This window comes from Streptomyces sp. WZ-12 (genome assembly GCF_028898845.1).
Taxonomy (GTDB): domain Bacteria; phylum Actinomycetota; class Actinomycetes; order Streptomycetales; family Streptomycetaceae; genus Streptomyces.
In genome coordinates this window covers 344,888-457,574 of record NZ_CP118574.1, presented here as the reverse complement: position 1 = coordinate 457,574, position 112,687 = coordinate 344,888, and the positions used below count along the sequence as shown (strand labels likewise).

General features: G+C 71.3%; 106 protein-coding genes and 5 pseudogenes (2 of these 111 cut by a window edge). 51 read left to right on the top strand and 60 right to left on the bottom strand.

Annotated elements, in window-relative coordinates:
* The 3 genes from PV796_RS01545 to PV796_RS01535 form a co-directional block, all read right to left on the bottom strand.
* Positions 1-29 carry the 5' portion of a terpene synthase family protein gene (locus tag PV796_RS01545; RefSeq protein ID WP_274910929.1) on the bottom strand. It extends 979 nt beyond the left edge of the window, so only the first 29 of its 1,008 coding nucleotides appear in the window; the start codon lies at positions 27-29; the stop codon falls past the left edge of the window.
* Positions 30-88: 59 nt separating this feature from the next.
* Positions 89-1,216, bottom strand: coding sequence for a polyprenyl synthetase family protein (locus PV796_RS01540; protein ID WP_274910928.1), 1,128 nt, complete (start codon positions 1,214-1,216; stop codon positions 89-91).
* 271 nt (positions 1,217-1,487) lie between these two features.
* Positions 1,488-2,369 (bottom strand): alpha/beta fold hydrolase, encoded by an 882-nt coding sequence (locus PV796_RS01535; protein WP_274910927.1) that lies wholly within the window; start codon positions 2,367-2,369, stop codon positions 1,488-1,490.
* A gap of 81 nt (positions 2,370-2,450) precedes the next feature.
* Between PV796_RS01535 and PV796_RS01530 the strand changes: the two genes are divergently transcribed.
* Positions 2,451-2,948, top strand: a complete 498-nt coding sequence (locus tag PV796_RS01530) for a CGNR zinc finger domain-containing protein (RefSeq protein ID WP_274910926.1) — start codon at positions 2,451-2,453, stop codon at positions 2,946-2,948.
* Between the two features lie 77 nt (positions 2,949-3,025).
* Here the strand turns inward: PV796_RS01530 and PV796_RS01525 are convergent, their stop codons facing one another.
* Positions 3,026-3,757: a dienelactone hydrolase family protein gene (locus PV796_RS01525; RefSeq protein WP_274910925.1), complete on the bottom strand. Its 732-nt coding sequence runs from the start codon at positions 3,755-3,757 to the stop codon at positions 3,026-3,028.
* Positions 3,758-3,875: 118 nt separating this feature from the next.
* Between PV796_RS01525 and PV796_RS01520 the strand changes: the two genes are divergently transcribed.
* Positions 3,876-4,358: a MarR family winged helix-turn-helix transcriptional regulator gene (locus PV796_RS01520; protein ID WP_274910923.1), complete on the top strand. Its 483-nt coding sequence runs from the start codon at positions 3,876-3,878 to the stop codon at positions 4,356-4,358.
* 152 nt (positions 4,359-4,510) lie between these two features.
* Entirely contained in the window at positions 4,511-5,026 is a 516-nt protein-coding gene (locus PV796_RS01515; protein WP_274910922.1) for a DUF6879 family protein, read from the top strand.
* A 72-nt stretch (positions 5,027-5,098) separates the two neighbouring features.
* Here PV796_RS01515 and PV796_RS01510 read toward each other — a convergent pair.
* Together PV796_RS01510 and PV796_RS01505 are read right to left on the bottom strand one after the other, a co-directional pair.
* Positions 5,099-5,545 (bottom strand): annotated as a pseudogene (locus PV796_RS01510) (FAD-dependent oxidoreductase); the annotation flags it as partial.
* A gap of 55 nt (positions 5,546-5,600) precedes the next feature.
* Entirely contained in the window at positions 5,601-6,494 is an 894-nt protein-coding gene (locus PV796_RS01505; RefSeq protein ID WP_274910921.1) for an NADP-dependent oxidoreductase, read from the bottom strand.
* Positions 6,495-6,565: 71 nt separating this feature from the next.
* On the opposite strand from PV796_RS01505, the gene PV796_RS01500 reads away from it, so the two are divergent.
* Both PV796_RS01500 and PV796_RS01495 read left to right on the top strand, forming a co-directional pair.
* The gene (locus PV796_RS01500) at positions 6,566-7,135 is read left to right on the top strand and encodes a TetR/AcrR family transcriptional regulator (protein ID WP_274910920.1); all 570 of its coding nucleotides are present in this window, start codon (positions 6,566-6,568) and stop codon (positions 7,133-7,135) included.
* A gap of 136 nt (positions 7,136-7,271) precedes the next feature.
* Positions 7,272-7,685, top strand: a complete 414-nt coding sequence (locus PV796_RS01495) for a VOC family protein (RefSeq protein WP_274910919.1) — start codon at positions 7,272-7,274, stop codon at positions 7,683-7,685.
* A 130-nt stretch (positions 7,686-7,815) separates the two neighbouring features.
* On the opposite strand, the gene PV796_RS01490 is transcribed toward PV796_RS01495, so the two are convergent.
* The 6 genes from PV796_RS01490 to PV796_RS01465 all read right to left on the bottom strand — a co-directional run bounded on the left by PV796_RS01490 (position 7,816) and on the right by PV796_RS01465 (position 12,914).
* Complete coding sequence (locus tag PV796_RS01490; protein WP_274910918.1) at positions 7,816-8,685, bottom strand: AraC family transcriptional regulator; 870 nt, start codon at positions 8,683-8,685, stop codon at positions 7,816-7,818.
* A 213-nt stretch (positions 8,686-8,898) separates the two neighbouring features.
* On the bottom strand, positions 8,899-9,570 hold the full coding sequence (locus PV796_RS01485; RefSeq protein ID WP_274910917.1) for a hypothetical protein: 672 nt from the start codon (positions 9,568-9,570) through the stop codon (positions 8,899-8,901).
* Between the two features lie 21 nt (positions 9,571-9,591).
* Positions 9,592-9,987, bottom strand: coding sequence for a hypothetical protein (locus PV796_RS01480; protein WP_274910916.1), 396 nt, complete (start codon positions 9,985-9,987; stop codon positions 9,592-9,594).
* A 244-nt stretch (positions 9,988-10,231) separates the two neighbouring features.
* A complete protein-coding gene (locus tag PV796_RS01475) occupies positions 10,232-10,990 on the bottom strand; it encodes a PE-PPE domain-containing protein (protein WP_274910915.1) in 759 nt (252 codons plus the stop codon).
* A gap of 146 nt (positions 10,991-11,136) precedes the next feature.
* Positions 11,137-11,856, bottom strand: a complete 720-nt coding sequence (locus PV796_RS01470) for a DUF6585 family protein (protein WP_274910914.1) — start codon at positions 11,854-11,856, stop codon at positions 11,137-11,139.
* Positions 11,853-12,914 carry a BTAD domain-containing putative transcriptional regulator gene (locus tag PV796_RS01465; RefSeq protein ID WP_274910913.1) on the bottom strand — a complete coding sequence of 354 codons (1,062 nt, stop codon included), beginning with the start codon at positions 12,912-12,914 and terminating at the stop codon, positions 11,853-11,855. Before PV796_RS01465 ends, PV796_RS01470 begins: the two co-directional genes overlap by 4 nt.
* A 156-nt stretch (positions 12,915-13,070) precedes the next feature.
* On the opposite strand from PV796_RS01465, the gene PV796_RS01460 reads away from it, so the two are divergent.
* Complete coding sequence (locus PV796_RS01460) at positions 13,071-15,446, top strand: XRE family transcriptional regulator (protein WP_274910912.1); 2,376 nt, start codon at positions 13,071-13,073, stop codon at positions 15,444-15,446.
* A gap of 46 nt (positions 15,447-15,492) precedes the next feature.
* Here the strand turns inward: PV796_RS01460 and PV796_RS01455 are convergent, their stop codons facing one another.
* From PV796_RS01455 to PV796_RS01440, 4 genes are all read right to left on the bottom strand, one after another.
* Complete coding sequence (locus PV796_RS01455; protein WP_274910911.1) at positions 15,493-17,631, bottom strand: hypothetical protein; 2,139 nt, start codon at positions 17,629-17,631, stop codon at positions 15,493-15,495.
* A 303-nt stretch (positions 17,632-17,934) separates the two neighbouring features.
* Entirely contained in the window at positions 17,935-18,318 is a 384-nt protein-coding gene (locus tag PV796_RS01450) for a hypothetical protein (RefSeq protein ID WP_274910910.1), read from the bottom strand.
* Complete coding sequence (locus PV796_RS01445) at positions 18,315-19,778, bottom strand: PrsW family glutamic-type intramembrane protease (RefSeq protein ID WP_274910909.1); 1,464 nt, start codon at positions 19,776-19,778, stop codon at positions 18,315-18,317. The genes PV796_RS01450 and PV796_RS01445 overlap by 4 nt, the downstream gene beginning before the upstream one ends.
* Complete coding sequence (locus tag PV796_RS01440; RefSeq protein ID WP_274910908.1) at positions 19,775-20,191, bottom strand: hypothetical protein; 417 nt, start codon at positions 20,189-20,191, stop codon at positions 19,775-19,777. Before PV796_RS01440 ends, PV796_RS01445 begins: the two co-directional genes overlap by 4 nt.
* Before the next feature lie 714 nt (positions 20,192-20,905).
* On the opposite strand from PV796_RS01440, the gene PV796_RS01435 reads away from it, so the two are divergent.
* Positions 20,906-21,301, top strand: a complete 396-nt coding sequence (locus tag PV796_RS01435; RefSeq protein ID WP_274910907.1) for a peptidase inhibitor family I36 protein — start codon at positions 20,906-20,908, stop codon at positions 21,299-21,301.
* Positions 21,302-21,616: 315 nt separating this feature from the next.
* Positions 21,617-22,363: a Pr6Pr family membrane protein gene (locus PV796_RS01430; protein ID WP_274910906.1), complete on the top strand. Its 747-nt coding sequence runs from the start codon at positions 21,617-21,619 to the stop codon at positions 22,361-22,363.
* Between the two features lie 204 nt (positions 22,364-22,567).
* Here the strand turns inward: PV796_RS01430 and PV796_RS01425 are convergent, their stop codons facing one another.
* Entirely contained in the window at positions 22,568-23,530 is a 963-nt protein-coding gene (locus PV796_RS01425; RefSeq protein WP_274910905.1) for a transposase, read from the bottom strand.
* A gap of 295 nt (positions 23,531-23,825) precedes the next feature.
* Here PV796_RS01425 and PV796_RS01420 point away from each other — a divergent pair, with 295 nt between their 5' ends.
* Positions 23,826-23,984: a hypothetical protein gene (locus PV796_RS01420; RefSeq protein WP_274910904.1), complete on the top strand. Its 159-nt coding sequence runs from the start codon at positions 23,826-23,828 to the stop codon at positions 23,982-23,984.
* Here the strand turns inward: PV796_RS01420 and PV796_RS01415 are convergent.
* Positions 23,961-24,185 (bottom strand): annotated as a pseudogene (locus PV796_RS01415) (transposase); the annotation flags it as partial. The gene PV796_RS01420 and the pseudogene PV796_RS01415 overlap by 24 nt on opposite strands.
* A gap of 328 nt (positions 24,186-24,513) precedes the next feature.
* On the opposite strand from PV796_RS01415, the gene PV796_RS01410 reads away from it, so the two are divergent.
* Positions 24,514-24,918 (top strand): nuclear transport factor 2 family protein, encoded by a 405-nt coding sequence (locus PV796_RS01410; protein ID WP_274910903.1) that lies wholly within the window; start codon positions 24,514-24,516, stop codon positions 24,916-24,918.
* Between the two features lie 78 nt (positions 24,919-24,996).
* Here PV796_RS01410 and PV796_RS01405 read toward each other — a convergent pair whose 3' ends face one another.
* Genes PV796_RS01405 through PV796_RS01395 form a run of 3 tightly spaced genes read right to left on the bottom strand, consistent with a single transcriptional unit; the run spans position 24,997 to position 27,003 of the window.
* On the bottom strand, positions 24,997-25,869 hold the full coding sequence (locus PV796_RS01405; protein WP_274910902.1) for an ABC transporter substrate-binding protein: 873 nt from the start codon (positions 25,867-25,869) through the stop codon (positions 24,997-24,999).
* Between the two features lie 52 nt (positions 25,870-25,921).
* Positions 25,922-26,677 carry an SDR family NAD(P)-dependent oxidoreductase gene (locus PV796_RS01400; RefSeq protein ID WP_274910901.1) on the bottom strand — a complete coding sequence of 252 codons (756 nt, stop codon included), beginning with the start codon at positions 26,675-26,677 and terminating at the stop codon, positions 25,922-25,924.
* Entirely contained in the window at positions 26,674-27,003 is a 330-nt protein-coding gene (locus PV796_RS01395) for a hypothetical protein (protein ID WP_274910900.1), read from the bottom strand. Before PV796_RS01395 ends, PV796_RS01400 begins: the two co-directional genes overlap by 4 nt.
* A gap of 239 nt (positions 27,004-27,242) precedes the next feature.
* Between PV796_RS01395 and PV796_RS01390 the strand changes: the two genes are divergently transcribed.
* Positions 27,243-27,758 (top strand): MFS transporter, encoded by a 516-nt coding sequence (locus tag PV796_RS01390; RefSeq protein WP_274910899.1) that lies wholly within the window; start codon positions 27,243-27,245, stop codon positions 27,756-27,758.
* Between the two features lie 90 nt (positions 27,759-27,848).
* Here the strand turns inward: PV796_RS01390 and PV796_RS01385 are convergent, their stop codons facing one another.
* Together PV796_RS01385 and PV796_RS01380 are read right to left on the bottom strand one after the other, a co-directional pair.
* On the bottom strand, positions 27,849-29,663 hold the full coding sequence (locus PV796_RS01385; RefSeq protein WP_274910898.1) for an endonuclease/exonuclease/phosphatase family protein: 1,815 nt from the start codon (positions 29,661-29,663) through the stop codon (positions 27,849-27,851).
* A gap of 515 nt (positions 29,664-30,178) precedes the next feature.
* The gene (locus PV796_RS01380) at positions 30,179-30,421 is read right to left on the bottom strand and encodes a hypothetical protein (RefSeq protein WP_274919399.1); all 243 of its coding nucleotides are present in this window, start codon (positions 30,419-30,421) and stop codon (positions 30,179-30,181) included.
* A 17-nt stretch (positions 30,422-30,438) separates the two neighbouring features.
* Here PV796_RS01380 and PV796_RS01375 point away from each other — a divergent pair, with 17 nt between their 5' ends.
* From PV796_RS01375 to PV796_RS01355, 5 genes are all read left to right on the top strand, one after another.
* Positions 30,439-30,609, top strand: coding sequence for a hypothetical protein (locus PV796_RS01375; protein ID WP_274910897.1), 171 nt, complete (start codon positions 30,439-30,441; stop codon positions 30,607-30,609).
* A 103-nt stretch (positions 30,610-30,712) separates the two neighbouring features.
* Positions 30,713-31,438, top strand: coding sequence for a glycosyltransferase family 2 protein (locus tag PV796_RS01370; protein ID WP_274910896.1), 726 nt, complete (start codon positions 30,713-30,715; stop codon positions 31,436-31,438).
* On the top strand, positions 31,435-32,085 hold the full coding sequence (locus PV796_RS01365; RefSeq protein ID WP_274910895.1) for a TIGR04282 family arsenosugar biosynthesis glycosyltransferase: 651 nt from the start codon (positions 31,435-31,437) through the stop codon (positions 32,083-32,085). The genes PV796_RS01370 and PV796_RS01365 overlap by 4 nt, the downstream gene beginning before the upstream one ends.
* Positions 32,082-32,954, top strand: coding sequence for a class I SAM-dependent methyltransferase (locus PV796_RS01360; RefSeq protein WP_274910894.1), 873 nt, complete (start codon positions 32,082-32,084; stop codon positions 32,952-32,954). Before PV796_RS01365 ends, PV796_RS01360 begins: the two co-directional genes overlap by 4 nt.
* Complete coding sequence (locus PV796_RS01355; protein ID WP_274910893.1) at positions 32,951-34,414, top strand: glycosyltransferase family 87 protein; 1,464 nt, start codon at positions 32,951-32,953, stop codon at positions 34,412-34,414. The genes PV796_RS01360 and PV796_RS01355 overlap by 4 nt, the downstream gene beginning before the upstream one ends.
* A 127-nt stretch (positions 34,415-34,541) precedes the next feature.
* Here the strand turns inward: PV796_RS01355 and PV796_RS01350 are convergent, their stop codons facing one another.
* Together PV796_RS01350 and PV796_RS01345 are read right to left on the bottom strand one after the other, a co-directional pair.
* Positions 34,542-35,171: a cytochrome b/b6 domain-containing protein gene (locus PV796_RS01350; RefSeq protein WP_446750550.1), complete on the bottom strand. Its 630-nt coding sequence runs from the start codon at positions 35,169-35,171 to the stop codon at positions 34,542-34,544.
* On the bottom strand, positions 35,155-35,871 hold the full coding sequence (locus tag PV796_RS01345; protein WP_274910891.1) for a molybdopterin-dependent oxidoreductase: 717 nt from the start codon (positions 35,869-35,871) through the stop codon (positions 35,155-35,157). Before PV796_RS01345 ends, PV796_RS01350 begins: the two co-directional genes overlap by 17 nt.
* 312 nt (positions 35,872-36,183) lie before the next feature.
* Between PV796_RS01345 and PV796_RS01340 the strand changes: the two genes are divergently transcribed.
* The 3 genes from PV796_RS01340 to PV796_RS01330 all read left to right on the top strand — a co-directional run bounded on the left by PV796_RS01340 (position 36,184) and on the right by PV796_RS01330 (position 39,558).
* Positions 36,184-37,611, top strand: a complete 1,428-nt coding sequence (locus PV796_RS01340; RefSeq protein ID WP_376566322.1) for a molybdopterin-dependent oxidoreductase — start codon at positions 36,184-36,186, stop codon at positions 37,609-37,611.
* A gap of 2 nt (positions 37,612-37,613) precedes the next feature.
* Positions 37,614-38,108, top strand: a complete 495-nt coding sequence (locus PV796_RS01335) for a hypothetical protein (protein WP_274910889.1) — start codon at positions 37,614-37,616, stop codon at positions 38,106-38,108.
* A gap of 214 nt (positions 38,109-38,322) precedes the next feature.
* Positions 38,323-39,558, top strand: a complete 1,236-nt coding sequence (locus PV796_RS01330) for an acyl-CoA dehydrogenase family protein (RefSeq protein WP_274910888.1) — start codon at positions 38,323-38,325, stop codon at positions 39,556-39,558.
* Between the two features lie 96 nt (positions 39,559-39,654).
* Here PV796_RS01330 and PV796_RS01325 read toward each other — a convergent pair whose 3' ends face one another.
* The gene (locus tag PV796_RS01325; RefSeq protein ID WP_274910887.1) at positions 39,655-40,884 is read right to left on the bottom strand and encodes a sensor histidine kinase; all 1,230 of its coding nucleotides are present in this window, start codon (positions 40,882-40,884) and stop codon (positions 39,655-39,657) included.
* Positions 40,881-41,546, bottom strand: coding sequence for a response regulator transcription factor (locus PV796_RS01320; RefSeq protein ID WP_274910886.1), 666 nt, complete (start codon positions 41,544-41,546; stop codon positions 40,881-40,883). Before PV796_RS01320 ends, PV796_RS01325 begins: the two co-directional genes overlap by 4 nt.
* Positions 41,547-41,670: 124 nt before the next feature.
* Here PV796_RS01320 and PV796_RS01315 point away from each other — a divergent pair, with 124 nt between their 5' ends.
* The 5 genes from PV796_RS01315 to PV796_RS01295 all read left to right on the top strand — a co-directional run bounded on the left by PV796_RS01315 (position 41,671) and on the right by PV796_RS01295 (position 46,031).
* Complete coding sequence (locus tag PV796_RS01315; protein WP_274910885.1) at positions 41,671-42,174, top strand: hypothetical protein; 504 nt, start codon at positions 41,671-41,673, stop codon at positions 42,172-42,174.
* Positions 42,155-43,261 (top strand): peptidoglycan-binding protein, encoded by a 1,107-nt coding sequence (locus PV796_RS01310; RefSeq protein WP_274910884.1) that lies wholly within the window; start codon positions 42,155-42,157, stop codon positions 43,259-43,261. The genes PV796_RS01315 and PV796_RS01310 overlap by 20 nt, the downstream gene beginning before the upstream one ends.
* A complete protein-coding gene (locus PV796_RS01305) occupies positions 43,258-44,010 on the top strand; it encodes an ABC transporter ATP-binding protein (RefSeq protein ID WP_274910883.1) in 753 nt (250 codons plus the stop codon). The genes PV796_RS01310 and PV796_RS01305 overlap by 4 nt, the downstream gene beginning before the upstream one ends.
* Entirely contained in the window at positions 43,992-45,191 is a 1,200-nt protein-coding gene (locus PV796_RS01300; protein ID WP_274910882.1) for an ABC transporter permease, read from the top strand. The genes PV796_RS01305 and PV796_RS01300 overlap by 19 nt, the downstream gene beginning before the upstream one ends.
* A 210-nt stretch (positions 45,192-45,401) precedes the next feature.
* A complete protein-coding gene (locus PV796_RS01295) occupies positions 45,402-46,031 on the top strand; it encodes a DedA family protein (protein ID WP_274910881.1) in 630 nt (209 codons plus the stop codon).
* Here the strand turns inward: PV796_RS01295 and PV796_RS42195 are convergent.
* Positions 46,020-46,484, bottom strand: a complete 465-nt coding sequence (locus PV796_RS42195) for a phosphotransferase (RefSeq protein WP_446750665.1) — start codon at positions 46,482-46,484, stop codon at positions 46,020-46,022. The two genes, PV796_RS01295 and PV796_RS42195, sit on opposite strands and share 12 nt — an antisense overlap.
* A gap of 517 nt (positions 46,485-47,001) precedes the next feature.
* Positions 47,002-47,580: a rhodanese-like domain-containing protein gene (locus PV796_RS01290; protein WP_274910880.1), complete on the bottom strand. Its 579-nt coding sequence runs from the start codon at positions 47,578-47,580 to the stop codon at positions 47,002-47,004.
* Positions 47,581-47,662: 82 nt separating this feature from the next.
* On the opposite strand from PV796_RS01290, the gene PV796_RS01285 reads away from it, so the two are divergent.
* Positions 47,663-47,950 (top strand): metal-sensitive transcriptional regulator, encoded by a 288-nt coding sequence (locus PV796_RS01285; protein WP_274918812.1) that lies wholly within the window; start codon positions 47,663-47,665, stop codon positions 47,948-47,950.
* A 22-nt stretch (positions 47,951-47,972) separates the two neighbouring features.
* Here PV796_RS01285 and PV796_RS01280 read toward each other — a convergent pair whose 3' ends face one another.
* Both PV796_RS01280 and PV796_RS01275 read right to left on the bottom strand, forming a co-directional pair.
* Positions 47,973-48,719 carry a sulfite exporter TauE/SafE family protein gene (locus PV796_RS01280; RefSeq protein WP_274910879.1) on the bottom strand — a complete coding sequence of 249 codons (747 nt, stop codon included), beginning with the start codon at positions 48,717-48,719 and terminating at the stop codon, positions 47,973-47,975.
* Between the two features lie 43 nt (positions 48,720-48,762).
* Entirely contained in the window at positions 48,763-50,130 is a 1,368-nt protein-coding gene (locus PV796_RS01275; protein ID WP_274910878.1) for an MBL fold metallo-hydrolase, read from the bottom strand.
* Positions 50,131-50,412: 282 nt separating this feature from the next.
* Here PV796_RS01275 and PV796_RS01270 point away from each other — a divergent pair, with 282 nt between their 5' ends.
* From PV796_RS01270 to PV796_RS01255, 4 genes are all read left to right on the top strand, one after another.
* A complete protein-coding gene (locus tag PV796_RS01270) occupies positions 50,413-50,817 on the top strand; it encodes a hypothetical protein (protein ID WP_274910877.1) in 405 nt (134 codons plus the stop codon).
* 418 nt (positions 50,818-51,235) lie between these two features.
* Entirely contained in the window at positions 51,236-52,186 is a 951-nt protein-coding gene (locus PV796_RS01265) for a hypothetical protein (protein WP_274910876.1), read from the top strand.
* A 19-nt stretch (positions 52,187-52,205) separates the two neighbouring features.
* A complete protein-coding gene (locus tag PV796_RS01260; protein WP_274910875.1) occupies positions 52,206-52,865 on the top strand; it encodes a hypothetical protein in 660 nt (219 codons plus the stop codon).
* A complete protein-coding gene (locus PV796_RS01255) occupies positions 52,846-53,688 on the top strand; it encodes an inositol monophosphatase family protein (protein ID WP_274910873.1) in 843 nt (280 codons plus the stop codon). The genes PV796_RS01260 and PV796_RS01255 overlap by 20 nt, the downstream gene beginning before the upstream one ends.
* 32 nt (positions 53,689-53,720) lie before the next feature.
* On the opposite strand, the gene PV796_RS01250 is transcribed toward PV796_RS01255, so the two are convergent.
* Complete coding sequence (locus PV796_RS01250; RefSeq protein WP_274910872.1) at positions 53,721-54,908, bottom strand: SLC13 family permease; 1,188 nt, start codon at positions 54,906-54,908, stop codon at positions 53,721-53,723.
* Between the two features lie 115 nt (positions 54,909-55,023).
* Here PV796_RS01250 and PV796_RS01245 point away from each other — a divergent pair, with 115 nt between their 5' ends.
* Positions 55,024-60,855, top strand: coding sequence for a WD40 domain-containing protein (locus PV796_RS01245; protein WP_274910871.1), 5,832 nt, complete (start codon positions 55,024-55,026; stop codon positions 60,853-60,855).
* Between the two features lie 42 nt (positions 60,856-60,897).
* Here PV796_RS01245 and PV796_RS01240 read toward each other — a convergent pair whose 3' ends face one another.
* Positions 60,898-61,371, bottom strand: a complete 474-nt coding sequence (locus tag PV796_RS01240) for an NUDIX hydrolase (protein ID WP_274910870.1) — start codon at positions 61,369-61,371, stop codon at positions 60,898-60,900.
* A gap of 82 nt (positions 61,372-61,453) precedes the next feature.
* A complete protein-coding gene (locus tag PV796_RS01235; protein ID WP_274910869.1) occupies positions 61,454-62,086 on the bottom strand; it encodes a carbonic anhydrase in 633 nt (210 codons plus the stop codon).
* 794 nt (positions 62,087-62,880) lie between these two features.
* On the opposite strand from PV796_RS01235, the gene PV796_RS01230 reads away from it, so the two are divergent.
* Complete coding sequence (locus PV796_RS01230; protein ID WP_274910868.1) at positions 62,881-63,222, top strand: cupin domain-containing protein; 342 nt, start codon at positions 62,881-62,883, stop codon at positions 63,220-63,222.
* 159 nt (positions 63,223-63,381) lie between these two features.
* Here the strand turns inward: PV796_RS01230 and PV796_RS01225 are convergent, their stop codons facing one another.
* Positions 63,382-63,732, bottom strand: a complete 351-nt coding sequence (locus PV796_RS01225; RefSeq protein ID WP_274910867.1) for an effector-associated constant component EACC1 — start codon at positions 63,730-63,732, stop codon at positions 63,382-63,384.
* A gap of 408 nt (positions 63,733-64,140) precedes the next feature.
* Between PV796_RS01225 and PV796_RS01220 the strand changes: the two genes are divergently transcribed.
* The gene (locus PV796_RS01220; protein ID WP_274910866.1) at positions 64,141-64,362 is read left to right on the top strand and encodes a hypothetical protein; all 222 of its coding nucleotides are present in this window, start codon (positions 64,141-64,143) and stop codon (positions 64,360-64,362) included.
* Positions 64,363-64,377: 15 nt separating this feature from the next.
* Here PV796_RS01220 and PV796_RS01215 read toward each other — a convergent pair whose 3' ends face one another.
* Positions 64,378-64,830 carry a winged helix-turn-helix transcriptional regulator gene (locus tag PV796_RS01215; RefSeq protein WP_274910865.1) on the bottom strand — a complete coding sequence of 151 codons (453 nt, stop codon included), beginning with the start codon at positions 64,828-64,830 and terminating at the stop codon, positions 64,378-64,380.
* 124 nt (positions 64,831-64,954) lie between these two features.
* Here PV796_RS01215 and PV796_RS01210 point away from each other — a divergent pair, with 124 nt between their 5' ends.
* On the top strand, positions 64,955-66,220 hold the full coding sequence (locus PV796_RS01210) for an MFS transporter (protein ID WP_446750549.1): 1,266 nt from the start codon (positions 64,955-64,957) through the stop codon (positions 66,218-66,220).
* Positions 66,221-66,298: 78 nt separating this feature from the next.
* Here PV796_RS01210 and PV796_RS01205 read toward each other — a convergent pair whose 3' ends face one another.
* The 5 genes from PV796_RS01205 to PV796_RS01185 all read right to left on the bottom strand — a co-directional run bounded on the left by PV796_RS01205 (position 66,299) and on the right by PV796_RS01185 (position 70,759).
* Complete coding sequence (locus PV796_RS01205; RefSeq protein WP_274910864.1) at positions 66,299-66,949, bottom strand: hypothetical protein; 651 nt, start codon at positions 66,947-66,949, stop codon at positions 66,299-66,301.
* Between the two features lie 235 nt (positions 66,950-67,184).
* Entirely contained in the window at positions 67,185-67,658 is a 474-nt protein-coding gene (locus PV796_RS01200; RefSeq protein ID WP_274910863.1) for a carboxymuconolactone decarboxylase family protein, read from the bottom strand.
* A gap of 127 nt (positions 67,659-67,785) precedes the next feature.
* On the bottom strand, positions 67,786-68,778 hold the full coding sequence (locus PV796_RS01195; RefSeq protein ID WP_274910862.1) for a haloacid dehalogenase-like hydrolase: 993 nt from the start codon (positions 68,776-68,778) through the stop codon (positions 67,786-67,788).
* Positions 68,779-69,218: 440 nt separating this feature from the next.
* A complete protein-coding gene (locus PV796_RS01190) occupies positions 69,219-70,139 on the bottom strand; it encodes a hypothetical protein (protein WP_274910861.1) in 921 nt (306 codons plus the stop codon).
* 317 nt (positions 70,140-70,456) lie between these two features.
* Entirely contained in the window at positions 70,457-70,759 is a 303-nt protein-coding gene (locus PV796_RS01185; RefSeq protein WP_274910860.1) for a hypothetical protein, read from the bottom strand.
* A gap of 493 nt (positions 70,760-71,252) precedes the next feature.
* Here PV796_RS01185 and PV796_RS01180 point away from each other — a divergent pair, with 493 nt between their 5' ends.
* From PV796_RS01180 to PV796_RS01165, 4 genes are all read left to right on the top strand, one after another.
* On the top strand, positions 71,253-73,601 hold the full coding sequence (locus PV796_RS01180; RefSeq protein WP_274910859.1) for a molybdopterin oxidoreductase family protein: 2,349 nt from the start codon (positions 71,253-71,255) through the stop codon (positions 73,599-73,601).
* Positions 73,602-73,784: 183 nt separating this feature from the next.
* A complete protein-coding gene (locus PV796_RS01175; RefSeq protein ID WP_274910858.1) occupies positions 73,785-74,279 on the top strand; it encodes a VanZ family protein in 495 nt (164 codons plus the stop codon).
* Between the two features lie 198 nt (positions 74,280-74,477).
* A complete protein-coding gene (locus tag PV796_RS01170; RefSeq protein ID WP_274910857.1) occupies positions 74,478-75,278 on the top strand; it encodes a GNAT family N-acetyltransferase in 801 nt (266 codons plus the stop codon).
* Positions 75,279-75,432: 154 nt separating this feature from the next.
* A complete protein-coding gene (locus PV796_RS01165) occupies positions 75,433-76,245 on the top strand; it encodes a PE-PPE domain-containing protein (protein ID WP_274910856.1) in 813 nt (270 codons plus the stop codon).
* A 79-nt stretch (positions 76,246-76,324) separates the two neighbouring features.
* Here the strand turns inward: PV796_RS01165 and PV796_RS01160 are convergent, their stop codons facing one another.
* From PV796_RS01160 to PV796_RS01110, 11 genes and pseudogenes are all read right to left on the bottom strand, one after another.
* On the bottom strand, positions 76,325-79,264 hold the full coding sequence (locus tag PV796_RS01160; RefSeq protein WP_274918810.1) for an AfsR/SARP family transcriptional regulator: 2,940 nt from the start codon (positions 79,262-79,264) through the stop codon (positions 76,325-76,327).
* A 265-nt stretch (positions 79,265-79,529) separates the two neighbouring features.
* Entirely contained in the window at positions 79,530-80,669 is a 1,140-nt protein-coding gene (locus PV796_RS01155) for an amidase domain-containing protein (protein WP_274910855.1), read from the bottom strand.
* Between the two features lie 149 nt (positions 80,670-80,818).
* Entirely contained in the window at positions 80,819-82,111 is a 1,293-nt protein-coding gene (locus tag PV796_RS01150) for a hypothetical protein (RefSeq protein ID WP_274910854.1), read from the bottom strand.
* Between the two features lie 63 nt (positions 82,112-82,174).
* On the bottom strand, positions 82,175-84,145 hold the full coding sequence (locus PV796_RS01145; RefSeq protein ID WP_274918809.1) for a transglycosylase domain-containing protein: 1,971 nt from the start codon (positions 84,143-84,145) through the stop codon (positions 82,175-82,177).
* A gap of 515 nt (positions 84,146-84,660) precedes the next feature.
* Positions 84,661-85,314 (bottom strand): DUF5134 domain-containing protein, encoded by a 654-nt coding sequence (locus PV796_RS01140; protein ID WP_274910853.1) that lies wholly within the window; start codon positions 85,312-85,314, stop codon positions 84,661-84,663.
* Complete coding sequence (locus PV796_RS01135) at positions 85,311-86,789, bottom strand: PepSY-associated TM helix domain-containing protein (RefSeq protein WP_446750548.1); 1,479 nt, start codon at positions 86,787-86,789, stop codon at positions 85,311-85,313. The genes PV796_RS01140 and PV796_RS01135 overlap by 4 nt, the downstream gene beginning before the upstream one ends.
* Before the next feature lie 214 nt (positions 86,790-87,003).
* Complete coding sequence (locus PV796_RS01130; RefSeq protein WP_274910851.1) at positions 87,004-88,158, bottom strand: oxygenase MpaB family protein; 1,155 nt, start codon at positions 88,156-88,158, stop codon at positions 87,004-87,006.
* 802 nt (positions 88,159-88,960) lie between these two features.
* Positions 88,961-90,250 carry an MFS transporter gene (locus PV796_RS01125; RefSeq protein WP_274918808.1) on the bottom strand — a complete coding sequence of 430 codons (1,290 nt, stop codon included), beginning with the start codon at positions 90,248-90,250 and terminating at the stop codon, positions 88,961-88,963.
* Positions 90,251-90,397: 147 nt separating this feature from the next.
* Positions 90,398-91,318 (bottom strand): NADP-dependent oxidoreductase, encoded by a 921-nt coding sequence (locus tag PV796_RS01120; protein ID WP_274910850.1) that lies wholly within the window; start codon positions 91,316-91,318, stop codon positions 90,398-90,400.
* A 225-nt stretch (positions 91,319-91,543) separates the two neighbouring features.
* Positions 91,544-91,717: pseudogene (locus PV796_RS01115) on the bottom strand (IS110 family transposase); the annotation flags it as partial.
* Positions 91,718-91,838: 121 nt separating this feature from the next.
* On the bottom strand, positions 91,839-92,444 hold the full coding sequence (locus PV796_RS01110; protein ID WP_274910849.1) for a TetR/AcrR family transcriptional regulator: 606 nt from the start codon (positions 92,442-92,444) through the stop codon (positions 91,839-91,841).
* A 176-nt stretch (positions 92,445-92,620) separates the two neighbouring features.
* On the opposite strand from PV796_RS01110, the gene PV796_RS01105 reads away from it, so the two are divergent.
* The 3 genes from PV796_RS01105 (at position 92,621) to PV796_RS01095 (ending at position 96,639) form a co-directional block, all read left to right on the top strand.
* Positions 92,621-94,132: a carboxylesterase/lipase family protein gene (locus PV796_RS01105; RefSeq protein ID WP_274910848.1), complete on the top strand. Its 1,512-nt coding sequence runs from the start codon at positions 92,621-92,623 to the stop codon at positions 94,130-94,132.
* Between the two features lie 326 nt (positions 94,133-94,458).
* The gene (locus PV796_RS01100; protein ID WP_274910847.1) at positions 94,459-94,971 is read left to right on the top strand and encodes a hypothetical protein; all 513 of its coding nucleotides are present in this window, start codon (positions 94,459-94,461) and stop codon (positions 94,969-94,971) included.
* Between the two features lie 582 nt (positions 94,972-95,553).
* Positions 95,554-96,639: a hypothetical protein gene (locus PV796_RS01095; RefSeq protein ID WP_342456873.1), complete on the top strand. Its 1,086-nt coding sequence runs from the start codon at positions 95,554-95,556 to the stop codon at positions 96,637-96,639.
* Between the two features lie 84 nt (positions 96,640-96,723).
* Here PV796_RS01095 and PV796_RS01090 read toward each other — a convergent pair whose 3' ends face one another.
* Positions 96,724-96,927, bottom strand: coding sequence for a helix-turn-helix domain-containing protein (locus PV796_RS01090; protein WP_274910845.1), 204 nt, complete (start codon positions 96,925-96,927; stop codon positions 96,724-96,726).
* Positions 96,928-97,588: 661 nt separating this feature from the next.
* Positions 97,589-98,632, bottom strand: a complete 1,044-nt coding sequence (locus tag PV796_RS01085) for a saccharopine dehydrogenase family protein (protein ID WP_274910844.1) — start codon at positions 98,630-98,632, stop codon at positions 97,589-97,591.
* A gap of 128 nt (positions 98,633-98,760) precedes the next feature.
* Here PV796_RS01085 and PV796_RS01080 point away from each other — a divergent pair, with 128 nt between their 5' ends.
* Positions 98,761-99,696: a helix-turn-helix domain-containing protein gene (locus PV796_RS01080; protein WP_274910843.1), complete on the top strand. Its 936-nt coding sequence runs from the start codon at positions 98,761-98,763 to the stop codon at positions 99,694-99,696.
* A 415-nt stretch (positions 99,697-100,111) separates the two neighbouring features.
* On the opposite strand, the gene PV796_RS01075 is transcribed toward PV796_RS01080, so the two are convergent.
* Positions 100,112-100,630, bottom strand: a complete 519-nt coding sequence (locus PV796_RS01075; RefSeq protein ID WP_274910842.1) for a universal stress protein — start codon at positions 100,628-100,630, stop codon at positions 100,112-100,114.
* Positions 100,631-100,882: 252 nt separating this feature from the next.
* Between PV796_RS01075 and PV796_RS01070 the strand changes: the two genes are divergently transcribed.
* Entirely contained in the window at positions 100,883-101,404 is a 522-nt protein-coding gene (locus PV796_RS01070) for an AAA family ATPase (protein WP_274910841.1), read from the top strand.
* A gap of 75 nt (positions 101,405-101,479) precedes the next feature.
* Here the strand turns inward: PV796_RS01070 and PV796_RS01065 are convergent, their stop codons facing one another.
* Both PV796_RS01065 and PV796_RS01060 read right to left on the bottom strand, forming a co-directional pair.
* Positions 101,480-101,824 carry an Lrp/AsnC family transcriptional regulator gene (locus PV796_RS01065; RefSeq protein WP_274910840.1) on the bottom strand — a complete coding sequence of 115 codons (345 nt, stop codon included), beginning with the start codon at positions 101,822-101,824 and terminating at the stop codon, positions 101,480-101,482.
* 79 nt (positions 101,825-101,903) lie between these two features.
* A complete protein-coding gene (locus PV796_RS01060; RefSeq protein ID WP_446750547.1) occupies positions 101,904-102,251 on the bottom strand; it encodes an HAD family hydrolase in 348 nt (115 codons plus the stop codon).
* Positions 102,252-102,305: 54 nt separating this feature from the next.
* Between PV796_RS01060 and PV796_RS01055 the strand changes: the two are divergent.
* The 5 genes and pseudogenes from PV796_RS01055 to PV796_RS01035 form a co-directional block, all read left to right on the top strand.
* Positions 102,306-102,580, top strand: a pseudogene (locus tag PV796_RS01055) (amidohydrolase family protein); the annotation flags it as partial.
* A 213-nt stretch (positions 102,581-102,793) separates the two neighbouring features.
* Positions 102,794-103,219 carry a DUF7144 family membrane protein gene (locus tag PV796_RS01050; RefSeq protein ID WP_274910839.1) on the top strand — a complete coding sequence of 142 codons (426 nt, stop codon included), beginning with the start codon at positions 102,794-102,796 and terminating at the stop codon, positions 103,217-103,219.
* A 270-nt stretch (positions 103,220-103,489) separates the two neighbouring features.
* Positions 103,490-104,530 (top strand): iron-siderophore ABC transporter substrate-binding protein, encoded by a 1,041-nt coding sequence (locus PV796_RS01045; RefSeq protein ID WP_274910838.1) that lies wholly within the window; start codon positions 103,490-103,492, stop codon positions 104,528-104,530.
* 22 nt (positions 104,531-104,552) lie between these two features.
* On the top strand, positions 104,553-105,587 hold the full coding sequence (locus tag PV796_RS01040) for a FecCD family ABC transporter permease (protein WP_274910837.1): 1,035 nt from the start codon (positions 104,553-104,555) through the stop codon (positions 105,585-105,587).
* A gap of 110 nt (positions 105,588-105,697) precedes the next feature.
* Positions 105,698-106,669 carry a FecCD family ABC transporter permease gene (locus tag PV796_RS01035; RefSeq protein WP_274918807.1) on the top strand — a complete coding sequence of 324 codons (972 nt, stop codon included), beginning with the start codon at positions 105,698-105,700 and terminating at the stop codon, positions 106,667-106,669.
* Between the two features lie 21 nt (positions 106,670-106,690).
* Here the strand turns inward: PV796_RS01035 and PV796_RS01030 are convergent, their stop codons facing one another.
* Positions 106,691-107,458, bottom strand: a complete 768-nt coding sequence (locus tag PV796_RS01030) for a polysaccharide deacetylase family protein (RefSeq protein ID WP_274910836.1) — start codon at positions 107,456-107,458, stop codon at positions 106,691-106,693.
* A complete protein-coding gene (locus tag PV796_RS01025; RefSeq protein WP_274910834.1) occupies positions 107,455-108,837 on the bottom strand; it encodes a glycosyltransferase in 1,383 nt (460 codons plus the stop codon). The genes PV796_RS01030 and PV796_RS01025 overlap by 4 nt, the downstream gene beginning before the upstream one ends.
* Positions 108,838-108,978: 141 nt before the next feature.
* Here PV796_RS01025 and PV796_RS01020 point away from each other — a divergent pair, with 141 nt between their 5' ends.
* Entirely contained in the window at positions 108,979-109,392 is a 414-nt protein-coding gene (locus tag PV796_RS01020; protein ID WP_274910833.1) for a BlaI/MecI/CopY family transcriptional regulator, read from the top strand.
* Positions 109,393-109,396: 4 nt separating this feature from the next.
* On the top strand, positions 109,397-110,416 hold the full coding sequence (locus tag PV796_RS01015) for a M56 family metallopeptidase (RefSeq protein ID WP_274910832.1): 1,020 nt from the start codon (positions 109,397-109,399) through the stop codon (positions 110,414-110,416).
* A gap of 617 nt (positions 110,417-111,033) precedes the next feature.
* Here the strand turns inward: PV796_RS01015 and PV796_RS01010 are convergent.
* Complete coding sequence (locus tag PV796_RS01010; protein ID WP_274910831.1) at positions 111,034-111,972, bottom strand: alpha/beta fold hydrolase; 939 nt, start codon at positions 111,970-111,972, stop codon at positions 111,034-111,036.
* 185 nt (positions 111,973-112,157) lie between these two features.
* Between PV796_RS01010 and PV796_RS01005 the strand changes: the two are divergent.
* Both PV796_RS01005 and PV796_RS01000 read left to right on the top strand, forming a co-directional pair.
* Positions 112,158-112,323 (top strand): annotated as a pseudogene (locus PV796_RS01005) (TetR/AcrR family transcriptional regulator); the annotation flags it as partial.
* A 265-nt stretch (positions 112,324-112,588) separates the two neighbouring features.
* A protein-coding gene (locus PV796_RS01000; RefSeq protein WP_274910829.1) for an aminotransferase class I/II-fold pyridoxal phosphate-dependent enzyme crosses the window boundary here: on the top strand, positions 112,589-112,687 show its beginning. Its footprint extends 1,005 nt past the window's final position; the window shows 99 of its 1,104 coding nt (coding positions 1-99); it begins with the start codon at positions 112,589-112,591; the stop codon falls past the right edge of the window.

Sequence of the window (112,687 nt, the reverse complement as noted above, 5' to 3'; positions counted from 1 at the left end):
AAGGGAACGGTGATGTTCGGGCAGCTCACTTGCACCTCCAATGCGGTGACGTGCACCCCGAGTCGCGGTCCTCAGGCGGCCGTTGTGTTCACGAGGTCCTCCGGGTGACGGTGTCGACCAGGTGCCTCAGGTGTGGGAGGGCGGCGGGCGTTATGAGGGTGGTGGTGTTCAGGGTGTCGAGGACGGCTTGTCGGCGTTGGCCGATGAGGTCTTCGACGTGGGCGCGGGCACCGCAGGCGGTGAGGGCGCCACGGATCTGCGCGGCTTCGCCCTCGGTGAGGTGGGGGTTGGCGAGCAGGCGGTGCAGCAGGTCCTTGTCGCCGGGTGCGGCGTCGCGCAGGGCGAGGGCGATGAGCAGGGTGTGTTTGCCCTCGCGGAGGTCGTCCAGGCGGGACTTGCCCGTCACTTGGGGGTCGCCGAAGACGCCCAGGAGGTCGTCGCGGAGTTGGAAGGCTTCCCCCAGCGGCAGCGCGTAGGCGGACAAGGCGTCCAGCAGTCGTGGGGACGCTCCGGCGAGGGCGGCGCCGAAGTGCAGGGGGCGCTCGCAGGTGTACTTCGCGGTCTTGTAGCGGATGATCGCCCGGGCCCGCTCGATGTCGCCGCTGGGCCGTCCGGTGGCGTCCACGTCGAGGTACTGGCCGTACAGCACTTCGGCGCGCATGGCGTCCAACAGGGGTAAGACGCGGAGCAGTTGAGGAGGGGAGAGGCGGGCGGTGTGGATGAGTTCGTCGCTCCAGGCCAGGGCGAAGTCCCCGACGAGGATGGCGGCGCTGGCGCCGAACCGCTCGGCTGCCTGCCCGCCGTGATGCGTGGCATGACGGTCGGCGAAGGCGCGGTGGACGGTGGGCCTGCCGCGGCGGGTGGAGGAGTCGTCCATGACGTCGTCGTGGACCAGGCAGAAGGCGTGGAACATCTCCAACGCGGCGGCCACCTGTAGCACCGGACGCGGTGGGGGAGCGGCGCCGCCGGCGGCGTACCAGCCGAGCACGCAGAGCATCGGGCGCAGCCGCTTGCCGCCAGCGGCGAGGAAGTCCCGTAAGGCCGAGGGGACTTCGTCGGGCAGGTCGCCTGAGGTGGCATCGGTCCGCTTGTGGTCCAGGAACTCGGTCAGGAGCGCTTCGATGTGGCAGCAGGCCGCAGGCAGGTCGAGTTCGCCGGTCGCGGGGGTTGCCGAGGTCGTCGGGGGAACGGGAGACGCCGGAGGAACTAGCGTCATGTGTCATTGCCTTCCGTCGCGCTGGCCAGGGAGCTCAGCGCCCGGTCGTGGGCCGACCGGGTGCGGGACGGGCGGTCGCGCAGGCTCCCGACATCTCAGGCAACTCGCACCGCGGCGGGGTGGCAACCCTTGACGATGGCACATGACGGCATGTCACAACATCTCCACACGCGGCCAGACCCATGGCACGCGCCGCGCACGGAACGGTCTCCTCGGGGACTGCCGTTGGCGGAGCTCGCGGTGTCGAGCCGTTGCGGGTCCTGGTGTTCAGCTACCCCTGCGCTGACGCACCCAGTACGCGCGGGCGGAATCCGATGACGGCCTCGGCAACCGCGTCGAGATGGCTCTCCAGGAGGAAGTGGCCGCCGTCGAGCAGGGCGATCTCCGCGTCCGGGGCGTCGCGCCGGAACGCCTCGGCGCCGGCCGGCCCGAAGATCTCGTCGTTGCGGCCCCAGATCGCGAGGACGGGGACACGGCTCGACCGCAGCCACTCCTGCACCGTCGGGTACAGGGCGCGGTTGCTGGCGTAGTCGCCGAACAGGGCGAGTTGGGCCCGGTCGACGCCGGGGCGGGCGAGCAGCGCCAGGTCGTGCTCCCAGGCATCGGGATCGACCAGGCTGGGGTCGGGGACACCATGGGTGTACTGCCACTCGACGGCTTCGCGGCCCAAGGCGGGCCGCAGCCGTGCCTCGTTCTCCGGAGTGCGTTGCGCCCCGTAGGCCCAGACGGGTTCCCAGAAGTCCGGGACGAACCCTTCCTCGTAGGCGTTGCCGTTCTGCGAGATGACGGCGAGGACCGCTTCCGGGGAGGCCAGCGCGAGTCGCCAGCCGATGGGGGCGCCGTAGTCCTGTACGTACATCGCGTAGCGGCGTACGCCGAGGCCGGCCAGGAAGGTGCGCGTCACGTCGGTGAGGGCGTCGAAGGTGTAGGGGAAGTCCGTCACGCTCGGCGCCGACGAGCGGCCGAAGCCGATGTGGTCGGGTGCGATCACCCGGTACGGACCGGCCAGCGCCGGGATCAGGTGGCGGAACATGTGGGAACTCGTCGGATAGCCGTGCAGGAGCAGGAGGACGGGGGCGTCCGAGGGGCCCGCCTCCCGGTAGAAGACGGTCAAGCCGTCGACGTCCGCGGTCCGGTGATGAACAGCAACCACAGTAACCCCTTAATTGGATTTAACTGGTTAGGTTATGCTGATCATGCGTGGGGCCGTACGACGTGTCAAGGAGGGTGAGCCGTGGTTGAGGACGAGGACCTGCTGCTCGCCGTGCTCAACAGCGCACCGGTGATTGACGGTTGCCCCACGGATTTCCTGAGCGGGGAGGGGGCGGCGGACTGGATACGGGCGCTGGGAGGTCGCGGCGTGAAGGAGGAGTGCGACCGTCTGCGCCTTGTGCGCGACACGCTGCACCGGCTCGTCCGGCGGACGTCCTCGGATGTCGGCGAGCTGACTCTCGCGCTCGATGGGGCGCGGCTTCGCCCGGCCGTCTCGCCCGCAGGCGTGGTGTGGCACCTGGAGGCGGAGCCCGGGGAGGAGCTCGCCGTCCGCGTCGTCCTCGCGTGGTCGCGCGTCACCACGGAACTGCCGCGACGGCTACGGGCCTGCGCCAACAGGGAATGCAACCTGTTCCTCATCGATCACAGCCGCCCCGGGACCGCCCGGTGGTGTTCCATGGCGGTCTGCGGCAACCGCATGAAGGCGCGAACCCATGCGCGCAAGCGGCACGTTGGGTAGCGATCGTCCCGGACGGAAGTCGGAACAACGTCACCGCTGGCGCGCGGGAGGGTGGCCTGTCGTATCCGGGCGGAGTCTCAGTCGCCGGTCAGGCTGTGACCGAGGAGGGGGAGCAGTCGGTCCCAATGGCGTTGCAGGGCGGCGGAGTTGAAGGCATCCGTGTCGGCCATGGTGAAGCCGTGGACGGTGCCGGGATAGATCTCCGAGGTGTGGTTGACGCCCGCGGCGTCCAGCGACCGGTTGAGCTCGGCGAGGGTCTCGGGCGTCAGGTCGCTTTCGGCGTGGCCGAGGTGGACCCGGGCGGTGAGCTTGGCGAGGAGGCGCTCGTTGGCGTCCACGGGGCAGTGGAATCCGGCGACGGCGGCCACCTGCCCGGGGTGGGCCGCGGCGGTGCGCATCGCCAGGAGGCCGCCTATGCAGTAGCCGGTCACCGCGACCGGTCCGGCACTGACCTCGGGCTGGGTCGTGAGGAACCGGAGGTAGGCATCGGCGTCCCGCAGGATGCGGTCGGCGGTGTGCGCCTTGATCAAGGGCATGATCCGCTCGACGAGCGCGGGTCGGGCGTCCTCCCCGATGTGCTCGGGGAGTGCGATCACCGGCGTCGGGCCGTGCCGGTAGAAGAAGTTGGGGACGAGCACGTAGTACCCGTGCCCGGCGAGTTCGCCGGCCAGCTCCCGTAGCGCGGGCCGGATGCCGAAGGCGTCCGCGTACAGCAGCACGCCCGGGTGCCGCCCGTCGCCGTCGGGGAAGGCGGCGAACCCGTCGCCCCGGCCGTCCGTGGTGGGAATCTGAACTGTCTTGATGGGCAAGTCTTCCCTTCCTCCTCTTCCTTGGTTTCCACTCAACTTGCTTTGGTCGTGCCTACGTTGGCGGCGCGAGTGAAGGTATATCGTTAGTCCGACTAACGCAATGGCTAGGATGGGCGCCATGAGCAGAGACGAAGCCGCGGACACGTCCGATGACGGCACGCCCAGGACGCCCGACAGGCTGCGTCGGCGGGCGAGTCGACTGCTGTCGCAGTTGACCGTGCGGTCGGACCGGCTGATCAACGACGGGCTGGCCCGGGTCGACGCCCGCAAGTGGCACTACGCCGTGCTCGCCTCGTTGCAGGATCTCGGGCCGGGCAGCCAGGCGGTGCTGAGCGGGCGCACCGGCATCTACCGCAGCGACATGGTCGGCGTGCTCAATGAACTCGCCGAGCGCGAACTGGTCGAGCGCGCGCCGGATCCCGACGACCGGCGACGCAACGTCATCACGATCTCCGCCAAGGGCCGCCGTCAACTACGCCGCCTCGACAAGGCCCTGGACGACCTCCACGACGAACTCCTCGCACCACTGGCCCCGGCCGAACGCGACGACCTCGTGCAGTTGCTCACCCGCTTGCTGGACCATCACACCCGGGCCTCCTGACCCCGCGCAGCGTCAGCCGTGCGCCCGCCTGACCGAATTGGCGCTCTTGACGATCGATTCCAGCCAGTTGATGGTCATACTGGGTCACGAGTCGATCGTCCGGCTACCGAAGCCCATGCGTCAGTACATCCTGTGGTGGGAGGACAACGCCGGTGACAAACCTGGCACTTGAAGGATTGGCCAGCGCACAGCACTCCGCTGTCCACCTGGAGATGCGCGACGCCTACCAGCCCAGCGATCCCGATTTCATCGCGTGGCAGAACGGCAAGCGCCTCGACCCCGCCGCGGACCGGTCGACGTGGTGGCGTCCGTTCCTGGACGCGGTCGCCGAGGCGACGGGACGCGGAGTCAGCATGCGGCGGGCACGCATCGTGTCCGAGCCCGTGACGGACTACATCAGGTACGAGCACGACATCAGCTTCACCAACGTGGCCGCCGGGGAGCTGATTCGGTGGCTCCCTCGACGCAGGGCGGTGGACATACCGCTGCCCGGTGCTGACCTGTGGATGTTCGACGGGTCGTCCGTGCTGTTCACCCACTTCTCCGGAGTGGGCGAGGTGGTCGAGCGGGAATGGCGTACCGAACCCGCCGTTGTGGAGCTGGCCGGCTCGGCGTTCGAGGCCGTGTGGAAACGGGCGATCCCGCACGAGGAGTACAGGCCGGGCTGAGGCAAGACGGTCGAGACGGGGGCGGTTATCGAGGTGGTCGCCCCCGCGCTCCGCGTTCTCGGGTCTGCCAACTCAGGTGCGGGAGGCGGCCGTTGGGGTGGTAGACCCCCGCCCGCCCCGGGTGAAGAAGTCGATCACCTCCCGGGGCGCGGGGTGGTGCGGGGCTTCGACGTCGTCGGGGTGGGCGGCGAGGGCCTGGCCGAGCTCGGCGCCGTCCTGCATGGCCAGGTTGGCGCCCTCCCCATCGGGCGGCGAGAGGTGGGCGGCGTCGCCGAGCAGGGTCAGGCCCGGCACCCGGTCCCAGCGGTGCCCGATCGGCAGGGCGTGGAGGGGGCGCAGGACCGGTGCGGTCCCGCCGGCGGTGATCAGGGCGGTGAGTTCCGGCGCCCAGCCGTCGTACTCCTCCGCGATCCGCGCCGTCGCCGCGGCGGCGTCGGCGAAGTCGACGGCGGCGAACCAGTCCTGCGGCTTGGTCAGCGAGACGTGGGCGTGGAGGGCTCCGCCCTTCGCCCGGTGGGCCACGAACAATCCGGCTTGCCCGCTTGCCTGGCCGTGCAACGGCGGGGGAGTCGGCTCAGATGGCCAGGACCCGGCGCCCGCGCGTGTGACCGGCCTGGCTGTCGGCGTGCGCGGCCGCGGCCTCGGCGAGCGGGTACGACTTCTCGACCGGGATGTGGAGCCCGCCCCGCGAGATGAGGTCGACGGCCTCGGCGAGCGCTTCCGGCACGCTCCCGGCCACGCCGGAGAAGCGGACGCCGAACTCCGGCGCGCTGAGATCAGCGATGGACAGCACCTTCTGCGGATCCCCGGTCAGTTCGACGAGTTCGCGGAGCACGCCCGAGCCCGCCAGGTCGAGAGCGGCGTCGACGCGGCCGAGGTGCCGCACCCGCTCGACCCAGCCCTCGCCGTACGTCGTGGCGAGGGCGCCCAGGCCGCGCAGATAGTCCTGGTTCGCGGCCCCGGCCGTGCCGATCGTCGCGATGCCACGGTCGCGGGCGATCTGCAGCACCGCCGATCCAACGCCCCCGGACGCACCACTGACCAGCAGCGTCTGCCCGGACCGCACGCCGACCTCGCGCAGGAGGCGCAGCGCGGTCTCCACCACGGACGGATACCCGGCCGCCTCCTGGAACGTCAGCCCCTCGGGCATGCGGGCCCAGGCCGACAACACGGCGAACTCGGCGTAGGTGTGGGCGCCTTCGCCGAACACCCGGTCGCCGACCTCGATCCCTTCGACGCCCTCGCCGACCTCGTCCACCACTCCGGAGGCGTCCTGCCCGACTCCGGCCGGCAGCTCGATCGGACGGAGTTCCTGGAACTGGCCTTCGCGGATCCTCCAGTCGACGGGATTCACACCCGCCGCGCGCACGGCGATGCGTATCTGGCCGGGGCCCGCGTGAGGTTCCTCGGCGGCTACGAGTTGCAGAACATCCGGACCGCCGAACTCGGCGAAGCTCACTCTCTTCATGCGGTGGACCGTAACACTAACGGTTAGTGTTTTGGAACTGTTCTGGTTCCGTATCTGATAGCTTCAGGGTCATGAACGAGCCGTCCGGACGCCGCGAGCGCAAGAAGGCCGCGACCCGTCAGAAGATCGCTGACACCGCCCTGCGGCTCTTCCTGGAACGCGGATACGACGCGGTGGGCATCCGTGATGTGGCCGCCGAGGCAGACGTGGCCGTCACCACGCTCTTCTCCCACTTCGCCTCGAAAGAGGCCCTGGTGTTCGAGCGGGACCAGGACTTCGAGCAACGCCTCACGCGGGCCGTCACCGACCGGGCGCCGCGCGAGCCGCTCATGCCCGCGCTGCGCCGTGAGATCCGGGCCATGGTGCGACATTGCACGGCGGACGACGCCGCCCCGATCTGGCGCATGATCGACGCATCGCCCGCCCTGCGGGAGTACGAGGAGTTGATGAGGCTGCGTCATGCGGAGTCGCTGGCAACGGCCATCGCCGCCGACCTCGACCTGTCGGGGACCACCACGACCTGCCGGACGATCGCGAGATTCGTGCTCGACGCCTACTCGCTGGCCCGCGAGGCGCCCGAACCGGAGGCCGCGGTGGACGAGATCTTCCGGATGATCGAGGCGGCCTGGGAAGTCGCCTGAGGGCGTGGGGCCTTGGGGCCGATGGGGCGGAAGTGCGAGTGGGCGGGCACTGCCGGGAGGCGTCGTCCGGGCCGTTGTCAGTGGTCCCGCCTAGCCTTGGGGCATCCGATGGTTCGACCCGACTCTGGAGGTTTCCATGGCTTCGCGTCTCAACCCCTACCTCACCTTCGGCGGCGACGCCCGAAAGGCGATGGAGTTCTACAAGGAGGTCTTCGGCGGCACGTTGGAGCTGAAGACCTTCGGCGAGTTCGGTCAGGCCGGTGCGCCGGAGGCCGACAAGGTCATGCACAGCGTGTTGGAAAGCCCAAGCGGCCTCACCCTGATGGCCAGCGACACCCCTCCGGGGATGACGTACACCTCGGGCGACAGCTTCGCGATGAGCCTCACCGGTGACGACGACGCCGAGCTGCGCGGCTACTGGGAGAGACTCTCCGCCGGCGGCTCCGTGGCCGTGCCCCTGGAGAAGCAGATGTGGGGCGACACGTTCGGTATGTGTACGGACCGGTTCGGCATCCGCTGGATGGTCAACATCGGGTCGGCGCAAGGCTGAACGGCCCCACGCCGACCCGGGACACCGGAAGGGAACCCGTCGACTGGTCAACTGGCTGACTGGTCAACCAGGCGCCTGGGTAGACCCTTTGGCGTCGTGGGTAACGCTGCGGCTGGACCGTTGGGGTCCGTTATGCCGGTTCGACGGGTAGCCACAGTTCGCAGGTGGCGGTGGTGAAGTCCTCCGCACGTTCCAGGATCGTGAGGATGGAGGGGCCCGGGCGCAGGCGCCACGGGTTGGCGGGGAACCACTCGGTCGCGGTGGCGGCCCAAGTCGCCTGAAGGGCCTGCGGATACGGGCCGGCGCTGTGGAAGATCGCCCATCTGCCGGCCGGTATCCCGATGGCGTCGAGGTCGTCGGGGACGGGTGTGTCCTGTGTGACGGCGACTCCGTGCAGGTAGGTCAGTTCGCTGCCCTCCGGGGCGTCGGGGGCCAGGTCGTCGGAGACCGCCAGCAGGCCCGCCGGCTCGGTGTTGCTGAGGGCCTTCAGCCGGGCGTGCTCCTGTTGTGGGAGTGTGGCGATGTGCTGCTGGATGTGCGGGTTGATGCCCTGATAGATGAGCGGGACCCGGGCCGCGTGTCCGATCAGCCGGAACGCGGGGCGTTCGATGACGCGCGTGTCCATGGGGGTGCTCCCTTCTACGGTCAGGCGGAACCTGAGCTGCGGTTGTGTGCGAAGGGGGCCTCCGTCGCGACGCACCGCACGGGGTGTGGCGCCGTGGACCGCCCGGAACGCACGGCCGAACGCCTCGGTCGAGCCGTATCCGTGCCGGACGGCGATGCTCAGCAGATCGTCCTCGCCCCGGACGACGTCGGCGGCGGCGACGGTCATGCGGCGCCGGCGCACGTACTCCGACAGCGGCATGCCGGCCAACGACGAGAACATCCGACGCAGGTGGTACTCGGTCGTGCCGAGCGCCGTGGCCGACACCTTCACGTCGAGCTCCTCGGCGAGGTGTTCCTCGACGAGGGCGACGAGCTGGTTGAGGGCCGAGATCATGGGGCCTCCCTTCGCCCTCAACCCTGGCAGAAGGCGCCCGGCCGTACCCGATCGTTGCGATCCGATCCGATCGGGTGCCTGGGCGGACGAAGGGCCACTGCCGTACGACAGCGCCGCCGGGGTGGGCGCTCGTTCAACGCCCCTCCCCACGGCGGCGTTTCGCGCGGGCCCGGCAATCCCGGCCGATCGCGGCGTCGCGATCTCTTGCCGGTACTACCCCAAGGCGTCCGGGTGCCACCCGAGAGCCGTTTCCACCCGGGTCGCGAAGTCCAGTACCGCGGCGGCGCGGAGGGACCAGGCGCGGTCCGTGGGGCGGTGCAGGGTCTGGACGAGCAGGACCGAACCCTCGGGGCTCCCGGGGAGCGGTTCGATCGCCAGTCGGCGGGCCACCTGCCAGGTGTGGTTGCGGTCCGGACCGGCCGTGGTGGGCGTCAACGCACGTGCTGCGTCGAGGAGTTGGGTGTTGCGGTTCAGCCGCTCCGCGGTCGCCGGGTCTCCCTCGAAGTGGGCGGAGGTGGCACCGCTGGGCGTGCTCAGCTCGACGGCGGAGGGGACCTTTGGGACCAGGGGCACCGCGTAGAGGAGGTGCCCCAGTCCCAGGCTCCGACGGATGCCCGAGCGCCCGGTCAGGACCGAGGCGCGGAGCTCGAAGCGCCTCGGGGACTGGGCGTCGACGTAGAGGAAGCAGTGCGTCGGCACGGGCATTCCGCTGAACCGTGCGCGCGGCGGGAGCAGGCTCCCGGCCGGCACGCCGGTGCTCTCGGCCGGCAGCGTCATGGCCAACGGTGGCGCGGTAAGGCCGAGTTCGTCCCCCAGCGCGGTGGTGAGGTCGACGGCAGTCTGCTCGGGAGTGGCGTTCCGGCCGGACCAGATCGCGGCGGGCATGGGCGTGTTCTCCTTGCTCGGTCAGGAAAGGCCGGTGGCTTCCTGGCGGACCCGGGCCGCCTGCCGGTCCTGCCCTTCGGCGTCCAGGAGTTCGCTCAGCCGGTGCAGCGCCGCCCGGTGTTCCGCCTGGAACCGTCCCGGCCGGGCCCGGGTGAGCGCGCGCCAGGCGTCGGCGGCCTCCCCGGCCCGGGCCAGTGCGTCCGCCTGCCGGCCCTGGATGGCCAACTCGTCACGACCGACGTCCAGTTGCTCGGCCTGCCGCAGCATGGCCTGGGTGGGGTCCTCGACGGGGGCGGGCGCGGCGGCCTCCTCGCGGGCGACCCGGCGCTTGCGCATGGTCACGCTGAGGTATCCCACCAGGGCGATCAGCCCGCCGGTGATGGCGCCGGAGACCAGCTTGTGCAAAAGATCGTTCATGGGAACCCGTTCACTCGCTAGGGCGCGCACCTACGGAGCGGGGTGCGGACGCGGCGGGCGCACGACCGACGGTCCGGCGCCCTGTCCGCACCACCGTCGTGGGTGGCGCTGAAATGACGATGAAACCTTGCTGGGGTGCGGGCCGCGGATGGTGCGGCCAAGGGGAAACGCCGTGGCTGCGGGGCGGTTGGCGCAGCAGACCGGGCTTCCCGGTGGCCGCCCCGCAGCGCTGATGGCCGACGTCCTACTGGGCGTCGTACCAGGTGATGCCGTCACCGCCGTCGTGGCCGATGGTCCGCGTCATGATGTTGCCGTCCTGCCAATACTTGGGGTGCTCTCGCAGGAATCCGGGGACCGACCGGAGCGAGGTGGCGTCGCACGCCAGGTCGGTGTGGAGGCAGAAGCGTCGCACCGGGACGCCGGCGTACTTCGCCGGGGCGGCCCCCGTGGACGTGAACCCCAGGGCGCTCCAACCCTGGGGAACGCGCGCCCAGATGCCGGTGCCGGGCTGCATCGGGTCGGCGTAGAGCATGCCGTTCACCTGCGCGCGGGGTATCGCGGTGCGGCCGTCGGCGATCGTCCGGAGCACCTGGTCCGCCACCTGGGCGCCCTGGGAGTAACCCACGATCGTGAAGCGGGCGTTGGGGTCGCGGTGGTAGGTCTCCTCGGCGGCGGCCAGCAGATTGCGGTAGCCCTCGCGGACACTGGCGTCGTAGCTGAGGGCGTGGACGTCCGGGGCGTTGTGACCGTTGAGCCAGGGGCCGGCGCTCGCCGGGTAGCAGACCGGTACCGGAATGCCGCCGTTGAGATGCTTGTTGGCGAACGCGTAGGTGGAGGTGCAGCCGGGCGCGGGCGCCGCCGAGCCCGTGCCGCCGACCTCCAGGTAGTAGTGGTGCACCGAAGCGGTCTGGGCGACGGCGGGTGTGGCGGCGGTGAGGGCCACCACGGCCGCCGCCGCTCCGGCCGCGCCGAGGGCCTTCTTCCATCTGGTGCGCAGGGTCATCGCTCTGCTTCTCCTTGAGCCGGGGTGGGATGAGTGGGGCAAGTGCGGTGTGAGGGCTCGACGTTAACCGTGGTCGTTGGAACGGGGAGGAAACGCGGGGCTGCGGTGCCGGCCGGGCAACGCCGCCCGGCCCGCGCCCGGGGCGGTCAGTGGGTTCCGTCGGTGCGACAGCGTTCCACGAGCGCCCAGAACACGAAGAGGTTCGGGATCCTGGGCATGGCCGGCCCCCATCTGTGCTGCGCGCCGTCGATGGTGAGCACGAGGAAACCCTCCGCCGTGCCGATCCGTTGCACCCGCGCCCAGGGCATGCACCGCTCTCCGACCCCGATGTGCGCTCTGCTCAGCCAGACGTCCCCGAAGGAGACGCGCTCGCCTCGATGGAGCGCGGCCAGGGCGCCGGGTAACTGGGCGCGCGTGACGGCCCGTTGGATCGCGTGCTCCCAATCCCGCGCGTCACCGCCCTCCGGACCGCCGTGCAACACCAGGCGCTTCCGCTCGACGTCGGTGAGCGTGTGGAGGAGGGCGGCGCCGGCGGGGGAGGAGCCGCGCGACCGGGTGCGGTGCCGGAAGACCGAGGTGGTGTCGTAGCGGACGACGTGGATCCGGCCCTTCAGGGCGACGGTCATGCCGTGCTCGTACAGGTCCAGTCGCGCGTTCGGACTCGCCCGCGTCGCGCGGTACCGGCCGTATCCAGCGAGGGGAGGCAGCCAACGGACCGGCCGGAACGGGCCGTTCCGGGTGCGCGCGCGGTACGCGGTGGCCATGTGGGTGGCCAGCCGCCTGCCGAGGCGCGCGCGGCCGGCCGCCGCGGAGATCCGCGCCAGCAGCAGCTCTTCGCCGCGGCTGCGCGGCGTCGATCTGGTCACGGCGTCGTCGGGGCGGGGCCGGCATCGCACCCGCGCATGATCGTCCGGTGCGTCCGCCGCAGGAGTTGGCTCGGCGGCACCCCGAGCTCCTCGGCCAGCCGGCGGCGGGTGCGCTCGAACACGGTCAACGCGTCGGCCTGCCGGCCGCTCAGACACAGCGCGCGCATCAGCATCGCGGCCACGGGTTCGTCCAACGGCTGCGCCGCGGCCAGCGCCCACAGCTCGTCGACCGTCTCGACGTGCCGGCCCAGCCGCAGTTGCAGGTTCAGCTTGCGCAGCACGAGCCCGGTCCTGCGCTCGGCGAGCCGCAGCCGCTCCAACTCCGCGAACGGGCCCGGTAGTCCGGCCAGCGGCTCCCCACAGAACAGGTCCAACGCCCGGGTGAGGCAGCGGACCGCCTCGGCCAGTTCACCGGTCCGCTCGGCCGCACCGGCGGCGGTGACCCGTTCCTCCATCCGCGCCACGTCCACCTCGACCGCGCCCGGGACCAGCCGGTAGCCGCACCGGTCGTGCCGGATCACCGACTCCGTGTCGCGCTCCATCTGCAGGGCCTTCCGGAGCCGGTAGATATAGACCGGCACGACCTTCGTGAGCGGCGGCTCCATCCCCCAGATCCCGTCGAGCAGTTCGTCCTTGCTGACCGTCCGGTCCCGACACAGCGTCAACGCCGCCAGCACGGCCTGCTGGCGCAGGTGCCCGAGATCCACGGGCTGCCCGTCGCGCCAGGCCCGCAGCGGCCCGAGCACGGAGATCCGCACCCGCTGCTCGGGCACGCGGTGGACGGTGGCCCGCTGCACGGGAAGGGCCGCCACCCGGGGGCCCCGGCCGGGGACGACCAGCCCGCAGTCGAAGGCGTGCACGATCGCGGCGGCCCGGTCCCGGAGTTTCAGCTTGGCGAGTATCCGGCCGAGGTGGTCGTCGACCGTGTTGTCGGGGAGGGCGAGCGAGCGGGCGATCTCGCTGTCCGTCAGGCCACAGCCGACCGCACGGAGCACCGCACGCTCTTGATGCGTGAGTTTGGTGACGGTCGGTCGGTCGAGAGCCGCGGTCGTCGGCATTGCGGGTACTCCTGGCTTCAGGCGGTCGGCAGTTGCCCTCGACGCTGGTCCCGGGGCGGCCAAACGGACAGGCCGACAGACCGGCCGTATCCGGCCGGTGGCCGCGCTAGAGTCCTCACCTGGGGAAATCGACACGTCGGGGGAAGGCCGAGATCCGTGACCAGTGAGTTCAGCGCGCTGTTGAAAAGGCTGCGACGTGCAGCGAACCTGACACAGGAGGCGCTGGCGGAGCGCGCCGGAGTGGGCGTCCGCACCATCCGCGGACTGGAGACCGGCGAGCGCGCCGACCCACGGGTGACCACCGTGCGGCTGCTCGCCGATGCGCTCGGGCTGAGCCCCGAGGACCGCGAACGGCTACTGGCGTCCGCCGTCCACCGGACCGCGGACGGCGACCTTCCGGAAGAGCCGCCCGCCCCGCCGGCCACCCCCGAGCCGACGGCCGGCGGCCCGCAGGGCTCGCCGTTCCACCAAGCCCTGGCCGACGTCTCCGATCAGGTCGCGCAGGCGGTGGCCGCCCGTTGGCGGCGCGAGGAGGAACAGCGGCAGGTCCACGACCCCTATCCGCTGCCGGTGCGCTGGCGGACGGTCGCCGAGGAACTGACCGACCACTGGGCCAACATCCGCCGCCTGCCCCCGGGGAGCACCCCCGACCCCCTGGACCTGGGCGGCCAACTCGACGCGATCGTGGACGTGTACCGGCGGATACCGTCCGGGCGGCTGGTGATGCTGGGCCGCTCGGGCTCCGGCAAGACGATCCTCGCCCTGCGGTTCGTCCTGGACCACCTGGCGTCCCGGGGCCGCGCCGACGCCGTACCGGTGATCTTCAGCATCGGCTCATGGGACCCGACCGCCATCACGCTCCGGGACTGGCTCGCCACGCAACTGACCCGCGATCACCCCGGCCTCGCCGCCCCCGGGCCCGGCGGCGGAACGAACCTCGCCGACGCGCTCGTCGAGACCGGCCGCATCCTCCCCGTCCTCGACGGCTTCGACGAGATCGCCGACGGCCTGCGCCGCCCCGCACTGGAAGCCCTCAACGCCACCACGCTGCCGCTGCTGCTGACGAGCCGTCCGGCCGAGTACGCCGCCGCGGTGGCCGAGACCGACGTCCTCACCTCCGCCGCCGCGGTCGAACTGACCGACCTCACCCTGAACGATCTCGCCGACTACCTACCGCGCACCACCCGCAAGGCCCGCGGCCGCTCGGCCCCCGCCTGGGAACCCGTGCTCAGCGAGCTGCGCGAGCGACCGCACGGCCAGGCCGGCGCCAACCTCGCCGCGGTGCTGACCACTCCGCTGATGGTCACCCTCGCCCGCGCCGTCTACAGCGACGCCCCCGACAGCGACCCGTCCGCACTGCTGGACACCCGCCGCTTCGGCACCCCCGAAGAACTGGAGGACCACCTCCTCGACAAGTTCCTCACCACCGCCTACCGCCCCCGCCCCGAACACCGCCCCGGCGGCACGTCGTTCCGTACCTGGGACCCGGTACGCGCCCGGCACTGGCTCGGCTACCTCGCCCACCACCTGAACTGCCTCGACACCCCCAACCTGGAATGGTGGCGCCTCGGCTACGGAATGCGCCGCACCACCCGCACCCTGGTGACCGCGCTGGTGGTCGGCCTGGCCGTCGCCCTCGTCGACGGCGTCGTCGGCGTCCTCTTCGACTCCTTCTCCTTCCAACTCGTGGACGGGTTGGTGGCGGGGCTCCTCGCCGGGCTCCTGTTCGGGATCGCGTACTGGTTCATGGTCGCCGCCAAGGACGCGGCGGTCGCGCCGTCCGGCGTCCTCATGAAGATCCGCAGCAGGGAGGGGAGATCGGGGCGGCACCCGCTCCGCCGCCTGGCCATCGGCGTGCTCTGCGGCCTGGTGTTCGGTGCCGGCTACGGCTTCGTACGCGGGGTGCTCAACAGACTTCCTTTCCACGTCGACCTCCCGGCCCTCCTGGTCAACAGCCTCGGCGACGGCCTCATCTACGGCCTGATGTTCGCCCTGGCGGCCGGCCCCACCCTCGGCCTGCTCACCCTCTTCGAGACCCCGCTCGACATCCGCTCCGCCCTCAACCCGGTCAGCCTGCTCCGGACGAACGGCCGCACCGTCGCCACCCAACTCCTCATCTGGACCCCGGTCTTCGGCGTCCTCGTCGGCTTCGGCTCCCTGGCGGTGATCGGCCCCGCCTCGGCGATCCTGGGATCGGTCGTCTGGAACCTCACGGCCGCGTTCAAGCTGGGCACCATCAGCGGACTCGGCGGCGCCCTCGGCTACGTGTTCAGCCTGACCTCCTGGGGCCAGTGGACGGTCTTCTCCCGGCTCTGGCTGCCGCTGACCGGCCGGCTTCCCTGGTCCGTCGTCGCCTTCCTCGAAGACGCCTACCAACGAGGCGTGCTCCGCCAGGCCGGCGCGGTCTACCAGTTCCGCCACGCCCGCCTGCAACACCACCTGGCCCGCGCCTACCGCTCCCCGCGCCCCGAAGCGGCGGAGCAAGCCCGCGTGAGTCCGGTACCCGCCGCCCCCGAAACCGGCACACCGTAAAGCGGACGACGGCGGAGGCGCGGACACGGAGCCCTCCGACGATGCCTCAACCGGCCTTCTTCCGCCGGAGGGCCGAGCCGTCGCGGAGCAGGAAGACGACGATGCCCAACGCCGCCAACAGGACGACGAGGAGGCCGGTGCGCCCGCCCACGTACGTGCTGATCGTGGACCAGACGCCGACCGGCTGGGACCCGGCCGACTCGCCCAGCCAGACCGACCCGTCCGAGGTCGAGGCGGGATGGTCGGTCGAGCTGCGGGCGGCATGGGCAAGCCCGGGGTAGAGCTTGTCCATTCGCGCTGCGCTCAGCTTCCGGGTGCTCAACTTGCTGAAGTCGACGCCCCCGGTCCGCATCACGTAGGTGACGGTCGAGTTGCCGACGCGGGCGGTTTGCCTGTACGTGAAGTCCCCGTTCCGGATCGACCGGAGAAAGCTGTCGTACACGCTCCGCGGCCGCCATGAGCCCCCGAGCTTGGCGGGGCCCAGGTCGTGCGAGTCGATGAGGCGGTCGAACGACGTGGTGTGGCCGTCCCGATGACGGTCGCGGACCCACTGCGCCACGACCCGGGCCAGGAACGCCTGCCGGATCGGCGCGTACGCGGGGGACGAGTTGACCAACTCCGCGATCTTGGGTGCCACCGTTGCCTGTTCGAAGCGTTCGTTGCGTGCCGTGGCCTTCGGATCGGTATTGCACGGGGTGTTGCCAACGGCGCTGATCTTCATGGCCTGGGTCTTGACGTTGAGCTTCGCCTTGAGGACGTAGAGGGACGAACCGTCCTGACGCACCTCCACGTCCCCCGGCACGATCCACAGCCGCGACGAGTAACAGACGGACCCCGAGGAGACTCCGAGCTCCTTCCAATACCGCGCGCCGAACGGCGTGTTCGGGTCCACGAGCCGGCCCGCGTCCCGCTTCATCCGGAAGTCCGCGTCGAGCAGCGCCCGCCCGGCATTCGTCTGACCCAGATCGGAGTCGACGATGCGGTCCGGCTCATCCGGATTGAGGTTGACCCAGAACTTGTTGGGGTTGAGGACCAGCCAAGTCCGCAGGTCCAGGAGGCTGTTCGTCAGCACGTCGAGACCGGAGTCCAGGTCCTGCCGGGTCCCGTGCGCAGCCGGTTGCCCCGAGAAGGAGTACCGCACGCCACCGGAGTCGGGGTCGTCGGAGAGGTAGCGCAGCTTGACGGTGGAGAAATCGACGCCGCCGTAGTCCTTCCCCCCGAGCGCTTCGGCGAGCCCGCTGGACGAGGGTCCCCGTTCAGAGGAGCAGGGGGCGGCCAGTGGACGCGCTGCCGCCATCGCCATGATCGGGCCGCCGTGTTGGCCCCCTCCGGGCTGGCCCGCTGCTCCGGTCTCGCAGGGCGGCCGAAGCCCCACGGCTGCCGCTCGTTCCCGCTCCGACTTTTCGCTCCTCTCCCTGCTTCGCCGAGCAGTCGCCTTGCTCATGACGTTCTTTGAGGTTGCCACGGAAGCGTCGGATTCTGGAGTTCCACCGCGACCGTAACGGGATATCGCGAACCTTTGTTGGAAGTTTCTGGTCGCTTTGTCGCACGTGTTCAGGCACGGACTGTTCTCACTCGCGAGCCCCCGCGACGACTTCGCCAAGACCGTCTCGGTGAGCTGCTTGGCTTCCGCGTCGCTGATGTCCTTGTTCATTCTCCGGATGACCGCGGGAGCCATGGCGCGGATTCGCGCGAGGGGGATCTGTTCGGAATGCGTACCGTGGAACACATTGCTCGTTGCGACTTCCAAGAGGGAACTCGCCTGGTCCGCCCCGAGCTGCGCGTAGAGTTCCTCGTTGCCCGCGTGAGTGATGGACCTGGCTTCGATGCTGTAGTTCCCCTTGACGTCGAAGTCGCCTTGGGACATCTTGAACGTTTCCAGCATGGCGGCGTGGAACTTATCCACCCGAAACCAGGGAAAATCCTTGTTGTTCCTCAGCCAGGAGAAGTCGAACCACTCGACCGATACGTTTCCGGGGCTGACGCCAAACCTCGTACGAGCCGTGACGAGTCTCTGGCCCATAGGGTCCCTCAGCAGTTGCCCGCCCGCCGTCTCCAACTGCTCATCGGTGTCCAGGTTTTTGCCCGGCGGCACGAGGAGCCGAACGCCATTGGCGTCGACGAAGGGCGTGGGTGTGGGCTCCGCGAGCGCCCCGGGCGCCGTGGGCACGAAGGCAACGACCACCGCGCCAAGGAGTGCGGCAATGCGTCGCCTTCGACGTGGAGGTGAGTCTCCACCCGCCTGTCTCCTCGCCCTCAGGCGATGAACAAGGGTACGCATCGTGCTCTCCTTCTTCGGTTTGGTCGAGGTCGGGCGTGGACGGGGCCACGGCCGCGGGCCTGCACGTAGCCAGTCCGAGCCCGCCCGGAACCGGTGACGGCGTCACGGCGAACGCCGCGCCCCGCTTGGGGCGTTGGAGCCGGCGACGGTCAGGACGCCGGCCATGAGAAGAGCCGCGGGAACCGCTCCGCCGCGAAGCGCCGGGAGCTATGCCTCATCGCTCACACCGGGCGCCTCGGAGGCGGTGCCCGCAGCGTGGAGATAGGCGGTCAGCGCTGGGCCGGGTGCTGTCTGGCCTTTGGACGGTGAGCCGGAGTCCCTGTCCCCGAGTCGGTAGGCGACCCAGCCCGCGCCGACGACGCCGGCCAGGGCCAGGGCGTCGACGACCGCGGCGCCGGCGAGCGAGGTGCCCGTGGAGCAAGTCCTGCGGTGGAGCATGTCGTTGATGTTCACCGACGGCCGGTAGCCGTAGCCGACATCGCAGGCCGACGCCTCCTGCGCGGTCAGCAGCGGCACGATCCCGGCGAACAGGGCCGTTACGGCCGTCAGGCGCAAGGTGGCCCGGCGAGAGGCGGTCCGGCGGGCGCTCATCGGGTCACCGCCGGAAGGTCGCCCTTCAGCCGCACTATGCGAGTACGCAATGCATCCCCCTGTGAGGTGTCCGTCGGATCGTTGTGCACTTGTCGGCCCGCGAGTTCCAACTGGGCCGTCTGCAGGCGGTGCAGCGCGCGGGCCGAACCCCGGCCGTACCAGCGCCAGGTGCCCACCACCGCCCAGAACCGCCGTGCGGCGGAGGCCAGGACCGGCAGCTCCGCCTGTGTGATGGCCGGGCCCGCCGCGGCCTCCTGCTGGATCGCGGCCCGCATCACCCGGCCGCGTTCCCGCAGCCCGTGCACCAGGAGCGCGACGGCCAGGGCCGTGAACGGCAGCTGTGGGAGGAGCCACAGCAGCGGCGAGATCACCAACGTGTCGAGCGCACTGCCCAGTTCGACGTGACCCTGGACCTGGCGCGACAGCCACCCGGACACCGTCTCGGCGCCCGATGTGCCGCCGATCGCCGCCACCAGGGCGGCCGTGGCGACGAGCCCGCGCCGCCGCGCCTTGGCGGCCAGGCCGAGCCCGGCCCCCAGCAGCGCACCGAACGTCACCTGCCCGCCGAGCAGGCCGATCGACTGCCGGATCCAGTACTCGAAACCGCCGGACACGCCGAGGAACGAGCCCAACGAACCGTAGATCTTGATGAGGAGGGCGCTCTCCACGAAGTTGTAGCCGAGCCCGACGGCGGCACCGAGGCTCAGGCCGGTCACGACATCGGTGACGCGGTGCCGGAACATCAGCAGGAGCAGCACCACCCCCGCGGCGACGGCGAGTTCGTTGACGGCGTCGAGGTGCAGGATCGTCAGGCCCATGACGTGGTAGAGGCTCTTGAGCATCCGGCCGGGATCGGCCGCGGAGGGGGCGCCGCCCAGGTAGCCGTTGAGGGTCCCGAAGACCAGCCCGCCACAGGCGCGGCCGAACCCGAAGACGATCAACGCGCCCCAGGCGAAGGCGGCCAGCAGCGCCCTCAACGGGACCCGGGCGAACCGCACCCCGCCGTGCAGCAGCAACAGCACCACGGCCGTACTGGGCAGGCAGGCGAGCGCGACCGGGAAGTACTCCACCATGACGCTCAGCGGGATCAGCCCGAACGGCAGCAGCAGACACCCCAGCGTCAACCATGTCAGCAGCACCGAACGCCGGTCGGACGGACGCGTGATGACCGCGTAGACCTGGATGAGCACGCCGGCCGCGATGCCCGCCAGTACGGTCCAGAACACGGCGCGCGGCATGGCGAGCAGCTGGCTGAATGAGTCCGGGGCGCCCAACGAGCCCAAGGCGGCCGGGGGTTTGTAGAAGATGGACAGGGTCGGTTCGTCCGGCGTCAGTCGCGGCCGGGTGAGGTCGAGGACCAATTCGAGCAGGTACAGCGCGATGGCGATGCGGCCGATGAGCAGTGCTCTGGCGCGGACCAACGGGTCGTCCCGAACGGGCAGGGCGGCAGGAAGCCTCATGAGTCACCTCCCGGTTTGCCGGGCAGGCCGGGCAGGTCGGTGGGCAGCGGCGGCAGACTCGGCATGTCCGTGGGCAGGTTGGTCGGCAGACTTGTCGGCAGGTTGGTGGGAAGGCCGGTTGGCAGACCTGTCGGCATGTTGGTCGGTAGGCCGGTGGGCAGTGAGCCCGGCGGGATCGACGGCAGGGAAGTGGGCGGTGTGGGGAAGGACGTGGGAAAGGAGGTCGGAAGGGACGTCGGCATCGAGGGGGGCTTCGGTATCTTCGGCACGCTGACGTCCATGGAACCGCCGAGGCTGATGGCCAGCGAAGCGACCAGCAGCACCGCGCCGGCGAGTCCACCGACCATGACAAGCCGGGTCTGGACGCCCGGCGGCCCCTCGTCCGCGTGCTCCGCGTCGCATGCCTGTTTCACTCTTCCCACCATTCTTCGTGTTCGACAGCGGCCGGTGACCGGTGGCCAGTTGGCCGGTGGCTCCCGACGAGCCCGGGCTCGTGCGGTCCGCGTGTCGGGTCAGTGGCGTCGGCTCCGGTGCCGGAACCGACTGCTCCGTTGACGGCACCGGTCGTCCCCGGCCGCAGTGGCGCATCCACCGGGGTCGTGTTGAGTTCCGGGCCGGTGCCGATGGGGTTGGGCAGCCGTCGGACCAGTCGTGCGGCACGCTAGGGGCGGCCGCTGAAATCGCCGTGAAATGGCAACGGGCCTGCCGCTGGCGCGGGTTGCCGGGGTCCCGAGCGATCCGCCGGCGGCTCCGCGGGCCGGGCGATGCCACCGCACTCGTTTCGGCCGGCGCGATATGAAAGTGCGCTTTCCTGCTTCCACTTCCGGGTGAATCTCCGGCCGCGGGTACACGGCGATCGCGCCCCGCCCGGCGTCGCCCTCGACGCCCCGCCATCGGGCCGGAGGAGCCGCTGGACACCCACGACTGACCTGCGTGAACACCATCGCGCAGGGACCTTTCCCAGCCATTGTGGAGAGGGCGGTGGCGGGTCGACGAATCGATTCGGCGGGAGCGCCGGAGCCAATGGCTGTGCGGATGGACGGGCCTCACGCCCCCTGGAGATGTGCCAACTTTCCCCTGCCACCAAGGCATCAGAAACAAGACACTTACCAGGAGGTATCACCGTCATGACTACGCGTACGGCCTTCGGGCTGCTGGCCGGTGCCGCGGTCCTCGCGCTCGCCGCCCCCGCCACCGCCCAGGCGACCCCCTCCCACGAGGGCCACGAGGGCCACCGGGCCCCCCGGAACTGCGCGTCCGGTGCGCTGTGTGCGTACTCCGGCGCCCACTACACCGGCCGGGTCACCGTGATCCGCGGCGACAACAGGAACCTGCTGCACAAGCGGGCCCTACGGCACATCGAGTCGGTCTACAACAACGGCCGTCGCGACGCGGTGATCTGGGACCGCAAGGACTTCAAGGGGCACCGCATCGAGGTCGCCCGCAACGAGGGCGAGGTGCGGCTGCCGCACCGTTTCGGCCACGACGTGGCGTCCAACAAGTGGGAGACGCACCGCCGCTGACCCGGCGCGCGGGCTGAGCTGAAGCGGCTCGCGCCCGCATTTTCCGGATCGTCCGGCAGTAATGCGCAGGGCACCCAGGGAAGTTGTCCCTGGGTGCCCTTTCGCCATGCGTCCTCGTCCTCACGCACTGCGGCCCCGACGAAGATCATTGACGAGAGGGTCGGGCAACCGCGCAGTCATGTACAGCTTGAGGTCCGTGGCCGACCGGCCGTGCTGGTGGTGAGGGGAGCGACGAGGTTGACGCTGACCAGGTTGCCGGCAGCGGAACAGGCAGCCGGAGGAAGCCGTTCCGGAGTCGGACCGTAGGGTGGGCCGATGCTCGATCCGATATCCCCCACGACTTCGACGGCCGTTGCGGCCTCCGCCGAGCCCGCCGCCCGGCCCCGCCGCCCCGTCGCGGCAGCCTTCCGTGCGCTCGCGGCCCTGATCGGAGTCACCGGCATCGCACTGGACGTGGCCGCCTCGCACGATCTGGGCCGGCTCTTCAGCTACTTCACGATCCAGTCCAACATCCTGTTGGTCGTCGTCTTCGCCTGGTCCGCCCACCGCGCCTGGACCGGGCGGCCGGCCCTCTCCCCGCGCATCACCGGCGCCGCACTGCTGTACATCTGCATCACCGGACTCGTCTTCCACTTCGTGCTGTCCAACGACGCCAGCGGCTTCGCCATGACCAGCCAGCGCACGCCCCTCGAAACGGCCGCCAGTCAACTCCTCCACACCGCCACCCCGCTCGCCGCCGTCCTCGACTGGCTCGTCTTCACGGCCCCCGGCGCCTTCCTGTTCCGCTCTGCCTGGCAGTGGCTCACCTACCCCCTCCTCTACCTCCCCTTCGCCCTCATCCGCGGCGCCCTCCTCGCTCCCGGCACCGAGGGCCGCTACCCCTATCCCTTCGTTGACGTCGACCTCCACGGCTACCCGGGCGTCCTCACCAACGCCGTGGTCTTCGCCCTGGCCTTCTACGTCCTGGCCCTGGCCCTCGTCCTCCTCGACCGGATCCGCCCCGCCCTACGCGGCCACCGGACCCGGATGCCGTCCACGGGCTCCGACCGGCTGGATGGCTGACGCCGGGGGCTGTGCGCCCCGCCCGTCGGCGCCTGATGCCCCTTCTCGTCACAACCTTCCACGCTGTTTGCCGCTGACCCACGAGCGACGGGTGAACACTTTCCGGCTTTCCTCGGCACGGCCCCAGGTTCAGCCCCTACTGGCAGCTCACCAAGTGAAACAACGTCTTAACTTGACTCTGTCGGGGATCTTGGATGGTCGGGCTCAGGTACCGAGGGTTCGCCAGGACTTCGGCCGGGGGATGTCGTTCTGGTCCAGGAAGGTCTGGAAGGCGGTCGGCGGTCTCGGTAAAGAGGCTTCCTCGGTCAGTGACCGGCCGCTGAGGCGCTCGATGTTCACGGCGATGGCCGTGAACACGTGTTGCAGGTGAGTTTTCGGCTGTCCTCGGTAGCGGCAGCGGCGCATGCCGTGTCCGTGGGCGAACTCGTTGATGGTGCCCTCCACTCCGGAGCGAACCGCGTAGCGGGCCTTCCACTCGGGTGTCTGCTGCTCGCTGCGGACGCGGACTTGCAGGTCGCGGAGTTCTCGTGGAGGGAAGCCCACGTTCCGGGCGCCCTGGTGGGAGCTGGTGCACCGGGGTCGGTCCGGACACGGCTGACACTGGCTCTTGGTGAACCGTGCCACGATCAGGGGTGCCGCGGTGGGCGAGGAGGTCGGGTAGGGGCCGTGCCAGCCCTGGCTGACCTTGCCCTGGGGACAGGTGACTTGTCGGCGGTCAAAGTCGATGTGGAAGTCGTCCCGGTCGAAACCTTCGTTCCTGCGGTGCTGGCGGGTGGGGTTGCCCGGCAGCGGCCCGCTGACAGTGACCTGATGTTCGCGCTCGGCTCGTTCCAGATGAACCAGAGAGGTGTAGCCGCCGTCGACCAGGTGCTCGGCAGGCAGCAGGCTGCGACGCGCCAGACGGGTGTGGATGCCAGGCAGGGCCTGGGCGTCGTTGGTGGCGGCCGAGGTGGTGGCCACATCCGTAATCACGTTGACGCTGTTGGAGGCGCACGTCTCGGTGACATGCGCGGCGAACCCCTTCCAGCGGATGATGTGCCCGTGACGGACGTAACGTGCCGTGGTGTCGTAGGGCGAGACGATTGCCGAGGAGGAGGGCGGCAGGCCGCCGTCCTCGGCGGTGCGCCAGCGCAGGCGGCCTGCCGCGTCGCGGTAGTAGTTCTGCACGACGATCTGTCGCAGCGCCTCGGCCTGCGGGCCGGGCCGGTAGCCCGATCCGTGCCGGTGGAGGCGTTCCAGCAGGCGGCAGGCGGCAGGCGTCGCCGCCGGCGGCGAGGATCCTGGTCTTGGGCCGGGTGGGGTTCTTGCCCAGACGGACCGGACGGCCGTAGCGGCGCCCCCAGTCCTCGTCGACCAGGCCGACCAGCAGATGCCCGGCCGTGCGGGCTACTTCTTCTAGCGCGGCACGGACGGCCTCGGTGACCAGTTCCAGCCGGGTCAGGTCGCGCACCGCGGCCAGGACGTGGGTGGAGTCGGTGCGCTGCGTGGTGCGCTCGCGCACGAGTCCGGCCTCCTTCAGGCGCGCGAGCGCCAGATCGAGAAGACGGTCGGCGCGGTCGTCCTGGGTGAGACGCTCGCGGAAGTCGGCCAGCACGCTGTGGTGGAAGCCGGGATCGTCTAACTCCATGGCCAGGGCGTACTTGAAATCGATGCGGCAGCGGACCGCTTCTGCTGCCTGCCGGTCCGACAGGCCGAGCAGGAACTGCAGCACACAGACGGTGGCCAACTGAGCGGGCGAGATGCCGGGGCGTCCGTCGCGCGGGTACCAGTCGGCGAAGTCCTCGTCGCACCACAGCCCGTCCAGCCGGTCTCTCACCCACATCGCCGTCGTACCGCCCGGGTTACTCGCCCGCGCGATCTGCACGGTCAGAGACGGGACTTGCTCACCGAAACGGGGACGGAGCGACAACTGACACCTCGACAACTGCATCGGTCTTCGAAACAGCCCCGAGCATGCCCGCTGATCACACTGGCGCACCGGGAAACGCCACGATCCCCGACAGAGTCAAGCTTAAGACTGAGTCGCGGCCTTGGCGATCTACGCTGTCCCCGTTGCCCATGACGTTCAACGACCCGGCGTCCCGGGAGGAATCTTCGAAGCGTTCCCAGGTGCCCGGATCGCTCCGGCCGCCTGCAGAAGGGACAGTGCGATGGATGCTGACATCCGTACCAGGGCCGCAGTCGAGGAACACTGGCGGGCGTCGGAGCGTGGGGATACCGAAGCCGAGCACGCCATCTACGCGGCGGACGCGATCCTCGACTATCCCCAGTCCGGTGAACGATTCCGGGGCCGCGCGACGATTTCGGCGCAACGCGGCGGACACCCTGCCAGTCGGCACTTCACCGTTCACCGGATCGTTGGCGGCGGGGATCTGTGGGTGAGCGAGTGCGTCATCACGTACGACGGGGTGCCCACCTATTCAGTGAGCATCATGGAATTCGCCCACGGGCAGGTGGTGCACGAGACGCAGTACTTCGCGGACGCCTTCGGTGCGCCTGAATGGCGAACGGCACTCGCTGAGCCGATGCCGGGCAGGAATGTCGGCAGGGCCTGACCCGGGGCTGGCTTCGATCGTTGCGTGGGCGGTCTTGAGGTACTGCCCGTGCTTTGACAGCGTCGGCGTCGCCAGGTTCTAGGCCGTGGCGGTGCGGTAGAACTCGGCTGCCGTGACGGTGGCGGGGACACCGAGTTCGGCGGCGACCTCGGTGATCGCGCTGTCGCCGACCGCGAGGTCGGCTTGGCCGTCGGTGGTGAAGTACGGCGCGATGAACGTCTCGTAGTGGGCCCGGACTTCGTCCTCGGTCTGTCCGCCGAGGAACGTCCGCATGTACCGCACGGTGGTGTCGGGGTCGTCGTGGATCACCTGCAGGGCGCGCCGGTGGGCTCGCACGACGGCCTGGACCGCTGGGTCGTCCGGGGCGATGTAGGTGGGGTCGACGGCCACGCCCACGGTGGGGATCTGGAAGTGGTCGCCGACCCAGGCCGGCACTTGCCAGCCGTGCGCGGCGGCGACCGCCTCGGGCGCCATGGTGCTGCCGACGTAGGCGGCGTCGATCGTGCCCTCGCGAAGTCGGCGCAGGTCCATGCCGTAGTCGCCGGGCGAGCGGACGACGGTGTCGACGTCGCGGTCGGGGTCGAGGCCGGCCTTGCGCAGCACGATCCGGGCGAAGCACCCGGGTGGGGTGTGGGGGGCGTGTACCGCCAGTCGTTTGCCGGCCAGGTCGGTCAGGGAGGTCAGGCCGTGGCGGGCCAGGAACCAGAACAGCGGGTGGTCGGTGTTGACGTCAAGGGCGACCCACGGGATGCCGTCGGTCAGGCGGGAGAGCAGTGCCCGGCCGAGCCCGATGGTGGCGCAGCGGCGCAGCCGTTCGATGTCCCAGGTGCAGCCGTCGCGCAGGGCGACGTGGACGCCCTCGTCGGCGTAGTAGTCCTGCTGGTCGGCGATGTAGGCGGCCAGTTCCTCGTGCAGGCCCCGCCCGACGTAGGCGAGATCGATCCTGTACATGAAGCTGTTCCTTTGATGCTGAGGTGATGGTCCGGCGGATACCGGTCGGGTTTCAGTCCATCGACATTCCGCCGTTGACCGCGGCCGTGGTGCCGGTCATGAAGCAGTTGTCCTCGCCGGCGTAGAAGGCGACCGCTTGGGCGACGTCGGCCGGGCGTGCCAGGCGGCCCAAGGGGGTGAGGGCCACCTGCCGTTGCTTGGTCTTCTCATCAAGCGCGGACCCCATGCGAGTGTCCTCCACCGGGCCGGCTGCGACGATGTTGACCGTGATGCCCTGCGGGCCCAGTTCCTGGGCGAGGTAACGGGCGAACTGCTCCAGGGCGGCCTTGGCCGCGCCCAGCGCGATCATGCCCGTCCGGGGCCGGCGGCTGAGGCCGGTGCTGATGTAGACGATGCGTCCCCAGCCCTGTGCGCTCATGGCGGGCAGGACGGCCTTGGTGACCGCGAACGCCGCATGCATCTCGGCGTCGATCTTGCCGCCCAGTTCTTCCCACGTCATGTCCTGGAACGACTTGACCGCATACGGGATCAGCGCGTTGTGCACGAGCACGTCGATGCCGCCCCACGCCGCCTGGACCTGCTCGACCATGCTCTCGACGGCCGCTGCCTCGCGCACGTCGGCCTGCACGGCCATGGCCTGCCCGCCTGCGGCCTCGATGTCGGCCACGACCTCGTCGGCCGCCTTGGTGTTGCGCAGATAGTTGACCACCACGCGCATCCCTCGTGCGGCAAGGAGACCCGCGGTGGCCGCACCGATTCCGCTGCTGGCCCCTGTCACCAGTGCCACCCGGCCGTCTGCCCCGGTCACGAGCCCACCTCCTGATCGTCATCGTGGGCCGTCGGGAAGACTGCCCGGAGTCCTGAGCCGTCGGTGCCGGGATCTGCTGGGCGGATCGCCCCGTAGAGCACGGTGCCGACGGTCGCCCGCGGCAGATCTGCCGCAGGCCAGTCCAGTTCGCGCGGCAACTGCGAGTTGAGTAGCCGCTCCAACGCGCCGCGAGTGCTCTCACCGAGCGGCTCAGGCGGCGCCGTCGGCAGCCCCCGACGGCGCCCGTCCCGGAGCAGTTCGTCGAGCCGCCCGTAGACCACCGCGTCCACCCGCAGCTCCAGCGGGTACTTCCTCGGGTCAGGCATCGTCTGGGCTCCTCTCACGAAACCCATCTGACTCTCTGTCAACACCTTCCGCATCTCGGGGGAAGCTCACCAAAGCGGGCGGGACGTCAACCAGAACCAGTGCGCGCCCTCACACCAGGACTGATCCCTTACCTGACTCCGCCCCCGGACTGCGGCCGACGAGCCGACCGGCCACGTACGCATCGGCTACGCCCGCGCGTTCACCGTCCGCCAGTCCCTCGACACCCAACTCGACCGTCGTGATCCTGCGCGGTCACAGCGAGTTGACCGCGGGGGCCGTGCTGACGGCTTTGCCGGCGGGCTTCGCGCTCACGGCGGCCTGCGCGGATCGGGTGCTGCCCAGGGCCCTGTCCGACCGCAGCCGCTGCGCGGCGGGAGCCGTCGTGTGTGCGGCGGCATTGGCGACCATGCTCGGCTCACCGCTGAGCCTGGCCTGGCTGACACCACTGCTGGCACTACTCGGCCTGGGACTGGGGCTGTTCACCCCGGCCAACAACGCCCTGATCATGGGAGCGATCCCCCCGTGCTCCTCCGGCATCGGAGGAGGGCTGGTGAACATGGCCCGCGGCTTGGGCACCGCCCTCGGCGTCGCCCTGGTAGCCCTCGCCCTCTACCTCGGCGGATCCTACGGCAACCGCTGGGCCCTCTTCCTGCTCCTGATCGTCTCCCTCCTCACCGCCGCGGCCGCCTGGCCGACCCGGGCACCAGAACTCCAACCCCCCATCGACGAGAGCGGGCAGGAGACTTCCGGCTGATACCTGACGACAGTCCGGCGGCACCACGCTCCGGTGGGTCGCCCGGGCTGGCCGTGCGTCAGCCCGGGCGGCCCGATGGGGCTCAGAGCTTCAGGGTTGCACCACGTTCCAGCGCTCGGCCGGGATGTCGTCGCAGGTGTAGAGGCTGACGTTGCCGTGGTTGGCGTCGGGGGCCAGCAGACAGAGGTGGGTGGCTTCGTTGCGGTAGCGGATGGTGCCGTCCGCGTAGGTCTCGGTCAGCCAGCGTTGGCCGGCCCCGTCGACGCCGCGCGCGTCGTCGCAGGTCCGCAGTACGGCGTCCGTCTGCTCGGTGGCGTGCTCGTCGCGGGCACCCAGGCACTGGTTGCGGCCGTCCAGGCTCTGGATCCGCACCAGATTGTCGTCCGGGCTGATGCGCTGGATGTTCCAGCCGAAGTCCTGACGCTCGTAGAACAGCCAGTAGATCCACCACCACTTGGGCGGAGTGGGCGCGGTGTAGACGCCGGTGCCGGGAACCGAGCCGGTCCGGCGTAGGCGGCCGCCGAGCCAGGAGGATTCCAGGCGTATGTTGCCGGCGGTCGTCGGCCAGTCCTTGGGCAGTGCGGCGGCGTTGTCCCACCAACGCTGGCCGGCGTCCTTGGTGCACGGTGTCGCGGTCACCTGCTTGTCGGACGGGGTCAGGCAGAGCTCGGGGACAGTCACGTTCCGCCACTGCTGAGGTCCCCCGTTGTCCTCGTTCCACTCCGGATCGGGCCGCGGGTCGGTGATCGTCCACTGTGCCCTCGGGTCGTCACACCGACCGGCGACGACCTGGGCGGAGCTGGCGTCCCGACGGACGTTGGGCGATAGGGAGACGCAGTCCCCCATGGCGTTGTTGCGCAGGAAGTGGGCGCCCGCGCCGGTGGTGTACATGCGCCAGGTCTGGTTGTTGTCGTGGTGGGCGGCACCGATCCCGATCGAGCGGTCCGCGTTCTCCTGGAGCAGGTTGCCGGTGGGCGTGGCCAGCACGGTGGCGAAGACGTGTGCCGGGACGGGTGCCTGGGCCGGCGGTGGTGTGCGGGCGAAGTGCACCTCCGCGTGGTCGGATCCACCAGCGCGCGGGCGGGTCGCGGTGAAGCCGGCGGGCAGGCCGCGCGTGACCGCGTAGTCCAACTCGCTGGGCGTGTTGCCGTTGATGTACGTCGCTTCGCCGGTGCGCAGCAGGGGCTCGTCGGCGTTCAGGTGCAGCGACTGGTCGCGGGCCTGGTCGGTGGTGCGGTTGAGGATGTTGATGTTGAAGTCGCCGACCAGGACCCAGTTCCGGCCGCGCTGGTCACTCCGGGCGGCGAAGTCGCGGACCGTGCGCAGAAGTTGCTGGTCGTCGTCGCCGCGGGCGTGGGTATTCCAGTACCAGGTGTTTCCGAACCGCAGGCCGAGCAGTGGGCGTGCCCGGTAGTGGTTGTTCGGGGCGTTCGGGTTCGGGTCGTAGGTGGGGTTGTCCAGCACCTGGACCTGGTCGGCCGGGGTGTCGCTGACGGTCGCCAGGTTGGTCCGGCCACCGTCCCAAGTGTCCTGGCCGCTGGCGCCGACCCTGCGGGGGTCGGTCTGCATGAAGTACACATAACGGTCGACGCCGTTGGCGACCCGCCAGCGGCTGAACTGATAGGAACTGGGTTGGTTGTAGGGGCGGGTCCTGCCGATCCGTATCGAACGGATGCTGTCGCCTTCCGGCGGCTCGGGTGGCCCGGAGCCGACCTCCTGCAGCGCCACCACCGGGATCTGCCTCACCAACGGTGCGATCTCCGAGCGCCACCGGGAGCCGTTGTCGGATCCGCGCATGTTGTACGTGGCGAACGGTGAAGTGCCGTCACCGTTGACCGCGCGCGCCGGCGCGGCGGCCAACGGAACGGTCAGCAGAGCCGCCACCGTGCTGACCACGGCGATCACGGGGGTGATCCACCGTCGCGGCCGTCGTCGCGCCCTGGTGGTCCGCTGAGCCTCGCCAACCCCTGGATAGTTGTCTCTACTCAACGATCAAGCCTCTTCCGTCGGCCCTCGCGCCGGGCGACGCGGGGGACTGTCGAGGCCGCCGATTCCCCATGGCGGCACCACGCAGCCATTTCGGCAGCGGAGCGGAATCGGGGTCGCCCCCGATTCCGCAGTGGAGCAGTGGTGCACGAACCGTCGAACGAGCGGATACCGGCCCGTCGGCCGGAGGGTACGGAAGTCGAGTTCACGCGGTTCAGGGCCTCAGCGAAATCCGGCCTCTCCCGCATCTCGCCTCCCGTGCCGGTCGTCAGACGGCTGGCCAGCGCGAACAGGACGACATTGACCGCACGTGCCCTCGGCCCGGCGGCTCGGCGCCACGACCCCAGATCCGTTCGGGAAACCACTCGGCCTGCCGGAAGACCGCGTCAGGCCGAACTCCGAAAACGCGAGCCGAAGTTGTCCGCATCCCGGGTTCACGATCGGGCACGGCACACAGTCGACCAGCACACCACCCACAGGGCGGAAAGCGCCTCGCGCAGCCCGGCGTAGGCACCGCTGGATCCGCCCTGCCGCATGCTCACGGAGGTCGACTTGCCCGACTCGGAGTGCGAGGTGGGGGTGGTTTCCACGTCAGGGTCGCCGATCAACCGGGAGGGGCTGTCGGCGAAGTCGGGGTCGTCGATGCCGGAGCCGATGATCCGTTCTGGGTGCCGCACCGGGGACGACTTGGCGCGTGTTGGCCCTGGGGAGTGGCGGTGCGGGCTCCATCGGTTCGTGGATCGTGACCGCGCTCGTCGTAGTGGGGTACGCGGTGCACGTGCTCGACGCTCCGCTCTCCGCCGCTCAGCGGGCTGCTTCGCCGACCCCCGGTGAGGTGGTCCACGGCGAGGGGCGGTACGCGTGATCCCGGCGAGGGAGGTGGTACGCGTGATCCCGGCGTGGGACGTCAGCGATCTGTAAGGACGTCAAATCCCTTATGTCCTTTTCGTTCTCGTAAGGTGAGGGGGGTGAGTGAGACAACCACCTCCCCGACCCGGGTCGACGTCGTGTTGCCCTGCCTCGACGAGGCCCAGGCGCTCCCGTGGGTGCTGGACCGGATTCCGCCGGGCTGGCGCGCGATCGTCGTCGACAACGGCTCCACCGACGGTTCCCCCGAGATCGCCCGCAGCCTCGGCGCACACGTCGTCCGAGAGCCCCGCCGCGGCTTCGGCGCCGCCTGCCACGCGGGCCTGACCGCCGCTACGGCGGACGTCGTCTGCTTCTGTGACTGCGACGCCTCCCTCGACCCGCGACGGCTCCCCGACGTCGCCGGGCCCGTCCTCGACGGCACCGCCGACCTGGTCCTGGGGCGGCGTCGCCCGACGGCCCTGGGCGCCTGGCCCCTGCACGCCCGTCTGGCCAACCTCGAACTGGCCCGACTGATCCGCGGGCGCACCGGGTTGCGACTGCACGACCTCGGGCCGATGCGCGCCGCCCGCCGCGTCCCGCTGATCGACCTCGGCCTGACCGACCGGCGTTCGGGCTACCCGCTACAAATGCTGGTCCGCGCCGCGGACGCCGGCTGGCGAGTGCGGGAGACCGACGTGCCGTACCACCCGCGCACCGGGCGCTCCAAGGTCACCGGCACCTGGCGCGGCACCTGGCACGCGGTCCGCGACATGCGCGCCGTGCTCGCCGAACGGCCGGCCGCCACACCGGTCCGGGCGACGAGCCTCCCGGGAGCCGGGCGTTGAGCGCCCCGGCCGGAGGAGCGGCCACGCTGCTGGTCATCGCCAAGGAGCCCGTCCCCGGGCGGGCCAAGACCCGGCTCACCCCGCCCTACACGCCGCACGAGGCGGCCACCCTGGCCGCGGCCGCCCTCGCCGACACGCTGCACACGGTGCTCCGGACCCCCGCCCGGCGCCGTGTCCTCGTCCTCGACGGCGCCCCCGGCCCGTGGCTGCCGCCCGGCTTCGACGTCGTGCCCCAGGCACCCGGCGGCCTGGACGAGCGCATCGCGGCCGCCTTCGCCCAGTGCGATGACGGGCCGGCACTCCTGGTCGGCATGGACACCCCCCAACTGACCACGGCCCACCTGGTGGACATCGGCCGGGACGCGCCCGACGCCTGGTTCGGGCCGGCCGCCGACGGCGGGTTCTGGGCGTTGGGCTTCGCCGACCCGAGGCACGCCGCGACCCTCGTGCCCGGCGTGCCGATGTCCACCGACCGCACCGGAGCGACCCAGCGCCGCCGACTCACCGACGCCGGGCTGACCGTCGCCGACCTGCCGGAGCTGCGTGACGTGGACACCGCCTCGGACATCGCCCTGGTCGCCGACCGCTGCCCGCCCGGTTCGCGCTTCGCCGCCACCGCCAACGCACTGGCCAAGGTGGCCCGGTGAGCGGCCGGCCCAGCGGCACGGAGGGCGTCGCCGCCGCGCCGCCGCACCGCACCGCGCTCGGCCGGTACCCGCTGGTCGAGCGCGCGGCACCGGTCCAGCCACCCACGGCGACACCCCGCACCGACCAACCCGCCCCCGCGCACGCGGGCGAGCCGTGGGCGGACCCCCCCTACGCCCGCGCCCTGCGCACCGCCCGCGGCCCGCTCTTCCTACGCCGCCTGTCGGCCTCGGACCCTCCACAGGGCCCCGGTTGGCGGGGCGACCTGCTGCCCCTGGACGTCGAGCGCTGGTGCGCGGCCCCCGACGCCGCCGACACCAGCGTGCTGCACCGTTGCCTCGGCCCCGTCCTCGACGCCGGGTGTGGCCCCGGCCGCATGGTGGTCGCGCTGTCCGCCCGGGGCACGCCCGCGCTGGGCGTGGACGTCAGCCCGGCCGCCGTGGCCCACACCCGCCGCCGCGGCGGCCGGGCCGTGCGGAGGTCCGTCTTCGACCGCCTGCCGGCGGAGGGCCGTTGGAGCACCGCGCTGCTCATGGACGGCAACATCGGCATGGGCGGCGATCCGGTCGCCCTGCTCGCCCGCCTCCGCGCCCTGGTCACCCCGGGCGGGCGCCTGCTGGTCGAGGTCGCCGCGCACGACGTGGACGAGCACCTCACCGTCCGCGTCGAGGACGCCCGGGGCCGCCACGGCTGCCCCTTCCCCTGGGCCCGCCTGGGCACCACCGCCCTGCTGCGCGCCGCCGCCGCGGCGGACTGGCACCCGACCGACGCATGGACGGCCGGCGGCCGCCCGTTCATGGCACTGCACCGCCCGGACCCCGGGCGGCACGAACCACACCCCACCCCCACCGCAAGGCCCGACCACCGATGACCAACAGCGCCGCCCCCCACCACCTGTCCCCGCCGCCCTCCCGCCGCCCCACCGCACCCGCGAAGCCCACAACCCCCCGCATCCGCACCGCAGTTACCGCCGCCCTCCTCGCCGCCCTCACCGCCGTGCTCGTCACCACGCTCCGCGCCGGCGACAGTCACGGTGCCCCCGGCCGCCTCCTCGCCGGCCAAGCCATCGCCTGGGCGCTCTTCGCCGCCGCCGCGTGGGCCGTGCGCAAGATCCCGGCGCGCACCGCCACCGGACTCGTCCTGGCCGGAGCCGCCGCCGTCGCGTTGGCCGGACTGGCCGCCCCACCCCGCACCAGCACCGACATGTACCGCTACGCCTGGGACGGCCGCGTCCAGGCCGCCGGCACGTCGCCCTACACCCACCCGCCCGCCGCACCCCAACTCGCCGGCCTCCGCGACGACTGGCTCTTCCCCACCCAACGCCCCTGCACTGGTCCGACCCTGGCCCACACCGACAGCGGGCTGTGCACCCGCATCAACCGCCCCACCGTCCCCACCATCTACCCGCCGCTCGCCGAGGGCTGGTTCCTCGCGGTGCACGCCCTCTCACCACCGGACAGTCGACACAAGCCACTCCAAGTCGGCGGCGCCGCCCTGGCGTTCAGCACCACCCTCGCCCTGCTCGCGGTGGCGCGCAGGCGCGTCGACCCTGCCCGGGCCCCCGCCCTCGTGGCCCTCTGGGCATGGTGCCCGCTCGTCCCCTTCGAAGCGGTCAACAACGCCCACATCGACACCCTCGGCGTCCTGCTCACCGTGCTCGCCCTCGGCACCGCCACCGCCGGGAGCCGCCGCGGCGCCCTCCTCGGCGCCGCGATCGCCGTCAAACTGCTGCCCGTCCTGGCGCTGCCCGGCGCCCTGTCCGGCCGGCGCAGACCGGCCCAGGTGGTGCGCCTGGTCGCACCCCTGCTCGCCACCGTCGCGGTGCTCTACCTGCCGTACGTCCTCGCGTCCGGCGCCCAAGTCCTGGGCTATCTGCCCGGATACCTCCAGGAGGAGGGCTACGCAGCCGGGCACGTGCAGCGCTTCGCCCTGCCGCGGCTGCTCCTGCCGGACGCCGCCGCGGGCGCGGTCGTCGTCGTGCTGCTCGCCCTGCTCGCCGGCTGTGTCTGGCTGCGCGGTGACCCCGAACACCCCTGGCGCGGCGCCCTGTTGACGACCGGCACCACCCTGCTACTGGTCTCGCCCAACTACCCCTGGTACGCCCTGCCCGTCGTCGCCCTCGTGGCCCTGGACGGCCGTTGGGAATGGCTGGCCGTCCCCCTTGCCGCCGCCGTCCTGTACCTCGCCGGACCCCTGCTGATCGGCTTCCCCCTCCAGGCGGTCACCTACGGCGCCGCCGCCCTGGCCGTCGTGACGGGTGCCTTGTTGCGCGCCAACGGGCGCCGGTGGCCGCGGGGGAGCGGGCGCGCGGGAGTGCGGCCGACTGCCTGAGGAGGAAGGAGGGTGGTGGTGCGGAGGGTGCGAGGCCGCTGTGGTGGTCGCCGCCCCCGCGGGCCCGGCTGAAGTACCGGTCGCCGCCCACCCGTTACCGCACCGCCGCCCCCTCCTCCTCCCCACCTCAGGACTCTTCCTCCCACAGCGGATGTTCCCGCCTGGCCCAGGCACGCGCGACGTAGCCGGTGCGCAGCCCGCGGCGGGCCTCCGGGGCTCGGGCGGCCATCCAGATGTGGCCGAGGACGAGGGCGCTGACGAGCAGGGCGGTCCAGTCGTGGACCAGGGTCGCTCCGGTCCGCCAGAGCAACGGCACCAGGCTCGGGAACCACAGCACCAGACCGGTGCCGATGAGGACGAGCGCCGCTCCGGCCACCAACGCCGCATACAGCTTCTGCCCGGCGTTGAACTTTCCCGCCGGGCGCCGGCGCCGCCCGCGCAGGGCCGCCCGCAACCAGCCGCGGTCCTGCGGGCCGAACCGGTTCAGCCGGCCCAGGTCCGCCCGGAAGGCCCGCGAGGCGAGCCCCAACAACATCGGCACCGGCAACGCGATTCCCGCCCACTCGTGCACGGTGACCACCAGCCGGCGGCGACCCACGAGCTCGGCCAGGGAAGGGACGTACAGGCAGGCCGCGGTGACCAGCGCGATGCCCATCAACACCGCCGTGCCCCGGTGAATCCACCGTTCGGCTGCGGTGAACCGCCGCAACCGCTCCGCGTCGCGCGGCACGACCGTCCGCTCAGTCAATGCCGGCATCGTCCCGCCCGTTCGACTTGCCGACCCAGGCATCCACGTCGTACCCGTACCGTTCCCAATAGCCGGGCTGCACGCGGTCGGTGACGGTGATGCCGGACAGCCACTTCGCGGACTTGTAGAAGTACATCGGCGCGGCGTACAGCCGGACCGGCCCGCCGTGCGCGTGCGTCACCGGCCGGTCGTTCATCGCGTAGGCGACCAACATGTCCGACCGCCGGGCCTGCTCCAGGGTGAGGCTCTCGCTGTAGACGCCGTCGAAGCAGGTGAAGCGCACGGCCCCGGCCCCGGGCCGCACCCCCGCCGCGTCGAGCAGCCGGGACAGCCGCACGCCCGTGAACGGCGTCTGGGGAACCCGCCAACCGGTCACGCACTGCACGTCCTTCACCAGTCGGGTGCGCGGCAGCCGTTGGAGGTCCGCCAGGGAGTACGTCGTCGGGCGCTCGACGAGCCCGTCCACGGCGAGCCGGTAGTCGGCGGCGGTCCGTTGCGGAACCGAGGGCGCAACCGAGTAGAAACGGAAGCCGCCGGAGCCGGGCAGCAGGCCCGTGATGCCGGTGGGATCCCCCTCGCGCACGCCGGCGAGCGCCGCGTTGAGGCCGTCTTGTAGCGGCGGCCCGAGCGCCACGCCCGCGGCGCCGAGCCCGAGCATCCCCAGGACCAACCGCCGGCCGACGGGCCTGCCTTGTCTTTCGCTGACCATGTGACCAGCAGAGCATCGGCCCGGGGCGCTGACCACCCCGCGCGCCCCGACGTCAGCGTTTCGTAAGCCCCGCTTCGCTGCCGCGGCGGGTACGCCGCAGCACGATGAGGTCGGCACGAGGGAACCCGTCGGGCCCGCCGCTCAACACGTCGTCCGTTCGGCTAGTACCAGGCACGCGTCCGCACGTCGGGCGCGATCGGCTGGCGGACCTGCGCCACCTTGAAGTCGACCGGGCGCCAGGCATGCGCGCGTGCCCCGGACGCCGCCCCCGACACCGGAGGGCGGCCGACCCCACGAGGAGAGAGAATGCCGATGGACGGTGGCGGACGACCGCCAGAGCCGGGCAGCCCCGGCAAGCCCGGCCGCCCAACGCCCCGCGGCCGGCGGTGGTTGCGGCGGATTCGGACCGCCGCGGCGGCGCAGGCCGCCCGCGTCGTCGCCGGTGGGGCGGCACTGGCCCGGCGGGTTGCCGAGCTGCCGCCGCCACCAGGCCCGTTCCGCACCGGGTTCTGGCGCAGCCCGCTCCGCGGACCCTGGCTGACCTCGGTGTTCGGCCTGGTGCTGCTGTTCGGCATCCCGCTGATGTTCCTCACCGGCGCGCTCTCCTACGCCGCCTACAACCCGGGGCTGGACCCGCTCAACGACCAGACCCCCGACAAGGGCCTGTTGGGCTTCTACCTGTTCGACTGGCCCACCCACCCCGCCTGGTTGTACCGGCTCACCCAGGGCGTGCACGTGACGCTGGGAGTCGTCCTGATGCCGGTGCTGCTGGCCAAGTTGTGGTCGGTGATCCCGAAACTGTTCACCTGGCTGCCCGTCCGCAACCTCGCCCACGGACTGGAGCGACTCTCCCTGCTGTTTCTGGTCGGCGGGGCCATCTTCGAATTCGCCACCGGCCTCCTCAACATCCAGCTCCTCTACGTCTTCCCGGGCTCCTTCTACACGCTGCACTTCTACGGTGCCTGGATCCTCGTCGCCGCCTTCGTCGTCCACGTCAGCATCCGACTGGGACGCATGACCCGCGCCCTGCGCTCCCGCAGCCTCGCCGCCGAACTGCGCACCGACCTCGCGCACACCCGGCCCGAACCCCCCGACCCCGACGGCCTGGTCCCCACCGCCCCCGCCGCGCCGACGATGACCCGCCGCGGCGCGCTGGCCATGGTGGGCGGGGGCTCACTGCTGCTCCTCCTGGTCACCGCCGGTCAGAGCATCGGCGGCCGGCTGCGGAGCACCGCCCTGCTGGCCCCGCACAACCGCGAGCCGGGCACCGGCCCGAACGGCTTCCAGATCAACAAGACGGCCGCGACCCTCGGCGTCACCCCGGCGCACGTCGGCCCCGACTGGCGGCTGGAGATCCACGGCCACGGCCCGCCACTGCGCTTCACCCGCGACCAACTCCTCGCCATGGACCGGCACAGCGCCGCCCTGCCGATCGCCTGCGTCGAGGGCTGGTCCACCCCCGACCAGCACTGGAACGGCCTGCGGCTGACCGACCTCGCCGCCCTGGCCGGCCTGCCGCACGCCCGCAGCGTCCTGGTGGAATCCGTCCAACCCCCCGGCCCCTACAGCTCGGTGATGCTGCGCGGCAACCAGATCCACGACCCCCGCTCGCTGCTCGCCCTGCGCGTCAATGGCGCGGACCTCTCCCTCGACCACGGATACCCGGCCCGCATCATCGTCCCGGCCAACCCCGGTGTGAACAACACCAAGTGGGTCCGCCGCCTCACCTTCAGGACCTGACCATGGCCCGCTTCGCGCGCTGGTACGGCGCCAACCCCCTCCATCTCCTCGTCCTGCTCTGCTCCTTCGCCCTCACCGGCTACGCCGTGGTGCGCCTGTTCGCCGTCCGACCGCTGACCGTGGCCGTCTGGTTCGTCGGCGCGGCGATCCTCCACGACCTGATCCTGCTCCCGCTGTACTCCCTGGCCGACACATCGGTGCACACCGTGCTGCGGCACCGCACCCCCGCCCCGTTGCCCGCCTCGCCCTGGATCAACTACCTCCGGGTCCCCGCCTTCCTCTCCGGCCTCCTGCTGCTCGTCTGGTTCCCCCTCATCCTCGGCCTCTCCACCCCCTACACGGGTGCGACCCGGCTGTCCGAAGACGTCTTCCTGGGCCGCTGGTTGGCGTTGACCGGCGTCTTCTTCGGCGTCTCCGCACTGGCCTTCGCCGGCAAACTGCGCCGCCTGCGGCGCGCCCGCCCGCGCCCGCCGCGCCGGGCGGCCACCAAGGGCTGACCGCGACCGGTGAGACGTGGTGACCGGTACACCCGTTACGGCTGGGTAGGTTGGGGGACCGGCAGGACGGTCGGAACGTGCCGCGCGGGTGGGGGAGGACCGCGTACGGCGCGCCCTCCACCGCCGTCCGGCAGCGATCCACGAGGTTTCCATGAGGCGAGTCGGGGCGCTTCCCCTCTGCGGCGGGGCACCCGGAGGTGGAGGAGAGCACCCCATGACGCACGGCACGACGAACGGAACGCCCCGGGCGACGACCGCCGCGGGACCGGTAGCGGTCGAAGCCCGGAGCGCCTTGCCCCAACGGGCCGCCGGACTGGTCGACTTGCTCCGACGCAACGCCGCCCGAACCGAGCAGGACCGACGGGTCGCCGAGGAGAACATCACGGCGCTCGACGAGGCCGGCCTGCTCGGCATCACGCTTCCCGAGCGGTTCGGCGGCCACCAGGCAAGCATCCGCACCCTCCTTGAGGTGGGTGCGGAACTCGGCCGCGGCTGCGGCTCCACCGCCTGGACCGCCAGCCTGATCAACATCTCCGGCTGGCTCATCGGCCTCTACCCCGAACGCGCCCAGCGCGAGGTCTACGGGCCGAACCCCCGCGCCCGCGCCTGTTCCGCCCTCCCTCCCCAGGGCACGAGCCGGGCGGCCGACGGGGGACAGGTCATCTCCGGACGGTGGGGCTTCGCGTCCGGCTGCCACCACGCCCAGTGGGCGCTGCTCGGCATCCCCGTCACCGCGGAGTCCGGCGAACAGCTCTACCAAGGGCTGGCGTTGGTACCCATGGACCGACTGACGATCGAGGACACCTGGCACGTGGCCGGGATGCGCGGCACCGGAAGCAACACCGTCGTCGCCGACGGCGTCTTCGTCCCCGCGCACCGCATCCTGTCGGTGACCGACGCGAGACGGGGCGAGTACCCGACCGAGTTCCGCGACGAGGCCCTGTACCGCGCGGCATTCGTCCCCGCGCTCGCCCTCTCCCTCGCCAGCCCGCTACTGGGCCTGGCCCGCGGCGGCCTGGAACTGGTGCTGGCCTCGCTCGCCCAGGGACGCGGCATCTCGCACACCTTCTACGCGGACGCCCGCGAGGCCCCCGCCACCCAGACCCAGATCGCCGAGGCCGCTCAACTCGTCGACACCGCAACCCTCCACCTGATGCGCGCGGCCGACGACGTCGACGACTGGGCGGCGAGCGGCCGCCCCATGCCCCTGTCCGACCGGGCCCGGGTGCGGATGGACATCGCCACCGTCGCCCGCCGCGCACGCGAGGCGCTGGACGTCCTGCTGAACGTGCAGGGCGCCAGGAGCTTCGCCGACGAACACCCGCTGCAACGCATCTGGCGCGACCTGGAGACCGGCAGCCGCCACGCGATGATCAACCCCGCCATCGCCAACGAGATCTACGGCCGGGCCCTGCTCGGCATCGAGGACCAGATCAGCCCGCTGATCTGAGCGGCCCGCCGAGCGGGGCCGCGCGTCAGCCGGCGGGCGGCTCCGGTCCGTCGGGTCCACCTGATCGACCGTGCCCGCTTCACCGCGGGGGAGTGCTCAGGAGGGTTGTCCGGGACGGGGGAAGGCGACCTCGATGGTGAGGCCGCCGCGCGGGTTGGCCTCGGCATGGGTGCGGGCCTGATGGGCCCGGGCGATCGAGGCGACGATGGAGAGACCCAGGCCGGCGCCCTCGCCCGTGCCGTGCCGGCGCTCGTTGAGGCGGCGGAAGGGCTCGAAGAGGTACGGCACCGTCTCCGGCGGCACCTGAGGGCCGCTGTTGGTCACGCGCAGGGTGCCGTTGCGTACGGTGACCGTGACCTGACCGCCGTCGTGGTTGTACCGCAGCGCGTTGCCGACGAGGTTGTGCACGAGGTGCGTCAGCAGGACCGGATCGCCCTGCACCGTCACGGGTGAGAGATCGGCCCGGACGCTGACGCCGTACTCACCGGCCCGCTCCGACGCGGCGTGTTCGGCGATCACGGTGCGGGCCAGCTCGTCGAGCGCGACGGGCGCGCGGCGGTCCAGTCCCTGCTCGGAGACGGACAGCAACAGCAGGCCCTCGATGAGCCGCTCGTTGCTGTCGGCGACCGCGATCAGCTTGCGACGGATGCGCGCGACCGCCTCCGGGTCGGAGGTGTCGAGGCCGATCTCGGCCGCCGCCCGCTGCACGGCCAGCGAGGTCCGCAGCTCGTGCGCCGCGTTGGCGGCGAAGCGTTTCTGGGCTCCGACGAGGTGTTCCATGCGGTCGAGCATCCCGTCGAAGGTGTCGGCGAGCTGCTTGAGTTCGCCGGCGGGGGCGTCGAGGGCGATGCGCTCATGGAGGTTCTCTCCCGACAGCCGCCGCGCGGTGCGGGTGATCACCCCGACCGGACGCAGCACCCGCCCGGCCATCCACCACGCCAGCACGACGGAGAGGACGGCGAAGGCGCCCAGAGTGACCAGGGAAACGGTCAACAACTGCTGCTGCGCCGCCTGTTCGGCGACCGTGGTGATCTCCTTCGCCGCCTTCGCGGCCGCTTCCTGGTCGGCCGGGGACGGGATGCCGGTGGCAGGAGTCGCCCGGGCGAAGCCGAACATGGCCGGAGCATCGCCATCGGAGTCCAGCGGGCTCCGGGCGACGGCCATGCTGATCGTGGTGTACAGCCCCCGCCCCACGAGGAAGTTGACCAGGCCGATGAGCATCGCTCCGGCGACGACGAGCAGCCCGCCGTACAGCATCGTCAGACGGGTCCGTTCCCCACCGGGCAGGTGGAGGCGGGGCACGCTGCGCAGCGCGGGCCGTTTCACGCGCCGCCGCCGATGCGGTAGCCGTGGCCGGGCACGGTGTCGATGACCGGAGGCTCGCCGAGCTTGGTGCGCAGCTTGCTCAAGGTGACCCGGACCGCGTTGGTGCGGTAGCTGGTGTTCTCCTCCCACACCTGCTCGATCAGGTCGTCGCCGCTGACGACGGCGCCCTCGGCGCGCATCAGCACCTCCAGCACCCCGAACTCCTTGCGCGACAGCGCGAGGTAGCGGCCGTCGCGGAAGGACTGTCGACGCGCCGTGTCCAGGGTGATGCCCGCCCGCTCGATCACGGGCGGGAGAGCGGGCCGGGCCCGGCGCCCCAGGGCCAGGACGCGGGCCAGCAACTCCTCGTAGGCGAACGGCTTGGCCAGGTAGTCGTCCGCACCCAGGCCCAGGCCCTCGACGCGCTCCCGCACGGAACCGGCGGCGGTGAGCATCAGCACCCGGGTCAGCAGGCGCGCCTCGACGACGTGACGGCACACCTCGTCGCCGTGCAGGCCGGGCAGGTCGCGGTCCAGGACGAGCACGTCGTAGTCGCCCAGCCGGAGCCGATCCAGCGCCTCCGTGCCGTCGTGGGCCACATCAACGGCCAGGGCGTCACGGCGCAGCCCCTCGGCAACCATCTCCGCCAGGAACTTCTCGTCTTCCACGACCAACACACGCATGTCATCAGATGTACCTGAGAGGGATGTTTCGTCGGCGTAAACGTCCACGGTGAGGGAAACGAAACACGGGCCCGTGTGAGCCTCCGTGCAGTCGGACTTCGGTCCGGGAACAAGGAGGAATTCCATGGCGGAATTTAGGTATGGCATAGCGGCCGTGTTCGTGACGGGGCTGGCGCTGTTCGCCGTCGGCTGCACCGGCGGCGCTTCGGACTCGGCCAAGGGCGGCAGCGCCCAGGGCTCCGGCGGAGCCGGCGACGGCAAGAAGGAGGACGAAGCCTATGAATACCGCCAGTGCCTGCGCGACAACGGTCTGAAGGTGCAGGAGCCCAAGCCGGGACAGGCCGCGGGCATCGAGGTGAAGGACGAGAAAGCGCTCAAGAAGGCGCAGGACGCGTGCAAGGACCTGCCCGGTGCCGGAAACGGCAAGGAGATGAGTCCGGAGGAACAGCAGAAGGCACTCGACAAGGCGATCAAGCACGCCCGTTGCATGCGCGAGCAGGGCATCGACATGCCGGACCCGCAAATGCAGGACGGCAAGCTGAGCATGCGTGCGGGAGGCGGTCCCGACGTGAGCCGCGAAAAGATGGACAAGGCCATGAAGGCGTGCAATGACAAGCTCGGCGAGTGAGCGCAGGCGGCCCCTCCGGAAGTACGTCATCGCCTCGACGGTCGTGGCGAGCGCACTGGTGGGCGGGACCGCCGTGGTCGCGACCAACGCCGACCACGCCAAGGGGCAGCAACAGCGCACGGACGGCCTGCCGCAGAAGACCGACACGGTCCGGCGGCAGGACCTGAGCAGCCGCACCCAGGTGGAAGGCACCCTCGGCTACTCCAAGGAACGCAAGGTCAACGGTGGGGCACCGGGGACGGTCACCTGGCTCCCGGACACCGGCGCGGTGATCAGGAGCAACGAGTCGCTCTACGAGGCCGACGGGAAAAAGGTCTGGCTGATGTACGGCGAGCGCCCCATGTACCGGAAGCTGAAGGTCGGCGACAAGGGGCCGGACGTCAGGCAGTTGAAACAGAACCTCCGCGACCTCGGCTACGGAGCGGCCCTGACCGTCGACGAGGAGTACACCTCCGGGACCGCGGACGCCGTCAAACGCTGGCAGAAGTCCCACGGTCTGCGGCAGACCGGTGAGACGGGCCCGGACCAGATCGCCTTCGCGCCGAGCTCGGTGCGGGTCAAGAAGAAGGAAGCCGCGGTCGGCGACCAGACCGGCCCCGGCCGTCCGCTGCTCACGGTCACCGGCGCCGAGCGCGAGGTGCAGATCAAAGTCGACGTCGCCGACGCCGCGCTCGCCGAGGTCGGCACCCGAGTGGAGATCACCCTCCCCAGTGGCGACAAGGTCAAGGGCAGGGTCGCCTCCGTCGACCGCAGCGCGAGTTCGGACGAGAAGGACCAGGGCGGTGGTGGGCAGGACCAGTCCGCCAAGGTCACCGCGCGGGTCACCTTCAGCGATCCGGGACGGGTCAAGGGCATTGACCAGGCCCCGGTCACCGTCGACCTCCAGGGCGAGACGCACGAGAACGTGCTGACGGTCCCGGTCAACGCGCTGCTCGCCCTGTCGGCCGGCGGCTTCGGCGTCCAGGTCGTCGAGGACGGCAAGGCCCGCGAAGTGCCCGTCAAACTCGGCCTGTTCGGGCAGGGAAGGGTCGAGGTCAGCGGATCCGGCCTCAAGGAGGGCATGAAGGTCGGAGTGCCCAAGGCATGAACACCGTCGTCGAACTGAACCAGGTCACCAAGGAGTACCCCGGCGGGGTCGCGGCGCTGCAGGGGGTGAGCCTCGGCATCGACCGCGGGGAACTGCTCGCCCTGGTCGGCCCGTCCGGCTCGGGCAAGTCCACCCTCCTGCACATCGTCGGCACCCTGGACCGCCCCACCGCCGGGACGGTCACCATCGCGGGCCACGACGTCGCCTCCCTGACCGACCGTCGGCTGTCCGCGCTGCGGGCCCGGCACATCGGCTTCGTCTTCCAGTCCTTCCACCTCGTGGCCGGAGTCAGCGCCCAGGACAACGTCGCCGAGGGCCTGCTCTACTCCGGCCTGACACGCACCGAGCGCCGCAGGCGCGCGGCGGAGGCCCTGGCGCGAGTCGGCCTCGGGGACAGGATGAGCCACCGCCCGCACGAACTGTCCGGCGGGCAGCGACAACGGGTCGCCATCGCACGGGCGGTGGTGGGCGAGCCGGACCTCCTGCTGGCCGACGAGCCGACCGGCGCCCTGGACTCCGCCTCCGGCGACGCCGTCATGCAGCTGCTGCACGACCTCAACGCCGAGGGCGCCACCATCGCGGTGATCACCCACGACACCGAGATCGCCGGCGCACTGCCGCGCCAGGTGCGCATCCGGGACGGCCGGATCGTCGAGGACACCCACCGGAAACCCCCGGCACCGGCGCAGCCACCGGCACCGGCGCCGAAGCCGTCGGGAGGTGAGGAACCGTGCGCCGCGACCGACTGACCCCGGCCCGCCTCGGCCCGCGCGACGTCCTGCACGTCGGCTCGGCGGGTCTGCGCAGTCGCCCCATGCGGGTCGTACTGTCCGCACTGGGCATCGCCATCGGCATCGCCACGATGATCGCGGTGGTCGGCATCTCCGCCTCCAGCAAGGAACAACTACTGCGCCAACTCGACGAACTGGGCACCAACATGCTGACGGTCGCCCCGGGACAGGACATGTTCAGCGGTCAGGCCACCAAGCTCCCCAAGGAAGCGCCCGGCATGATCGGCCGGATCCCCGGCGTCGAGCACGTCGGAGCGACCGGTGACCTGACGCCCACGGTCCGGCGCAGCGAGAAGATCCCCGCGAGCGACACCGGCGGACTCACGGTGAAGGCCGCCGGCGAGGGCCTGTTGAAGGCCCTGCGCGGGACGGTGAACGCAGGCACGTGGCTCAACGGGGCGAACGGGCGCTATCCCTCGGTGGTGCTCGGAAACGTCGCCGCCCAGCGCCTGGGCATCACCACGCCCGGCCAGCAAGTCTTCATCGGCAACCGGTACTTCACCGTCATCGGCATCCTCGACCCGCTGCCCTTGGCACCCGAGGTCGAACGCGCCGCCCTGGTGGGCTGGGAGGGGGCGGGCACCCTGCTGGGCTTCGACGGCCACCCCACCAAGATCTACGAACGCTCCACGGACGCCTCCGTCGAGGCGGTCCGCAAGCTGCTCGCCCGCACCGCGGACCCGCAGAACCCGCAGAACGTCGAGGTCTCCAACCCGTCCTCGGCCCTCCAGGCCAAGGCCGCGACGGAGGGCGCGTTCGACAGCCTGCTGCTCGGGCTGGGCGGCGTGGCACTGTTGGTCGGCGGCGTCGGGGTGGCCAACACCATGATCATCTCGGTGTTGGAACGCCGGCACGAAATCGGCCTGCGCCGCTCCCTGGGCGCCACCCGCGGCCAGATCCGCATCCAGTTCGTCACCGAGTCACTCCTGCTCTCCGGCCTCGGCGGACTGGCCGGCGTGGTGCTCGGAGCCGCGGCCACCTATGCGTTCGCCCTCACGGGCGGGATGCCCTGGGTGGTCCCCCCGTGGGCGGTCGGCGGCGGTTTCGCCGCCACCCTGTGCATCGGGACGGTGGCCGGCCTGTACCCGGCGGTCCGCGCCGCACGCCTTTCTCCGACGCTCGCCCTCCAAGCGGCATAGGCGGAGAGACGGTCACCACGTCCGAGCGGAGCCGACTCCCCTTCGGGGGAGTCGGCAGCGCCCCGTCGACACCGCCCTTCTCCACATCCGCGGCGCGGGCCCGTCCCCCGCCGCATCAGCAATACCCTGAACGGCAACGCCCCGGCGCTCGGTCGGTCAACGCCGCCTGACAACCGGATACCGCCACCCCGCGGAAGGAACGAGACCCGCATGAGTGCGCCGCCGCTGCCCGGAGTGCTCGGCCACCTCGCACCGATCCTGGACGACTGGGGCTACTGGGCCGTGGGCGTCCTGATCTTCGTCGAGGACTTCGGTGTCCCCTCGCCGGGGGAGACGATCCTGATCGCCGCGGCGGTGTATGCGGGTGCCGGTCACCTCCACATCGCGCTCGTCGTCACCATCGGCATCGTCGCCGCCGTCCTCGGCGACAACGTCGGCTACCTCATCGGTCGTACCGGGGGACAGGCGCTGGTGCGGCGCTACGGCAAGTACGTCCTCCTCCCGCCCGAACGGTACGAGAAGGCCGAGCAGTTCTTCACCCGCCACGGCGGGAAGGTCGTCACCGTCGCGCGCTTCTTCGAAGGGTTGCGCCAGCTCAACGGCGTCATCGCCGGCACCACCAGGATGCCCTGGCCGCGCTTCCTCGTCTTCAACGCGCTCGGGGCGGCCCTGTGGGTCGGACTGTGGGCCGGCGTCGGCTACACGGCCGGCAACCACATCACCACGATCTACACGGGGATCGACCGCTATTCGACCTACCTGCTCATCGCCCTGGGCCTGGTCGTCCTCGCCCTCGTGGCCCGCGCGGTACTGCGCCGCCGCCGCGGATCAGCCGACTGAGCCAACCGGACCTACTACGCGCCTGGCGGTCGGCCAGCACCACCGAGGAGAACCGAGCGTCGCGATCGGAGCCAGGTGCGCTCGGCCCTCATCTCGGCCGCATCGCCGCGGGCGAGGAACGATGCCCAAGGCTCGTGGCCGCGCCGGCCGCGCCGTTCGATGCGTTCGGCCTCGCGGGACTGGACGGCCTCCAGCGCGTCGAGAACCGCCGCCGGGCGCACCCCGTAGGCGGCGCACAGCGCGTTGAGGCGGCCGCTCAGGGTTGGTTCGCCGCCGACCGACGTCCTTCCGCTGCCGTTCGACGGGGCGCAACGGTACGGTGTACCAGGCGAGTTGGGTGAGGTCGTCGAGGGCATGGCCGGGTGCCGCGAAGTCCCAGTCGATGAATCCGGACAGCCGGTCGCCGCTCCAGGTGGAGTTCCACGGGCCCAGGTCGCCGTGCCGAATGATCATTCCGGGCCGCCACTCGCACTCTTGCCCCTGCCAATGCGCGTCGGCCGGCGGGCAGAAGTCCCGGACGGCGTCGTGGTAGTCGCGCAGCCAGATCCCCAGTTCGCCGATTCCCGCGGTTGACCGCAGGGTCGTCGGCCAGGGCGTGAACGCCGGTTCGCCGTGCAGCAGGGACAGCGCCTCGTCGGTGCCTTCGGTGCCGAGGACGCGCGGAGCCCGGGTGAAGCCCACGGATTCCAGGTGGGTCAACAACCCGTGCACCGCGGGCGTCCACGCGCCGACCGGCCGGCGGATCGTCCCGCCGACCCGCCGAACCACGGTCACGGGTCAGTAGCCCCGCCGCCGACGTCGGTGTCCGCAATATCAAAGCCCAGTGCGGTCAGCCCGATGTGCCTGCGAACGCGAACGCGTGCCCGAGGCATGACATGACTGTCCGTCAGGCGGGGAGGGCGAAGGCGCATCGAAAGACGTCTAGGAGCGAGGCGGAGCGGTGGGTCACCGAGTCGGCGTACGCCGGTCGTCAGCCGTGGCGCAGCGTGGCGAGCGTCGCGGCGAGGTCCGTGGGGCGGGGGCGGTTGTGCGGGAGTTTGGCCAGCAGGACGGCCATGCCGCAGGTGTTGGTGAGTGCGGAGAAGACGAGGCCGCCCGCGATGCCGGCCGAGAGGAGCTGGAAGGCCGGGTGCACCAGCAGACCGAGGAGTAGCCCCAGGAGCACCAACGCGCCGGCGGTGAGGCGTACTTGGCGCTCCATGCTCCATGAGGCGCGGGTGTCGCAGGCGGCGGGCCGCTGTAGGTCGTGTCCCTCGGTGGCCCAAGCGGTGGTGCCGCCGGTGAGGTTGGTCGTGGTGATGCCCTGCTCGGCGAGGAGGCGGCAGGCGTTCGCCGAGCGGTTGCCGGAGGCGCACACCAGGAGGACGTCGCCCCGGTCGGCCGCGTGCCGGAATGCGGGCACGGCGCGACGGATCTGGTCCAGCGGGATGTTGAGGGCTCCGGGCAGGTGGCCGGAGGCGTATTCGCCGGGGGTGCGGACGTCGATGATGGTGAGGGCGTCCAACCGGGCGCGGGCCTGATGGACGTCGAGGGTGAGGGGAGCGGTCATGGCAGTGGTGATCCTTAGTCGGTCGCCGTCGTCCCGAACCGGGGCGTACAGTACCCCTAGGGGTATTTTTCGAGGAGTGATCGTGGAACTGGATCTTGAGGGTGCGTCGCTGCGGGCCGTGCTGAACCGGCTGCGGCGGGCGCAGGGTCAGATCTCCGGCGTGATCCGGATGATCGAGGAGGGTCGGGACTGCGAGGACGTCATCACGCAGTTGGCGGCCGCCTCGCGCGCCCTCGACCGGGCCGGCTTCGCGATCATCGCCACCGGCTTGCAGCAGTGCGTGGCCGACATCGAGTCGGGCCGTAAGAACGGTGAGGACACCGAGGCGATGCGCGCGCGGCTGGAAAAGCTGTTTCTTTCACTGGCGTAAGACGTTCCGCATCGAGCGGACATCAAACCACCGCGTCCAGCAGCATGACCCCGGCCACCGCCAACAGGACGAGCGCGAACGCCCGTTGAAGGACGGGCCCGGACAGCTTCGCCGACAGGCGCTTGCCGTCCCAGGCGCCCAGGATCGCCGCGCCGGCGAACGGCCCTATGACGGCCCAGTCCAGGCCGTCGGCCGTACCGGTGCGCATCGCCAGGGCGGCCAGCGAGTTGACGGTGATGACGAGCAGGCTGGTGCCCACGGCCTCCCGCATCCGCATGCCGAGGACGTTGACCAGCGCGGGGACCGCGAGGAAGCCGCCGCCGACGCCGAGCACGCCGGTGACCGCGCCCAGACCGGCGCCGGCGGCGGTCGCCCGACCCGGCCGTACGCGGACGGTGCGCTCCGCCGAACCGCGGGCCGTGAGCATGCGGATCGCGGCGGCGGCCGCGAGCACGGCGAAGGCCACGGTCAGCGCGCTCGCCGGGAGGTGCCCGACCAGCGCGCCGCCCAGCATCGCCGGGCCGACCCCGGCAGCCGTGAACAGCAGCCCCGTGCGCCAGCGGACGTTACCGTCGCGGGCGTGCGCGGCCAGGGCGGTGGCGGAGGTGACGGTGACGATCACGAGGCTGGCGGTGGTCGCGGCGACGGGGGTGAACCCCAGCAGATAGATCAGGGCGGGGACGGCCAGCACGCTGCCACCGCCCCCGAGCGCTCCGAGCGCCAAGCCGATGACGGCACCGGCGACCAGGGCGAGTATCACGGCGCTCATGGGGCGGTCCCGATGCCGCTCCGAAGATCTTCGGTGGCCGCCATCAGCGCGTGCGGCCCGTGAGCAGCCCGGCCTGCTCGGCCGAGTCGAGGGAGTCGTCGACGGCGACGACGTCGCGCCCGGCGGCGTCCAGCATGGAGGCGGCGATGGCGGCGCGCATGCCGCCGGCGCAGTGCACCCACACCTGGCCTTCCGGAACCTCGTGGAGACGGCGATGCAGGTCATGGAGCGGGATGTGGACCGACTGCGCAAGGTGACCGCCCGCTCGCTCGGCGTTCCGGCGGACGTCCAGGACCACGATGCCGGGCGCGCGACGGGCGGCGAGTTCGGCGAAGGTGGCCCGCGGGAAGGAGGCCGGGGCCTCGCCCTGTCGAACCCAGTGCGCGGGTGCCCCGGTGGCCGCGGCGGCCGGGCGGTCGATCCCGACCCGGACCAACTCGCGCTGTGCGGCGGCCAGTTGTTCGGGTGAAGCGGCGAGCAGGGTCACCGGCTTGCCCCACGGCAGCAGCCAGGCCAGGTAGGTGGCGAGCTGCCCCTCGGCCTCGAAGTTGAACGAACCCGCCACGTGGCCCTCGGCGAAGGCGACCCGGTTGCGGAGATCCACCACCCACTCCCCGGCGGCCAGCCGTGCGGCGATCTCCTCGCCGTCGGCGACGGCGGGCGGGGTCAGGTCGACCGGCGCCGGGCCGGCGGCGTTGGTCGGACCCATGTGCGTGTAGTACGCGGGAATGTCGTCCAGGCCGGCGAGCAGATCGGCGACGAAGGTGTCGACGTCACGGGTGAGGGCCGCGTTGGACGCCCGCTCCCGGCCGATCGTGGTGGACTCGCCCGCCGTCTGGCCTGCGGAGCAGAAGCTGCCGAAGCCGTGCGTGGGCAGCACTGCCGCGCCGTCCGGCAGCTCGGCGGCCAGCCGGTGGGCCGAGGCGTGCTGGGCCCGGGCGAGGCGTTCGGTCAGCCGGGGCTCGACCAGGTCGGGCCGGCCCACCGTGCCGATCAGCAGTGAGCCGCCGGTGAACACCGCGGCGGCCAGGCCGTTCTGCTCCAGCGCGTAGGAGGTGTGGTGCGGGGTGTGCCCGGGCGTGGCCAGCGCGCGCAGCGCCAGGCCGGCCGCGGCGTCGATCTCGTGGCGGTCGCCGTCGTGCACGGGCACGTGCGGGTAGGAGACGCGGGCCCCGGCGGGGACGAGGTAGCCGGCGCCCGTGACGCGGGCCAGCTCCAGGCCGCCGGTGACGTAGTCGTTGTGCAGATGCGTCTCGACGACGTGGGATATCCGCACTCCGCGCCGCGCGGCCGCCGCGAGCACCTGGTCGATGTCGCGCGGCGGGTCGACCGCCACCGCCGTCCGCTCGCCTCCGGCCAGGTAACTGCGGTTGCCGAGCCCGGCCACCTCGATCGTGTCGATGAAGAACACGAGGCACTTCCTTCCAGCTTCCGATGAAAATTACCCCGGGGGGTATACGTCGACCGTAGCACGAGTACCCCGGGGGGTATTTCTGAGGCGGAAGGGGGTGGCGGGGCTGAAGGGAAGGAGTGCGTCGCGCGTCGCCGTATTGCGCCGCACCGCCCGAACGTTCATCGGATGCCCTCCGGGTGTGAATCCCTCGTCCCCGGAGGGCAGTTCGGCGCGTGGAGGTGCTAGTAAGGCTCCCCCTGGCGATCATCGGAATCGTCGTACCGAACCAAGGAGCAACGCATGAAGCCCCTCGTCCGCACGGGTGTGGTCGCAGCGCTGGCCGCTGGAGCGCTCGCCGCCGCCGTACTCCCGGCCGCCGCGGCCGCGAGCGCGGAGAGTGCCCGGCCGGCCACTGGAGCGCACAGGGCGCTGGCCAACCCGCAACGGGTCAGCGCCGCCGCCTACAACCAGGCCCGTAGCATCCTGGCGCAAGCCGGCAGTCAGACGGCGGCCAAGTCCCATCCCGTTCACGGAAAGAAGGACGTGCCGGTGAGCCACGGCACCAGCCTGCTGGCCGCGGCACGTGACGAGTTCCGACAGGCGGACCGGCACCTGCCGCCGAAGGACAAGAGGTCTGACATGTCGATCCCGCACTACAACGCGATCCACAACGCGGCCAGGACCATGGGCATCGACCGTTGGTGAACTCCGTCATCGCGGGGTAGCGGCCGCGGCCGGCGGGCGCCTCGTGGGTCCGCCGCGCCGACCGCTGGGGCCTTCCGAAATCCCCCGGAGCGTCAGCGTTGAGGGGGGCTTGCTGACTCGGTGAACATGCCGGACTCACCCCGGTGTTGGGGCAACAGGCGTGGCACGGAGGCGCGGGGGAGCGGGGTGGAGTCGGGGCGGCGAGGGCTCCGGTCGCCGCCGTTCCGCCCCACCACGACGGCGGCCAGGCCCAGTTCACCCAACGGCCCGCGCCTGAGGTGACGTCGCCCTCCATCGATGGCGCCCGCTGGCCGCGGCAACTCCCGGACCAGGCAAGGATCTTGCGGGTGGCTGGCAGCCCTGGCCAGAGCACTGCCCTTACTTCTACGATGCCAGGTAACGGGGAAGGGGACTCGACGTGGCACAGCGTGTGGGGCGGGTGGAGTTCGGCGTCGCCTGGGTGATCAAGAACCTGGACGGGGTCGTCGCCGTGGGACTCGGCCTGACCATCGGCATGTTGGACGTCTTCAGCGACGTGATCAGCGACAAGGTGTCGTCCGGCGCGACGCTGCTGGTGCTCGGCACGCTCGCGGTCGGCTCGTTGACGGAACGGGTGCGCCGCAGGTCCGACATCCACGCCGCGTCCGCGGACACCCGCCGCGCCCTGGAAGACCTCGCCATGGTCCGCTCCCTCTCGGGACACCAGGTCGGCGACGCACTGGAACGGGCCCGCGCACACACCAACCGCTGGTACTTCAAGGGCGGCACCGGCACCTACCTGCGCGCCGTCACGCTGCCCCGGTGCGTCGAGGCCGCCACCCGCCAGCGCGCCCAACTCAGCATCAAGATAGACATCATCAACCCGGCCGACGAGGGCACCTGCGCCGCCTACGCCCGCTTCCGCCAGACCTTCGCCCACCGCCGCAACGACGGTGCGGCACACGGCTGGACCGCCGACCGCACCCGCAAGGAGGCGTACGCCACGGTCCTGGCCGCCTGCTGGTTCCGCCAGCGGCTCGACACCCTGGAGATCAGCGTCCACCTCTCCTCGGGCGTCCCCACCCTCCGCTTCGACCTCTCCGAGTCCTGCCTGATCATCACCCAGGACGACCCGAACCGCGTCAACCTCCTGGTCGGCCGCGACCAACCGCTCTACGACTACTACGTCACCGAGCTGCACCAGAGCCGCGAACAGGCCGTCCGCCTCGACCTGCGCGGCGTCGCCCCCCTGGGCGACGAGCCCACCGTCGACGAGGTCCGCGCGGTCTTCGACGACGTCGACCTCCCCCTTCCCGCGGTGTTCAGCGACGCCGACGTCGCCGAGATCGTCGACAAAGCCCTGCACGCTGAGGACCCCTACCGGAGGTGAGACGCCTCGGGCGCGGCTCATGGACTACGACACGCTCGACCGACTGCTCCGGCCCGGCACCCCGCGCGAGGCACCCCGCGCCAGCGTCACCGGCGTCCTGGAGGACATCGCCTGCGGCAAACGGGAGTTACGCGCGGTCCACCACCCGCTCGGCTTCCTGTGCCTGCCGCTCGTCCGCGACGGCGCCCGCGGCGTCTGCGTCCACCTCTTCGGCACCGACACCCCCGCCGACCCCACCGCCTCCCCCATGCACGCCCACAGTTGGGAGCTGCGCAGTTACGTCCTCTACGGCCGGGTCGGCAACCTCCCGGTCACCGTGACGGACGGGGCGCGCACCCCCACCCACCGGATCTTCGAGGTCCTCAGCGCCCCCTCGGGCGTCGACGAACTGCGGCCCACCTCCCGCCTGGTGCACTGCCGACCGGGCCCCGCCGCCTCCAGCGGCAGCGGTGAGACCTACAGCCTGCCGGCCGGGGAGTTCCACGCCACCGTCGTCACGCGTGGACAACCCGCCGCCACCCTGGTGCTCGGCCAATCGCTACCCGGCCACACCGACCTCTCCCTGGGTCCCCTGCACGGCCGCGGCCACACGACGGTGCGCCGGCTGTGCGGTGCGGAACACACCGAACGGACCGTCCGCACAGCACTCAGGAGGATCCATGCCGAGCAGCGCGAGTGACCGGGACGCCGCACCGTACGCCGGCGAGACGCGGGTGGCCGTCGCCGCGGCCGAGGAGGCAGGGGCCCTGCTGCGCTGCCGCTTCGGCGCGGCGCGCACGGTACGCGTCAAGGACGCCGAGGGCGACGTCCTCATGGACCTCGACCTGGCCGCGGAGAAACTCATCCTCGCCCGCCTCCAGACTCACTACCCGCACGACCGGATCCTGTCCGAGGAGGCCGGCCTGCTCGACGCCGTCGGCCGCCGCACCTGGCTGGTCGATCCGCTCGACGGCAGCAACAACGTCGCGATCGGCCTGACCGCGTACGCCGTGGGCATCGGACTGTGCGTGGACGGCGCGCCGGTCGTCGGCGTGGTGCACGAACCGGTCACCGGCTCCACCTGGCGGGCCGTCCGCGGCCAGGGCGCGTCCTGCGGCGTCGACCGGCTGCCGGGGCCGCCCGGCGCGATGCCGCGCAGCGGGCCGGTGGTGGCCTGGACCCAGGGCCACGCGGTGGGCCGGGCCGACCCGGTGGCCGCGGGACTGCGCGGCCAACTGGAGTGCCGCACCCGGCGGACGCTCCAGCTCTGGGCCCCGCTGCTGGGCTGGAGCATGCTGGCGCGCGGCGCGATCGACGGCTTCGTCGGCTACCGCGCCGAGGGCATCGACTTCCCCGCGGGCGCCCTGCTGGCCACCGAGACCGGCGTGGAGTTCCGCACGCTGACCGGCGACCCCTTCACGGTGAGCTCCACAGGACCGGACACCGACCGCAGCTTCGTCGCCGCCCGCGGCGACACCCTGACCTACCTGCTCGACGTGGTCGCCCGCGCGCGGACGAGCTGAACGGGGCCGGCAGACCCCGAAGGGACGGCGGTTCAGCTCACCGCCAGCGCCAGCGTCGCCGCCAGCGTCGCCGACACGGCCAGCACGAACCCCGTCCCCATGAAGCGCCGCAGCGGGATCACCGTGCCCTGGCCGCGGCACCGCTCGAACCACAGCAGCGTCGCCAGCGACGCCCACGGCGTCACCAGCGGGCCGACGTTGGTGCCGATCAGCAGCGCCAGCAACTGGTGATGATTGCCGACCGGCACCGCCGCCTCGCCCGCCATGTACACCGGCAGGTTGTTGAGGACGTTGGACAGCCCCGCGCCCACCCCCGCCGAGCGCAGCATCCCGCCGACCCCGCCGTCCGACCCGATCGCCGCGGTCAGCAGCGCGTGCAGCCCGTGCGCGTCCACCGTCTCGACGACCAGGAACATCCCCGGCACCAGCACCAGCAGCCGCCACGGCACCAGCGACAACCGCAGCTCCGCCGGGCGCCGCACCGCGAACGCGACCACCACGATCACCATCGTGGTCAGCGACGCCGACCACAGCGGCACGTCCGCGACGAGGATCGCCACCAGGAAACCCGCACACGCCACCGCGCACACCCGGAACAGCACCGGATCGACCGGCGCCCGCCGCTCGGGCGGCACATACGCGTCGGCACCCCGCCGGCCGCGCCGCCAGTAGAAGCCCCACAGACACCCCATCGTCACGGCGATGGCGGCCAGTTGGGGCAGACCCATCGTGGCGGCCATCTCGGTGGGGGAGAGGCCGACCCGGTTCGACGCCAACAGGTTCGTCAGGTTCGAGACCGGCAGCAGCAGACTCGCGGTGTTGGCGAGCCAGACCGTCGTCATCGCCAGCGGCACCGACGCGATGCCCACCCGCCCGGCCAGCGCCAGCATCACCGGCGTCAGCAGCACCGCCGTGGTGTCCAGATTCAGCGCGATGGTGGTGGCCGACGCGAAGAGCACACACAGCCCGAACAGCCGCGCATAGCTCCCCTTCCCGGTCCGGGCCACCCAGGACGCCACCGCGTCGAACACCTCGGCCCGGCCGGTCAACTCGGCCATCACGATGACCGTGGCCAGGAAGACCAGCAGCGGCCCGATGCGCGCCATCGCCTCCCCGGCGCGCGCGGTCGGCAGCAGCCCCGTGGCCACACACACCAGGCCGCAGACGAGCAGTCCGGCGGCGAGCCAGTCCAGAGGATGCAGACGCTTGAGAAATCGCACGCCGGACAGGGTCGCACACCCGCCGGACGGGACGGGGAGCAGGCGGGGTCCGGATTCCCACCCACATCCTCGCAACCACCTGTCCCGCCACCCCCCGACCTCCTACGATGGCCCCATGGTGACTGACGGGGAACTGCTGGGCCGGACGCGGGACTTGGACTTCTTCATCAGCTATTCGCCCGCCGACGAACAATGGGCGTCCTGGATCGCCTGGACCCTGGAGGAAGCCGGGTACCGCACCGTCATCCAGGCATGGGACTTCGTCGCCGGCACCAACTTCATCGACTTCATGGACCGCGGCGTCAGCGAATCCGTCGCCGTCATCGCCGTCCTCTCCGGCCACTACGGCCGCTCCACCTACGGCCGCATGGAATGGCAGGCCGCACTCCGCGCCGAACCGGAGGAGCCCGAGCGCAAGCTGCTCACCGTCCGCGTCGAGGACACCCCCATCGAGGGCCTGCTCGCCACCATCACCTACGTCGACCTCGTCGGCGTCGCCGACCCCGCGACCGCCCGCACCCTGCTGCTCACCCGCGTCGGCCAGGCCGTCGAGGGCCACGCCCGCCCCGGCCACCACCCCGGCTACCCCGGCGCCGAAACCGCCACCGGCCCCCGCCAACTACCCCGGCCCGCCGCCCCCGTTGACGACCGGCAGCGCCCGCTCGGCCGCACCGGCTGGTCCGGCCGCCGCCGCCCCGCCCGCGCGCCCCGCTACCCACAGGCCCCCTGCGTGGCCCGCGACCAGGGCGCCCTGACCGTCCTGCACCTCGCCGGACCCGACTTCGGCCGCGGCCGCGAACCGGAAGCGCTGCGCCGGGAGATCCGCGGCGACCTCGTCGAGCTGAAGGACGCCGGCGCCCCCGCGCCCGACCTCCTCGTCGTCACCGGCGACCTCACCGCCTCCGGCAGCCCCCGCGAATGCGACCAGGCCCTCAGCTTCCTCACCGGCCTGCGCTCCCAACTCGACCTGCCGCCCCAGCGCGTCATCGTCGTCCCCGGGAACCAAGACGTCAGCCAGGCCGCCTGCCGCGGCTACTTCCACACCTGCGAGGCCGACGAGATCCCGCCGCAGCCCCCGTACTGGCCCAAGTGGCGCCACTACACCCGCCTCTTCCGCGGCCTCTACGAGGGCTTGGACACCGTCTTCGACAGCGACCAGCCCTGGACCCTCTTCCCGGTGCCCGAACTCCACACCGTCGTCGCCGGGTTCAACTCCTCCATCGCCGCCAGTCACCGCCCCGACGACCAGTACGGCTTCCTCGGCCGCGACCAGGCCGCCTGGTTCGCCGAGGCGCTGCGCGGCTACGAGGAGGAGGGCTGGCTGCGCATCGGCGCGCTCCGCCACCCGCTCACCGCCCGCCGCCGCCCCCAGGACGCCCCCGGCGGCCCCGGCACGCTCCGCGACGTCGACACCTTCACCCGACTCGCCGCGCCCCGCCTCCACTTCGTCCTGCACGGCCCCAGCGGCGGCCCCCGCACCACCGGCACCGAGCCGGCCCTCGACCACCTCCCGCTCCAGAACGGCACCCTGCCGCTCTACGGTTCGGCCGCCCCCGCCGGCTTCGAGCTGCTGCGCGTCACCGCCGACGGCATCACCCGCTGGACCGGCGACGGCGGCACCGAACCGGCCGTCTTCCCCCTCACCTGGCACGGCGCCGGCCGGATCTTCACCCCGCCCGGCGAGCCCGCGGACCCGCCCGCCGCCACCCCGCCCGCCGACAACCGCACCGTCGACGCGCCCGCAGACTCCCTCACCGAACGCGTCAAGGAGGTCTGCCGCGCCCGCCAGGAAGGCGTCCGCCTCCGCGACGTCCCCCGCACCGACCCCGACGACCTCGCCCAGATCATGGTCACCTGGAGCGACGAGGGCGTCGTCCGCCAACAGCGCATCGCCGTCCACCCCGGCACCCCCACCGACGACGAACTCGACCGCTTCCTCGCCCAGGCCCACGCCACCGACACCGGCTCCGAGGCCGAACTGATCCACGACGGCCCGCCCCCCGAGCCATCCCTGCGCGAACGCGCCGGACGCCGCGGCATCCGCGTCCGCAGCTTCCTGGAGTTCCAGGGCCTCCTCGACCTGCGCGCCTACGTCACCGCCCAGACCGCCCGGCTCAGCAACGACGACCGCTACGCCCCCGACCTCTACCTCCCGCAGCGCTACCGCGACGCCGAACGCCCCGACGCCGACGAGCGCGACCACCTCGTCGAGGCCATGCTCCAACTCCTGGAGACCGACCACGGCCGCTTCCTGCTGCTCCTCGGCGACTTCGGACATGGCAAGACCTTCGCCCTGCGCGAGCTGGCCCGCCGCATCCCCGAACGCCTCCCGCACCTCACCCCGTTGCTCATCCCGCTGCACACCCTCGACCGCGCCCACAGCCTCGAAGGGCTCGTCGCCGCCCACCTCGCCGGCCACGACGTCGACACCATCGACCTGCGCGCGCTGCGCTACATGCTCGGCCAGGGCCGCGTCGTCCTGCTCTTCGACGGCTTCGACGAACTCGTCAACCGCGTCAGCTACGACCGCGCCGCCGACCACCTCCAGGTCCTCCTCAACGCCGTCGTCGACAACGCCAAGATCGTGGTCAGCAGCCGTACCCAGCACTTCAAGTCCCAGGACCAGATCCTCACCGCCCTCGGCGAACGCATCGGCCTGCTCCCGCAGCGCCGCATCCTCGCCGTCGAGGGCTTCGTCCCCGAACAGATCCGCGCCTACCTCGTCAACCGCTACGGCGACGAGGAGACCGCCGCCCGCCGCTTCGAACTCCTCAGCAACATCCCCGACCTGCTCGCCCTGTGCGCCAACCCCCGCCTGCTCAGCTTCGTCGCCGACCTCGACCCCGACCAACTGCGCGCCGTCGCCGGCGCCGGCCGCGCGCTGAGCCCCGCCCGGCTCTACGAGGACGTCTTCACCTCCTGGCTCGCCCACGAGGAACGCCGCGGTCAGGGCGGCCCCGGCGCCGCCCCCGGCCTCACCCTCGACCACCTCTGGGCCGCCGTCACCGCGCTGGCCCGCCGGCTGTGGGAGACCGGCCGCAGCGGCCTGCACCTCGACGAACTCACCGACACCGTCGCCACCGCCCTCACCGGACTCGCCGGCACCACCCTCACCACCCAGGAGAGCGCCCAAGCCATCGGCGCCGGCAGCCTGTTGATCCGCACCGACGAGGGCCTGTTCCAGTTCATCCACGGCTCCGTCGTCGAATGGCTCATCGCCCGCGAGGCCGCCGACCGCCTCGCCGACGGCGACACCAGCCTGCTCGCCGCCCGCCAACTGAGCGCCCTCGCCGTCGAGTTCTTCTGCGACCTCGCCGACCACGACCTGAACACCGCCTGGGTCCGCACCGTCCTCAACGCCCCCGGGCCCGGCGTCAGCGACGCCGCCCGCGCCAACGCCGTCCGCGTCATCGACCGGCTCCGCGTCCCCGCCGGCGCCGACCTGCGCGCCGCCCGCCTCTCCGGCGACGACCTCTCCGGACGCGACTTCTCCGGCGTCGACCTCACCGGCGCCGACCTCACCGACACCCGCCTCATCGGCGCCAACCTCTCCGGCGCCGTGCTCCGCGACGCCCGCCTCAACGACGCCCGCCTCGACCACGCCGACCTCTCCGGTGCCGACCTCACCGGCGCCGACCTGCGCGGCGCCCGCCTCACCCGCGCCGACCTGCGCGGCGCCCGGTTGACCCGCAGCCGCTGGCACCGCGCCGCGCTCATCGAACCGCTCATCGACGCCGAGGTCCGCGCCGCCCCCGAACTCCGCACCGCAGCCCTCGCCCCCGGCATGCCCGTCGAGGTCGGCTTCCGCCCCGCCGCCGTCGGCGTCCCCTACGGCTTCGACATGCGCACCAGCAGACTGCCCGAACCCCTCTCGTACAGCCCCGGGGGCGAACTCCTCGCCGTCGGCAGCGAGGACGGCGGCGTGCTGGTCTGCGCCGCCGACACCGGCCTCGCCCTGCGCACCCTGCACGGCCACGAAGGCCGCGTCTACGCCGTGAAGTTCCGCTCCCGGGTGCTGGCCACCGGCGGCGCCGACGGCACCGTCCGCCTGTGGGACCCGGTCTCCGGACGCCAACTGCACCGCCTGGACGTCCACCCCGGCGGCGTCTGGCCGGTCTCCCTCGACGAGGCCGGGACCCTCGTCGCCACCGGCGACGCCGACGGCCTGGTCACCCTCTGGGACGCCGCCACCGGTGAGGCGCTGCGCCAACTCCCCGGCCACACCGCCCCCATCTACACCGCGGTCTTCAGCCCCGACGGGCGGACCCTCGTCACCGGCGACGCCGCCGCCAACCTCCGCGTCTGGGACGCCGGCACCGGAGAGTGCACCGGCAGCCTCGACGGCCACGAAAACGCCGTGTTCCGCGCCCGGTTCAGCCCCGACGGCACCCTCCTGGCCACCGGCGACCACGGCGCCGACGGCCACGGCACGGTCCGCGTCTGGCGCGTCGCCGACCAACGCCTGCTGCACTCCTTCACCGGCCACACCGGCCGCGTCTACACCCTCGACTTCCACCCCGAGGGCACCCTCCTCGTCAGCGGCGACACCGACGGCCAAGTACGGCTGTGGGACCCCGTCGTCGGCGCCCCCGCCGGAGCCCTGGAGCGCTGCTCCGGCGCCGTCTACCAGGTGATGTTCGGCAACGGCGGACGCCTCCTGGCCGCCTGCGACAGCGACGGCACCGTCCGCCTGTGGCGCGTCGCCCTCTCCGGCGGCCACCGCACCATCAGCCTGCTGCGTCAACAACCCATCGAACACCGCGGCTCCGCCTGGGCCTGCCGCTTCCGCCCGCACGGCAGCCAACTCGTCACCGTCGGCAACGACGGCGGCGCCCAGATCTGGGACGCCGACACCGCCCAGGGCCAGCGCATCCTGCGCGGCCACGGCCGCCGGGTCAACACCGTCGCCTTCAGCGCCGACGGCACCCGCCTGGCCACCAGCGGCAACGACGGCATCGTCCGGCTCTGGGACGCCCGCACCGGCCGCCGCACCGCCGAACTCACCGGCCGCGGCGACCGGTTGGTCTCCGCCACCTTCAGCCCCGCCGGCCCGATCCTCGGCACCGCCAGCAACGACGGCGACATCTACCTCTGGAACGCCGCAACGGGCGAGTACCTCCGCGAGATCGACGTGGAGACCGACCACACCTGGGCCGAGGCGTTCAGCCCCGACGGCACCCTGCTCGCCACCGCCAACGACGACGACTCCGTCCGCCTGTGGTGGCGCGCCACCGGCGCCCATGTCGCCGCCCTCTCCGAACACCGGGGCCGGGTACGCTCCATCGCCTTCTCCGGCGACGGCACCGCCCTCGCCACCGGCTGCGACGACGGCCGGGTCCGCCTCTGGGACAAGGAGAGCGCCGCCCTGACGGCCGAACTCGACGGCCACGGCGACCGCGTCTACGCCGTTGCCTTCGGCTCCGACGACGACTGGCTGGCCAGCGCCTCCTGGGACGGCACCGCCATCATCTGGCGCGACGGCGCCCCCCGCCACGTCCTGACCGGACACCACGGCCGCCTCTGGGCGGCCGCCGCTCACCCCCGGCTGCCGCTGCTCGCCACCGCCGGCGACGACCGCGTCATCTGCCTCTGGGACGCCCGCACCGGCACCCGCACCGCCCGCCTGACCACCCGCCTCACCGGCCACACCGGACGCATCTTCTCCCTCGCCTTCAGCCCCGACGGCACCCGTCTGGCCAGCGGCGGCGAGGACGGCATGGTCCGCCTGTGGAACCTCCCCACAACGGACGCCCCGCCCACCCCCCACGCCACCCTCATCGGCGTCCCCGGCGGCTGGGCGGCGCTCACCCCCGAGGGCGGCTACAAGTACGAGGGCGAGGTGGCCGGCGAGTTCTGGCACGTCGTCGGCATGGCCCGCTTCACCCCCGGCGAACTGGACGACTACCTCCCGGGCGTCCAACGCATCCCGCTCGACGAGGAGTTGTGAGACCGGGGGCGGACATCCCGCCCCCGGCTCTCCGCCGCCCCCTCAGTGCCTGACCAGGCCGCCCACCGGAACGGCAGCGACATGCCCCGTCGCCGGCAGCGTCCGTGCCAGCTCCAGGCCGACGTCCACCAGCGACGACCGATGCCGGACGACCACCTCGGAAAGCGGGGTCCACACCGACTCGACGATCTCCCCGTTCGGCTCCGGCCGCAGCCGGCCGCCCACGAGGCGCACCCGGTAGAAGACGCCGACGTTCTGGTGCTCCGCCCCACCGGGCACGGCACGCTCGGCCGCGGGAATCACCCTCGAATCCACGCCCAACAGCCGTTCCACCACGGCCTCACCACCGGTCTCCTCCGCCACCTCCCGGATCACGGCGTCGAACGGATCCTCCCCGTGCTCGACCCGACCACCGGGAAGGGTCCACGTGGAACCGGTCACCGCCGACACATGACGAGCGAGCAACACCCGCCCGCCCTCAACGCACACGGCATACGCCGCCAGCCGGAAACTCATACCCCTACCTCCCGCTCGACCCATCGGACAAGCCCCAGCCAGCCCGGACTCCAGCGTCCCTGGCCACTCGCCGGCGTACCCCTCACAGGGGTTGGAAGCGACAACTGCCCGGACGCTCGACATAGACCTGACCCGTCTCCACCGCGTAGAACCAGCCGTGCAACCGCAGCTTCCCCGCGGTGATCCGCCTGGCGACGAAGGGGTAGGAGCGTATGTTCCCCAGCTGTATCAGCGTGTGGAGTTGGGCCATGGTGTCGGGATCCGTCCGGCCCGTGCGGGACGCCCGGGCCGCCTGGCGGGCCATGGGCAGCTCGCTGGCCGCGCGCGTCCCATGGCCGGCCAGGTCGAGCCACTTCGCCAACAGCGGCATGAACGTCAGTTGGCGCGGGTGCATCAACCCCTGTACCGCTCCGCAGTGCGAGTGGCTGCACACGACGATGTCCGGTACGTGGAGCGCGGTGACCGCGTACTCCAGCGTCGCGGCGATGCCACTGGCCGCCTGCGGCCGGTAGCGGGGGACGATGTTGCCCGCCACGCGTAATTCGAAGAGCTCGCCGGGCCGGGCTCCGGTGAACAGGGTGGGGACCACCCGGGAGTCCGAACACGTGATGAACAGGGCCAACGGCCGCTGCCCATGAGCGAAGTTCCCGAGATTCCAACCCCGTTGGGCGACCCGGTGCGGAAAACTTCGGGCGTTGTCCAGGAATGCTTTCATGATCGACCTCGTCTTCGGTGGAACGGTCCCCGTCCCGGGGCAGCACAGGGCGATGCGACGGCCGCCTGGGACAGCCCGTTGAGGCGGCTCGTCGGGGCAGTTCGTTACACGGCATGGCCGCGAGCACGGGGAGGTGCCGTGCGCAGGACGGACGGAGTGGGGTGAACCGCCGCTCCGACCCCGGCCGACGCACCGGCGGCGGAAACTCAGGCGCGCTCCGACGGTCCCCGCGACGTTCCGGGCGCTTCTGGGCCCGGGCCGCGGTCAGCTGTCGGTGGCCCGACCACGGCTCGTCGTGGCACGGGACCGTCTGCGGTCCAGTCTGTGCACGGAACGGAGTGCGGTGCGCCTCCCCGAAGACAGGGAGGGGAAATCGGCCTGCCATGTTTGCGGGGAAGACTGCCGCGCATGGCCATTGGGCGTCAGGAAGTTGCGCACCTCGCACCCGTCCTTCCAGCGACAACCGAACTGTAGAGGCGTGGATCCGGCGGAATCGGTCGTATGACCGAGCGTCATCCGGCACCCTCCCCAGCGGTCCGCAGGGAACACTTTCAGCCAGTTTGATGCCGGGTGATCACGGTGTGAACCAAGGAAGTGGCAACGGTGCACCGAGAGTTCACCTAGGACCCCCCAGGCAATCCCCAAGAACGCAATCCCACCCCGGTGCGAATGCGACGCCACCCGGCTAACCGGTTCCGCGAGCAGCATGAGCGCCTCCCTACGGGCCCGGTCGCCCGACACTCCGGGCGGCCGGCCCGCCCTCCGGTACCCACCACTCCACGGATACTCACACCATGCAGAAACTCTCTCTGGACGCACAGGCACGTGAACACCTGGAACTCGCCGCGGCCTCCACCTCCGGACGCAGCGCGGAAACCGTCTACGGCGGACACGAGCACACGTTGCGTCAGACCGTCCTCGCCCTGACCGCAGGTTCCGAACTCGCCGAGCACGACAGCCCCGGCGAGGCGACCCTTCTGGTGCTCCGCGGACGCGTGCGGCTCACCAGCGGCGACACCTCCTGGGACGGCCGCATCGGTGACCTGCTCGTTATCCCCCCGGACCGGCACAGCCTCCACGCCGTCGAGGACGCGGCGGTGCTCCTGACGGTCGCCAAACGCGTCACCTCCGCCTGACGCTGACGACGCGTACGCCGTCACGACCCGCAGTTGTGGCGGCGTACGCGCGGACCGGGTGCGGGAACTTCCCGTCGGTCATGCACCCGTCGTCGCGGCGCGGCGGAGCTGGCGCCCCGTCCGTACGCCTACGGAGCGTCCCACAGCGTGACAGTCGGGTCATCCGTCGTGCTCGTCCGCCGGATCGAGCAGGCCCTGAATCTCGCGGATCACGGCGCGTTCGTCGTGGGCCCGTTTGACGTCGACGCTGACCTTCCGGCCGTTGGGCAGTTCGACCGTGAGGGAGACGTCGGGGCGGCGGCTGGTCAGCCAGGTGCAGAGCGGAGTGATCAGCGCGGCGACACCGCCGGTACCGAGGACGACGGTGAGGGTGTCCAACATCGCGCCCATATGGCCCGGTTGCGGGGAACCGCGCAGCCAGTCCACCCGCCCGCGCAGTCGGTCGTCCGACGCCAGCCACTCCTGCAGCGACCGCAGCAACGCCTCCGCCTCGTCCCCGTCGACCGCCACCGACCACCGTTCACCAACCGAACCCGAACCCGAACCCGCACCCGAACGCGGCATCAATTCCCCCCTGACGTGAAGAAGTTGGAGCCCGAGCGCACCATCCTGACACGAACGGGCCGGCGGCGGATCCGATTCACGGCGGCACGGTGCACCCGGCCGCCGAGCCTGGGGGATTGCCAAGCGCGCCGGGACGTTTCACTCGTCCTGGGCCAGGCCCGACCCCGACGGGGGGCTTGGCTGCCAGCACAGACAGCCCCGGTGGCACAAGTGGCCGGACCTGACGAGGAGTTGCCGGATGCCCGAGCGCCCACCGTTCCCGCGCCCCATCGGGAGGTCCACCTCGTCGCCCGTCCCACGGGTTTGCCGTCCGAGGAACCCTTCGCCGTCGTGGCAGCGCCCGTGCCTGTGCCCGTGCCTGGGCCGGGCCAGGCGGCCGGCATCACCCTGCGCGGCACCGCCCTCGACGACCATCTCGACGTCATCCCCGAGTGGATCGATGTCTTCGGCCGTGAACTGCGCAACGGCACGCTCGCCTTTCCTCGCACGGTGCTGTCCGGAATCGATCAAGCCCCGTGTGCCCTAAGGGAGTTGCTGGTCGGCCAGCACGTCGGCGCCGTGCACGTGGAGCTGTGACCGGCTGGCTCCGGGCTACTGGGCGGAGACCTTGTGGACGGTGGTGTCGTCGGGGCGGAGCCGCCGCCCGTCCGCGGAGAGCACTTCCAGGGCGCGCAGGCGGTGCCCCTGCCGGCGGTCGACCAACTCCGAGTGCGGTTCGTCGGGTTCGAAGAAGTTCTGTTCGCCCCACTGCCGTAGCGCCACGATGACGGGGAAGAGCGCCTCGCCCTTCGGTGTCAGTGCGTACTCGCGGTAGGCGCTGCCGTCCGAGGCGGGGACGGATTCGAGGATGCCGCCGGCGACCAGGGTGCGCAGGCGCGCGGTGAGGATGTTCTTCGCCACGCCGAGGCTGCGCTGGAACTCCCCGAAGCGCCGGCTCCCGTCGAAGGCGTCCCGCACGATCAGCAGGGACCACCAGTCACCGATCGCGTCCACTGACCGGGCGACGGGGCATTCGCTGTCGTCGAAGCGCGTCCTGCTCACCATGGCGTCCCTCTCCCTCTCTCCCGCTCTCGAATCTCTCTCACTCCAACTTCGGTTGCAACATGCTACCAAAGGAGTTAGCGTCACGACTGGTAGCAAGTTGCAACCACAATCCGAGGGGGTACTGATGCCTGGCAACTCTGAGGCCATGACGCGACGGTCCGAGACCTGGCGCGAGAGAGGACCGGCGTTCGCCCTGTCCCGCGGCGTCGTCATACTGTTCGCCGTCGCCTGCGGGGCCGCGGTGGCCAACGTCTACTTCTCCCAGCCGCTCCTGGTGACCATGGGGCACGACCTGGGCATGAGCCCGGCACTCGTCGGCGGCGTGGTCACCCTCACCCAGGTCGGATACGGACTGGGGCTCTTCCTCCTGGTGCCGTTGGGCGACGTGGTCAACCGCAGGCGCCTCATCGTGGCCCAATTACTGCTCCTGGTAGCGGCGTTGCTCGTGATCGCCAGCGCCCACACGGCGGCGATCCTGCTCGTGGGCATGGCCACCATGGGGCTGCTCGCGGTCGTCACCCAGACACTGGTGGCCTTCGCTGCCTCACTGGCCCCGCCCGCCGGGCGCGGGCGGGTCGTCGGCCTGGTCACCAGCGGCGTGGTCACCGGAATCCTGCTCGCCCGCACCGCGTCCGGCCTGATCGCCGACCTCGCGGGCTGGCGCTCGGTCTACCTCGCCTCGGCCGCGCTCAGTGCGCTGCTCGCCCTGATCCTCTACCGGGTGCTGCCGCGCCACGTGGAGGCCCCGCCGACGACCCTGCGCTACGGACAACTCCTGCGCTCGACCCTCACCCTGTTCGCACGGGAACGACTGTTGCGGCTCAGGGCCCTGTTCTGCCTGCTGATCTTCGCCGCCTTCAGCACCCTGTGGAGCAGCATCGCACTACCGCTCAGCGCGGCCCCGTACTTCATGTCCCACAGTGCGATCGGGGCGTTGGGTCTGATCGGCGTCGCCGGCGCCCTGGCCGCGAGCGTGGCCGGCCGCCTCAACGACCGCGGACTCGCCCAGCGGACCACCGGCATCGCACTGGCACTGCTCGCCGCCTCGTGGCTGCCCTTGGCCTACACCCGCAGCTCGCTCTGGGCCCTGTTCGCCGGCGTGATCCTGCTCGACCTCGCCGTACAGGCGGTCCATGTCACCAACCAGACACTGATCTACGCGCTGCACCCGGACGCGGGCAGCCGACTGATCGGCGGATACATGGTCTTCTACTCGATCGGCAGCGCCACCGGCGCCATCACCGCGACCGCCCTCTACACGACGGCCGGCTGGGGCGCCGTCTGCGCCCTGGGCGCCACGTTCAGCCTCCTCGGGCTCGCACTGTGGACGTTCACCCGCCGCAGTGCCCCGACGCCCACCACCAACACGCCTGCCCACAGCGGTGGTTGAGACTTCTCATCGAGCGGCTGGGTGCCTGGGGAGTGGGGTACTGGGTGCCTGAGCGCCTGAGTGTCTGGGGCAGGAATCCTAGGAGCCCTTGACCTTCGGTTTGTTCTTGCCGGAGTCCCAGGTCCATTGGGGGCTGGAGAACGGCGTGCGCGTGAGATAGGTGCGGGCAACGGTTCCGAGGTTGGTGTATGCCTCCTCGGCGTAACCCGTCTTCTTGCGGTCCTTGGCGTACTGGGCGATCTTCGCGTCGACCGTTTCGAGCGTCTTGTACTGGGCGCTGCTCGCGCCGATGATGAAGCGGACGGCGGCGTCGAACTTGTCCCCGGGGTCGTCGGCACGGTTCCTGGGGCCGGTGAAGAGGTTGCCGGGCAGCCAGATGTAGATCTGCGCGAAGCTGTCCCAACCGGTGGGCCGGGCGGCACCGGCCTGGTGGGTGATGGTCTTGTTCTTGATGCCGGTGGCGAGGTCCTTGACCTGCTGGCGGTCCGTGGGGACGAGCGTGGTGCCGTACTTGTCGACGTTCTGGATGATGGCGTTGAGCACGGGGGTCGCGGCGGCCAGGACCTTGTCCTCCAGGACCGCGTTCCACAGCCAAATCAGCCCGACCTTCGGGCTCTTGGGGACGATGTGGTGGTACATGAGCTCGACCTGGTGGCCGGAGACCGTCCCGTTCCCCGGTGCGGGGTAGGGGTGGGACAGCTCCTGCATGGCGAGGTTGTAGGCAGGCACGGCGTCGGCGCTCCTCGACTCGTCAGCGGTGCGGGGCCGGAGAGCCCGATGCTGCCAGGGGTCCGTCACGGCGGACAGGGCGCGGGAGGTGTTCCGGCCACCGGGGCACTCGTACGGTGCCCGTCAGCGCGCCACCCGACCATGCCGAGCGGACGACAACCAACGGGCACCGCACAACCCATTGAGCAGCACACGGACCGGGGCTCACCCGGACTCCGGCCTAGCTCACGTTGCGTCAGTGGAACTGCCCGGCCACGTAGTTGCCGGCCGGCTGCTGGGTGATGATGTTCAGCCGGTTCGCGGCGTTCATGAAGGAGACCAGGGTCACCAGGGCGACCAGTTGTTCCTCGTCGTAGTGCCTGGCGACGTTCGCCCACACCTCGTCGCTGACGCCGGTGGCCGCGTCCGCGACCCGGGTGCCCTCCTCCGCCAGTGCCAACGCGGCACGCTCGGCCTCGGTGAAGACCGTGGCCTCCCGCCACGCCGCGACCAGGTTCAGCCGCACCGCGGTCTCGCCGGCCGCGGTGGCCTCCTTGGAGTGCATGTCGATGCAGAAGGCACAGTCGTTGATCTGGCTCACGCGCAGCGACACCAACTCCTGCGTCGCGGCCGGCAGGGTGGTGTCCTTGAGAGCCTTGCCCGCCGACATGAAGTGCTTGAGGGCCTTGCCGGCGGTCGGGCTGGCGAAGTAGTTCAGTCGCGCGTCCATGGGGTGCTCCCGAGGGGTCGTCTCGTCAGTGGCTACAACTCTCAGACGAGACGGCCCGCTCCACTGTGACATGTGCGGGGGTGACCCGCGTCTCCCTGGGCGAGGGGTTGTTGGGGCGTGCCGGGCCTCAGCGAATTTGCTCGGGCGTGACGGTCAGCCAGTCCTTGTCGGCCGTCACCCGCTGCCCCAGTTCCTTCTGCCGCTTCGCGTTGGCCTGCTTCATCGCGTTGAGCTCCTTCATGGAGCTCTCCTTGCGGTTCACCCAGATCCGCGCCCCGCCGTGCTCCACGTCCGCGGACTGGAACAGCATCGGCCCGTCGCTCTTCGGGGTGTCACCGGCCGCGAGGATCGGCTTCCGCCATGCGTCGATGTACGCCCTGATGGCGGCCGGCTTGCCCTCGTACCAGGTCAGTGGGGCCCACAAGGTGGGCGTCAACTCCCAGTCGGTGAGCGCCTTCCGCTGCCCGGGACCGAAGCGCCCCTCGGCGATCTCCTTGCGCGAGCTGGTGACATCGCCGGTCTTGCGGTTCTTGAGGAGCGTGGACACGCCGATGACGTGGTCCGGCTTCACGCCGTAGCCGTACTTGGGGTCGGCCAGGACCATGCGCGCCAGTTCCTCGTTGGCCGCGCTGACGACGTAGACGTCGATGCCGTGGGCGCGCAGCGTCCGGTACAACTCCTGCATACCGGTGGAGAATTCGGGAGCCCTGACCTCCGTCTTGGTCAGCTTCCCGTCCTTGTAGTACTCGGCGGGGATCGGCTTCCCGTAGGCGAGTAGCTCGTCGACGTACTGCTTCAACTCCTTGAGGGTGAAGCCGGAGAAGATCTGCGCGGCCCACGGGTAGGAGACCTGGTCATCAAGGTCGCACAGTCGCATGTAGTAGCTGTAGAGGCTTTCCTTGTGGGTGGCCGTGTCCTTGAAGGGGATGACCTTCAGGGAGGGGGCCATGGACTTCCGGGTCAGCACGCCCTTCATTTCCAGGAAGGGGAGGAGCGCCTCTTCGAGGTCGTTGCGGTAGGTGGTGTTGTCCGCGTCGAAGGTGGCGTACGCGCCCTTGTGGTCGTGGTTGGCGATGACCTTGCCGAGCTTCTTCGCCACCGGTGCGGGCCAGTGCTTCAACTCCTTTGCGACCGAGCGTGACGAAACGCCCGCGGCGGAAGCCGCACTGCCCGGCCACAGCGTGCTGCCTGCGACCACTGCGGCCGTGAGCACCCCCGCCGCTCCGCAGACCGCCAGTTTGCCTTTGCCGCGTACGTTCACGTCTGTCCATCCTGCTGAGACGAGTCTTATGGTGAGCAGCCCGTTACGGGCAGCGCGCCATGTTAGGTCGTCTGCCTGGAATTTCCCATGAGTGAAGTCACGGTGCGTGAGGGGTGTGAGGCAGGGGGAGCCGGGTAGCAGCGTGCGGTGGTGTGGGGGCGGGGGAGTTGGGCCGATGACCTCGTGGGAGGGGGTGAACTCCCGCCGCCCGCGGCCGATCTGACTGAGGAACAGCGCGTCGAGGCCCCTTGGCCCCGGCCTCGGCCGTCATGGGTTCGCCACTCCCTCCTCGCGGCCGCTCAGTGTTTCGGGGGAGGGGGCGCGGGAGCGGTTGGTCTCTTGGCTGCGGTGGAGACCGCCGTCCGTTGTCGGATCTCGCGTTCGGCGTCCTCGGCCTGGTGTACGTGGTCAGTGGTGGCGCCGACTGCCTGGCGTGCCAGGCGCAGGTCGTCCTCGGCCTCCGCCAGCTTCCTGCCGATCTCCAGGACGCGCTGCTGTGCGTCCCCCAGCCGGTCGAGCGCCCGCCGCTCCCGGCCCCTCGCCGACGCCAACTCCGCTTCGGCGGCGCACAGTTCCCGCTCGGCGTCCGCGGCGTCTGCGGCGTCCGGGCCGGACCGCGGTCGATCCTGCTCGGCGCGCGTCTCCCGTCCACGACGGCGACTGCGCGCCATGTCGAGGTCAACTACCTTGTCGGTGAGGGGCATTGGTGCGTGGTCCGGTGCCTGGGTGGCGGGGGTGAGGGCGGGGACCGTGACGAGACCGACCGCCGTCAGCGGTTGCGTCAGACGGCCCCGGGCCCACTCGTGGGCTGACTCCTGGTCGGCGAGGACGGCCCGCAGGATGTCCTCCAGTTCCCGCTGCGCGTTCGCGCCGAGGCAGTGGCCTGCCCGGGCGGCCAGGTGGCGTGCCTGGCCGGTCAGCGCGGCGACCATCTCGTGTTGCCGTCCGGCGAGCTCGCGCAGCCGCCGTCCGTCCAGTTCCCGATGGGCCTGCCGCAGTTCCTCGCCGAGCCGGAGCAGTCGCGCCGTGTCTGCCCCCCTGTCGCGGGCCAGGAGGTTGCTGGCCCAGGCGGCGTGGGTGGGGCGGCGCAACTGTCGGATCCGTTCGGCCAACCCGCGGTCGCCGGCTGCCCGCGCGGCTCGCGCACGGGCGTCCCGTGCCGGGGTGAATTCCCCCGGCGGCAACGCGTAGAGCTCATTGACGACGGTGTCCAGATCCATCTGGCCCTCCATCGGCGCGTGCGGTCGATTTCCACGATGCGTGCCCGTGGGCATGTTTCGCGTTCGGTGCGAGACGCCTGGCTGTCTACCTGCCTCTCTGTCTCGCCGCCCCGTCACCCTCGGTTGCCGCGCGGACGCCACGAGCTCGTGGCGGGCGAGGGCCGGGCGCAACCCAGGCCCAACGAGGCGCACGGCGCCAGGCCCAACGAGGCGCACGGCGCGGCCAGCACCACACCCGCCGATGGCCGCAACCACCGGCGGTCGTCGACGCCCGGCACGGCTCCGCCCCGTCGCCCTGCGCGGCAATCGCTCACCACTCAGTGACCGAACCGGAAATGGTGGTGTTTGGGGTGCTCGGACTGCGCGTCCGCCTGCGCGGTGCGGGCGGCCTGCCTGCGGTGTCGGGACCGGGCGAGGCTGCCCGTCATCAAGGCAATTCCCAGGCCGAAGATCAGGGTGAGTGCGATTCCGGCCAGGAAGATCCCGAGGCCGTTCAGGGTGGCGATGTGGTTACCGAGGATCGTCACGCTGTAGCTGGGCCCACCCACGAGGTTGCTTGCGATGGACAGGCCGACGAACGCCCCGGCCACGACAAAGAGAAGAAGTCCCAATAGCGCCATGATGTCCGCCCTTCTGCGACACCGACACTTCCACTTTCGCACCGTGGGCACCTGCCGTCTCGGCCACGGGGAGCGGTGCAACAGAACGGTTCCGGGCGACGACAGCCCGCAAGCGACGCGAACCAGTCGACCCCCTCCGCGTGGCCTCCGGCCAGCGCAGGATCGTCGGCGTCCACAAGTGCCTGGGCGCCCTGGGAGGGGATGCCTCGGGTACCTCCAGGCGGGCGGTTTTCCGCGCCCGGGCCTACGCGGCTCCGCCGGCCGCCATGTGTGACGAACCCTCAGCTCGGCGCAGGAGTTGGGGGATTGGGGTCGCTGCCGGGAAGGGCGGCCCGTTCGGGCGCGCGGGCCCGGGCCGGGGTGCGTAGCCGGGGACCGCGGGCCGCGCGACGTAAGGTCGGGACGGGTGCCGCCGCGGTCCGCGCGGCCTCACCGGGGCGGTGCGGCGAAGTCCGGGGCCGGCCCCGGCACACGGTACGGAAGGGACCACCCGATGGCTGACCGGATCAGCGATGTGTGGGGCAAGCGAACCCCCTTTGCCGCCGGCGAGAGCTGGCCGCTGCGCGTGGACGAATGCCTGGCGATCCCGCAGGACCACGTCGAGCGCTGGGTGCCGTCCGCCTGTGTGCTCTGTTCCAACGGTTGCGGACTGGACATCGCGGTCGCCGACGGCCGCATCGTGGGCGTACGCGGCCGCGCCGAGGACCGCGTAAGCCACGGCCGGCTCGGCCCGAAGGGCCTGTTCGGCTGGCAGGCCAACCACTCCCGCGACCGTCTGCTGCACCCGCAGCTCCGGATCGACGGCGCCTTGCGGCGGGTCGACTGGAACACCGCCATGAGCGCCGTGACCGAACGTTCCCGGGCGGTCCTCGCCGATCACGGCCCCCTGGCGATGGGGTTCTACACCAGCGGCCAACTCTTCGCCGAGGAGTCCTACGCCCAGGCGTTGATCGCCCGGGGCGGGATCGGCACGCCCCACCTGGACGGCAGCACCCGCCTGTGCAGCGCCACCGCGGAACGGGCCCTGATCGAGAGCTTCGGCAGCGACGGCGACCCCGGCTCCTACACCGACATCGACCACTGCGACACGTTGTTCCTCGTCGGGCACAACGTGGCGGAGACCCAGACGGTGCTGTGGTCCCGGATGCTCGACCGGCTGCACGGCCCCGACCGCCCCGGCCTGATCGTCGTCGATCCACGCCTGACCGCGACCGCACGCGCGGCCGACGTGCACCTCGCCATCCGGCCGGGCACCAACGTCGCCCTGCTCAACGCCCTGCTCCACGAACTGATCGACAACGACTGGACCGACCAGGCATTCCTCGACGACCACACCACCGGGTACGCCGAACTGGCCCGGACCGTCGCCAACTACCCCGTGGAGCGCGCCGCGGAGATCTGCGGCGTCCCCGCACACCTCATCCGCCGGGCGGCCCAGCTCATCGGCACCGCACACCGACTGGTCTCCACCGTCCTCCACGGCGTCTACCAGTCCCGCCAGGCCACCGCGGCCGCCGTACAGGTCAACAACATCCACCTCGTGCGCGGCATGATCGGACGGCCCGGGGCCACGGTCTTCCAGATGAACGGCCAACCCACCGCTGAGAACGCCCGCGAGACCGGCGCCAACGGCGCCCTGCCCGCCCATCTCAACTGGCAGAACGACGCCCATGTGCGACGCCTGGCCGACCACTGGAACATCGACGAACGGCGCATCCGCAACTGCTCGCCGCCCACCGATGCCCTGGAGATCTTCCGGCGCTGCGAGAGCGGGGCGATCAGGTTCCTCTGGATCACCGGCACCAACCCCGCCGTCTCCCTCCCCGAACTGCGCCGCATCCGCGCGATCCTCAAGGCCGACGGGCTCTTCCTGGTCGTCTCCGACGCCTTCCCCACCGAGACCACCGAGCTGGCCGACGTGGTGCTGCCCGCCGCCCTGTGGGGCGAGAAGACCGGCTGCTTCACCAACGCCGACCGCACCGTCCACCTCTCCCACAAGGCCGTCGATCCGCCCGGCGAGGCCCGCACCGACTTCGCGATCCTCCTCGACTACGCCCGCCGGATGCGCTTCACCGACCGCGACGGCAGGCCGCTGCTCGCCTGGCACCAGCCGGAGGATGCCTGGAACGACTTCATCGCCCTGACCAAGGACCGGCCCTGTGACCAGTCCGGCCTCACCTACGCGCGACTGCGCGGCAGCGGTGGCGTCCAATGGCCGTGCACGGAGACCGCGCCCGACGGGACCGAACGCCGCTACACCGACCACGTCTTCGCCACCGCCGCCGACCACTGCGAGGACTACGGCCACGACCTGGCCACCGGCGCCCCGCACGAACCCCACGCCTACCGCGCGCACGACCCCGCGGGACGAGCGAACCTCAAGGCAGCGCACTACCTTCCGCCGCACGAGCCGCCGGACGAGACGTACCCCCTGTGTCTGACCACCGGTCGCGGTGTCTACCACTGGCACACCCGCACCAAGACCGCACGCGTCCCCGAACTCAACGACGCCGAGCCGGAGTTGTGGGTGGAACTGCACCCCGACGACGCCCACAGCCGGAACATCGCCGACGGCGACCTGGTGCGGGTGACCTCCCGGCACGGCGCCATCGAGGCCCCGGTCGTGCTCTGCGGAAGCCGCCCCGGCCTGGTGTTCGTCCCCTTCCACTACGGCTACTTCGACCAGTCGGACCCGCACCGGCACGACCGGGCCGCCAACGAACTCATCGGCACCGAAGGGGATCCGATCTCCCTACAGCCCGTCTACAAGGTCACCCCGGTCCGGTTGGCCAAGGTCGATGCGGACGCGGACGCGGACACGGGTGCGGGGCGTAGGCGCTGAGGGGCGTCGCTCGCCGCGGTGGCACGGGCGTCCTCACGTGCCACCTGGCCACCGAAGCGCACAGCGCGAAACGTGAAGTAAGTCACCAGGCGCGCGAGAACCGGACTTTTCGCCCTTTGCGTCTCTCCAGCCAACATCTGCTGCCCGCGCCGGGCCGGATGCGCGAGCGAATGGAGAGTACCCGTGTCTTTTCCCGTGGCCCTGAGCATCGGCGTCCTTGGGTGCGCGGTCATCGCGGCGGTGACGTTCATGTTCCGGAGCCCCAGGCGGACGTCACATCGCGTCTGCGCCGCCTTGGGATGGTTGTGGGTGGCCGGGGTCGTGGGCCTCACGTTCGGCACCCGCTCCGGCGGTGGACAGGCGTTGAACCTCAAGCTGCTCGACCTGTCGAACCCCGCCGACACCTGGGACTTCTTCCTCAACGTGCTCATGTTCGTCCCCGGTGGACTGCTCCTGGCGAGCGCCGGCGCGCGCTTCGCGACCGCGGCGGCCTGCGGCTTCCTCGGCTCCCTCGCCATCGAGGCGACGCAGTACCTCGCCGCCTCGGGGCGTACGGCCGACATCAACGACCTGTTGGCCAACACCCTTGGCTGCGTGGCTGGTTACGCCTGCGCGGCAGCGGTCCGGGCCGCGTTCCGCGGGACCCGGACGGTCGCCGGGCCGCGGCTGCGGGCCTGACGCCGATCGTGGTCGCCGCGCGGCCGCAGAGGAGAAGGCGGCGCTCCAGGTCGGGACGTCCACGAGTGCTCGGTGCTCGCTGATTGGGGTGGAGATACCCGCGACGGTGCGCCCGTCGAGGGTGGGGCGTGATAGGTGAGGAATCGGCTTCCTGGGACTCCGCCCGGGGCAGGGCCCGACGACTCAAGGAGTGAGCGGATGACGCAGTGTGCGGCGTCGATCGAATCGATGGAACAACTCGCCGTGGCCTGGCGGAACATCGTGCTGGACCGCGATCCGGGCGCGGACGTGCGGGACCTGCCGGGCATCGCCGTTCGCTGGGCCGACTGCCGCTTCGCGTTCTGGAACTGCGTCACCTTGACCGACGTCGGCGCCGGCGCGGCGCTCCTCGCCCAACGCCTGGGCCAGGCAGCGGACATCATGCGCGCCAAGCAACGCCCCGGCTTCCTGTGGCTCTTCGAGGACCTCCTCGACGACGAGGCGCGCACGGGGCTCGGGGGAGCGGCCGAGGAGGCCGGACTCGCCTACGCCTTCCCCGGCACCGGCATGGCCGGCGACCTGCTTCCGCTCCCCGAACCCTCCCACCCCGACCTGACGTTCGCACGCGTCACGACCGAGGAGCAGCTACAGGTCTACGCGGACCTCAACTCCCGCGCGTACGGGCTTCCGTTGGCGGACGGTCGCGACGGGCTCGCCGGCTCCCGACTGTGGAGGGAACGGACGTACGCCTACCTGGGCATGCGGGACGGCGTACCGGTGTCGTGCGCCGCGACGGTGGAGGCGGAAGGCCGCCTCTTCGTCGCGCTCGTCGCCACCGCGCCCGAGTGGCAGCGCAGGGGCTACGGCGAGGCGGTGACCCGGAAAGCCCTGTACGAGGGCGCCCGGGACACCGGACTGACCCGCGCCACCCTGCACGCGACCGCCGCCGGCGCGCCGGTGTACCCGCGCATCGGCTTCCGGCCGAACTCACCGATCCGCTTCTACGGCTTGGCGAGTTGATCCGGCCACCCTGGTGCCGTTCCCGTGGCGGTGCGGGAGCGCCGTGCCGCCAGCGCAGTCATCAGCATGTCAGCGCGATTTCAACGACCGTGCCTAGCGTCTGGACCCTTCGTTGTCGGACACGTCGTCCACGACCTCAGGGGGAGATCAGGCAATGTCGAAAACGAGCCGGACGGCACGGGCCGTTCGCACCGCGGCCATGGCGGCGGCGCTGACCGCCGGCACCGCCGTCGCGTTCCCGTCCGCCGCCCACGCGGCCGGCGCAGAGCACTACTACATCGAGATCGGCGGCACCGGTCCCACGGACTCCGGACCCGGTTGCTCCACGATCTCCAGGTCCTACAACACCGCGAACGACCATCTGCACCTCGGCTCGTCCGCGGTCGAGGTGTGCTACCCGGCCACCGCCGGCCCGCTCATCGGTGTCCACGGCGGGCTCATCGAGCCCCCGTTGAAGTTCAACCCCGACGCCCTCACCGCGCCGACCTACGACGCCAGCATCCAACTGGGCTACCAGAAGGGGTTGCAGGCGGCGGAGGACACCCACCGCGCGCACCCGGGGGCGCGCCTCACGATCACCGGCTACTCCCAGGGCGCCCAGGCCGCCGACGAGGTGCTCCAGAAGATCGCGAGCGGCAGCACCGGCATTCCGCGCAACCAGGTCGACGGCATGCTCTACGCCGACCCGATGCAGCCCGACTCCGGCCTGTTCGCGCGCCTCCCCAGGGGGCTGGGCATCCCCGGGGTGGCCACCGTCGGCGCCCCCGGCCCGACGAAGTTCAACGGCATTCCGGTCAAGCGGTACTGCATCATCGGCGACCCGGTGTGCGACCTGAGGTCCCTCACCAACGCACCCGGCTACTTCGGCCTGCACTGGAAGTACCCGGACTCCGTCATCCCCAAGAACCTCAACCAGAGCGGTCAGGACGGCGTCCAGTGGCTGAATGAGAACGGAGACCCCGTGTAGGGCTCCTGACGGGACCGTGGGCCCTGCCCTGTCCGAGACGCCATGACGCGTACTCGCCGGCGGCCGGCCGCCGTTGTTGTCATCGGCGGCCCAGGTCGTCCAGCGCGCGGGAGATCCTCGCCCGGTTGGCGTCGGTGTCGGGCAGGGCGGTGCCCCGTTCGAAGAAGTCGCGTCCCCCGGCCAGGTCCTCGGCCGCGGCGCCGTGCCAGAGCAGCCGGTGACGCGTCGCTACCTCCGACGCGGTGCCGGTCTCCTCGTCCAGGACCGCGCGCGACCGACGCCGGAGTTCGGCGGCCGCCTGCACGTTGCCCAGCTTCGCCTCGGCCGCGGCCAGCCCGCCAAGGACGGCCGAGTGCAAGGGGGCGTCCCCGAGACGCCTGGCCAGGTCCTCGGCCTTCCCGAAGGTGCCCACGGCCTCCGCGGGCCGGCCGAGGTCGAGTTGGAGACCACCGAGGCGGAGCAGGGCCTTGCCGTGCAGCCTGGGACTGCCCGACCTCTCGGCCCGGGTGATCGCTTCCAGGTAGCGGTCGTGCGCCTTGTCGTACTCGCCGAGCCGGTGGTGCATGTCGCCGGCGCGGGTCATGACCGAACCCATGAGCCAGTCGTCGTGCTCCAACGCCCCGGCCAGGCGGGCGACTTCGGCGAAGTGGGTCATGGACTCGGCTATCCGGCCCGCCAGGTTGGCGAACGTCCCGAGGCCGGCCGCGGCCCTGGCCTGCTCGTGCGGGTCGCCGGCCCGGCGGCTGATGTCCAGCGCCGCCGTGAAATGGGTGCAGGCTTGCCGGTATCGGCCCTGTAGCCCGTACATGATGCCCAGGCCCGTGTGCAGCGCGGAGTCCATCCGTCGGTCGCCGGACCGAGCGGCGAGCGGCAGCAGCATCTCCAGTGCGGTGCGGCACTCGTGGAAGCGGCCCTGCCGGGTCAGGTGGTCGACCAGGCCCTCGGCGATCCAACAAGCCTCGTCCACATGGCCCGCGGCCGCCGCCTGGCGGATCACGTCGAGCAGTTCGCCGCCCGTCGCGTCCAGCCAGGCCGCGGCCCCCTCCCAGTCCGTGAACGGGCCGGGGCCCTGCGGGCCGGTCGGGAAGGACGAGGTGCCCCAGTCGCTGGAGCGGCGGGCGACCCTCACGTACAGCCGGAACACCCCCCTGCGGGCCGCCGCGGCTTCGTCGGGCGAGGCGGCGGCAACGCGTCGGGCGTAGACCGCCACCAGATCGTGCAACCGGTAGTGGCCGGCGGTCACCCGCTGCACCAGACTCGCGTCGGCCAGGCTCTCCAGGGCGCGTTCGGCGTCGGGCGGCGCCCAGTCGAGCAGCGCGGCCAGCGTCAGCCGGTCCAGCCGTGTGGTGGGCGACAGGCCCAGGGCGCGGAAGGCACGCTGCTCGGCGGCCGGAAGCTGGTCGTAGGAGATCCGGAAGGCGACTTCGACGCTGCGGTCCTCCACCGCGAGTTCGTCGAGCCGGTGCTCGCCGTCGGTCAGCCGCGCCACCAGGGCCTCCACCGCCCACCACGGGCGGTCCTGGATCCGCGCCCCGACGATGCGCAACGCCAGCGGAAGCCGGTCGCACAGCGCGGCCAGTTCGCGTACCGCCGCACGCTCGCGGTCGGACCCCTCGCCCCCGACGATGCGCGTCAGCAGTCCCGCCGCCTCGTCGAGGTCGAGCGGGGTGAGCGAGACCCGGCGGTCCGCGTCCAGCCCGGTCAGCCGTCGGCGGCTCGTCACCAGCACCATGCTGCCGGGACCGGCGGGCAGCAGCGGTCGTGCCTGCCCGGCGCGGGAGGCGTCGTCAAGGACGAGGAGCAGCCGTCGGGAAGCGGTCGCCGCCCGCCACGACGCGGCCAGTTCGTCCAGGTCCTCGGAGTCCTCCCCCTCGCCGGCGCCCACGGCGCGCAGCAACCGCCGGAGCAGGCGGTGCTGTTCGGCCGCCTCCTGGTCTTCGCGGTGCCCGTGCAGCTCCACGAACAGGCAGCCGTCGGGGTACTGCTCCCGCAGCGCCCGCGCGGCGCGCACCACCAGCGCGGTCTTCCCGACCCCGGCCATGCCGTCCACGGCCCGTACGGTGACCACGTGCGGTTCGGCGGGCGCGACGAGAAGGCCGAGTTCCCGGTCCCGGCCCGTGAAGTTGCCGACGTCGGCCGGGAGTTCTTGGCGCGCACGGCGCAGCCGCCGGGCGGGGACGGCTTGCCGAGGCCCGGCCGGCGCCCGGTGCCGCACGTCGGCGCCGAGCAGGCAGGCGTCGTCGCCCCGCAGGACCGCCTCGTGCACCCGGCGCAGTTCGGCGCCGGGCTCCACGCCCTGCTCGTCCACGAGCCGGCGGCGCGTCGCGGCGTAGACCTCCAGCGCGTCGGCCTGCCGGTCGCCGGCGTGCAGGGCACGCATGAGGAGGGCGGCCAGGGCCTGGTTGTAGGGGTGGGTCGTGGTCAGGGAGAACAGTTCGCCGATGGCCTCGGAGTGCCGCCCCGACCGGAGCAGACAGCCGGCCTTGTCCTGCACCAGCACGAGCCGCTGTTCCACCAGTCGCAGCCGCTCGCCCTCCGCGAAGGGCCCGGGAATCCCGGCCAACGGCTCGCCGCGGAACAGCCCCAGCGCCGTCGACCAGGCGTCCACCGCGGCGCCCAGGTCTCCGGCATCCCGCGCCGCCCGCCCCTCAACGGCGATCTCCGCCAGTCGGACCACGTCCACCTGCGTGTCCTTCGGGGCGAAGCGATAGCCGCCGCGAACGGTGTCGATCACGGCACCCGTCGATGCCTCTCCCCGCGCATCCAGGCGCCGGCGCAACCGGTGTACGTAGACCGGGATCACCTTGTCGCCCGTGCCGGGTGGCTCCGCACCCCACACCCCGTCGAGCAACTGCTGCCGGCTGACCGTCCTGCCTGGTCGGAGCAACAGGGCGGCCAGGAGCGCCTGTTCACGAACCGGCCCGAGCTCCAGACCCGTGTCACCGCGCCAGGCCTGGAGCGATCCGAGCAGAGCGAACCGAAGTTGCTGATTCGCATCCGCGGACGACTCACGCATCATCGGCACGCCGGGAGTGTATAAGGCGCCCACTCACCTGCGGTGACCACCACAAGACCTACGCCGATCAGCTACCACGGCACCACAAGCGGCCCTGGGGGAGTTGATGGTGAGCACGGCGACGTTGGCCGCCGTCCGGGTTCGCGGTCCTGCGGTGGACCCGTGCGGGAACGCCTGCGGCCACCGCGGATCATCGGGACTGGACGGAGTCACGAGGATCGTGCGGTGGCCGCGCATCACGAAGCGGGCCGCTCGGGGCGGCCGTTGCTCAGGTGCGGTACGCGTAGTACGCGGCGCGCGGGTACGCCGCGATGAGGCTGGCCACCGACCTGTTGTAGGTGTTGGTGGAGTGGTACGTGAGGTACGGCATGCCCTGCTGGCTGCGCTTGGTGACGATCATGGAGTGGTCCTTGGACCCGTCCCGGTCGAAGTCCAGTTGCAGCACGTCGCCGATGTCCATCTGGTAGACGTTGGCGAGGCTCCTGGCGCGCTTGGACGACAGGGCGAACCAGGAGAACTCGTTGACGCCGACGAAGGAATCCGACTGGATCTCGGAGTTGCCGAACCACTTGTGGAAGTCGGTGGTGTAGCCGGGGACGTGCTTCCAGCCGCCCGCCTTGAGGGCCTGGCTGACGAAGTTGGTGCAGTCCCCGCCGGCGCCGGCGTCGCTGAAGTCGGGGTAGTCCGGGTTGTACCGGCTCCAGTACTTCGTCGCGTAGGCCGCCATGGCGTTGTAGTCGTAGCCGGTGGCCTTGAAGTCCTTCGGGTCGGCCGGCGCGGGGCGCGTGGTGGCCGAACGGGTCGCCGAGGGCGGGTCGTCGCTGGTGGCCGGTGCGGCGACGGACGGCTTGGCGACCTGGTTCACCGCGAGGTAGCCGGCGTCGGTGTCGCGGACGCCGGTCAGTTGCCAGTCACCCTTGCGGTCGGCCCGGAAGGCCAGCTCGTGGTGGGCCTGGAACCCGGTGGTCCTGGGTTCGTTGCCCTTGGCCCTGTCGTACGTCAGGGTCGTGGTCTCGGTGACGTCGACCGTGGCGTGCCGGCCCCGCACCCGGGTGGCGTCCAGCGTGACACGGGTGTCGGACCCGCTGTACTTCTCGCCGAGTTGGGCGAGGCGGGACTTGCGGGCGCGCAGCGCGTCCAGCGTCGAACCCTCCTCGCGCGACTGCCCCTCGGACAGCCGCACCTTTCCGGTGAAGCCGGACGTCCGCTGCGGGTGCGACCGCTGACGCCCGCCCGGGGCGTCGTTGATCAGGGACTGGGTGCGATCGGTGAAGACCGCGTCGGCCAGGCGTTGGAAGGTGGCCTTGGTCGCCGAGTCCACCTTCGGGTCGTCGACGACCGCCGCACCCGCGGTCCAGTTGGGCAGCACGATTCCTGCGGCCACTGAGGCTGCCGCCACCGAAACCATGGTGACGCGGCTCCGCTTGCGGCCTATTTTTCTTGATTTCAACGCTGTTCCCCTCTACTCCGGTACATGGACCGGGCGTTCGCATTTTGGCATGAAATGTGTGGGGAATGTGAAGGGGTGTGCGCGATTGAAGACAGGCTGATCCAGGGCTACTTGACGACCGTGGACCAGTCCGGGGACTGCGCCGGGTCCAGGCCGCGCAGGCGTTGCAGCGTTTCGGGCTGCTGTACGTCGAGCCAGTCGGCGAGTTCCTTGAAGGACACGCACTTCACGCCCTCCTTGGAGCAGGTGTTCTTGACCACCTGGTCGATGGCCTTCATGTAGATGCCGCCGTTCCAGTCCTCGAAGTGGTTGCCGATGAACAGCGGCGCCCGGCTGCCGTAGTAGACGCGGTTGAAGCCCGCCATGTAGGAGTCGACGGTCTGCCGTTGCCAGTCGGCGTACTTGGCCGGATCGCCCTTGGTCTCGCCGTGGGACTGGTTGTAGAGGAAGTTGAAGTCCATCGACAGGCCCTGGTAGTTGCCGCCGGGGTACGGAAGCATCTGCAGCGGGAAGTCCCAGACGCCTTCCTTCTTGGTCGGCCATATCTGGAAGTCGCCCGGGGAACTCGCGTCGTAGCGCCAGCCGTAGCTCTTCATGGCCTTGAGCAGGTTCGGTTGGCCCTCCAGGCAGGGGGCGCGACCACCGGTCACCTCCTTGCGGAAGTCGAACGGCAGGGCGGGAGTGTCCTGGTTGCCGGTGTTGGTCTTCCACTTCTCCACGAAGTCGTAGAACTGGTCGATCTCGCTCTTCCACTCGGCGACGCTCCAGTCGCCGCCCCCCTTGGCGCCGCAGAAGTGGCCGTTGAAGTGGGTGCCGATCTCGTTGCCCTCTTCGTAGGCCGTGGCGAGTTGGGTCAGGGTGGTGCGGATGTGCTCGTCGGTGGGGTAGCTGATGGCGGCGGAGCCCGCCGGGTGCTGGGGCGGGTGGTAGAGGCCCTGCTTGCTCTTGGGCAGCAGATAGATGCCGGTGAGGAAGAAGGTCATGTGGGCGTCGTGGGCCTTGGCCAATTCGCGGTAGTGCGAGAAGAGCCGTTCGTCGCCCTCCAGCGCGCCGTCCCACGAGAAGACGACGAACTGGGGTGGCTTTTCACCGGGCTTGAGCGGCTCCGCCTTCAACTGCCCCTTCTGCGGGCCGGTGTAGGAGGTCGAGCCGTCCCCGAGGATCTTGGTCTTGCCGTCCCACGGCGGTTCCTTGCGCGCCTGCGGTGACCTCTGGTCGTCCGGTGCGGCCGCCTTGCTGCCGGAGGGGGCCAGCCCGTCGCCGTCGGCCTGGGCGAACACCAGGTACCCCGCGACGGCCGAGCCGACGACGAGGCCGGCGGTCGCGAGGACGGCGAACCGGGTACGGACGGTGCGGCGGGATGCTCGGGCCTTGCGGCGACGGCCTGGGGTCGACTTCATGCGCGGCTCTCATCTGCGAGGGAGGTTCCGGTGCGGTGCGGGTGGGCGCGGACGGTCCGCCGCTCAGCGCAGGGGGCTCATGGCGCCCGCCCAAATGTCGTAGGGGACGCCGTCGGTGGCGGAACCCGCGAGTCCCTTCAACGGCAGCGGTTCGAGGCTCTTGGCCAGATCCATGCGGTAGACCACCACGGCCGTCGACACGGCGCGGGCCGTGCCGACGTACCAGGCGGCGGTGTCGTCGGCGGTGGTGCCCGCCTTGCCGGACACCGCGGCCGCGGCGGGAGCGGCGCCCGGGTGGGCGGAGCGGAAGGAGTCCGTGAGCGCCTGCGTCACCTCCCCGGCCACCTGGGCGCCGACCGCGCGGCGCGCGTCCGGGACGTCCAGCCGCACCGCCGAGCCGTTCCGGGTGATGTGGCGCACCGAGTACGGCTCGGTGTGCTGCCCCGCGGCGGCGAAGGTGGTGTAGCCGCTGGCCATGCGGATCGCGCTCGGCGTGGAACTGCCCAGGGACAGCGCGGGCACCTGGGGCCCCATGCTGGACGACAGCAGCCCCGACGCCTGGGCCGTCTGCTTCACCTTGTCCAGGCCCGTGTCCATGCCCAGTTGCATGAACGGGGTGTTCACCGACCTGGCGAGCGCCGCGCGCAGGGTGATCCGGCCCCACGACTTGCGGCCGTCGTTGTGTGCCGAGACCTTCTTGCCGCTGCGGTTCCAGTAGGGGCCCTCCGGCGTGCTGACGGGCACGTCGTCATCGCCGTTGTAGAGGGACTGCGGGGTGACCTGTTCCCGGGGCGCGTCCCGCCGCTTGACGGCGCCGTGCTCCAGACCGGCCGCGTAGACGAACGGCAGGAAGGCCGAACCGGACGGTACCGTAGCGGCGTTGGACTCGTTGAAACCCTGCTTGCGGTGGTCCGGGCCGCCGTAGACCGCGAGGATGCGGCCGTCGGCGGCCACCGACGCGGCGCCGTAGTGGGCGGCGGACGCCTCCTCCGGGTGGGCCTGTTGGGCCTTCCGGCGCGCCTTGGCCACCACGGCGTCGAGGGCCGCCTCCCGCTTGCGGTCGAAGGTGGTGTAGATCTGATAGCCGCCCAGGTCGAATTCCCTGGCCGTAAGGTGCCCGGCGTCCTGGGCGTATTGGGAGGCGAGCTCCACCAAGTAGTCGCTCTGCTCACCGGTGTCGTAGAGCGGGTTCTGCTTGAGCGGCTCGGGGAAGGTCCGGTACGCGGCCCGCGCCGACGGCGATAACTTGCCGATCTTGACCATCCGGTTCAGGACCCAGTTCCAGCGCTCCACCGCCCGCTTGTGGTTGGCCGCGCTCAACGTGGGGTCGTACAGGCCGGCGCCCTTGAGCAGCGAGGACAGGAACGCGGCCTCGCTCACGTTGAGTTCGCCGACGTCCTTGCCGTAATACGCCTGCGCGGCGCGCTGGATGCCGTAGGTGCCGCGGCCGAACCAACTGGTGTTGAGGTACCCCTCCAGGATCGCGTCCTTGCTCATCCGGTTGTCCAGCTTGAGCGCGAGCATCGCCTCGGTGAACTTGCGGCTGACGGTCTGATCCTGGTTCAGGTAGACGTTCTTGACGTACTGCTGGGTGATGGTCGAGCCGCCCTGGGTGTCGCCCCGGCCGACCGTGCGCCACAGGGCGCGGGTGATCCCCGTGAACGAGACGCCGGCGTCGCTGTAGAAGCTCTCGTTCTCGGCCGCCAACACGGCCCAACGGACGTCCTCCGGTATGTCCTTGAGCGGCATCGCCTGGCGCTGCACCCAGCCGGTGCGGGCCATGGGCGTGCCGTCGGACCAGAAGAACACGTTGTCCTGCTGGGTGGCGTAGGAGTTGAGGTCCTTGGGGATGTCGGTGGCGGCGTAGGCGATCCCCAGGAGCAGTCCGGACAGGCCGATGACCGTCGACGCGATGCCCAGCCACTGCCGGCCGGAGGGTGCCCAGCGGCGCCAACCGGTGCGGCCCGGGCGCGGATAGCGGGGCCTGAACCGGCGGGCGTACGGTGCCAGCCGCGCGACGAGGGCGGCCGGCAGCGCACTTCTGCGGAGGGAGCCGGACGGTGACTGTGCGGCCCTCCGGCGAGCGGCCCGTCCGCCGGGCCGCTCCGGCCGGCGTATCAGCAAGGTCTCCTCGGTGAGCGAGGGAGGCTCGACCCGCAGCTGTAACGTGCGCTCGGGGTCCCCGGGTTGAGGTGTCCGGGCGTCGCTTCCCGCGTCGGCGACGGGCTCCCGGGGTGTGGCCCGCCGGCGACCCGATGGCGCACGGGCCTCATCCGGAGTGTCCGGCCCCCGCCCAGTCCCTGTCACTCCGTCTTCCCTCCGCACGGTGCGTGTGGCTCGCACGGGGTGACGCAGTCGCCGCCCCCATCCCCCCAGCCACACCGCGGCCTTCACTACTTATACAAATCTATCAGCGATATTTTCGAAATCTCCACGCAATGGCCGAACGGAAACAAACGGAACAGATGGACGGGGTCGAACGGCCCCCGCAACGCAGTTGGGGGTGAGGCCGCCCGGCCCCGCCCCCTCCGCCCAGTGGTGCCGACGCGTCACATGAGCAGGGCGAACATCGCGGCCATACCCAAGCCCATGGCCGCGTGACAGGCCGGGCCCAACGCCCCCGCGGCGCTCCGCGGGACCGACCCTGACGCCACCTCAGGGGCGGAGCGCGCCAGGTCGAAGGCGCGCGCCAGCCACCGCAGCGCGACCACGACCAAGAGGACGGCGAGTACCGCGGCCGTCAGCCGCTGACCGGAACCGGTGAGGCCCATCGTCGTGGCGCCGGAAGGCCCCGCCATCCGCATGCCGGGCATCTCGTCCATCGCCCGCCCTCCGCCCTGACCGGCGGGCATGGGCGAGGAACCCATCACGGCGACCATCCACGCCATGGCCCCCATCATCAGGACGTGCGGCAGGGCGGCGAGCAACGCCCGGCCGCGGTCGGCGGATTGGGCGCGGAGCGGCCCGGCACAGCCGAACCACAGCGCGCCCGCGACGAACAACCAGACCTGCGGTCCCGCGGGCAGGCCCATGCCCCAGGGCCACACCATGGCGATCATCAACAGCCCCATGACGGCATGGAGTCCGTGACCGATCCGGTCGACCAGGGCCCCGTCGCGCGCCACGACCGACCGCAACCCGTAGAGCGCCGGAAGGGCGTAGAGCACCGTGAGGACCCAGCGCAGCCCGCTCGCGGCGATCACCGGGCGACCCGCTCGCCACGCCGTCGCCGTACGGCGCCCACGGCCAGGTCCGCGAGGAGGAACGCCAGCAGCGGCAGACCGAACAGCGGGACGTAGTAGCCCACGACGGCGGTCGCGACCGCGGCCGGTGCGAGTACCCGCCCCGGCAGCCGGCGCCAGGCACCGCGTGCCGGTGCCCGCCCGAGAGCGCCGCCGGACCTGGTGGGCCGGCGCAACCACCACATCCGGTAACCCCAGAGGACCATGACGATCAGTCCGACCGCGAGGAGCGCCAACACGATCTGGTTGGCCAGGCCGAACAGCAGCCCCATATGGGCGTCGACGCCCCAACGGGTCAGCTTGGCCAGCACCGGATAGTCGTCGAACTTCAGGGTGGCGGTCACCTTCCCGGTGGCCGGATCGACGGCCACCGAGTCCTGCCGCTCCGGCCAGGAGCGGGTGTTCTCCTTGACGACGTAGGCCGAACCCGCCTTGACAGGTGGGGAGATGACGACCAGTCCGCGCAGCCCGGCGCCGTGCGCCGCGGCCGCGACGGCGTCGATGCCGACGTCCTTCGTGCGGGCGGCGCCGGAACTCGCCCCGGAAGCGCCCCCGTCGCCCGGGGCGAGGGCCGTGGAGACCGCCGGAGTGTTGCCGCCCAGCGCGTCCTTGAGCTCGCCGATGCTCGCACCGGCATGCGCGGACCAGGTGAGGCCCGTGGCGGACAGCCCCAACAGGCCGACGGACGCCCACACACCCACCGCGCCGTGCCAGGACATGGTGCGGCGCCGCCCCTTGGCGCCACGGTGCGGCAGGACGACCGTGCGCAACCGCTGCCGGGTGCGGGGCGCGCCGATCCACAGGGCGAGCCCGCCGAGGACCTCGACCCAGAGCCAACTGGCGGCCATTTCACTGTAGTTGCGGCCGAGATCTCCGAGATGCAGCGTACGGTGGAGATCATCGAGCCAGGCGCGGACCGGAAGCCACTGGCCATTGGTGCGCAGCGTGCCGAGCACCTTGTGGTCGTAGGGGTTGACGAACGCGGTGAGCGTGGTGCCGGCGGGCAGTCCGGGCCGGTCGAAGACGACGCGGGTGCTGTCCGTACGGCCGGGTGCGGGGCTGACCGACACCAGTGTGCCGTCGGGCACCGCCCGCCGGGCGGCCGCGACCTGACTGGCCAGCGGGGTGGCGTCGCCCCGCGGGGTGACCTTCAACTCGTGCTGGTAGAGCACCGATTCGAGTTGCGGCGCGGCGGTGTAAGCCAGCCCGGTCAGCGCCGCGACCAGGAGGAACGGGCCGACGAGGATGCCGGCGTAGAAGTGCAACCGCAGCAGCAAGGGGCGCAGGCTGCACCAAGTGCCCGGCCCGGCCGAGGCGTTGGCCGTGACACCCCCGGGCCCGTCGCCCGCCGCGGACAAGTCGCCGTCGCCCGGCGCCTCGTCCGGTGGCGCAGCCGTCCCCTCTGATGCGACTGACGTGCTGCGACTTGCGGCCATGGCGGACTCTTCTTCCTGCGGATGTCGTCGATCGTCGACCGATGTCTACGGTCCGCAGCAGGAGTCGGATCACTGGCGCGAGAAGTTCCCGCGCGGGCGATGTGAGCGTCGTCACGCGGGGGTGAACGGCTACTGGTCTACGGTGCGGGCTCCTTCGCCGGCGACCGGGTGACCGTGGCCCCCCACGGTCACCCGGCGCCGGCCCCGCGCCGCCTCAGCGGTCGTCGTGGAGTTCCTGGTGCATCTGCGGCTGGTCGTCCTGGTCGTGGGTGAGGGCGAACCGCTCGACGCCGTTGAACGCCTTGGAGGCGATGCCGAGGATCTCCTTGTACGGGTTGACGCCTACGGCCTCCTCGGCGGCGCCGCCGAAGAGGCCGCCGCCGATGCCGCTGAGCACGTCGTGCCCGGCGGCGAGCGGCTTGCCGGCCAGGTCCAGGACGCTGCGCGGGAGGCCGGCCAGGTCGGCGTACTTGTCGGTGAGGGCCACGCGCACCATGGCCATGTAGGCGTCGTGCGCACCGGGTGGCAGGAACTTCCGGTAGAAGTCGACGGCCTGCCGGGTCATGAAGACGCCGTCGTCGGTCTTCTGCCACTCCTTGTCCCGCTGGGAGTTCCACAGCCGCTCGACCTCGTCGGAGTCCTTGGGCAGCAGCCACTTCTCCGGCGTACCCAGGTAGTGGCTGATGTAGTGCCAGGCGCAGACGAAGCCGCGGGCGTCCTCCCGGGAGACGTTGATGCCGAGGTGCTCCATGGCCTGGAGGATCTGGGTGCTGAAGACGCAGGCGGCGCCGGTGGTGTACTTCTGCGAGACCGGCTCGCCCCACCTCGCGTAGTCCCACTCACCGCCCTTCTTGTGCAACTGCCGCACCGAGGCATGGACCAGTCGCACCTTGGTGACGGTCGCCGCCAGCGATCCGTCCCGCAGCGCGCCCTTGTCGCCCATGTCGATGAACAGCCGCGAGGACTGCGACAGCCGCCGGCCCGGCCCCTCGACGCCGCCCAGGCGCCCCGTCGAGCGGAGGGTGAACGCGCCGGTGGGGGAGAGGTAGGTGCCGATGAGCCCGACGGTTCCCTGGAGCATCGACGCCTCACCGTGGTGGTGGGCGAAGAACCCCTCGGCGGCCCTGACGTCCGCCTCGCTCCAGCCCGGCGGCTCGGCCGCGGCCTCGTCCAGGAACTCCCGCAAACGGTGGGGGAGTTGGGAGTTGTCCTGGCCCGGCTTCAGCGTCCCGAGGGTGCGGAACAGGCCGTTGACGCCGTCGACCTCCCTCTTGTCGATCAGATCGGAGACCAGCGCATCGGCGAGCGGGTCACCGACCTTGTTCGCGGCTTCCAACTCGGCCGCGACCGTCTCAACCGTTAAGGCCACAGTGGGACTCCGTTTCTTGATTCTTCTCGTCTTCTCGCCATCGGGTCGTCCGGGTTGTCCAGGGGCTCCGGGATGTCCGCGATGTCCGTGTCGTCATCCGTGTCGTCCGCCTGGGGCACCGCACTGCGCTGCCATCGGCAGACGAACCGGTCGGGCCAAGATGTCCGGAGAACCTCACGCCCATGCGGCGAGAATCCGACGACTACCCTTACGGGGTAACCCGAGGCGCACCCCCGCGCACGACGGCGCACTCCGGCCCACAGAGGCGCACTTGTCCATGACCGGAACCGCGGGGAGGCTCTCGGGGGCGCCCCCACCGAGCAGGGGGCACCACGAGAGGGCGCGGACATCGGGGCCGGGGCTCTCGACGTGGACCACCTCATCGTCGGAGACAGCCAGGGCACGGGCCCGCCGCACTGCGGCAGCGACGCAAGGCGTGGCAGACCGGCAAGTGACCGCCGCTCCGCCGACGTTGACGAGTACCGGACCGCGCCGTGCAAGGGGCGGCGCGGCTACGAGCTCCAACTGTCCGAGGAATGGGTCACCGTGAAGACCGTCACGGGCGGGAACATCGCCGACCGCGTGCTCTTCACGAGCACGACGCGGAGCCGGCGGGCAGGGTCTCGTCGTCTCGGGCGAGGCGCCGGTGCAGCAGGGGCCACTACCGCGACGGACGGCGGGCTGCCCGTCCGGCGCCGAATCGGTGACGGCGTGCCGTCAATGGCCTTGTGTTCCTGGGGTGTTGACGGCGTACCGTCGCTGTGCGCGCCGGAGCGTGGTGCCGCCGGACTGTCGTCAGGTATCAGCCGGAAGTCTCCTGCCCGCTCTCGTCGATGGGGGGTTGGAGTTCTGGTGCCCGGGTCGGCCAGGCGGCAGCGGCGGTGAGGAGGGAGACGATCAGGAGCAGGAAGAGGGCCCAGCGGTTGCCGTAGGGTCCGCCGAGGTAGAGGGCGAGGGCTACCAGGGCGACGCCGAGGGCGGTGCCCAAGCCGCGGGCCATGTTCATCAGCCCTCCTCCGGTGCCGGAGGAGCACGGGGGGATCGCTCCCATGATCAGGGCGTTGTTGGCCGGGGTGAACAGCCCCAGTCCCAGGCCGAGTAGTGCCAGCAGTGGTGTCAGCCAGGCCAGGCTCAGCGGTGAGCCGAGCATGGTTGCCAATGCCGCCGCACACACGACGGCTCCCGCCGCGCAGCGGCTGCGGTCGGACAGGGCGCTGGGCAGCACCCGGTCCGCGCAGGCCGCCGTGAGCGCGAAGCCCGCCGGCAAAGCCGTCAGCACGGCCCCTGCGGTCAACTCGCTGTGACCGCGCAGGATCACGACGATGGGCGCCAGAACCAGCGGGCCGAACAACACCAAGTAGCCGCACAGTGCGGCGAACAGCCCGACCGACACGGTCCTGACGCGCAGGATGCCCAGATCCAGCAGCGGCTGCGTGATGCGCCGCTCCCTGGCCACGAAGCCCCAGGCCGCGGCTGCAGCAAGCCCGGCGAGGACGGCGACCGCCCAACCCGGCACGGGCAAGCCCGACGCCGCCGACACCGACAACAGCAACCCGATGGTCGCTACGGACAGCAGCATCAGCCCCCACCCGTCGAATTCCCTCACCGGGTTACGGGCACGGGTGCGGGGCAGCAGGAAGTACCCGGCTACCAGGCCGAGCACTCCCATGGGAACGTTGACCTCGAACACCCAACGCCAGCCAAGCGTGGACACCAGAGCACCCCCCACCGTGGGACCGAGCACCAGACCAAGCGCCTGCGCGGCAGTCTGCACGCCCAAGGCCGTCCGCATCCGCTCGCGCGGTGCACTGGTGGTCACCAGGGCGACGCCGTCGGCCTGCATCATTGCCGCCCCGCCGGCCTGTACTACTCGGAAGGCCACCAGTGTTGCCAGTGACGGCGCCAGCCCACAAGCGGCCGATGCGCCACTGAACGCCAAAAATCCGTACAGATAGAGCAGCTTTCGGCCATGGGCGCCGGAGAGCCGACCGGCCGGTATCAGGAGCGCCACCAGTATCAGCAGATAGGCCAGCGACACCAACTCGACGGCCGCCAGAGAGCAATCGAAGGCCGCGCCAGAGGGGTCAGGGATTCGGCGGGGCGCTTCGATGCCGCGGTGGCGGTAGGCGTCCCGGCGTGGGTGGGCTGGCCGAGGCGGGTACAGCCTGTGGCCCGGCCAGCGTGGAGACGGCGAGGAAGCCGCCGGCGATCCGCAAGGTGATCACGAGGGATCTCCCGTTCAGCCTTCGGTGACGCGGATGATCGTCTTGCCGCGGGTGCGCGTGGCCGGGGCGAATGCGGCGGGTGCTGCACCGAGTGACCGCACGGCGCTGACGACCGGCCTGAGCCGTCCGTCCCTCAGGCGCGCGGCGAGATCGGTCAGCCGGGCGCGGTCGGGTTCGACAACGAAGAAGACGGCCCGCCCGTCCTTGGGTTGGACCTTGGGCGGCATGGCGATGGTGACGAGCGTGCCGCCGGGCCGGACCAGGGCGGCCGAGCGGTCGAGGATGTCGCCGCCGATCACGTCGAACACGACGTCGGCCTCGCCCCCGTCCTCCAGTTGCTCGGTCTGTAGGTCCAGGAAGGTGTCGACGCCCAGAGCGAGCGCCCGGTCCCGGTCGGAGGACCGGCCCGTGCCGATGACGCGGGCGCCGGTCTCGCGGGCGAGCTGGACCGCGATCGAGCCGACGCCGCCCGCGGCACCGTGGATCAGGACGGTCTGGCCCGTGGTGAGGCGGCCGTGGTCGAACAGGCCCTGCCAGGCGGTCAGTCCGGAGATCGGCAGCGCGGCGGCCAGGGTGTGGTCGATGTCCGCCGGCAGCGGGGCGAGGTTGCGGGCTTCCACCGCGGTGTACTCGGCGAGCGTGCCGTTGCGGGTCCAGTCGGCCAGGCCGAACACCCGTTGCCCGACGCTCAGGCCGGTGGTGCCGTACCCCAGCTGTACGACGACACCGGACAGCTCGTGCCCCGGCACGCTCGGCGTCCGGTCGCGGCCTGCGCGATCGGTCCACGTGCCCGGCCAGTCCAGCTCGCCAGGGGTGAAGCCCGCGGCGTGCACCCGCACGATGACGTCGTTCTCGGCTGCATGGGGGTAGGGCATCTCCGTCAGGGACATGCCGGCAAGACCGGCGTCACGGTCCCGCACAGTGATGGCTTGCATACAAACTCCTTACGGGTAGGGCGACTCAAGCGCGCGGCCCGTTCACACACGGGGCTCACGGCAGCTTGTCTTGGGGAAGACGCAGCAGGTGGATGTATGCCGTTCCGCATGATCGATTTCACCTGCTCGCGCATTCCTTCGTCGCCCGTTTTGAGCTCGGCGATCCCCTCATCGAAGGCCATCACCCCCTTCGCGAGGCGGACCACCATCGCGGCGGCCGTCTTCTCGCCGGGCGACGGCGATCTCATCGCCCGGCCGCAGCGGGCCCAGATCGCGGCGGACGCGGGCTTGGTCAGCGATGACGAAGGCGTCCTTCGCGTCGGTCTTCCCCGTGCCGCCCTTACAGGTGGCCGAGGCCCGATGGACCGTCAAGCCGGTGCGGTAGGCGACCGGCTGGCCGGTGGCTGATCAGCAGGCCGCGAGAGCCCCGAACTCGTCGACTCTGTCCACCACTTACGGCGCGGGCCCGGGATGAAGCCGGCCCGAGGAACTGCCCTGCTCGCCGGCTCCCGGCTGCGCGTCATGGGCTGAGGGCGGTGCCGAGGGCGGTGAGGCCGTCGGTCAGTTCCTTCAGGGTGACGTCGGTGATCAGGTGGTGGCTGACGATCAGTCCCGGCATGAGGGCGAAGAGCACCGAGGCCGCTGCCACCGGGTCGGCATCGGGGTTCAAGTGGCCCTCGGCCTTCCAGCGTTCGGCCAGTTCGGTCAGCCGCTGACGGGCCTGCGTGTACTGCTCGCGCGAGAGGTCGCGTACCTGAGGGTTGCCCAGGGCTTCGGCCCATGCCTGGACGGCGAGGCTGGTCATGTCGTAGCGGGGGTGTTCGGTGCGGGCGTGCAGTTCGTCCACCAGGATGGCGAGCGTCTGGGCTGGAGTGGGGGTGGGGCGCTGGGCGAGCAGCCGTACGAAGGTGTCGCGCACCAGGCCGATCCCGCTTTCGGCGCTGGCCTTGATGAGTTCGTCCTTGCTGCGGAAATGTCGGTAGACGGCGCTTGAGGACATCCCGGTCGCGGCGATCACGTCGTCCATGGATGTGGCGTGGAAGCCCTTCTCGGCGAAGCAGGTCCACGCACTTGTGAGGACGTGGTCGCGCCGCTTCGCGCGGGTCTCTTCGCTGAGTCGGGGCATGGACCCATCGTAAACGAAAACGAACGTTTGCGTTTCGGTACGCTGCGGGGCTAGGTTGAAGGCATCCATACGGGAACGATCGTTTCCTCTTGGGTGGGAGGTCGACCCGCCGGAGCGGCCTCCGGGCGCACCGCAGTCTGCCGGCGGCCCCCTGCGGCACGATCAAGGAGTTCGTCATGTCCCCGATCCGTACAGAACAGGGCCAGACCAGCGGCATCCACCACAGCAACGGCGTATCCGCCTTCCTGGGCCTGCCCTACGCGGCCCCGCCCGTCGGCAGGCTGCGCTTCGCTCCGCCGGCACCTGCCGAACCGTGGGACGGCGTACGTGAGGCCGCCGCGTTCGGCAACGCCGGCATCCAGATCCTGCCCGGTGTCGGCGACCTGAGCGCCGCGCAGAGCGAGGACTGCCTGTACCTCAACGTGTGGACGCCCAGTGCAGACCCGGCAGCCAAGCTCCCGGTCATGGTGTGGATCCACGGCGGCGGCTTCCTCTACGGCGCGGCCTCCGAGGCGCTGTACAACGGCGCCGCGCTGGCCGAACGTGGCGTGATCGTGGTGTCGTTCAACTACCGGCTTGGAGTCTTCGGCTTCCTGGCCCACCCCGAGGCGGGCACCAACTTCGCGGTCCTGGACTGGGTTACGGCGCTGCGCTGGGTGCAGCAGAACATCTCCGCCTTCGGCGGCGACCCCGGCAACGTGACCGTCTTCGGTCAGTCCTCCGGCGCCGCCGCCGTCCGCGCGCTGCTCTCCACACCCAGCGCCCGCGGCTTGTTCCACCGGGGGATCATCCAGAGCGCCGGCTTCGAACATCCCGTCTCGGCCAACTACACCGCCGACTCCATCGTCCAGCTCAGCAACACGCTCTTCGAACGCGTCGGCACTACCGACCTCGACGCGCTGCGTGGCCTGCCGCAGGACACGATGGTCAAAGCCTCGCTGACGAGACCCGCCGCCCTCGCCACTCCTGGACGGCTACACACCCCCGCGGACCTGGTGTGGTTTCCCGCAGTCGACGGAGACGTGGTCACCGACGGCTTCGCGGCCTGGCCGAACGACATGCCGGTGATGTTCGGCACGACGCAGGACGAGGCCCGCTATTTCCACCGCCCGGGCGGCCCGGTCGGCGGCCCCCCGGTGAGCGCCGAGCAGGCGTACACCCCCGCGGCGCTCGCCGTAATGGCCCACACCTTGGTGCCCCGGCGCGCCGACGACGTCCTCACCCAGTTCCGCGACCGCGGCCTGTCCACCTACGAGGCCCTGACCGAGCTGACCACCGCTGCGGTGTTCCACGAGCCGGCTCTGGCGGCCTACGAGCGCTTCACCGCCCTGGGGCGCACGGCCTACACCTACCGCTTCGCCCGGGTGTCCCCGGGCAACCATCGCTCGCGCATGCTCGCCTACCACATGGCCGAACTGCCCTACGTGTTCGGGCACGTGGCCGCCGGTGACGGACCGGACGCCGAGTACGACACCACGGACACCACCCTTCGCGATGCCGTGCAGCATGCCTGGGTGGAGTTCGCCCGTACCGGTACCCCCCGCACCCTCGCAGGCGAGGCGTGGCCGAGCTGCCGGACCACAGACCCCCAACTCACCGTGATCGAGGACACCGTGGAATTCCGTCCGCTCAACCCCAGCCCGCTCACACAACTGATCCGTTCCACACGCACAGACGCCGGGAACTGAGAATCACCGGGCGCGCACCACGCGAAAGCGAGTCACCCCTCGCGCTGCCCCACCCGGGCCCCCTCACCGCCACCGCCCTTCCCGGAAGCCACGGCACATGCCTCACGGGTGAGCACAGCACGCACCATCGCTCGCCGTGTCCGCCTGGAGCTGCCCATCGGTCACCGCTGCGGCGGTCCTCCCGTGCCGTGCCGGGGGCCCGTCGGCGCCTGGTCGGTGCGCGGCCGTCGAACTGATGGCCTGTGGCCGGGTTTTGCTTACCCCGGCGAGCCGGCTGCTGAGATGATCGTCCCGTAGCGGGTCATGACGTGTCTGGGGTGGGGCAGATGCTGGAGAGGCTCAACGAGCAGGTGGAACGCGGGTATGTGTTGCTGCAGGCGGGGGTGGCCGAAGGCGCCCTCGGTGAGATTCCTGCCGCCTACCGTCGAGCGCAGGATCTCGCGCAGTTGGACAACGCGGCGCTGGCCACCCTCGCTCGGGTGGCCAGCGATTTCGTGTGTCGCCTCGGCCTGGCCAGTGGGGCGGACTGGACCACGAGCACCGACGCCAGTGGCAACTCGGCCAACCTTGAGGGCCGCTCCCCACAACAGCGGGTCTTCGCCCGCCGCATGATGGCGGCCTGGTCCTCGGGGGACACCGATTCCTTCGACGCGTTGCTGAGCGCCGCCTGCACCGAACATCCACAGCGTCGCCGCTCCTACCTCGAAGGTCTCTTCCAACTGGCCATCGATGAAGCCGACATGCACGGCCAGCGTATGGCCCGCCCCTTCACCGTCGTGGGCCAGCTGACCCATTCGATCCTGGAGGTAGGGCTCAAGACAGCCGACGGGAACGCTTGACCTTCGATGGCTGTGTCGCTGCATGGCGGTCGTCCGTGATCGGGTCGGAATCCTCGATGATGGGCTGCCCAAGGTGACGGATCACGCAACGCTGGGAGCGCGGACATGACGGTGGAGGGTGGCACGCAGCACGAGCGCGTCGCAGGGCGGGTGTGGACGGTGCGGTTGGACCCCTACGGCCGCCCCTGCGCCGGCACGGTCCGCCTCTCGTGTTCCTGCACCGCCTGCGCTGACTTGCGCTGTACCAGTGCCACAGAGGGACGAAGGGCCGCGGTCGCGCACGTCAACATGCACCTGGCCCACCTCCGCAAGGATGGCGGACCGCGCAGCGCGGCATGGTGTGGCTGTCGCGTCGCCGAGTGCGGTTGGCACGCGACGACGGGGGCGGTGCGGTGCGGTGGCCCGGTGGTCCTGGCCGTGTACGCGGACAAGACGGGGCGACTGTGGCGGATCGCGGAAACCTGTGCGCGGTGCGCAGCCGCCACCCCCGGTTGCCGCGTCGTGGCCACGGCCCCACCACCCCGTCCCGCCGCGCCCCCAGCCGCAGCACGACGAGCGCCGGCGTCCAATGTTGCGGCCGCGGTGTTCTCCGACCACGACCGCTCTGCCTGCGCCGAGTCCTCCGCCCTGAGCGACAGGACCGCCGAAGTGCCCCGGGCCCGCACCGCCTCGCCTGGCGAAACGTCACCAGGGACGAGGCAGGGGGGAAAGATCGCGCAGCGGACCGTCCCCTACAACCTGCGGCCCGACGCGCTGCGCGTCGAACTCATCGACCTCGGGGACGCGTTCCGCGCCTACCAGCAACGCACCGAACCCGACCTTGTGCTCCTCGCCACCCTCCACGAGCGCAAAGCCCGCGCCTTCGCCCAGTGGGCCGAGGTCGCCGGCATCCCCTCCCTCCAACACGAAGCGGACCGCGCCCACAAAGCCGCGCAGACCACCCGCGAGATGCACCACAACCGTGCCGGCACGGTCGACGGTGACGCGACGAGCGGCAACGTGCCGGTGGTGGAACGGCTTTTGACCCCAGGACAGGCCCTGCACGCCCGGACTGTCCTGGACCACGTCCCCGCCCAAGCTCCGCACCCCGAAGCCGCGGTGCACCTCGCGGTGCTCATGCTCACCTTGCGCGCCGCGCGGAACGGCACTGGCAACATCACCGGTCAGGACCTCACCAGTTGGCTGCACGGCGAAGCCGAGCCGGTGCTGGAGAAACTGGTCACGACCGGCTGGCTGCGCCTGCCCGGCACCATCACCGAAGCGCTGACCTCCCGGCCCGAGGATCCCACCGCCCTCACCATCCCCACGTTGCTGCCCGAGCAGTGCCCGTTCACCTTCGGCAAGAACACCCGCGCGAAGCTCTCCGGTTGGGCCCAGAAGGTCGTAGGCGACCGCAATCTCCGCAAGAAGAAGTTGGGCGCCGCAAGCCGACTTCTGGCCTTGTACACCGCCGCCCACACCCGCCCCGACGGCCGCCTCGGACATCCCGAAAACGACGGACTCCACCTGGGCAGGATCGCCACGTTCTGCGCCCTGCCCGGCGAGGAAATCGCTGAGCACGCTGAGCTGTTGCTCCACGCGGAATGGCTCGCCGAAGCCGACACCGCTGACGGACAGTTGCGCGGACGGCTCGCCGAAAGGGTCCTACCGCTGAGCGGACTGCTGTGAGGCACCGCCGCCGTCACACGTGCCGGACAACTGAAGGCAGCGGCGTCCGCGCAGGACGCCCCGGCCCCGATACCCCGCGCTGCCTCACACTCCGCCTTCGCGGCGGGAGTTACCTCCACGACCGCGCAGGGTGACACCGCCCTCGACGAGCATGCCGTGGACGAAGCCATAGGAGCGCCCCAGGGATGCGGCGATGGCCCGGATGGAGGCGCCGCCCTCGTATGCCTTCTCAATGTCACCGGCAAGCTCGTCGCGCGCCGCGCCGGTGATCCGCTTTCCCTTGTCCATGAGTTCGTCCCCTTCAACTTGGATGTGCAGAAGGTGATCATTGCAGGGGTTTGGCGCCTGTCGATGGGTTTTGGGGTAAGTGGCAACGACTCAGAGAACGCGGAGTGAGATGAGGGTTTGTGGCGCGTAACGCCCCCGCCGATGCAGATGTCGTGGTCACCGGACTCGGAGCGGCGACGCCTCTGGGAGCGAACGTCGCTTCCACCCGAGACTTCCCGCCCGCGTAGGCGTGGCCGATGGACCGTGCCGCGCGAATGGCGCCGATGGCCGCGCGGGAAGCCTGGGCGGCCGTCTCTGCGCCGAGCCGCTCATGTCAACTGTGCCCGGCGCGATCAGGCGGGGCCTGCGGAGAGGGCGACTTCGACGGTGGCGCCCTCGCAAGCTGGGCGGCGGGCGGCTACCACCCGAGCTGAACCTGGGCGGGCGGCTGGTCAACGCCGGCCTCAAGCGCAGTCTGCCCAGGCACCACCGAGCCCGCGACCAGGCCCAACTCGCAGCCGAAACCGCAGGTTCTCCCACCGCCGCCAACCACACGTCATCCGCGGCTACTTCGGCGGCCCGCAGGTCTACTACAGCCTCGAAGAGAACCCTTTGAGTTTCGGATCGATATGTCGTCATGGCTCGCTGAGGGCACACCCGGTAGCCGGGCGGGTGGCTGAGGTCAGGCAGTCTGCTGTTGAGGGTGCAGGTCGAGTGCGATGTGCGGGGCGAGCGCGTGCAGGAAGTCCGGGGCGTCGAAGATCTCGCCGGCGGAGGCGACGCCGATGGCCTTGGTGCGACCGGTCAGGACGCGCTCAAGGGCTTCGACGACAAGAGGCGCGGTGACGGCGTAGATGTCCCGGCCGCTGGCCGTGGCCCGGCGTTCGACTCCGCCCGAGCGCACGATGACGTCGACGAGGAAAGTCTGGTCCGAGCGCCCGCCCTCGTCGGCGGCGGTCGGGGCTGGTGTGTGAGGGTCGGCGATGTCGCGGACTGCCTCAACGGTCATGTAGGTGGTCACGTCGGGGATGGACATGTGCTGGGGGACAGTGACGACGTCCGCCATCGTGAACTCCCCGATCACCGGCCGGGGTCCCGTCGGAGCCGGGAAGGTCCACTCCAGGGCGGGCGCGTCGTCGGTGCGGTGCTCCCACTGTCCGCCGCTGTAGCGCAGCCGGTTGGCGCCGCGCCGCTCGCGGGAGACCGCGCCCGAGAGCCGAGTGCCGGCCGTGGGATGCCAGTTGCTGAGCGCATAGGCGATGTGTGCCTCGTCGGCTTTGGCCCAGTCGCCCATCGCCGCGGTGGCCAGCAGGTCGCCGAGACCGCCGAAGAAGGCCATGGCCGGGACGATCAGCGCTCCTGCGTCCCGTGCCCGCTCCCGGTAGTGGGCGAAGGTGTCGAGGTTTGCTTCAAGCTCGGCGGCCACGTCCAGGTACGGGATCCCCGCGCGCAGCGCGGCATCGATCACGGGGCCGGTGGTCGAGGCGAAGGGGCCGGCGCAGTTGATGACTGCCGCCGTTCCCGACAGGGCCCGGTCCAGCGAGGCCGGGTCCTCGACCGACGCCACCCGAGCCTCCAGCCCGTGCTCGTCGGCCAGTTGCTCCAGAGCCTGCGCGTTGCGTCCGGACGGCAGCGGGACGAACCCACGTGTGGCCAGCTCCGTGACCACGAACCGCCCGGTGTGACCGTACGCGCCGAACACCGTCACCAGCTGACCTGACTCCATGAGACTGCTCCCGTGCCCTCGAACGCCCGCTGCGATACCGATCCGCTGCGGCCTGACACCCCCATCCTGTCCTCGCGGCAGCACCCCACACGAGTGTCGGAAACGACATGACGCGTACAGTTTCGGACGTGCCCACTGTCGCGCTGGCCGTCACCGACGGCATGCTCCACTACGAACTGTCCGTGGCCGTCGAGGTCTTCGGGGTCGATCTGACCCACCTCGTGGACCCCTGGTATGACTTCTCCCTCTGCGGGAGCGGTCCGGTGCGCGTCGACCGCTTCCGCCTGGAACCCGACCACGGACTCGACCACCTCGCGCACGCGGACACCGTGATCGTCCCCGGCTGGGCCGACACGGATCGCGAACCGCCCACCGAACTGGTCACGGCGGTGCGCGCCGCTCACGCTTCCGGCGCCAGGGTGGCCTCACTGTGCACGGGCGCCTTCGTCCTGGGCGCGGCAGGACTGCTCGACGGCAGGCGCGCGACCACACACTGGGCGCACACGCGGGAACTGGCCCGGCGCCATCCGGCGGCCACCGTCGATCCGGACGTCCTCTACGTCGACAACGGCGACGTCCTCACCTCCGCGGGCAAGGCCGCGGCCATGGACCTGTGCCTGCACCTGGTCCGCCTCGACCATGGCTCGGCCATCGCCAACAAGATCGCCCGCCGTCTGGTCATCCCGCCGCACCGCGACGGCGGCCAGGCCCAGTTCATCGCAACCCCCGTCCCCGCCCCGGGCAACCACCCCCTGAGCGAGCTCCTCCCCTGGGCGCTGGAGCGACTGGACCAACCGCTCACCGTAGAGGATCTGGCCCGCCAGGCCCGCATGAGCTCACGCCACCTTGGCCGCCACTTCAAGCACCTCACCGGCACCACACCCCTGCAGTGGCTCCACGCCCAACGCATCCGCCACGCCCAGGAACTGTTGGAGACCACCAACGCCACCGTGGACACCATCGCCGTGGCCACCGGTATGGGCACCGCCACCACACTGCGTCGCCACTTCCACCGCAGCGTCGGCGTCCCACCCGACACCTACCGCCGCACCTTCCGCCCCTGACCTTGTCGTTCATCTGGCGACGGCGAAACGTACCTCGAACTGCGTCGCCCACCTGGGCATTTGCCAGGTCCAGGGGCAACCCCGGCCTGATCATGTGCTCCGACCAAGGGCGCACCGACCAGACCGATGCCGCGGCGATGAGCGTGCTGCAACAGCGGGACGGGCAGGAAGCTTTGGCGGGACCATCCCGCTTCCGGGGCGACTTCCGCGACTGCCTGAGCGGATGCCGAGATGCCTTGTCCAAACTCACCGATGCTGTGCTGTGCTGTGCACGGACGGAACGGTCAGGACACTGGTGGATCCGACGCTTCCCTCCGAACACCTTCGTGGCCCCGGCGCGTTGTACGGAGGCTTGAACAAGGCACGGGAGCGCGGCCACCGCGACGCCATGGCCGCCGAACCGCGGACGGGGCCGTCAGCCGGTCAAACTCCGTGTGGTGAGCGGGAGTTTCCACACGTTGCGACGGTGTATGGCGGTGAGGCTGTGGTGCAGGGGGGAGGGCGGGACGGCCAGCACCGTGCAGCAGGCGCGTGCCACGCAGTACCGGGAGACCGAAGGCCACATTCCGCGACGCAGCCTGCCGCGGGCCCCGGCGCCGATCACGAGCAGATCGTCGCTCCGGTCGGCGGTCGCCACCAGCGCCCTTCCCGGCGTGCCGCGCGCGACCAGGGCGTGGAGCGGAACCCCCGGGCCCTCGCTGCCGAAGGCGGTGTCCAAGGCGTCCATGAGTTGCTCGCTCGCCATGCGGTGCCACGTGGTGACCAGTGACGCGCCGCGGGAGGGGAGGTCGCCACCGGGTGGCTCCCAGGCCAGTACGGCCCACAGTTCCGCACTCCGCACGCGCGCTTCCGCGGCGGCCCGGTGCAGAGCCGTCACGCTGCCCAACGAACCGCTCACGCCGACCACGACGCGCTGGCCCAGGGGTTCGGCCATGGGCCACGCTCCTCGGATGTGCTGCCCTCACGGGACCCGAGCCGCGATGACGTGTCGCGACCGGGCCCCGCGTGTCTGTCGAGTTCATCGAAGCGCCGCCGACGTGGCCGTTCCGCCTCGTTGGCGCTTCCCTTACGCGGGTGGGGAAGACCCTGACGACGTCATGACGCCGACCGGTCGCCGGTGAGCGGGGCCGCGCGGCCTGGGGCCCGTCCGATGGGTCAGGGGCGGACAGGCCGTAGCCTGGCTCTCGTGATCGTATGGCTCAACGGCACCCACGGTGCGGGCAAGACGACGACCAGTGCGCTCGTGCAGCAACTGATTCCGCATTCCCGAGTGTTCGACGCCGAGAAGGTCGGCGAGACACTCATGGACATCAGGCCGGGGCTGCCCGAGACGGACAACTTCCAGCACTGGCCGCCGTGGCGGCCGCTCGTCGTCGAGACCGCCCGCCGGGTACTCGACTACGCGGGCGGCACCCTGGTGATGCCCATGACCGTCCTGGTCGAGCAGTACTGGCGCGAGATCAGCTCGGGTCTCGCCCAACACGACGTCCCCGTACGGCACTTCGTCCTCCACGCTAACCAGGAGACCCTCCGCGGACGCATCATGGGCGACACCGTTCTCGGCCCCTCCGCCTTCCGCCTGAGGCACCTTGAGCCGTACGCCGAGGCGGCCCGCACATGGCTACACGGCGAGGCCGAGGTCGTCGACACCACGCACCTCACGCCCGCCCAGGCCGCCCTACGGATCGCCGAGGCCGTCAAGCGCTGAGGCCCGCCCGTCCTCGCGCGAGGACGGGCCGACTTGCCGCAGCCGTCAAGGTCGCAGCCATCGGGGTCGCGGTCGTCACTCGGGAGCCCGGTCGAAGGGGTTGATGCCGGCGCGTTTGGTGGTGCGGATGACGGGTGCGCTTTCGATGTGGGCGAGTCCGGGCAGGGCGGCGAGGGGGCCGGTCAGGTAGGCGTGCAGGGCGCGGCTGCTTTCGCAGGTGATAGCCGCGTAGAGGTTGGTCGGGCCGGTCGTGGAGGCGGCGAAGGAGGCTTCCCTGTGTGCGGCCAGGGCGCGGCCGGCGGCGTCGAGGTGCGCCGGCCGTACCGACGCCCACAGCATGGTGTTGCGCTGCCGGTTGACCAGGGAGGGGCGGTAGTCGATGTCGAAGTAGAGCACGCCGCGTCTGCGGAGCTCCAGCACGCGACGGTGTGCCGTGGCGGGCGAGCAGTCGGCCGCCCTGGCGAGCTGTTGGTTCTCGGCGCGTCCGTCGGTGGCGGCTCTAGGAAACGATCGTCACGTCCATGCCGCCGTCCGTGAGGTGCGCCGCCACGCAGGAGAGGTCGGGGATCACCGCGTCGGCCGCCGGGGCCAGGGCGTGCGCGTCGTGGGTCGTGGTGAGGGCCACCGTGAGCATGCCGGCAGCCCGTGCGGCTTCGAGACCGGCGGGGGCGTCCTCGAAGGCGACGCAGCGCGCGGGGTCAACGTCCAGGAGTCGGGCGGCGGTCAGGAACGGCTCCGGGTGCGGCTTGTGCTCGGTGATGTCGTCGACCGTCACGAGGTGCCTGGCCTCGATGCCCGCCGCGGCCAGGCGGGCATCGGCGATGCGGCGGGTGCCGGAGGTGACCACCACCCAACGGTCCGGGGGAAGCGATGATGGTTCACGATCAGGGCTCTCCGGCCCTGGGGGCTGTTGGCCGAGGCGCGGATTCCCGTGGTGGTGCACTGCGGCTCCGGGTCGGTGCCCGGCAAGCACACCGGCCCCGCGGCGCTCGCACGGGTGTTGGCCCGCCACCCGCAACTGCCGCTGATCGTCGCGCACTTGGCAAGACCGAGTACGGGGAGCTCCTCGACCTCGCCGAACGGTACGACCAGGTACGGCTGGACACGACGATGGCCTGCACGGACTTCACCGAGGGATGTATGTCGTTCCCCCGCCGGGCCCTGCCGCGGCGCGCCCGTTCGGCCTGTAACGCCGCGTCTCGGTACGGCGGGCAGCCTCCTTCTGGTCGGTGCGGGATACGCACGGTGACCGGGTGGGAACGCCGCGGCCGCGGCCCTGGGGGTTGCGGTCGCGGCGTCGGGGGTTCGGCGCGACGCTGGCAGGAGAGCGCGGCTCGCCTTCCCGATGCGGGTGCGTCGGCGACCGCGCCGAACAGGAAGGCAGCGGTCATGGCAGCAACGCCGGACAACGGGCGGCAGCGGAGCGTCTACAACGGCAAAGTCGTCGTCGGCGACGCATTGTTCGCCGGCGTGGCGCTCACGGTAAGCGGCCCCCTCAGCATTCTTCAGGGCATCACCGGGATCACCCGGGACAGGCTCTTCTCCTCGTTCGGATACGCCTACCGATTCGACCTCACCGCGTGGGGCTGGATTCACCTTGTCATCGGTGTGGCACTCTTCGTCGTCGGCGTCGGAATCCTCCTCGACAAGGCATGGGCGCGCGGGGCCGGCATTGCAGTGGCGGGGGCCAGTCTGATCACCCAGTTCATGTTCGTGCCGTACTACCCCGTGTGGTCCATCATCGTGATGGCATTCGACCTCCTCATCGTGTGGTCGCTGAGCAGGTCGTTCCACCCTGCGGCCCGCGGCAGTTGATAGGCGGGGCCCGGGTCGCCGTCATCTGAGGGGTCCCCGGTAGGACGGGAGCGCCCGTCCTACCGGGGACCGCGTGCGTCCCGATGCCCCACCCGCCGGGAACCCTCAGGGGCCGAGCGCTCACATCGCGTTGTGTCGAGCAGATCAATAAGAGGTTAGGCTTGCCTAAGCCGAACCGGGGGTGGGGTCTTCTCTCGCGCCGTCCGGACGGACTGTCGACCGCAGTCAAGTGGGCCGTGCACACCGCGGCCCGGGAGAAAAGGACCTGGCATGGCCATCGCTTCGCGCCGGATATCGCGCCGTCTCTTCGCCGCCTCGGCGGTGACCTCACTGCTGTTGGTCACCAGCGCCTGCGGCGGCGGGGGAGACGACGACAGCGCCGCCGCGAGCGACAGTAGCGGTGCCTTCCCGGTGTCCATCAAGAGTGCGCTGGGCACGGCCACGATCAAGAAGGCACCCAAGCGGATCGTCACCCTCGGCCAGGGCTCGGCCGAGACGGCAATCGCCCTGGGGCACACGCCCGTTGGCGTGGAGGAGTACGCCTGGGGCAGCGACAAGTCCGGTTACCTGCCCTGGATCCGGGACGCGGTGAAGAAGTCCGGCGAGCCGCTGCCCAAGCAGTTCAAGGGGGGCGATCAGCTCGACATCGAGGCGATCACCGAACTGGCCCCGGATCTGATCCTGGCACCGTGGTCGGGCATCACGGCCAAGCAGTACGACCTCCTCAAGGACATCGCTCCGACCGTGGCGTATCCGGACAAGGCGTGGAGCACCCGCTGGGACCAGCAGATCAACACCATCGCCAAGGCGGTCGGCCAGCCGGCGAAGGGCACCGAGCTGATCAAGGGCATCAAGAAGCAACTGTCCGACGCCGCAGCCGCCCACCCGAACTACAAGAACGTGACCTTCTCCTACATCTACACCTCCGGTCCTGGCACGTTGGGCGTGTTCAAGCCCGACGAGCAGCGGGTGGAGATGGTCAGGTCCCTGGGGCTCACGGTCGACCCGGTGGTCAACACCTTCAAGGAGACCGACGGCACCGCCTCGTCGCTCATCGGCCTGGAGAACGCGGACAAGCTGAACAAGAGCGACGTCCTGTTCACCTTCTACTCCGACGACAAGACCCGGCAGGAGATCGAGAAGCAGTCGCTGTACGCGGCCATGCCGGCCGTCAAGAAGGGCGCCGTCGTGGCGAGTTCGGACAACTCCTTCGTCACCGCCTCCTCCATGATCAACCCGCTGACCGTGCCCTACAGCATCAAGCGCTACCTGCCGCTGATCGACGGCGCGGTGAAGAAGGCCGGCAAGTAGCGTCACGGGACGGGTTGAACAGATGACCGCGACCATCGACACCACGCAGCAGCGGACACCGGTGCGCCGGCTCGGCCGGCGCACCGCCGCCCTGCTGCTCCTGGCCCTGGCGGCCCTGGCCCTCGTCTGCCTGGCCAGCATCATGTTCGGCAGCAAGACCCTGACCCCGGGCCAGGTCTGGGACGCCGTCACCGGCCACGGCGACGCCTACACCACCACCGTGGTCGAAAGCCGCTATCCGCGCACCGCGTTGGGGATCGTGGTGGGCCTCGGCCTCGCCGTGGCCGGTGTCCTGATGCAGACGGTGACCCGCAACCCGCTCGCCGAGCCGGGCCTGTTGGGCGTCAACACCGGGGCCGCCGCGAGTGTGGTGGCCGGCACCGCGTTCGCCGGCGCCTCCGGGCAGACCCAGACGCTGCTGTGGGCGCTGCCCGGCGCCCTGCTGACCGGCGTGTTCGTCTACGTCATCGGCACCCTCGGGCGGGGACTGAACCCGGTGCGGCTGGTGCTGGGCGGCGCGGTGCTCACCGCGGTGCTGAGCGCCTTCATCCAGGCCGTCACGCTCAGCCGCCCGAAGGTCTTCGACAGCTACCGCTACTGGGTCGTCGGCGCCCTCGGCGGCCACGACTGGGACGCCGTGCGGAGCGTGTTGCCGCTGGCCGTCGCCGGACTCGCGGTGGCCCTGTTCCTGGGCCGCGGACTGAACATCGTTGCCCTGGGCGAGGATTCCGCCACGGCCCTCGGGGCCCGCCCGGAGCGCGTCAAGGCCGCCGCGCTGCTGACGGCCACCTTGTTGAGCGCCGCCGCCACCGCGGCCGCGGGACCGATCGCCTTCGTCGGCCTGGCCGTTCCGCACCTGGCCCGCACCCTCCTCGGGGCCGACCTGCGACGGCAGCTCGCGCTCAGCGCCCTGCTCGGGCCGGCCCTGCTGCTGGCCGCTGACGTCATAGGGAGGCTCCTGGTGCGCCCGCAGGAGCTGATGGTCGGTGTCGTCACCGCGTTCGCCGGAGCCCCCGCCCTTCTGATCGCCGTCCGTAGGATGCGAGCCACCTCGTGACCCACTCCATAACTCCGGCGTCCGCCGCCTCCGTTCGGCGGCCGCGGCCCGGCAGTCGAAAGTTCCTCATCAAGCTCGGGTCGAAGGTCGCCCTGCGGGTTCCGGTCCGGATGTTCTGGGTCGGCGTCGCCCTGTGTGTGGCCATCCTGGCGGCCTGCACCGCCACCCTCACCGTGGGCCGCCTCGGCATCGCCCTGCCGGACCTGCCCTCGGCGTTGACCGGCCATGCCACCGGCGTGAACTCCTTCGTCCTGGACCGGTTGCGCGGACCGCGGCTGACGGTGGCGGTCGCCGCCGGCGCCGCCTTCGGCCTGTCCGGCGCCCTCTTCCAGTCGGTGACCCGCAACCCGCTGGGCAGCCCGGACGTCATCGGCCTCGGCCCCGGAGCCGGCGCGGGCGCCGCACTGGTCGCCCTGCTCTTCCCGGGCGCACCGGTCGCGTTGGGGGCGCTCGGCGGGGCGCTGGCGGCCATGGCGGTGGTGTACGTGTCGACCGGGAGCGGCTTCCGCAACCCCACCCGACTGGTCATCGCGGGCATCGGGGTCTCGGCGATGGCGACCGCCTTCATCCAGTACATCGTCTACGCCATCGAACGCGACCAGGCCACCATGCTCAGCTCGTACCTCAACGGCAGCCTCACCGCCCGCTCTTGGGGCGACGCGGCGACCATCGGCGTGGTGCTGCTGCTCTGCGCGCCGTGTGCCGCGCTGCTGTCCCGCCCCCTGGGCATCAGCGAGATGGGCCGGACCACGGCGGCGGCACTGGGCGCGCGCCCGGACCGCGCCTTCACCGGTGCCGTACTGCTGACGATCGTGCTCTCCGCCGGCGCCGTCACGGTAGCCGGCCCGATCTCGTTCATCGCGCTCACCGCACCCCAGATCGTCAAGCGGATCACCCGCGGCACCGGCCCGCACCTGGCGCTCTCCGCGCTCGCCGGCGCCCTGCTGCTCGTCCTCGCCGACCTGGCGGCCCAGAACGCCCCGGTCTTCGGCAAACTGCCCGTCGGCATCTGGACGATGGCGCTGGGCGGCGCGTACCTGGGCTATCTGCTCCTTCGCGAGTGGCGCCGCGGGGCCCTGTGACGCGGCGCGGGCCGGGCGCCGTCAGCGCCCGGACGCGTCGCCCGCGGCGGGGCGCAGGCCGACGCTCCCGGGCCACCCGTGGTCGCGCAACGGGCCTACCGCGTAACCCCGTTGCCGACAGGTGTCCAGAATGCGGGGGAGGGCGCCGAGAGTTGACCGCCAGGCGCCGGGCGCGGAGGTGCAGTCCGAGTCGTGGAGCAGGACGGTGCCACCGCCGTGCAGGTCGGAGACGACCGTGCGGTGGACCGATTCCGGAGTGGCCCGGGCCGTCCAGTCCCGGCCCCAGCAGGTCCACAGCACCGGGGTGAGTCCCAGGCGGTGGGCGGCCACGTGCGCGGCGGTGGACATGACGCCGTACGGGGGGCGGAAGAGCGTGGGCCGGCTGCCGGTGATCGCGGCGAGCGTGTCGCGGGCGCGGGCGAAGTCGTCGTGGGTGGCGCGCGGGCCGCGCAGGAGCAGGGGGCGGTGCAACCAGCCGTGGACGCCGATTTCGTGGCCGGCGGCGGCGATCTCCCGGACCAGGCCCGGGGAGCGACGGGCTTCGCTGCCGAGCAGGAAGAAGGTGGCACGCACCCCCTGGCCGTCGAGCAGCCGCAGGAAGTGCGGCGTGGAGCGGGGGTCGGGCCCGTCGTCGAAGGTGAGCGCGACGTGGTCCGCGCGACCCCGACCGGCGAGGCGGGGCATCGCGCCGTTGCGCAGCGGGCCGAAGGTGGAGACGACGGGAGCGCAGTGCAGCGCGGTGAGGGCCAAGGCCCAGGCGGTCGCCCGGAGTCGCGGAGGCGTGGTCACGAATGGCGCCCCTCCGGAACGTGGCCGGGCGCGGGGCGGTCCGGGTCGAGGTCGTGGCCGACGGCGCGCAGCAGGGCGGGCCCGTCGTACGCCGTGGCGACTCCGGTGCCGACGGCGCAGGCCCATACCGTGCAGGCCGCGGCGGCGGTGACGACGAGCCGCCGGGAGCGCGCCCGCCGCCGCGCGCGGGGCCGCGGGGCCGGGAGCGGTGGGCCCGGGCGGTGGACGCGGGCTATCTCGGCGGCCGGGCCGGCGCCCGAGGAGTCCGCGAACAGCGCGAGCGCCGCCGCCCGTTGACGCAGTCCGAGCGGGCCGTCTGCCAGGTCGCCCAGCACGCTCCTGAGGTCGGCCGGGTCGCGGATCCACACGGCGACCCCGGCCTCGTCCAGGGCCGCGGCGTTGGCCAGGCCGTGGCCCGGTATGCAGCGGTAGCTGGCCACCGGCAGCCCCGCGGCGAACGCCTCCAGGCACGTGAGCCCGCCGGCGTTCTGGACCAGGACGTCGGCCGCGCGCATCAGGTCGGGCATGTCGTCGACCCAGCCGTGGACATGCGTGATCCCGTCCGCGCGCAACTGCTCGGCGAGGGGCCGATTGCGGCCGCAGACGACGACCGGGACGGCGGCGCCGCCGTCCCGTAGCTCTCGGGCGACCTGCCGTACGGGGCCGACGCCCCAGGAACCGGCGACCAGCAGCGCGAGCCGGGCGTCGGGCGGCAACCCGAACCTGGCCCGGGCGCGCTGGCGTTCCGGTACGTCGCTGGGGCGGAACCGGGGGTCGGCGACCGGCCCGCACACCCGGACGTCCCGGGCCCCGGCCGCCCGCGCCTGAGCGGCGGGCACGGCGTGCGCCGCGAGGTGGACGTCCACGCCCTTGGCCACCCACAGCGGATGCACCGAGAAGTCGGTCAGGTAGGTGAGGACGGGGACGGTCAGACGACCGGCGAGGCGCAGGCCGCCCAGCACGCGACTGGCTCCGGGGTAGGTGGAGACGACGGCCCCGGTCCCGGGGTGCAGCGCCTTCAACACCCGGTCCTCGGAGGCGTGCAGCAGGGTCCGTGCCACCGGGCCGCCCCCACCGGCGCGCTCGGTGCTGGCGTAGATCCGCTGGTAGGCCCACGGCGCCCGGACGAGCATCCGGTGGTAGCCGTCCCGGACCGCCCGGCCGAGCCCGGCGGGCAGCAGGTCCAGCAGGTCGTAGCGGTCGACGGCGAATCCGCCCTCGGCGAGGCGGCGCTCCAGCTCGGTGGCGGCACCGTCGTGGCCGGCGCCGACGCTCGCCGAGACGATCGCCACCCGGCGCGCGGGCACCGCCCCGCCACGGGGCGGCGGCAGGGCACCCGCGGGAGCGGGCCTCGGGAGCGTACGTCCGGGATGAGCCATGGGCTTTCCTCTGCGCAGAATGGGAGGACGCGTGACTACAAGTTGTAGTAGCTCGCGGTTCGAAGCGGGAGCATACCTCCTACAACTAGTAGGAGGTCACGGGGTAGCCTGTTCCACGACCAGGTGACGGAAGGGCGAACGGTGAACGACTTCAGGGGCGGCGCCCCCGGCAGACGGGCGCGCGGCGAACTGGAGAGCCAGGTGCTCGCTGCCCTCTGGTCCGCGGACGGCCCACTGACACCGCGCCAGGTCCTGCAGTGCCTGCCGCGCGACCTCGCCTACACCACGGTCCTGACGATCGTGTCCCGGCTGTATGGCAAGGGCATGCTCGTCCGGCACCGCGCGGGCCGCGGATACGCCTACGAGCCGGCCCGCGACGAGGCGTCCCACACCGCCCACCGCATGCGGTCGCTGCTGGAGGGCGGCTCCGACCGGGAGGCGGTGCTGGCCCGCTTCGTCTCCGAACTCTCCGAACAGGACGAGCAGTTGCTCCACCACCTGCTCTCCGGAAACGACGGCGGCGACGACCCCGGGCAGCCCACCGAGGGGAGGTGATCCGGTGCTGATCAGCGTCTACATCCCGCTCGCCGTGACGGCCGTGCTGACCGTCCTCGCGCCGCCGCTGGCCCGCCGGCTCGCTCCCCGCCCCGCCGTCTGGGCGCTGGCCTGCACCGCGCTGGTCACCACGGTCGGCTGGACGGGGTCGCTGGCCCTACTGGCCTTCACCGCGGTCGCGCAGATTCCCGAGGTGGCGGCGGAGGGCCGCTGGTCGGTAGCCGCCCTCCAGGCCGAGGACCCCGTCCAACTCACCGTTGCGCTCGTCAGCGCCCTCGTCCTGCTGGCGGGCGTTGTCTCCCTGACCCGCGCTGCCGTACGACAGGCCCGCCACCTCCTCTGGGCCAGGCGCGCATGCGCCCAGCTGCCCGGCGACGAGGAGTTGGCCGTCCTCGACGACGGCGCTCCGCAGGCGTTCGCCCTGCCCGGCGCGCCCGGCCGCATCGTGGTGTCACGCGGCATGCTGCGCTGCCTCGACGACGAGGAACGCGAGGCCCTGTTGGCACACGAGAGGGCTCACCTCCGCTGCCGGCACCACCTCTTCCAGATCCTGTGGCGGCTCACCACGGCCGTCAATCCGCTGCTGAGGCCGCTGGCCGACGCGGGCGCCTTCGCCCTGGAACGCTGGGCCGACGAGGAGGCCGCCACCCGGATCGGCAGCCGCCGGACCGTCGCCCGGGCCGTCGGACGGGCCGCCCTCGCCACCTCGGCCCACGCCGCGCGTCCCCCGGCCCTCGCCGCCACCGGCGGCGCCGTACCCCAACGCGTCCGCGCGCTGCTCGCCCCACCCCCGCCGCGCCGCCCCCTGCCCATCGCCGGAGGAGCCCTCCTGCTGTCCCTGTGCTGCGTCGGCCTCGCCAACGCCGCCTCCGACAGCGACCACATGCTCGACGAAGCGCAGCGGGCGCAATGCCTCACCGCGATCGCGCAGGCGAGCCCGCCCGGCCCCGAAGCCCGCCACCACCAGCCACCCGCCTGCTGCGCGCACCACCTGCGCGGCGAACGCGGGGGACATCGCGCGTAGGCGACGGCCCTGTTGGCGTCGGGATGGGTCCGCGGCCAAGTGGCCGGGCTTGCGCGGGTGTTTGGGCGGTCGGCGACCGGCAAGAGGTGAGGCGAGGGGCCGATGCGCTGCCCGCGGGGCGTCCCCGGCACCCTGTATGCCGTAGACGGCAGCGCATCGGAGCTTGATGCAGGACGAGCACCCGCCGACGCGGGCGGTGAGCGCTCCGGGCGTCGTCCTGACGAACATGCGGTGAGAGGGGCCGGCGGGGGCGGTGGCCTGTCCGCCGGACGCCGGTCATGGTTCCTGGTGCTGCCGGCGACGGCGTCCGGCTTCACCATCGGGAAGGCACCGGCTGGGGCTCCCGCAGACTGCGCTCCGGTAGCCGGAACGGAACCATGACCGAACTATCACGTCCACCGGGCCGGAAAAACAGGGCGCGGAACCCGCGCACTCACACCAGGAACCCTCGCGCACGTACCACCGGAGCACGGCCGTGGGAGGAAGGGTCCGACTGTCGGCCGTCTCTTCGCGGGGTCGGTGTGCTTACGGTGAATTGACCCTGGCACGGCAGTCGGACTTCGTGATCTGGGTTTCGCGCGGCCTTGGCCGGCGCGGTCGGACGGGTTCGGCGGGCGTCAGTCGGCGTCGGCGATGAAGTCTGCTATCGCGGCAGCGATGGCTTCGGGCTGCTCGTCGGGGATGAAGTGTCCGGCGTCGGGCACCACGATTCGGGTGGTGTTGTCGGCCCATGGGCTGATGGCGGCGGCCATGTCCGGAACGGAGCCGTGGCTGCTGGAGATTCCGAGAACGGGCACGGACAGGTGCCGCCGCCCGAGCGCCGCGCGGTTCTTGCGCGCCGACTCCGCGGCGTCTCGGTAGTACGCGAGGCAAGCGCGCAGGCCGCCGTCGACGGCGACGGCGGCCGCGTAGTGGTCGATCTCGGCGTCGTCGAACGTGTCGGGAGACAGGGCCTTCCTCTTCAAGAACCAGCCGACGTACTCGCGTTCGCGGCCGGCGAGCAGCGTCTCGGGCAGGTCGGGCACGAGGTGGAACGCGAAATGCCAGGTTTTCCACGCTCGTTCCGGGTCGGTGGGAATCGTCTCCGGGAGAGTGATACCGGGAATTCCGGCGTCGAGCAGAGCGACCCCGCGCAGGTGGCTCTCGAAGTTGAGGGCGAGGGAGAAGGCGACCCAGGCGCCGATGTCGTGGGCGACCAGGGAGTACGTCGACACTCCGAGAGCCTTCACGGCGGTGTGGACGTGCGCGGCGACCGCGTGCGTGTCGTAGCCGCGCTCCGGACGCTCGGAGTGGCCCTGACCCGGCAGGTCGATCGCGATGACGTGGAACCGGTGGGCGAGGCCGGGCATCACCTTTCGCCAGGCCCACCAGGTTTGCGGGAATCCGGCGAGCAGGACGACGGCCGGGCCGCTCGGCCGTCCGCCTTCGACGGCATGCAGGCGGACGCCGTCCGCGTCGACCCAGCGGTGAGTGAATCCGTCCAGATGCTGCAGGGGCAGGTCACGGACGGGGTTGCGTTCGGAGACCTGCGGAGTGCTGGTTGCCGGGCCAGTCACGGGGATCCTCCATCGGTGTCAGGCGTGCGGTTGGGGCGGTGTGGCTGACGGCGGTGGCTGGGGGCCGCGTGGTGTTTCTCGCGCGGTCGCGAAGTGCACGTGGCATGCCTGGCCATGACCACGCTTGAAGGTTAACGCATCTTGGACTGATCGGTCCAAGATGGAATGACGTGCAACACGGGGTTGGATGCCTGATTGCCCAGTCAGCCATGGCAATTCCAGTGCTGAGTCCGAGCGTTGCAGCACACGCCAAGCCGGCGCTCGGCTTCCAGCGCCGGGGCGAGTCCGGCGCAGCTCCTGGCCACCGTGGGCGTGCCCATGGGCGCGCTGCCGCAGGCGCTGCGCGCGTAACGAAGCGCCGAGTCCGCAGGTCGTTCGGATCGTACGGACACAACGCGCAGGCCCGCCCCCATTGCAGGCGCCGATCGCCATCGTCAGCACGCCGGCGTCAATTCATCCACCAGTCGTGTACGTGAATTGCGCCGACCTCACATTCAACAGGTTCAACTTGTCAGCGGTATAGGCGCATTGTCGTCGTGCGAACCGCGTGCTGGAATCGAGTGAGGCGACCGACGTCTCGCCACACGCCAGCGCCCGCTGCCCCCACAACGGGGAAGTGGCCCAGGGAATTTCCTTCGCCACCCAGGACTACCTCGCGCTGTCCCGGGAGCCGTCCGTACGACGGGCCGTTGCCGAAGCCCTGGCGAAATACGGC

Excerpts from the sequence above, each read along its gene's own strand:
- PV796_RS01540 (WP_274910928.1), bottom strand. The coding sequence starts at position 1,216 with ATGACGCTAGTTCCTCCGGCGTCTCCCGTTCCCCCGACGACCTCGGCA.
- PV796_RS01520 (WP_274910923.1), top strand. The coding sequence starts at position 3,876 with ATGAGCAGAGACGAAGCCGCGGACACGTCCGATGACGGCACGCCCAGG.
- PV796_RS01505 (WP_274910921.1), bottom strand. The coding sequence starts at position 6,494 with ATGAAGAGAGTGAGCTTCGCCGAGTTCGGCGGTCCGGATGTTCTGCAA.
- PV796_RS01500 (WP_274910920.1), top strand. The coding sequence starts at position 6,566 with ATGAACGAGCCGTCCGGACGCCGCGAGCGCAAGAAGGCCGCGACCCGT.
- PV796_RS01495 (WP_274910919.1), top strand. The coding sequence starts at position 7,272 with ATGGCTTCGCGTCTCAACCCCTACCTCACCTTCGGCGGCGACGCCCGA.
- PV796_RS01490 (WP_274910918.1), bottom strand. The coding sequence starts at position 8,685 with ATGATCTCGGCCCTCAACCAGCTCGTCGCCCTCGTCGAGGAACACCTC.
- PV796_RS01485 (WP_274910917.1), bottom strand. The coding sequence starts at position 9,570 with ATGCCCGCCGCGATCTGGTCCGGCCGGAACGCCACTCCCGAGCAGACT.
- PV796_RS01480 (WP_274910916.1), bottom strand. The coding sequence starts at position 9,987 with ATGAACGATCTTTTGCACAAGCTGGTCTCCGGCGCCATCACCGGCGGG.
- PV796_RS01475 (WP_274910915.1), bottom strand. The coding sequence starts at position 10,990 with ATGACCCTGCGCACCAGATGGAAGAAGGCCCTCGGCGCGGCCGGAGCG.
- PV796_RS01465 (WP_274910913.1), bottom strand. The coding sequence starts at position 12,914 with ATGCCGACGACCGCGGCTCTCGACCGACCGACCGTCACCAAACTCACG.
- PV796_RS01450 (WP_274910910.1), bottom strand. The coding sequence starts at position 18,318 with ATGAGCGCCCGCCGGACCGCCTCTCGCCGGGCCACCTTGCGCCTGACG.
- PV796_RS01445 (WP_274910909.1), bottom strand. The coding sequence starts at position 19,778 with ATGAGGCTTCCTGCCGCCCTGCCCGTTCGGGACGACCCGTTGGTCCGC.
- PV796_RS01435 (WP_274910907.1), top strand. The coding sequence starts at position 20,906 with ATGACTACGCGTACGGCCTTCGGGCTGCTGGCCGGTGCCGCGGTCCTC.
- PV796_RS01430 (WP_274910906.1), top strand. The coding sequence starts at position 21,617 with ATGCTCGATCCGATATCCCCCACGACTTCGACGGCCGTTGCGGCCTCC.
- PV796_RS01410 (WP_274910903.1), top strand. The coding sequence starts at position 24,514 with ATGGATGCTGACATCCGTACCAGGGCCGCAGTCGAGGAACACTGGCGG.
- PV796_RS01405 (WP_274910902.1), bottom strand. The coding sequence starts at position 25,869 with ATGTACAGGATCGATCTCGCCTACGTCGGGCGGGGCCTGCACGAGGAA.
- PV796_RS01395 (WP_274910900.1), bottom strand. The coding sequence starts at position 27,003 with ATGCCTGACCCGAGGAAGTACCCGCTGGAGCTGCGGGTGGACGCGGTG.
- PV796_RS01355 (WP_274910893.1), top strand. The coding sequence starts at position 32,951 with ATGACCAACAGCGCCGCCCCCCACCACCTGTCCCCGCCGCCCTCCCGC.
- PV796_RS01350 (WP_446750550.1), bottom strand. The coding sequence starts at position 35,171 with ATGCCGGCATTGACTGAGCGGACGGTCGTGCCGCGCGACGCGGAGCGG.
- PV796_RS01345 (WP_274910891.1), bottom strand. The coding sequence starts at position 35,871 with ATGGTCAGCGAAAGACAAGGCAGGCCCGTCGGCCGGCGGTTGGTCCTG.
- PV796_RS01340 (WP_376566322.1), top strand. The coding sequence starts at position 36,184 with ATGGACGGTGGCGGACGACCGCCAGAGCCGGGCAGCCCCGGCAAGCCC.
- PV796_RS01335 (WP_274910889.1), top strand. The coding sequence starts at position 37,614 with ATGGCCCGCTTCGCGCGCTGGTACGGCGCCAACCCCCTCCATCTCCTC.
- PV796_RS01330 (WP_274910888.1), top strand. The coding sequence starts at position 38,323 with ATGACGCACGGCACGACGAACGGAACGCCCCGGGCGACGACCGCCGCG.
- PV796_RS01320 (WP_274910886.1), bottom strand. The coding sequence starts at position 41,546 with ATGCGTGTGTTGGTCGTGGAAGACGAGAAGTTCCTGGCGGAGATGGTT.
- PV796_RS01315 (WP_274910885.1), top strand. The coding sequence starts at position 41,671 with ATGGCGGAATTTAGGTATGGCATAGCGGCCGTGTTCGTGACGGGGCTG.
- PV796_RS01310 (WP_274910884.1), top strand. The coding sequence starts at position 42,155 with ATGACAAGCTCGGCGAGTGAGCGCAGGCGGCCCCTCCGGAAGTACGTC.
- PV796_RS01305 (WP_274910883.1), top strand. The coding sequence starts at position 43,258 with ATGAACACCGTCGTCGAACTGAACCAGGTCACCAAGGAGTACCCCGGC.
- PV796_RS01295 (WP_274910881.1), top strand. The coding sequence starts at position 45,402 with ATGAGTGCGCCGCCGCTGCCCGGAGTGCTCGGCCACCTCGCACCGATC.
- PV796_RS42195 (WP_446750665.1), bottom strand. The coding sequence starts at position 46,484 with ATGATCATTCGGCACGGCGACCTGGGCCCGTGGAACTCCACCTGGAGC.
- PV796_RS01290 (WP_274910880.1), bottom strand. The coding sequence starts at position 47,580 with ATGACCGCTCCCCTCACCCTCGACGTCCATCAGGCCCGCGCCCGGTTG.
- PV796_RS01280 (WP_274910879.1), bottom strand. The coding sequence starts at position 48,719 with ATGAGCGCCGTGATACTCGCCCTGGTCGCCGGTGCCGTCATCGGCTTG.
- PV796_RS01270 (WP_274910877.1), top strand. The coding sequence starts at position 50,413 with ATGAAGCCCCTCGTCCGCACGGGTGTGGTCGCAGCGCTGGCCGCTGGA.
- PV796_RS01260 (WP_274910875.1), top strand. The coding sequence starts at position 52,206 with ATGGACTACGACACGCTCGACCGACTGCTCCGGCCCGGCACCCCGCGC.
- PV796_RS01255 (WP_274910873.1), top strand. The coding sequence starts at position 52,846 with ATGCCGAGCAGCGCGAGTGACCGGGACGCCGCACCGTACGCCGGCGAG.
- PV796_RS01245 (WP_274910871.1), top strand. The coding sequence starts at position 55,024 with ATGGTGACTGACGGGGAACTGCTGGGCCGGACGCGGGACTTGGACTTC.
- PV796_RS01240 (WP_274910870.1), bottom strand. The coding sequence starts at position 61,371 with ATGAGTTTCCGGCTGGCGGCGTATGCCGTGTGCGTTGAGGGCGGGCGG.
- PV796_RS01235 (WP_274910869.1), bottom strand. The coding sequence starts at position 62,086 with ATGAAAGCATTCCTGGACAACGCCCGAAGTTTTCCGCACCGGGTCGCC.
- PV796_RS01230 (WP_274910868.1), top strand. The coding sequence starts at position 62,881 with ATGCAGAAACTCTCTCTGGACGCACAGGCACGTGAACACCTGGAACTC.
- PV796_RS01215 (WP_274910865.1), bottom strand. The coding sequence starts at position 64,830 with ATGGTGAGCAGGACGCGCTTCGACGACAGCGAATGCCCCGTCGCCCGG.
- PV796_RS01210 (WP_446750549.1), top strand. The coding sequence starts at position 64,955 with ATGCCTGGCAACTCTGAGGCCATGACGCGACGGTCCGAGACCTGGCGC.
- PV796_RS01200 (WP_274910863.1), bottom strand. The coding sequence starts at position 67,658 with ATGGACGCGCGACTGAACTACTTCGCCAGCCCGACCGCCGGCAAGGCC.
- PV796_RS01190 (WP_274910861.1), bottom strand. The coding sequence starts at position 70,139 with ATGGATCTGGACACCGTCGTCAATGAGCTCTACGCGTTGCCGCCGGGG.
- PV796_RS01185 (WP_274910860.1), bottom strand. The coding sequence starts at position 70,759 with ATGGCGCTATTGGGACTTCTTCTCTTTGTCGTGGCCGGGGCGTTCGTC.
- PV796_RS01180 (WP_274910859.1), top strand. The coding sequence starts at position 71,253 with ATGGCTGACCGGATCAGCGATGTGTGGGGCAAGCGAACCCCCTTTGCC.
- PV796_RS01170 (WP_274910857.1), top strand. The coding sequence starts at position 74,478 with ATGACGCAGTGTGCGGCGTCGATCGAATCGATGGAACAACTCGCCGTG.
- PV796_RS01165 (WP_274910856.1), top strand. The coding sequence starts at position 75,433 with ATGTCGAAAACGAGCCGGACGGCACGGGCCGTTCGCACCGCGGCCATG.
- PV796_RS01160 (WP_274918810.1), bottom strand. The coding sequence starts at position 79,264 with ATGATGCGTGAGTCGTCCGCGGATGCGAATCAGCAACTTCGGTTCGCT.
- PV796_RS01155 (WP_274910855.1), bottom strand. The coding sequence starts at position 80,669 with ATGGTTTCGGTGGCGGCAGCCTCAGTGGCCGCAGGAATCGTGCTGCCC.
- PV796_RS01150 (WP_274910854.1), bottom strand. The coding sequence starts at position 82,111 with ATGAAGTCGACCCCAGGCCGTCGCCGCAAGGCCCGAGCATCCCGCCGC.
- PV796_RS01135 (WP_446750548.1), bottom strand. The coding sequence starts at position 86,789 with ATGGCCGCAAGTCGCAGCACGTCAGTCGCATCAGAGGGGACGGCTGCG.
- PV796_RS01120 (WP_274910850.1), bottom strand. The coding sequence starts at position 91,318 with ATGCAAGCCATCACTGTGCGGGACCGTGACGCCGGTCTTGCCGGCATG.
- PV796_RS01110 (WP_274910849.1), bottom strand. The coding sequence starts at position 92,444 with ATGCCCCGACTCAGCGAAGAGACCCGCGCGAAGCGGCGCGACCACGTC.
- PV796_RS01105 (WP_274910848.1), top strand. The coding sequence starts at position 92,621 with ATGTCCCCGATCCGTACAGAACAGGGCCAGACCAGCGGCATCCACCAC.
- PV796_RS01100 (WP_274910847.1), top strand. The coding sequence starts at position 94,459 with ATGCTGGAGAGGCTCAACGAGCAGGTGGAACGCGGGTATGTGTTGCTG.
- PV796_RS01090 (WP_274910845.1), bottom strand. The coding sequence starts at position 96,927 with ATGGACAAGGGAAAGCGGATCACCGGCGCGGCGCGCGACGAGCTTGCC.
- PV796_RS01085 (WP_274910844.1), bottom strand. The coding sequence starts at position 98,632 with ATGGAGTCAGGTCAGCTGGTGACGGTGTTCGGCGCGTACGGTCACACC.
- PV796_RS01075 (WP_274910842.1), bottom strand. The coding sequence starts at position 100,630 with ATGGCCGAACCCCTGGGCCAGCGCGTCGTGGTCGGCGTGAGCGGTTCG.
- PV796_RS01050 (WP_274910839.1), top strand. The coding sequence starts at position 102,794 with ATGGCAGCAACGCCGGACAACGGGCGGCAGCGGAGCGTCTACAACGGC.
- PV796_RS01045 (WP_274910838.1), top strand. The coding sequence starts at position 103,490 with ATGGCCATCGCTTCGCGCCGGATATCGCGCCGTCTCTTCGCCGCCTCG.
- PV796_RS01040 (WP_274910837.1), top strand. The coding sequence starts at position 104,553 with ATGACCGCGACCATCGACACCACGCAGCAGCGGACACCGGTGCGCCGG.
- PV796_RS01035 (WP_274918807.1), top strand. The coding sequence starts at position 105,698 with ATGTTCTGGGTCGGCGTCGCCCTGTGTGTGGCCATCCTGGCGGCCTGC.
- PV796_RS01025 (WP_274910834.1), bottom strand. The coding sequence starts at position 108,837 with ATGGCTCATCCCGGACGTACGCTCCCGAGGCCCGCTCCCGCGGGTGCC.